83 protein-coding genes, 3 tRNA genes, 1 other RNA gene and 1 riboswitch are annotated in these 90,192 nt (G+C 53.4%); of the genes, 52 read left to right on the forward strand and 35 right to left on the reverse strand.

Translation table 11 applies throughout. The annotated features are described in order from the left end of the window. Positions 1–134: 134 nt before the first annotated feature. Together rssB and rssA are read right to left on the reverse strand one after the other, a co-directional pair. On the reverse strand, positions 135–1,148 hold the full coding sequence (rssB, locus tag QQZ17_RS19250; RefSeq protein WP_152404325.1) for a two-component system response regulator RssB: 1,014 nt from the start codon (positions 1,146–1,148) through the stop codon (positions 135–137). 92 nt (positions 1,149–1,240) lie between these two features. Next, positions 1,241–2,149: a patatin-like phospholipase RssA gene (gene rssA, locus QQZ17_RS19255; RefSeq protein WP_152404323.1), complete on the reverse strand. Its 909-nt coding sequence runs from the start codon at positions 2,147–2,149 to the stop codon at positions 1,241–1,243. A gap of 112 nt (positions 2,150–2,261) precedes the next feature. Between rssA and QQZ17_RS19260 the strand changes: the two genes are divergently transcribed. From QQZ17_RS19260 to QQZ17_RS19280, 5 genes are all read left to right on the forward strand, one after another. Then, positions 2,262–2,717: a YchJ family protein gene (locus QQZ17_RS19260; protein WP_152404321.1), complete on the forward strand. Its 456-nt coding sequence runs from the start codon at positions 2,262–2,264 to the stop codon at positions 2,715–2,717. A 55-nt stretch (positions 2,718–2,772) separates the two neighbouring features. Beyond that, positions 2,773–3,615 carry a formyltetrahydrofolate deformylase gene (gene purU / locus QQZ17_RS19265; protein ID WP_152404318.1) on the forward strand — a complete coding sequence of 281 codons (843 nt, stop codon included), beginning with the start codon at positions 2,773–2,775 and terminating at the stop codon, positions 3,613–3,615. Positions 3,616–3,911: 296 nt separating this feature from the next. Continuing rightward, positions 3,912–3,996 (forward strand) — tRNA-Tyr (locus QQZ17_RS19270). A gap of 32 nt (positions 3,997–4,028) precedes the next feature. Further along, positions 4,029–4,113: transfer RNA gene (locus tag QQZ17_RS19275), tRNA-Tyr, on the forward strand. A 43-nt stretch (positions 4,114–4,156) separates the two neighbouring features. Further along, a non-coding RNA gene (locus QQZ17_RS19280) (RtT sRNA) lies at positions 4,157–4,288 on the forward strand. Positions 4,289–4,558: 270 nt separating this feature from the next. Here the strand turns inward: QQZ17_RS19280 and narI are convergent. The 5 genes from narI to QQZ17_RS19305 all read right to left on the reverse strand — a co-directional run bounded on the left by narI (position 4,559) and on the right by QQZ17_RS19305 (position 13,017). Next, positions 4,559–5,236: a respiratory nitrate reductase subunit gamma gene (gene narI / locus QQZ17_RS19285; protein WP_152404316.1), complete on the reverse strand. Its 678-nt coding sequence runs from the start codon at positions 5,234–5,236 to the stop codon at positions 4,559–4,561. Next, positions 5,236–5,946 carry a nitrate reductase molybdenum cofactor assembly chaperone gene (gene narJ / locus QQZ17_RS19290; RefSeq protein WP_152404314.1) on the reverse strand — a complete coding sequence of 237 codons (711 nt, stop codon included), beginning with the start codon at positions 5,944–5,946 and terminating at the stop codon, positions 5,236–5,238. Before narJ ends, narI begins: the two co-directional genes overlap by 1 nt. Next, positions 5,943–7,478, reverse strand: a complete 1,536-nt coding sequence (gene narH, locus QQZ17_RS19295) for a nitrate reductase subunit beta (protein ID WP_152404312.1) — start codon at positions 7,476–7,478, stop codon at positions 5,943–5,945. The genes narJ and narH overlap by 4 nt, the downstream gene beginning before the upstream one ends. After that, entirely contained in the window at positions 7,475–11,218 is a 3,744-nt protein-coding gene (locus QQZ17_RS19300; protein WP_152404311.1) for a nitrate reductase subunit alpha, read from the reverse strand. The genes narH and QQZ17_RS19300 overlap by 4 nt, the downstream gene beginning before the upstream one ends. A gap of 407 nt (positions 11,219–11,625) precedes the next feature. Continuing rightward, positions 11,626–13,017, reverse strand: a complete 1,392-nt coding sequence (locus QQZ17_RS19305; RefSeq protein WP_152404310.1) for a NarK family nitrate/nitrite MFS transporter — start codon at positions 13,015–13,017, stop codon at positions 11,626–11,628. Between the two features lie 353 nt (positions 13,018–13,370). Between QQZ17_RS19305 and narX the strand changes: the two genes are divergently transcribed. Beyond that, positions 13,371–15,167 carry a nitrate/nitrite two-component system sensor histidine kinase NarX gene (gene narX, locus QQZ17_RS19310; RefSeq protein ID WP_152404309.1) on the forward strand — a complete coding sequence of 599 codons (1,797 nt, stop codon included), beginning with the start codon at positions 13,371–13,373 and terminating at the stop codon, positions 15,165–15,167. Next, complete coding sequence (gene narL / locus QQZ17_RS19315; protein ID WP_042318615.1) at positions 15,160–15,810, forward strand: two-component system response regulator NarL; 651 nt, start codon at positions 15,160–15,162, stop codon at positions 15,808–15,810. Before narX ends, narL begins: the two co-directional genes overlap by 8 nt. On the opposite strand, the gene QQZ17_RS19320 is transcribed toward narL, so the two are convergent. Then, positions 15,811–17,217, reverse strand: coding sequence for a YchO/YchP family invasin (locus tag QQZ17_RS19320; protein ID WP_152404308.1), 1,407 nt, complete (start codon positions 17,215–17,217; stop codon positions 15,811–15,813). Between the two features lie 209 nt (positions 17,218–17,426). On the opposite strand from QQZ17_RS19320, the gene QQZ17_RS19325 reads away from it, so the two are divergent. Together QQZ17_RS19325 and QQZ17_RS19330 are read left to right on the forward strand one after the other, a co-directional pair. Further along, positions 17,427–17,780: a DsrE/DsrF/TusD sulfur relay family protein gene (locus QQZ17_RS19325; RefSeq protein WP_152404307.1), complete on the forward strand. Its 354-nt coding sequence runs from the start codon at positions 17,427–17,429 to the stop codon at positions 17,778–17,780. 263 nt (positions 17,781–18,043) lie between these two features. Next, positions 18,044–18,289: a DUF1883 domain-containing protein gene (locus QQZ17_RS19330; RefSeq protein ID WP_046481060.1), complete on the forward strand. Its 246-nt coding sequence runs from the start codon at positions 18,044–18,046 to the stop codon at positions 18,287–18,289. 48 nt (positions 18,290–18,337) lie between these two features. Here the strand turns inward: QQZ17_RS19330 and QQZ17_RS19335 are convergent, their stop codons facing one another. Both QQZ17_RS19335 and chaB read right to left on the reverse strand, forming a co-directional pair. Next, a complete protein-coding gene (locus QQZ17_RS19335) occupies positions 18,338–19,033 on the reverse strand; it encodes a gamma-glutamylcyclotransferase (protein WP_152404306.1) in 696 nt (231 codons plus the stop codon). Between the two features lie 196 nt (positions 19,034–19,229). Beyond that, entirely contained in the window at positions 19,230–19,460 is a 231-nt protein-coding gene (gene chaB / locus QQZ17_RS19340; protein WP_152406317.1) for a putative cation transport regulator ChaB, read from the reverse strand. A gap of 273 nt (positions 19,461–19,733) precedes the next feature. Here chaB and chaA point away from each other — a divergent pair, with 273 nt between their 5' ends. After that, positions 19,734–20,834, forward strand: coding sequence for a sodium-potassium/proton antiporter ChaA (gene chaA / locus QQZ17_RS19345; RefSeq protein ID WP_152404305.1), 1,101 nt, complete (start codon positions 19,734–19,736; stop codon positions 20,832–20,834). A 53-nt stretch (positions 20,835–20,887) separates the two neighbouring features. On the opposite strand, the gene kdsA is transcribed toward chaA, so the two are convergent. From kdsA to hemA, 6 genes are read right to left on the reverse strand one after another with little or no spacing between them, the layout of a single operon-like run. After that, positions 20,888–21,742 (reverse strand): 3-deoxy-8-phosphooctulonate synthase, encoded by an 855-nt coding sequence (kdsA, locus tag QQZ17_RS19350; protein ID WP_046481064.1) that lies wholly within the window; start codon positions 21,740–21,742, stop codon positions 20,888–20,890. A 36-nt stretch (positions 21,743–21,778) separates the two neighbouring features. Further along, positions 21,779–22,588: an invasion regulator SirB1 gene (gene sirB1, locus QQZ17_RS19355; RefSeq protein WP_046481065.1), complete on the reverse strand. Its 810-nt coding sequence runs from the start codon at positions 22,586–22,588 to the stop codon at positions 21,779–21,781. A gap of 3 nt (positions 22,589–22,591) precedes the next feature. Next, complete coding sequence (sirB2, locus tag QQZ17_RS19360) at positions 22,592–22,984, reverse strand: invasion regulator SirB2 (protein WP_152404304.1); 393 nt, start codon at positions 22,982–22,984, stop codon at positions 22,592–22,594. After that, the gene (gene prmC / locus QQZ17_RS19365) at positions 22,981–23,814 is read right to left on the reverse strand and encodes a peptide chain release factor N(5)-glutamine methyltransferase (protein WP_152404303.1); all 834 of its coding nucleotides are present in this window, start codon (positions 23,812–23,814) and stop codon (positions 22,981–22,983) included. Before prmC ends, sirB2 begins: the two co-directional genes overlap by 4 nt. After that, complete coding sequence (gene prfA, locus QQZ17_RS19370) at positions 23,814–24,896, reverse strand: peptide chain release factor 1 (protein ID WP_046481068.1); 1,083 nt, start codon at positions 24,894–24,896, stop codon at positions 23,814–23,816. The genes prmC and prfA overlap by 1 nt, the downstream gene beginning before the upstream one ends. A 37-nt stretch (positions 24,897–24,933) precedes the next feature. Further along, positions 24,934–26,190: a glutamyl-tRNA reductase gene (hemA, locus tag QQZ17_RS19375; protein ID WP_152404302.1), complete on the reverse strand. Its 1,257-nt coding sequence runs from the start codon at positions 26,188–26,190 to the stop codon at positions 24,934–24,936. Positions 26,191–26,391: 201 nt separating this feature from the next. Here hemA and lolB point away from each other — a divergent pair, with 201 nt between their 5' ends. The 12 genes from lolB (at position 26,392) to QQZ17_RS19435 (ending at position 38,126) form a co-directional block, all read left to right on the forward strand. Beyond that, positions 26,392–27,015 carry a lipoprotein insertase outer membrane protein LolB gene (lolB, locus tag QQZ17_RS19380; protein WP_152404301.1) on the forward strand — a complete coding sequence of 208 codons (624 nt, stop codon included), beginning with the start codon at positions 26,392–26,394 and terminating at the stop codon, positions 27,013–27,015. Continuing rightward, the gene (ispE, locus tag QQZ17_RS19385) at positions 27,012–27,863 is read left to right on the forward strand and encodes a 4-(cytidine 5'-diphospho)-2-C-methyl-D-erythritol kinase (RefSeq protein WP_152404299.1); all 852 of its coding nucleotides are present in this window, start codon (positions 27,012–27,014) and stop codon (positions 27,861–27,863) included. Before lolB ends, ispE begins: the two co-directional genes overlap by 4 nt. Before the next feature lie 149 nt (positions 27,864–28,012). Continuing rightward, entirely contained in the window at positions 28,013–28,960 is a 948-nt protein-coding gene (prs, locus tag QQZ17_RS19390; RefSeq protein ID WP_001518537.1) for a ribose-phosphate diphosphokinase, read from the forward strand. 255 nt (positions 28,961–29,215) lie between these two features. Continuing rightward, positions 29,216–30,895: a C4-dicarboxylic acid transporter DauA gene (dauA, locus tag QQZ17_RS19395; RefSeq protein ID WP_152404298.1), complete on the forward strand. Its 1,680-nt coding sequence runs from the start codon at positions 29,216–29,218 to the stop codon at positions 30,893–30,895. Between the two features lie 146 nt (positions 30,896–31,041). Further along, positions 31,042–31,533, forward strand: a complete 492-nt coding sequence (locus QQZ17_RS19400; RefSeq protein WP_152406316.1) for a GNAT family N-acetyltransferase — start codon at positions 31,042–31,044, stop codon at positions 31,531–31,533. Between the two features lie 179 nt (positions 31,534–31,712). After that, positions 31,713–31,940: riboswitch (cobalamin riboswitch) on the forward strand. A gap of 220 nt (positions 31,941–32,160) precedes the next feature. After that, on the forward strand, positions 32,161–33,213 hold the full coding sequence (locus QQZ17_RS19405; RefSeq protein ID WP_152404296.1) for an ABC transporter substrate-binding protein: 1,053 nt from the start codon (positions 32,161–32,163) through the stop codon (positions 33,211–33,213). A 65-nt stretch (positions 33,214–33,278) separates the two neighbouring features. After that, on the forward strand, positions 33,279–34,346 hold the full coding sequence (locus tag QQZ17_RS19410; protein ID WP_152406315.1) for a FecCD family ABC transporter permease: 1,068 nt from the start codon (positions 33,279–33,281) through the stop codon (positions 34,344–34,346). Next, positions 34,343–35,158: an ABC transporter ATP-binding protein gene (locus tag QQZ17_RS19415; protein WP_152404294.1), complete on the forward strand. Its 816-nt coding sequence runs from the start codon at positions 34,343–34,345 to the stop codon at positions 35,156–35,158. Before QQZ17_RS19410 ends, QQZ17_RS19415 begins: the two co-directional genes overlap by 4 nt. A gap of 11 nt (positions 35,159–35,169) precedes the next feature. Further along, a complete protein-coding gene (locus QQZ17_RS19420) occupies positions 35,170–35,610 on the forward strand; it encodes a pseudoazurin (protein WP_152404293.1) in 441 nt (146 codons plus the stop codon). 14 nt (positions 35,611–35,624) lie between these two features. After that, complete coding sequence (gene petA, locus QQZ17_RS19425) at positions 35,625–36,176, forward strand: ubiquinol-cytochrome c reductase iron-sulfur subunit (protein ID WP_152406314.1); 552 nt, start codon at positions 35,625–35,627, stop codon at positions 36,174–36,176. A 1-nt stretch (position 36,177) separates the two neighbouring features. Then, positions 36,178–37,317, forward strand: coding sequence for a cytochrome b (locus QQZ17_RS19430; RefSeq protein ID WP_152404291.1), 1,140 nt, complete (start codon positions 36,178–36,180; stop codon positions 37,315–37,317). A 2-nt stretch (positions 37,318–37,319) separates the two neighbouring features. Further along, the gene (locus tag QQZ17_RS19435; RefSeq protein ID WP_152754376.1) at positions 37,320–38,126 is read left to right on the forward strand and encodes a cytochrome c1; all 807 of its coding nucleotides are present in this window, start codon (positions 37,320–37,322) and stop codon (positions 38,124–38,126) included. A 69-nt stretch (positions 38,127–38,195) separates the two neighbouring features. On the opposite strand, the gene ychH is transcribed toward QQZ17_RS19435, so the two are convergent. Then, positions 38,196–38,474, reverse strand: a complete 279-nt coding sequence (gene ychH, locus QQZ17_RS19440) for a stress-induced protein YchH (RefSeq protein WP_042318582.1) — start codon at positions 38,472–38,474, stop codon at positions 38,196–38,198. Positions 38,475–38,749: 275 nt separating this feature from the next. Here ychH and pth point away from each other — a divergent pair, with 275 nt between their 5' ends. The 5 genes from pth (at position 38,750) to QQZ17_RS19465 (ending at position 44,636) form a co-directional block, all read left to right on the forward strand. Then, complete coding sequence (pth, locus tag QQZ17_RS19445) at positions 38,750–39,334, forward strand: aminoacyl-tRNA hydrolase (protein WP_152404289.1); 585 nt, start codon at positions 38,750–38,752, stop codon at positions 39,332–39,334. Positions 39,335–39,450: 116 nt separating this feature from the next. Continuing rightward, positions 39,451–40,542, forward strand: coding sequence for a redox-regulated ATPase YchF (gene ychF / locus QQZ17_RS19450; RefSeq protein WP_046481078.1), 1,092 nt, complete (start codon positions 39,451–39,453; stop codon positions 40,540–40,542). A 396-nt stretch (positions 40,543–40,938) separates the two neighbouring features. Then, positions 40,939–41,868, forward strand: coding sequence for a transcriptional regulator MelR (melR, locus tag QQZ17_RS19455; RefSeq protein ID WP_152404287.1), 930 nt, complete (start codon positions 40,939–40,941; stop codon positions 41,866–41,868). Positions 41,869–41,966: 98 nt separating this feature from the next. Continuing rightward, positions 41,967–43,415: a Na+/H+ antiporter NhaC gene (gene nhaC, locus QQZ17_RS19460; protein ID WP_152404285.1), complete on the forward strand. Its 1,449-nt coding sequence runs from the start codon at positions 41,967–41,969 to the stop codon at positions 43,413–43,415. Between the two features lie 51 nt (positions 43,416–43,466). Next, positions 43,467–44,636 (forward strand): MalY/PatB family protein, encoded by a 1,170-nt coding sequence (locus QQZ17_RS19465; protein WP_152404283.1) that lies wholly within the window; start codon positions 43,467–43,469, stop codon positions 44,634–44,636. A 146-nt stretch (positions 44,637–44,782) separates the two neighbouring features. Here the strand turns inward: QQZ17_RS19465 and QQZ17_RS19470 are convergent, their stop codons facing one another. Next, positions 44,783–46,456, reverse strand: coding sequence for a methyl-accepting chemotaxis protein (locus QQZ17_RS19470; protein ID WP_187696617.1), 1,674 nt, complete (start codon positions 46,454–46,456; stop codon positions 44,783–44,785). Between the two features lie 1,101 nt (positions 46,457–47,557). Between QQZ17_RS19470 and QQZ17_RS19475 the strand changes: the two genes are divergently transcribed. After that, on the forward strand, positions 47,558–48,463 hold the full coding sequence (locus QQZ17_RS19475; RefSeq protein WP_152404278.1) for a GGDEF domain-containing protein: 906 nt from the start codon (positions 47,558–47,560) through the stop codon (positions 48,461–48,463). Positions 48,464–48,862: 399 nt separating this feature from the next. Continuing rightward, positions 48,863–49,342, forward strand: a complete 480-nt coding sequence (locus QQZ17_RS19480) for an RrF2 family transcriptional regulator (protein WP_042318574.1) — start codon at positions 48,863–48,865, stop codon at positions 49,340–49,342. A gap of 65 nt (positions 49,343–49,407) precedes the next feature. Here QQZ17_RS19480 and oqxB read toward each other — a convergent pair whose 3' ends face one another. Further along, positions 49,408–52,563: a multidrug efflux RND transporter permease subunit OqxB gene (gene oqxB, locus QQZ17_RS19485; protein ID WP_152404276.1), complete on the reverse strand. Its 3,156-nt coding sequence runs from the start codon at positions 52,561–52,563 to the stop codon at positions 49,408–49,410. Between the two features lie 23 nt (positions 52,564–52,586). Next, positions 52,587–53,762: an efflux RND transporter periplasmic adaptor subunit gene (locus QQZ17_RS19490; RefSeq protein ID WP_152404274.1), complete on the reverse strand. Its 1,176-nt coding sequence runs from the start codon at positions 53,760–53,762 to the stop codon at positions 52,587–52,589. A 333-nt stretch (positions 53,763–54,095) separates the two neighbouring features. Here QQZ17_RS19490 and QQZ17_RS19495 point away from each other — a divergent pair, with 333 nt between their 5' ends. The 3 genes from QQZ17_RS19495 to deoC all read left to right on the forward strand — a co-directional run bounded on the left by QQZ17_RS19495 (position 54,096) and on the right by deoC (position 56,318). Next, entirely contained in the window at positions 54,096–54,449 is a 354-nt protein-coding gene (locus tag QQZ17_RS19495) for a helix-turn-helix domain-containing protein (protein ID WP_152404272.1), read from the forward strand. A 254-nt stretch (positions 54,450–54,703) separates the two neighbouring features. After that, positions 54,704–55,522 (forward strand): GntR family transcriptional regulator, encoded by an 819-nt coding sequence (locus QQZ17_RS19500; protein WP_152404270.1) that lies wholly within the window; start codon positions 54,704–54,706, stop codon positions 55,520–55,522. Positions 55,523–55,607: 85 nt separating this feature from the next. Then, positions 55,608–56,318, forward strand: a complete 711-nt coding sequence (gene deoC, locus QQZ17_RS19505) for a deoxyribose-phosphate aldolase (protein ID WP_152404268.1) — start codon at positions 55,608–55,610, stop codon at positions 56,316–56,318. A 207-nt stretch (positions 56,319–56,525) separates the two neighbouring features. On the opposite strand, the gene QQZ17_RS19510 is transcribed toward deoC, so the two are convergent. Further along, complete coding sequence (locus QQZ17_RS19510) at positions 56,526–57,290, reverse strand: class I SAM-dependent methyltransferase (RefSeq protein ID WP_152404266.1); 765 nt, start codon at positions 57,288–57,290, stop codon at positions 56,526–56,528. 231 nt (positions 57,291–57,521) lie between these two features. On the opposite strand from QQZ17_RS19510, the gene QQZ17_RS19515 reads away from it, so the two are divergent. The 3 genes from QQZ17_RS19515 (at position 57,522) to QQZ17_RS19525 (ending at position 59,931) form a co-directional block, all read left to right on the forward strand. Further along, on the forward strand, positions 57,522–58,502 hold the full coding sequence (locus QQZ17_RS19515; RefSeq protein ID WP_284554153.1) for a GlxA family transcriptional regulator: 981 nt from the start codon (positions 57,522–57,524) through the stop codon (positions 58,500–58,502). A 78-nt stretch (positions 58,503–58,580) separates the two neighbouring features. After that, a complete protein-coding gene (gene gap / locus QQZ17_RS19520) occupies positions 58,581–59,591 on the forward strand; it encodes a type I glyceraldehyde-3-phosphate dehydrogenase (protein WP_152404264.1) in 1,011 nt (336 codons plus the stop codon). A 205-nt stretch (positions 59,592–59,796) separates the two neighbouring features. Beyond that, positions 59,797–59,931: a hypothetical protein gene (locus QQZ17_RS19525; RefSeq protein WP_268878671.1), complete on the forward strand. Its 135-nt coding sequence runs from the start codon at positions 59,797–59,799 to the stop codon at positions 59,929–59,931. A 25-nt stretch (positions 59,932–59,956) separates the two neighbouring features. Here QQZ17_RS19525 and dhaR read toward each other — a convergent pair whose 3' ends face one another. After that, positions 59,957–61,858, reverse strand: coding sequence for a dihydroxyacetone kinase operon transcriptional regulator DhaR (gene dhaR / locus QQZ17_RS19530; protein ID WP_152406312.1), 1,902 nt, complete (start codon positions 61,856–61,858; stop codon positions 59,957–59,959). Between the two features lie 243 nt (positions 61,859–62,101). On the opposite strand from dhaR, the gene dhaK reads away from it, so the two are divergent. The 4 genes from dhaK to QQZ17_RS19550 all read left to right on the forward strand — a co-directional run bounded on the left by dhaK (position 62,102) and on the right by QQZ17_RS19550 (position 67,068). Then, positions 62,102–63,172 carry a dihydroxyacetone kinase subunit DhaK gene (dhaK, locus tag QQZ17_RS19535; protein WP_152404262.1) on the forward strand — a complete coding sequence of 357 codons (1,071 nt, stop codon included), beginning with the start codon at positions 62,102–62,104 and terminating at the stop codon, positions 63,170–63,172. 10 nt (positions 63,173–63,182) lie between these two features. After that, on the forward strand, positions 63,183–63,815 hold the full coding sequence (gene dhaL / locus QQZ17_RS19540; protein WP_152404260.1) for a dihydroxyacetone kinase subunit DhaL: 633 nt from the start codon (positions 63,183–63,185) through the stop codon (positions 63,813–63,815). A gap of 10 nt (positions 63,816–63,825) precedes the next feature. After that, positions 63,826–65,259 carry a dihydroxyacetone kinase phosphoryl donor subunit DhaM gene (dhaM, locus tag QQZ17_RS19545; RefSeq protein WP_152404258.1) on the forward strand — a complete coding sequence of 478 codons (1,434 nt, stop codon included), beginning with the start codon at positions 63,826–63,828 and terminating at the stop codon, positions 65,257–65,259. A 102-nt stretch (positions 65,260–65,361) separates the two neighbouring features. Next, positions 65,362–67,068, forward strand: a complete 1,707-nt coding sequence (locus QQZ17_RS19550) for an alpha,alpha-trehalase (protein WP_152404256.1) — start codon at positions 65,362–65,364, stop codon at positions 67,066–67,068. 53 nt (positions 67,069–67,121) lie between these two features. Here QQZ17_RS19550 and QQZ17_RS19555 read toward each other — a convergent pair whose 3' ends face one another. Then, positions 67,122–69,233 (reverse strand): TonB-dependent siderophore receptor, encoded by a 2,112-nt coding sequence (locus QQZ17_RS19555; protein WP_152404254.1) that lies wholly within the window; start codon positions 69,231–69,233, stop codon positions 67,122–67,124. Positions 69,234–69,351: 118 nt separating this feature from the next. After that, entirely contained in the window at positions 69,352–69,606 is a 255-nt protein-coding gene (locus QQZ17_RS19560) for a GlsB/YeaQ/YmgE family stress response membrane protein (RefSeq protein WP_152404252.1), read from the reverse strand. A gap of 203 nt (positions 69,607–69,809) precedes the next feature. Between QQZ17_RS19560 and ycgR the strand changes: the two genes are divergently transcribed. After that, positions 69,810–70,544: a flagellar brake protein YcgR gene (gene ycgR, locus QQZ17_RS19565; protein WP_152404250.1), complete on the forward strand. Its 735-nt coding sequence runs from the start codon at positions 69,810–69,812 to the stop codon at positions 70,542–70,544. On the opposite strand, the gene emtA is transcribed toward ycgR, so the two are convergent. Beyond that, the gene (gene emtA / locus QQZ17_RS19570) at positions 70,545–71,156 is read right to left on the reverse strand and encodes a membrane-bound lytic murein transglycosylase EmtA (RefSeq protein WP_046481095.1); all 612 of its coding nucleotides are present in this window, start codon (positions 71,154–71,156) and stop codon (positions 70,545–70,547) included. 138 nt (positions 71,157–71,294) lie between these two features. Here emtA and ldcA point away from each other — a divergent pair, with 138 nt between their 5' ends. Both ldcA and QQZ17_RS19580 read left to right on the forward strand, forming a co-directional pair. Then, positions 71,295–72,209, forward strand: coding sequence for a muramoyltetrapeptide carboxypeptidase (ldcA, locus tag QQZ17_RS19575; RefSeq protein WP_152404248.1), 915 nt, complete (start codon positions 71,295–71,297; stop codon positions 72,207–72,209). Between the two features lie 97 nt (positions 72,210–72,306). After that, positions 72,307–74,043, forward strand: coding sequence for a potassium/proton antiporter (locus QQZ17_RS19580; protein WP_152404246.1), 1,737 nt, complete (start codon positions 72,307–72,309; stop codon positions 74,041–74,043). Positions 74,044–74,139: 96 nt separating this feature from the next. Here QQZ17_RS19580 and dadX read toward each other — a convergent pair whose 3' ends face one another. Both dadX and QQZ17_RS19590 read right to left on the reverse strand, forming a co-directional pair. Further along, the gene (gene dadX / locus QQZ17_RS19585) at positions 74,140–75,210 is read right to left on the reverse strand and encodes a catabolic alanine racemase DadX (RefSeq protein ID WP_152404244.1); all 1,071 of its coding nucleotides are present in this window, start codon (positions 75,208–75,210) and stop codon (positions 74,140–74,142) included. A gap of 12 nt (positions 75,211–75,222) precedes the next feature. Continuing rightward, entirely contained in the window at positions 75,223–76,521 is a 1,299-nt protein-coding gene (locus tag QQZ17_RS19590; RefSeq protein ID WP_044257663.1) for a D-amino acid dehydrogenase, read from the reverse strand. Between the two features lie 328 nt (positions 76,522–76,849). On the opposite strand from QQZ17_RS19590, the gene QQZ17_RS19595 reads away from it, so the two are divergent. Then, positions 76,850–78,382, forward strand: a complete 1,533-nt coding sequence (locus QQZ17_RS19595) for a SpoVR family protein (protein WP_152404242.1) — start codon at positions 76,850–76,852, stop codon at positions 78,380–78,382. 34 nt (positions 78,383–78,416) lie between these two features. Here QQZ17_RS19595 and fadR read toward each other — a convergent pair whose 3' ends face one another. After that, positions 78,417–79,136 (reverse strand): fatty acid metabolism transcriptional regulator FadR, encoded by a 720-nt coding sequence (gene fadR, locus QQZ17_RS19600; RefSeq protein WP_152404241.1) that lies wholly within the window; start codon positions 79,134–79,136, stop codon positions 78,417–78,419. A 222-nt stretch (positions 79,137–79,358) separates the two neighbouring features. Between fadR and nhaB the strand changes: the two genes are divergently transcribed. From nhaB to QQZ17_RS19615, 3 genes are all read left to right on the forward strand, one after another. Next, complete coding sequence (gene nhaB / locus QQZ17_RS19605) at positions 79,359–80,900, forward strand: Na(+)/H(+) antiporter NhaB (RefSeq protein ID WP_152404239.1); 1,542 nt, start codon at positions 79,359–79,361, stop codon at positions 80,898–80,900. Positions 80,901–81,044: 144 nt separating this feature from the next. Next, complete coding sequence (gene dsbB, locus QQZ17_RS19610; protein ID WP_152404237.1) at positions 81,045–81,575, forward strand: disulfide bond formation protein DsbB; 531 nt, start codon at positions 81,045–81,047, stop codon at positions 81,573–81,575. Between the two features lie 111 nt (positions 81,576–81,686). Beyond that, positions 81,687–82,028, forward strand: coding sequence for a DUF1971 domain-containing protein (locus QQZ17_RS19615; protein WP_061077761.1), 342 nt, complete (start codon positions 81,687–81,689; stop codon positions 82,026–82,028). Positions 82,029–82,051: 23 nt separating this feature from the next. Here QQZ17_RS19615 and QQZ17_RS19620 read toward each other — a convergent pair whose 3' ends face one another. From QQZ17_RS19620 to QQZ17_RS19630, 3 genes are all read right to left on the reverse strand, one after another. Then, positions 82,052–82,498 (reverse strand): YcgN family cysteine cluster protein, encoded by a 447-nt coding sequence (locus tag QQZ17_RS19620; protein ID WP_042318693.1) that lies wholly within the window; start codon positions 82,496–82,498, stop codon positions 82,052–82,054. A 92-nt stretch (positions 82,499–82,590) separates the two neighbouring features. Beyond that, the gene (locus QQZ17_RS19625) at positions 82,591–83,250 is read right to left on the reverse strand and encodes a fumarylacetoacetate hydrolase family protein (protein WP_152404235.1); all 660 of its coding nucleotides are present in this window, start codon (positions 83,248–83,250) and stop codon (positions 82,591–82,593) included. A gap of 68 nt (positions 83,251–83,318) precedes the next feature. Then, a complete protein-coding gene (locus tag QQZ17_RS19630; RefSeq protein WP_043000439.1) occupies positions 83,319–83,612 on the reverse strand; it encodes a YcgL domain-containing protein in 294 nt (97 codons plus the stop codon). A gap of 126 nt (positions 83,613–83,738) precedes the next feature. Between QQZ17_RS19630 and minC the strand changes: the two genes are divergently transcribed. The 3 genes from minC to minE are packed head-to-tail and all read left to right on the forward strand — an operon-like array spanning position 83,739 to position 85,552. Next, complete coding sequence (gene minC / locus QQZ17_RS19635; RefSeq protein WP_152404233.1) at positions 83,739–84,446, forward strand: septum site-determining protein MinC; 708 nt, start codon at positions 83,739–83,741, stop codon at positions 84,444–84,446. A 23-nt stretch (positions 84,447–84,469) separates the two neighbouring features. Beyond that, entirely contained in the window at positions 84,470–85,282 is an 813-nt protein-coding gene (minD, locus tag QQZ17_RS19640; RefSeq protein ID WP_042318537.1) for a septum site-determining protein MinD, read from the forward strand. A 3-nt stretch (positions 85,283–85,285) separates the two neighbouring features. Next, the gene (gene minE, locus QQZ17_RS19645) at positions 85,286–85,552 is read left to right on the forward strand and encodes a cell division topological specificity factor MinE (RefSeq protein ID WP_046481107.1); all 267 of its coding nucleotides are present in this window, start codon (positions 85,286–85,288) and stop codon (positions 85,550–85,552) included. Positions 85,553–85,656: 104 nt separating this feature from the next. On the opposite strand, the gene QQZ17_RS19650 is transcribed toward minE, so the two are convergent. Both QQZ17_RS19650 and zinT read right to left on the reverse strand, forming a co-directional pair. Next, positions 85,657–86,457, reverse strand: a complete 801-nt coding sequence (locus QQZ17_RS19650; protein WP_152406311.1) for an aminoglycoside adenylyltransferase family protein — start codon at positions 86,455–86,457, stop codon at positions 85,657–85,659. 86 nt (positions 86,458–86,543) lie between these two features. Further along, on the reverse strand, positions 86,544–87,188 hold the full coding sequence (gene zinT, locus QQZ17_RS19655; protein WP_178823036.1) for a metal-binding protein ZinT: 645 nt from the start codon (positions 87,186–87,188) through the stop codon (positions 86,544–86,546). A 171-nt stretch (positions 87,189–87,359) separates the two neighbouring features. On the opposite strand from zinT, the gene uspF reads away from it, so the two are divergent. Then, on the forward strand, positions 87,360–87,788 hold the full coding sequence (gene uspF, locus QQZ17_RS19660; RefSeq protein WP_152406310.1) for a universal stress protein UspF: 429 nt from the start codon (positions 87,360–87,362) through the stop codon (positions 87,786–87,788). Positions 87,789–87,817: 29 nt separating this feature from the next. Here the strand turns inward: uspF and sedR are convergent, their stop codons facing one another. Further along, positions 87,818–88,678 (reverse strand): beta-lactamase transcriptional regulator SedR, encoded by an 861-nt coding sequence (gene sedR / locus QQZ17_RS19665; RefSeq protein ID WP_152404228.1) that lies wholly within the window; start codon positions 88,676–88,678, stop codon positions 87,818–87,820. 191 nt (positions 88,679–88,869) lie between these two features. Here sedR and QQZ17_RS19670 point away from each other — a divergent pair, with 191 nt between their 5' ends. Then, positions 88,870–89,754: a class A beta-lactamase TEL-1 gene (locus QQZ17_RS19670; protein WP_152404226.1), complete on the forward strand. Its 885-nt coding sequence runs from the start codon at positions 88,870–88,872 to the stop codon at positions 89,752–89,754. Positions 89,755–89,813: 59 nt separating this feature from the next. Here the strand turns inward: QQZ17_RS19670 and QQZ17_RS19675 are convergent. Then, a tRNA-OTHER gene (locus QQZ17_RS19675) sits at positions 89,814–89,888 on the reverse strand. Between the two features lie 130 nt (positions 89,889–90,018). Here QQZ17_RS19675 and QQZ17_RS19680 point away from each other — a divergent pair. Further along, the coding region (locus QQZ17_RS19680) for an IS1 family transposase (protein WP_001348133.1) at positions 90,019–90,192 on the forward strand (174 nt) is incomplete at its 3' end.

The raw sequence follows: 90,192 nt of genomic DNA on the forward strand, positions 1-90,192 counted from the left end.
GGACTGACTCAAGCCTCAGGTCCGAAAAGGATGCGTGTTCGTATAATTAAGATAAATACGTATAAGACTGGCGCTGATAGTAGCACCAGCAGAGAAAGGCAGGTACGGCAATTTGCATCCACCCTCTCGATTGTTCATTCCGCAGACAACATAAGGCGCAATCGACCTCCTGCCCCCCAAATTTGACACTGCCAGGCTTCGCAGCGTTGACTAATTTGGTTGAGGTAGGTATTGCCTAACGTTCCCAGCGGAACGCCGTTACTGATCTGCACATTATGCGATCCGGTATTTAATGTCGCATTGAGTCCGGCCGAAACCAGAATCAGATTTTTAAGCTCACTATGATAATAGCCGACTAATAGCGGGAACTGTCCGGGTAAATTGGCCTGACGAAGCAGATGGTTGACCTGTTTCAATAATGCCCCCAGTTCCGGCAGGCGCTGATTCTGATGCGCGAGCTGATCCTGCAACAAGCCATTAAATAACGCCCGCAGAAGTAACGCCGCCAGCACACCGTTGTCACCGGCCCGGGTAACGTCCAGACAATAAAAGGCGAGATCGTTATCCGAGAGCGGCGCGATATCCAGAACCAGTCCTGGCTTATCCGCCGAAACCAGTTGTCGATAATTGACCCGGCAATGCGAAATAACCTGCTGTACCGGAGGCTGAAGCTCCTGAAGCAATTTCGCGGCGGCTGCGGGATTGTCCACCATCGCATCCCAGTCGCGAAACAGGCGCTCTTCTTCTTCAACACGGGAATTAAACATGTTCGGATAAAGACAGGCAAACACGGTTTCCCGCAGCCGGGTCAGGTCCTTTACCGGTTTCAGCAGAACGTCATCCACACCGAGGCGTAAGGCTTTGGCAATATCCGCCATATTCTCTGTCGCCGAGATCACCAGAATCGGCGTCTGGTCACCGCGGTTACGCAAATGCTCCACCAGGCTGAGGCCGTTCATCCTTGGCATGGCGAGATCGCAAATCATGAGATCGGGCGTGAAATCGGTTAAACGGTCCAGTGCCTCTAAGCCATCGCCCGCCAGTGCCGTTGTCGCTCCCAAAGAGGAAAACCAGGAATCCAGAAGCGAGCGGAAAACCGGCTCGTCCTCAACGATTAAAATCTGTTTTCCGACCAATGGCTGCGTCATGTTCTCTCCCCTGACTGGCTTTACTCAATAGTGGCATGCTATTGCCACACACGCCTGTCAGAATATGCTTAAGTGTAGTTAATAATGGTGCGTCAAACGCCGGCACGCACCAGAGGCAAAAGTTCGTCCATCTTTTTCTCTACCGCTAACCGCCCTGCTTCTATGGCAGCGCTGGCACGATGAAAATCCAGGGTGGAGATTTGTGGACAGAAAGGTTGAATTAATATGTCCGGCGGATCGCCCGCCATGCGGTTACGCTTCAGGCGATTTTCCAGCACCTGAATCGAGGTGGTCATGATTTCCATCGCGGTTGGTGCGGTCACCACGCGGCGTGCGGTGATATTACCCAGCCGCTCTTTCAGGCGTGCGTGCCAGGAGAGTCCTTCATCATCACCCTCCGGACTGTCATCGCTGACGTTCAACGACAGCAAATCCTGCTGCATCAGATGCGCGTCGTGTTGCAGATCGACGGCAATCACGATATCCGCGCCCAGTGCGCGGGTCAAAGAGATGGGAACCGGGTTAACGACACCGCCGTCCACCAGCCAGTAGCCATTGTGGGCGACGGGAGACATCAGGCCAGGGATACTGCAGGAGGCGCGAACGGCGAGATGGAGATCGCCTTCAGTAAACCATAATTCGCGTCCCGTACTGAGATTGGTCGCCACCGTTGCGAAACGACGACTGCACTGCTCAATTTCGGCCACAGGCATGACGTTGCGGTATTGATTGAAGACGCGCTCGCCGCGCAGCAGTCCGCCCCTTCGCCATGACAGGTCCATCAGACGCAGGACATCCCAATAGCTGAACGAGCAAACCCACTCTTCAAGCGCGGGCAATTTATTGCAGGCATAGGCGGCACCGACCAACGAACCGATGGAACACCCTGCAACGATATCAATATCAATGCCCATGTGTTTGAGGGCTTTGATGACACCAATATGCGACCAGCCTCGCGCAGCACCTGAGCCTAGCGCCAGACCTATTTTCATTTTTCTCATTTGACCGACAGACTTCCCCTGGCTTACGGGCGTAGCAACATCTCCAACGCTCAGTTAACATAGTGCTACCCAGGCTTTTTTTATACGCCGTTTTTTTATCAGGGAGTTTTTTGTGTCTCAACGTTGTCCCTGTGGTAGCGCAGTCGAGTATAGCCTATGTTGCCACCGATATCTGTCTGGTGAGCAAGTCGCACCCGATCCATCGCACCTCATGCGTTCGCGCTACTGCGCTTTTGTGATGAAAGACGCAGATTATTTAATCAGGACCTGGCATCCGACCTGTCACGCGGCCCGTTTTCGGGATGAGATCGGTGCAGGATTTGCCACGACCGAATGGCTGGGGCTAACCGTTTTCGAGCACACCGTCTCTGAGGCCGACAACACCGGCTACGTCAGTTTTGTCGCCCGTTTTCGCGAACACGATAAACCGGGGGCGATCATTGAACGTTCTCGTTTTTTAAAAGAAAACGGTCAGTGGTACTATATCGATGGTACACGCCCGCAATTGGGACGTAACGACCCCTGCCCTTGTGGTTCAGGTAAAAAATTTAAAAAATGCTGCGGCTAGTCAACTGCCCGACAGTATTCACTTAGCAAACATCATCAACAGGATTACCGCTGCAATGCATTCTTTACAACGAAAAGTGCTTCGTACCATCTGCCCTGACCAGAAAGGGCTTATCGCGCGGATTACGAATATTTGCTACAAACATGAACTGAATATTGTGCAGAACAATGAGTTTGTAGACCACCGAACCGGGCGCTTTTTCATGCGTACCGAACTGGAAGGGATTTTTAACGACTCCACGCTGCTGGCCGATCTGGACAGCGCCTTGCCGGAAGGCTCCATTCGTGAGTTGAATCCCGCCGGACGTCGTCGCGTGGTGATTCTGGTCACCAAAGAAGCGCATTGTCTGGGTGACCTGTTAATGAAAGCCAACTATGGCGGGCTGGATGTGGATATTGCCGCGGTGATTGGCAATCACGAAACGCTGCGTTCGCTGGTTGAGCGTTTTGAAATTCCCTTCGAACTGGTCAGTCATGAAGGTTTAACCCGCGAAGAGCACGACCAGAAGATGGCGGACGCGATTGACGCACACCAACCGGATTACGTGGTGCTGGCGAAATATATGCGCGTGCTGACGCCGGAATTTGTGGCCCGCTTCCCGAACAAAATTATCAATATTCACCACTCATTCCTGCCGGCATTCATTGGTGCACGACCTTACCACCAGGCTTACGAGCGCGGAGTGAAAATCATCGGCGCGACGGCGCACTATGTGAATGACAATCTGGACGAAGGTCCGATCATCATGCAGGACGTTATTCATGTGGATCACACCTACACGGCGGAAGATATGATGCGAGCCGGGCGCGACGTCGAAAAGAACGTGCTGAGCCGCGCGTTGTATCAGGTGCTTGCCCAGCGCGTATTTGTCTACGGCAATCGGACGATTATTCTTTAATCGACTGAGAAATGAATTGGTTAGCTTTACGCCTTTGCGGGTAAAAATCAGGCAACCAGTTTATTTTTCTCACCGGAATGCTTTACAGGGGCGCATCATTTGATATGATGCGCCCCGCTTCCCGAAATGGAAGCAGGCCAGTAAAGCGCATTACCCCGTGGTGGGGTTCCCGAGCGATCATAAGGGAGCTGACTGCAAATCTGCCGTCATCGACTTCGAAGTTCGACTCGAGCATAGCGAGAGAGCGTTACCGCATGTAACGATAATCCTTCAGGCTATGAAACACCAAACCCCGTGGTGGGGTTCCCGAGCGGCCAAAGGGAGCAGACTGTAAATCTGCCGTCATCGACTTCGAAGGTTCGAATCCTTCCCCCACCACCATCTCTTTCGAGATATCAAAGCATCACACCCCTGGCGGGGTTCCCGAGCGGCCAAAGGGAGCAGACTGTAAATCTGCCGTCATCGACTTCGAAGGTTCGAATCCTTCCCCCGCCACCATTATTTGCTACGGCAATGTAGCAACCCCGATAAGTTATGCAGAAGTTTGCACTTACCGGGAAGGGTGAGAGCCTTCGATTAAGGTTCGACTCGAGCGAAAGCGAGAGAACGTTACCGTAGGTAACGGCCCGAAGGGTGAGGAGCGAAGCGACGAATAATCCTTCCCCCGCCACCATCACTTCCCTATTGTCCCCGTTTAAATCCAAACTCTAATGCCCTATATTCTGCCCATGCGGGAAGGATGAGAAGTGTCGATTAAGGTTCGATTCGAGCAAAGCGAGAAAGCGTTTCAGCAGGTAACCTTTGCCCGGTGGCACTTCGTTTACCGGGCCTACCAGTTCGCCATCATGTAGGTCGGATAAGCGTAGCGCCATCCGACAATTCAGGTCGCACGACCCCATAAAAAAACCCTGCCGGAGCAGGGTTTAGTAGCACAAAAACCGTATCAGTGACGGGCGCGAACAATCTGGTATTTGCGCGTCAGGTACTCGACCGGCGCGCTCCAGATGTGTACCAGCCGGGAGAACGGGAACAGCAGGAACAGCGTCATCCCCAGCACCAGATGCAGACGGAAGATAAACGCCACACCCTCCAGATGCGCAGACGCGCCGCCGTGGAAGGTCACCACAGACTGTGCCCAGCCCACCAGTTTCATCATTTCGCTACCGTCCATATGCTGGGCGGAGAACGGAATAGTCAACAGTCCCAACGCGCACTGGATCACCAGCAGCGAAAGGATCAGGATATCGGCTCCGGTGGTGGTTGCCCGCACGCGTGGGCTGAACAGACGACGCTTAAGCAACAGTACACCGCCGACAAGGCACATCAGGCCCGCCGCACCGCCGCCAATCATCGCCATCTTCTGTTTCACTTCAATAGGCAGCCAGGCTTCATACATCCAGTGCGGCGTCAGCATGCCGAGGAAGTGGCCGGCAAAGATCCCCAATATCCCAAAATGGAACAGGTTCGATGCCATGTTCATCCCCTTGCGATCCAGCATCTGACTGGACCCGGCACGCCAGGTGTACTGACCATAGTCGTAACGCAACCAGCTACCAATCAGAAACACGGACCCGGCAATGTACGGGTAGATGTCAAAGAAGAACATATTCAGGAAGTGCATTATTGCTGTCCTCCGGTGGTGATATTCAGATATTGCGGCGCAACGGCTCCGGCAAAACGACGCTGATGAGCGGAAATTTCAGACTCGCCGCAGCCCTGATCGGCAAAGAATTTCACCTGCTCTTCTTCCCAGACCGCATCAAGCGCCTGCGGCGTATCATCGCGAACTTCATCCGCAATTTTCTCCGCGACTTTGTCGCTGTCGACAGTCGCATTCGCCAGTTTCAGCAGCAGATCGAACAGTACCGCATAGCGGCTTTCACGCTGTTGCAGACGCGCACCCAGCAGCGCCAGAATCGGAGCAATATCCTGCAACCCGCCCAGCGCCTCGCGCTTGGGCAACTGTGCCAGATACTCCAGATACAGCGGCAGATGGTCCGGCAGCTCACGGCTGTCGAGCTGTAAACCGTGCTGCTCGTACTGTGCCATCAGGTCAACCATCGCCTGACCGCGGTCGCGAGACTCACCGTGGACGTGTTCGAACAGCAACAGCGAGGTTGCCCGACCGCGGTCGAACAGTTCGCTGTAATTGGCCTGCGCATCCAGCATCTCCTGAGCGGTTAAGTCGCGCAGGAAAACGCTGAGCGTATGCGCATCCTCTTTATTGAGATTTTCAGATGACGCGAGTGCATCGTACAGTTCCTGCTGATGCTGCCACAGGGCAGCATCCGGGTACTCAAGCAGACGCGAAACAATGACGAGTTCAATCATTGGTGCGGCTCCGTTTTGCTGGTCACATCGATGGCATCAATGCGGCGGCTGTTAAACAGGTTGAACTTAGTATCAGAACCGTGGCAACCGTCGCCGAAGGTAAAGCCACAACCGCTTTTCTCCGGGAATGCATCACGCGCCAGTTCACGGTGGCTACTCGGTACCACGAAGCGATCTTCGTAGTTGGCAATCGCCAGGTAACGGTACATTTCCTGCGCCTGTGCTTCGCTTAAGCCCACCTCTTCCAGCGCGCGGGTGTCCACTTTGCCGTCAACCGTTTCCGCACGTTTGTAGTGGCGCATCGCCAGCATACGTTTCAGCGCCAGCAATACCGGCTGGGTATCACCTGCGGTGAGCAGGTTAGCGAGGTACTGAACCGGGATCCGCAGGCTGTCCACGTCAGGCAGAATGCCGTTGCTGCCCAGTTCGCCCGCATCCGCCGCCGACTGAATCGGTGACAGAGGCGGTACATACCACACCATCGGCAGCGTGCGATATTCCGGATGTAGCGGCAGTGCCAGCTTCCAGTCCATTGCCATTTTATAAACTGGCGACTGCTGCGCCGCGTCAATGACGCTCACCGGAATACCGTCTTTCAGCGCCTGTTCAATGACCGCCGGATCGTTCGGATCGAGGAACACATCCAGTTGGCGCTGGTAGAGATCTTTCTCATGCTCGGTGCTTGCTGCACTTTCAATCGCATCCGCGTCATACAGCAGCACGCCAAGGTAACGGATACGGCCCACGCAGGTTTCGGAGCACACGGTCGGCTGACCGGCTTCGATACGCGGATAGCAGAAGATGCACTTCTCAGACTTACCGCTCTTCCAGTTGAAGTAGATTTTTTTGTACGGGCAACCGGTGATACACATCCGCCAGCCACGGCACTTGTCCTGGTCGATCAGCACGATGCCGTCTTCTTCACGCTTATAGATGGCGCCGCTCGGGCAGGTCGCCACACACGCCGGGTTGAGGCAGTGTTCACACAGTCGCGGCAGATACATCATGAAGGTGTTTTCAAACTGGCCGTACATCGCCTTCTGCATGTTTTCGAAGTTCTTGTCTTGCGACAGCTTCTCAAACTCACCGCCCAGATCGTCCTCCCAGTTCGGCCCTTTTTCGATTTTCGCCATCCGCTGACCGGTAATCAGCGAGCGCGGACGCGCGATCGGCTGATGCTTACCTTCGGCTGCGTTATGCAGGTTCTGATAATCGAAATCAAACGGCTCGTAGTAGTCATCAATGCCCGGCAGATGCGGGTTAGCAAAGATTTTACCCAGCAGCATCGCACGGTTGCCCATGCGCGGCTGGATTTTGCCGTTGATTTTTCGGATCCAGCCGCCCTTGTATTTTTCCTGATCTTCCCAGTGGGTCGGGAAGCCGGTGCCAGGCTTGGTTTCAACGTTGTTGAACCACGCGTATTCAGCACCTTCACGGCTGGTCCAGACGTTTTTACAGGTCACGGAACAGGTGTGACAGCCGATGCACTTATCGAGATTCAGCACCATGCCGACTTGTGAACGAATTTTCATTTTACGCTCTCCTGTACCTGGTCATTGCCTTCGCCATCCAACCAGTTAATGTTCTTCATCTTACGTACCACCACGAACTCATCGCGGTTCGAACCGACGGTACCGTAGTAGTTAAAGCCGTAGGCCAACTGCGCATAGCCGCCGATCATGTGAGTTGGTTTCGGCGTAATACGGGTGACCGAGTTATGAATACCGCCGCGCTGCTCGGTGATTTCTGAGCCAGGAATGTTCACGATACGTTCCTGTGCGTGATACATCATGGTCATACCCGCGGGTACACGCTGGCTCACCACTGCGCGCGCAGTTAACGAACCGTTGCTGTTGAACACTTCGATCCAGTCGTTATCTTTGATCTCCAGATCGTTGGCATCCACTTCACTCATCCACACAATCGGACCACCGCGCCCCAACGTCAGCATCAGCAGGTTGTCACTGTAGGTGGAGTGAATGCCCCACTTCTGGTGCGGCGTCAGGAAGTTGAGCGCTTTTTCCGGGTTACCGTTGGATTTCTCGCCCATCACCGATTTCACCGAACGGGTATCAATTGGCGGACGATAAACCAGCAGGCTTTCGCCGAAATCACGCATCCACTGATGATCCTGATACAGCGACTGGCGACCGGTCAGCGTGCGCCACGGGATCAGCTCATGAACGTTGGTATAGCCCGCGTTGTAGGAGACGTGTTCGTCTTCAAGACCGGACCAGGTCGGGCTGGAGATGATTTTGCGCGGCTGGGCCTGGATATCGCGGAAGCGGATTTTTTCCTCTTCTTTGTTCGTCGCCAGATGGGTATGGTCGCGACCGGTAAACTCGCTGAGCGCCGCCCAGGCTTTCACCGCCACGTGACCGTTCGTTTCCGGGGCCAGCGTCAGGATCATCTCTGCCGCGTCAATGGCGGTATTGAGCATTGGCTGGCCTTTCGCCGGGCCGTCTGCCTTGGTGTAGTTAAGCTTGCGCAGCAGATCCATTTCGCTCTGCGTGTTCCAGGCGATCCCTTTACCGCCGTTACCGATTTTCTCCATCAGCGGACCAATCGAGGTAAAACGCTCATACGTTGCCGGATAATCACGTTCAACGGTCAGGATATGCGGCGCGGTAACGCCCGGAATCAGGTCACATTCGCCTTTTTTCCAGTCCTTCACATCCAGCGGCTGTGCCAGTTCGGCGGCAGAGTCGTGCTGAATTGGCAGCGTGACGACATCCGTCTCTTTCCCGAGGTGCCCCACGCACACTTCTGAGAATTTCTTCGCGATAGCTTTGTAGATTTCCCAGTCGCTTTTTGATTCCCATGCCGGGTCAACGGCGGCGGAAAGCGGATGAATAAACGGATGCATATCCGAGGTATTCATGTCGTCTTTCTCATACCAGGTAGCGGTTGGCAGCACGATATCGGAGTACAGACAGGTGCTCGACAGACGGAAGTCCAGCGTTACCACCAGATCCAGTTTGCCGTCGAGACCGTTGTCCTGCCATTCCACTTCTTCCGGCTTCACGCCGCCCTGCTTGCCCAGGTCTTTGCCCTGAATACCGTGCTCGGTTCCCAGCAGGTACTTCAGCATGAATTCGTGACCTTTACCGGAGGAGCCCAACAGGTTGGAGCGCCAGATGAACAGGTTGCGTGGATGGTTTTTCCCATTTTCCGGCTGTTCGGCCGCGAAACGAATCGAACCGTCTTTCAGCGACTTGACGGTGTAATCCACCGGCGTCATCCCGACCTTCTTCGCCTCTTGTGCGATGGTCAGCGGGTTGGTGCCAAGCTGTGGTGCAGACGGCAGCCAGCCCATGCGCTCGGCACGCACGTTGAAGTCAATCAGATGTCCGCTGTAGCGCGATTTATCCGCCAGCGGCGACAGCAGCTCCTGTGCGGTAACCGTCTCATATCGCCACTGACTGGAGTGGTTGTAGAAGTACGACGTACTGTTCATGTGACGTGCCGGACGCTGCCAGTCAAGGGCAAACGCCAACGGCTGCCAGCCGGTCTGCGGACGCAGTTTTTCCTGGCCGACATAGTGCGCCCAACCGCCGCCGCTCTGGCCGATACAGCCACAGAACACCAGCATGTTGATAAGCCCGCGATAGTTCATATCGAGGTGGTACCAGTGGTTCAGACCGGCACCGACGATGATCATCGAACGACCGTGCGTCTTATCCGCATTGTCGGCAAACTCACGCGCGATGCGGGTGATCTGCGCACGCGGAACGCCGGTAATTTGCTCTGCCCACGCCGGGGTGTACGCTTTGATATCGTCGTAGCTGGTTGCGCAGTTAGCATCGTTCAGACCGCGTTCCAGACCGTAGTTGGCCATCGTCAGATCGTAAACGGTGGTGACCAGCGCCGTGGTGCCGTCCGCCAGTTGCAGGCGTTTAACCGGCAGTTTGTGCAGCAGCACATTTTCCAGCGCCACTTTATTAACGTGTTCGGTGCCTTCACCGCCGAAGTACGGGAAGCCCACCTCGGCGATCTCGTCCTGGCTGCCCAGCAGACTCAATTGCAGTTCCGTCTCGGTACCGGTCGTCCCGTCGCGCTGCTCAAGGTTCCATTTGCCCTTCTCGCCCCAGCGGAAACCAATAGAACCGTTCGGCGCGACCATATCGCCATTGCTGTTGATGGCAACGGTTTTCCATTCCGGGTTGTTTTCCTGGCCCAGCGCGTCAACAAGGTCTGCGGCGCGCAGCATACGACCCGCAGCATAGTAACCGTCACGCTCTTCCAGCATCACCAGCATTGGCATGTCGGTGTAGCGACGCACGTAGTCGGTAAAGTACTGGCTCGGGTTGTCGAGATGGAATTCACGCAGCATGACGTGACCCATTGCCAGCGCCATCGCCGCATCAGTCCCCTGCTTCGGGGCCAGCCAAAGGTCGCACAGTTTGGCGATCTCAGCGTAGTCCGGCGTTATCGCAACGGTTTTAGTGCCTTTATAGCGGACTTCGGTAAAGAAGTGGGCATCCGGCGTACGGGTCTGGGGAACGTTAGAACCCCAGGCGATGATGTAGCTGGAGTTGTACCAGTCAGCGGATTCCGGCACGTCAGTCTGCTCACCCCAGGTCTGCGGTGAGGCCGGAGGCAGGTCGCAGTACCAGTCGTAGAAGCTCAGGCAGGTCCCGCCAATCAAGGAGAGGTAACGTGCACCGGACGCATAGGAGACCATTGACATCGCCGGGATCGGCGAAAAACCAGCCACGCGATCAGGGCCGTAAGTTTTCACGGTATAGACGTTGGAGGCGGCAATCAGTTCATTGACTTCCTGCCAGGAGGAGCGGACGAAACCACCACGACCTCGCGCTTGTTTGAAGCTTTTTGCTTTATCGGCGTCTTCGATGATGGAGGCCCAGGCGTCAACCGGATCGCTGTGCAGTTTCTTCGCTTCACGCCACATCTTCATCAGACGTTTGCGCATCAGCGGATATTTCAGACGGTTAGCACTGTAGAGATACCAGGAGTAGCTGGCGCCGCGCGGACAGCCGCGAGGCTCGTGGTTTGGCATGTCCGGACGGGTACGTGGGTAGTCCGTTTGCTGGGTTTCCCAGGTCACCAGACCATTTTTAACGTAGATTTTCCAGCTGCATGAGCCGGTGCAGTTAACCCCGTGGGTTGAACGCACAACTTTGTCGTGCTGCCAACGCTGGCGATATCCATCCTCCCAGTCCCGGTTGGTTTCGAGAAGCTGGCCGTGCCCATCGGCAAAGGTTTCACCCTTCTGCTTGAAGTAGCGAAATCGGTCCAGGAATTTACTCATCGGTTCTCTCCTGTGGAGCCTGACGGCTCTCTGATAAATCGACATTCAGATAAATCGACATTGCTTGATTGAGAGCGAAGGTAACGCTCTGAAAGGACGTGAGAATTGATAACGATCAAGGTGGAAAGGGATGAAAACGGGGAGTAAATCTGGACATACCCCTTTCGGATGATTTGATTATTTCATTTATTGTATTGATTTAATTGATTATTTTATTCATCACGCATTCGGCGAGTGTTTAATTCTTTACAAGTGGGTATTAAGGGGTATGCCCCCTGGAGACACCCTCCGGCTGAGGGGGTGGCAGAACGGTGCGAACAACAAACCAAAAGTATGTTGTAACTAAATAAGATACAAAAAAAGCGCGGTCTAACGCCGCGCAAGTGAGTAATACATGACTGCTCTTTTTATTTTTTCGAATGCCGTCCGTATACCAACCAGGTGATAACCACACAGGCGATATAGAAGATCAGGAAGACTTTCATCGCGCCAACCGGCGAGCCGGTTAAGGCCAGCGAGGTGCCAAATGCTTTCGGGATAAAGAAGCCGCCAATGGCCCCAATCGCTGAGATAAAGCCTAACGCTGCCGCCGTATCGGTCGCCGCTTCGCGCATCGCTTTCTCTTCAGAGCCGCCTTCCGCCTTCACGCGATCCATCGTCAGCTTACGGAAGATAACGGAGATCATCTGGAAGGTGGAACCACTGCCCAGCCCTGCCGTCATAAATAGCGCAAGGAAGACCACGAAGAAGGCGATGAAACTGCCGCCGGTCCCGTTGGTCGGTAACGTCAGGAACAGCAGGCCGCTGAAAATGGCCATCAGCACGAAGTTCACCAGCGTGACGCGCGTCCCGCCTAAACGGTCAGAGATAGCCCCGCCCGCCGAACGCGCCAGCGCGCCGACAAAGGGACCAAAAAATGCATAGTGCAGGATCTGAATCTCCGGGAATTGCGTTTTTGACAGCATCGCAAAGCCTGCGGAAAACCCGATGAACGAGCCGAAAGTCGCCAGATAGAGCAGGCTCATGATCCACAGGTGACCACGTTTGAGGACCGGCAGTTGTTCTTTCAGTGACGCCTTCGACGTCGCCAGTTCGTTCATGCCGAACCAGGCCGCCAGCGTAAAGAGAGCGAGAAACGGTACCCAGACCCACGCGGCATTCGCCAGATATAGCTGTGAACCGTCCGGTTGTTCAACCCCGTGGCTGCCAAAGATGGCGAATATCGACAGAGAGACCACCAGCGGCGCAACCAGTTGCATGACGCTGACGCCCATATTCCCCAAACCGCCGTTCAGCCCCAGCGCACCGCCCTGCTTCTGTTTCGGAAAGAAGAAGCTGATGTTCGCCATACTGGAGGCAAAGTTCGCGCCGGCAAAACCGCAAAGCAAAGAGATCAAAATGAAGGTGCTGAACGGTGTGGAAGTATCCTGCACCGCAAACCCTAACCAGACGCACGGAATAATCAGGATCCCGGTACTGAACGCGGTCCAGCGACGGCCGCCAAAGACCGGTACCATGAAAGAGTAAGGCACACGTAACAACGCGCCGGAGACCGACGGTAATGCCGTCAGCATAAACAGCTGATCAGTCGTAAAGTTGAAGCCGACTTTCGGCAGATTCACCGCAACAGCGCTGAACAACATCCAGACGCAAAACGCCAGCAGCAGACAAGGGACGGAAATCCACAGGTTGCGACTGGCGATACGTTGACCTCGCTGCGCCCAGAACGCCGGGTCTTCCGGCCGCCATTCTGTGATTACAGCTCCAGATGCCCTTTCCGGGGCGGATGAGTGACTCATAGACACCTCTGATACTCGATTCGATGCCTGCAACATTAGGGTTTACAGCGCAAGGTAAGTTGATATAAATCAAAGGAAAAGTTGTCGATATCACAGCAAAAAAATCATGATCACCCTAAGTGAGTAGAATAATTCGACAAGAAATACGTGGTTTTTCACAGTGCTGCCCGCCGCAGGTACCCCCTTCCTCAAATCCTCTCCGATCGCGGCAATTAAGAGGTAACTCGTTTTAGGTATGGGTATACTCCAGGGGATGGTCGAGAATAACGCCACTGCCCAATTCTGACCGGCAGTCTCGTCATTCATTAAGGTTTCCACATTCGCTGTCCGGAGGCCTGAAGGAAGAAGGTTTTATGCTAAAACGTTGTCTCTCTCCGCTCACGCTGGTTAACCAGGTGGCGCTCATTGTGATGCTCTCTACCGCCATTGGCGTGGCGGGTATGGCTGTCTCTGGCTGGCTAGTCCAGGGCGTACAGGGCAGCGCGCACGCCATCAATAAAGCGGGCTCACTGCGGATGCAAAGCTATCGCCTGCTCGCGGCGGTGCCGTTGAACGCTGACGACCAGAAACTGCTTAATGAGATGGAACAGACGGCGTTCAGCCCGGAACTAACCCGTGCGGCAGAACGCGACGGCCAGCAGGCGCAACTGCGTGCACTCCAGGATTACTGGCATCGCGAACTGTCTCCTGGCCTGCAACAGGCCAGCAGCAGAGAGGCCGTCGCCGCCGACGTCAGCCAGTTCGTCACCGGTCTTGACAGGCTCGTCTCCGCGTTTGATCACATCACCGAAATGCGCATCGAACGCGTGGTAATGGTGCACCGGGTGATGGCGATTTTCATGGCGCTGCTGCTGGTCTTTACCATTATCTGGTTGCGGGCGCGTCTGCTTCAGCCGTGGAAACAACTGCTGTCGATGGCCCGTGCCGTCAGCCAGCGCGACTTCACTCAGCGCGCGCAGATCGGCGGGCGCAATGAGATGGCGATGCTCGGCGATGCGCTTAATAACATGTCAGACGAACTGGCGGAAAGCTATTCGGTGCTCGAACAGCGCGTCAGGGAAAAAACCGCCGGGCTGGAGCAGAAAAACCAGATCCTCTCTTTTCTCTGGCAGGCGAACCGTCGTCTGCATTCACCGGTACCGCTTTGCGAACGGCTCTCCCCGGTGCTGAACGGTCTGCAAAACCTGACCCAAATGCATGACATCGAACTGCGGGTGTATGACCAGGAAGACGAAGATAACCATCAGGAATTTACCTGCCAGTCCGATATCAGCTGTGATGATAAGGGGTGCCATCTCTGCCCGCGCGACGCGCTGCCGCAAATTGAAGGGGGAATGACGCTGAAATGGCGCTTAACGGACACCCACACCCAATACGGCATTTTACTGGCGACCCTGCCGCAGGGGCGTCACCTGAGTCACGATCAGCAACAACTGGTGGATACCGTCGTGGAACAACTCACCGCAACGCTGGCGCTGGATCGCAATCAGGAACGCCAGCAGCAGTTGATTGTCATGGAAGAGCGTGCAACCATTGCGCGCGAACTGCATGATTCTATTGCACAATCACTGTCCTGTATGAAGATGCAGGTCAGTTGCCTGCAAATGCAGGGAGAGACGTTGCCGGACAGTAGCCGCGACCTGCTGAGCCAGATCCGCAACGAACTGAACGCTTCATGGGCGCAACTGCGCGAACTGTTGACCACGTTCCGCTTACAGTTGACCGAGCCCGGTCTGCGCCCGGCGCTGGAAGCCAGTTGTCAGGAATACAGCGCCCGTTTTGGCTTTACGGTGAAACTGGATTATCAGCTACCACCGCGTCTGGTGCCTTCGCATCAGGCGATTCATCTACTGCAAATTGCCCGCGAAGCCTTAAGCAATGCGCTTAAGCACTCTCACGCTGATGAAGTGATAGTCAACGTAGCGCTAAAGGGCAAGCAGGTTAAATTGACTGTACAAGACAACGGCTGCGGCGTTCCTGAGAATGCCGAACGCAGTAACCACTATGGCATGATCATCATGCGCGACCGGGCGCAGAGCCTGCGCGGAGATTGCCAGGTACGCCGTCGCGAGACGGGCGGTACTGAAGTCGCTGTCACCTTTATTCCCGAAAAATACTTCACAGAAGTTCAAGGAGATACCCATGAATAATCAGGAACCGGCAACTATCCTGCTCATCGACGATCATCCGATGCTGCGGACAGGCGTCAAACAGCTTGTCAGCATGGCACCCGATATTACCGTGGTCGGTGAAGCCAGTAACGGCGAGCAGGGTATCGAACTGGCCGAATCGCTTGACCCGGATCTGATCCTGCTCGACCTGAACATGCCGGGGATGAACGGGCTGGAAACCCTCGACAAACTGCGTGAGAAGGCGCTGTCCGGTCGAATTGTGGTGTTCAGCGTGTCGAATCATGAAGAGGATGTCGTGACGGCGCTCAAGCGCGGCGCTGACGGTTATCTGTTGAAAGACATGGAACCGGAAGACTTGCTTAAGTCGTTACAGCAGGCCGCTGCCGGAGAGATGGTATTAAGCGAAGCGTTAACGCCGGTACTGGCTGCCAGCCTGCGCGCCAACCGAGCCACCTCCGATCGCGACGTCACGCAACTGACCCCACGTGAGCGCGACATTCTGAAGCTTATCGCCCAGGGCCTGCCGAACAAAATGATTGCCCGCCGTCTGGATATCACCGAAAGCACGGTGAAAGTCCACGTGAAGCATATGCTGAAGAAAATGAAGCTCAAATCACGCGTCGAAGCGGCAGTGTGGGTGCATCAGGAACGCATCTTCTGATTACTCCTCCGGGAGCAACCTCCAGCGCGGATCGTCCTCTGGCATTGTCATAAACGGTTCAGTTAGCGCGAGCGTGATCTCATTGGAAGAGACACGCTGCCCCTTCTCATCTTCCACCACCACCGACAGTCGCCAGCGGTTACTCGCGCCTTCACTGCTGTCCCAGGCCGGCATAATGACCGTCCAGCCCTCAGCACTTTCTGCGTTTGCGCCCGCCGTCAGACTCAGCGCCTGCATATCCCCCTGCCAGGTGATATGGCGAATGCCATGCAGACTGCGTACCTGTAATTTTAGCGGTACCGTTTCGCCCGCATGCAGATCCCACGGCGGGGTCGCCAGAAATACGCTCAGGGTTTTACGCTGACGATACTCCATCGTCGGCAGGTTGTTGCGCTGCGGATTGTCATAGCGGCTTCCGCGCAGCGACTGACTTTCCGCCACTTCGCTTGCCGCCAACTGTTTTTTCAACGGCACGCCGAAGCGGTAATTCAGGTTCAGTCCGAGGTTGTTCTGGCTGAGGCCGCTCTCTCCCTGCTTGTGCTGAGCGGTTACGGTCACCAGCGGAACCGGAGTGTAGTTCAGCCCCAACTTCACCGCCACCGGGTTGTGATAGCCCGTTCCTGAATCGAACAGATCCACACTGTCGCCAAAATATTGCTCCACGCTGACGCGGGTGTTGAGAAATTCGTAGAACGGCATTCGCATTTCAGCCGTGACGTCGTAACCGCGCGCCATTCGTTGCTCCAGCGTCGGCGTATGGGCGCGCCATGAGGCAAACGGCTGGTAATAATTGGCCGAAAGTCGCAGGTATTCCCCCCACGCTTCGGCACCCAGTCCACCGCGCTGAAGGTTTTCATCCAGCAGATTATCGTAGAAGGTGTTATAGCCGAGCAGCCAACCGTCGCGCGCCCAGCGCTGGCCGATACCCACATTACTCACCAGTCCGTCATCCTGCTGGGTAAGCCCCAGTTGACTCCAGGTGAGGTAGCGCGAGTTATCCTGCCAGGGAACGAGCCAGCTTCCGCGACTGCCGTTGAAATTGCCTTCGTTATCGACCTGTACGTCGACGCTGGCCCTGCCCCACGGCGACAGCCAGGATTCCAGGTGTTGATTCACCTGCTCACTCACCGCGTCGCGCACCTGGCCAAAGGCAAACTGTTTTGCCTGCTCACCGGTGTCAAGACCGTTGTCGATCATGCTCGCCTCGCCAAAGGCTTTCGCCATCTCGGCGAAATGTTTTTCGCCTTCATGCGAGTCGGGCGCCATCCCCAGATCGGGCAGCCCGTCCTGATTATTGTCAAAGGGATTTTCGGCCTGTTGCATAAAGGAGGATTGTGCACTGGCCGTACCGCCTGCCAGCAGCAAGAGTAACCAGAGAGGGACGGGATGCGATACAAAACGGCTCAAATCGACGATGGCTTCTTACACAGTTCAGTTAACTTAACTCGTTAAAAGCTTACCTGACTCAGGGATGTTTTGCAGACTTTCTCACACTTTCAGGAATATCCTTACTCTTGCCTGGTATTCCTTTTCGTCAGACTTTCATTGGTAACACTCCGCTTGCGCGGTAACATAACGGGCTGACAAATCAAACCTCCCTGCTTACAGGAGTCAACATGCAAAAGATAGTGATCATTGCCAACGGTGCGGCATACGGTAGCGAATCGTTATTCAACAGCCTGAGACTGGCGATCGCGTTACGTGAACAGGCGGGCGATCTCGACCTGCGACTGTTTCTGATGTCGGATGCCGTCACGGCGGGTTTACGCGGTCAGAAGCCCGCAGAAGGTTATAACATTCAGCAGATGCTGGAGATTCTCACCGCCCAGAATGTCCCGGTCAAACTGTGCAAGACCTGCACAGACGGACGCGGGATCACGGCGCTGCCGCTGATTGACGGCGTGGAAGTCGGCACGCTGGTAGAACTGGCGCAGTGGACGCTGGCCGCCGACAAAGTTCTGACGTTCTAATCACTCTTTTCAGGTGAGCTTGCTGAAACAGCCGGTAATTTCCGAATTTAATCTTATTGGGGCGTATCTTTACCAAAAGTAAGTGCGCCCGATCACGCTTTTCTCAGGCATTTTGTCACTATTGTTTAATCGTTATGCCATTTTTTGATCAAAATCAGCATCCGAAGCCTAACTCTTTGGTGTTATGCCTCATGGGTAAAATGTGAACAACATCACGCAGCACTTCCTAAGGGAAGTACGTTGTTTTCAATACGGGGTGAGAAATGGCATTAGTAAAGGCAAGTTTGAAGTTATTTGGTGGGGATACTGTGGTCGTACGCTGTTCTGAGTGTTGCCACATTCATCTGATGAGCGAGAAGAATCACGTTAAAGACGCGCAGACCGACATATTAAGCGTGCAAAATCGTGATAACGCGTGGTTGACCGTACCGTATACCGGCGTCTGGAATGTATTGATCGACAGCCATAGCCAGTCGCTTGAACATTCCATCAGTTATATCGCCGCCTGATACGCGAATTGCCCGGTAGCGCCTGTGCCTACCGGGTTTATATAAGCCTCACGCGAAACCCGGGCGCAAAACACCTTCCGGCAGAGATTCACCTAACAACCCCCGAACGTTAGTCACCAGGTCGTTAAGACATTCATCCTGCATTCCCAGTTTCTGCAACTCCTGTTCGAGCGAAAACAGGTACTGCGCGTTGGTGCCAAGCGGCCCACTGGCGGCAGCAATCAGCGGGGCGATAATTTGCGCACGCGTGTCCGACTCATACAGCGGATGGCGCGGGTCCATAATGAACACCAGCGCATTCACCGTTCGCCCGTCGTCCAGCGCCAGTTGGCACCAGGTTGGCAGATAGCAACCGGTGATCATTTCTCGCTTCCACAGCAAGGTTAACTCCTGCTCAAGCGAAGCATCCGGGAGACGATAGGCCACGCCAGTGGTGCGCCCGCCCTCTTTCAGTGCAAGCATTCGCCCCGGCTGGCACGCGGTTCCGCGCCCTGCCGTAAGACGCAGGCAAAATGCCCGATGCCATCCCACCAGCGTACCGGTGCATGACTCATCAAATTCTAGCGCCGGGTTCCACATCAACGATCCATAACCGAAGATCCACACCGGTCCATCATCTGGTCGACAAGCCAGCGTCGCCGCAAGGGACGCCGCACGTTGTTCTGCTGACCATAAGAGTGATTCTTCAATAGCACCAAATGCCGTCTTACAATCGGCATTCATCAAGAAATCACGCGTTAACACCTTACACCTCCGCCACTGCATACTTCCCTGCGACAACTTTTTGACGCCTTCCGGGCATTTTAACTGCTCATTTTGAAACCAATATCACGACAATATGCAATTCACGGGCCGCTTGCAAGGCTGCAACGGTTGCGGGTAGCACGATTCGCCCATGCGTTCACGGGGGCTGTAGCGTTAAACCTTATAAGTTAAGTGGTTAGGTTTTCTTATGCCACTTATCATCTTCACCTTTGGCATACTCTTTTTTCACTGCCGCCCACGCGACTTTATGCGCGGTCTCTTCCCGACTGGCATCATCACGGCGAGAGGCGTTGTCCTTATACTGCTCCCAGGCGCTATTGAACGCCTCCTTGTAGATAGCCTGGGCATGGGCGGGTAAGACGTGCTGTACACTGTCTGGTAGATCTTTTTTCGCATGATAAGGCATCATTGACTCCGCTTTTTGGCTAAACCTAAAGTGTGGTCAACCCTGGACGCCGCTGCCACTGTAAAAAGGTTTATTAACCCTACGACCATCATAAGGTGTTGTTATTTAAACATTCAAAAAGCAAGAGTTTCTCTTTCTGTCGTTTTAAAGGTGAAATGCGGGAATGCCGTAAAATTTCGTAAAATATCACCAGAAAGCCTGCGTTTTCTGTTATTTTTTACACGCTTTATTACATTTATAACTAAAATCGACCTGCAGAGATGGAGAGCATTAATGACACATGCACAAGAGGCGGTGAAAACCCGCCATAAGGAGACATCGCTTATTTTCCCGGTTGTGGCGCTGGTAGTGCTATTCCTTTGGGGAAACAGCCATTCACTACCAGCGGTGATCGGAATTAACCTTCTTGCCCTGATTGGTATTTTAAGCAGCGCCTTTAGCGTTGTTCGTCACGCCGACGTACTGGCCCACCGCCTCGGCGAACCCTATGGCTCACTCATTCTGAGTCTGTCAGTGGTCATTCTCGAAGTTAGCTTGATCTCAGCCCTGATGGCGACCGGCGATGCGGCACCCAAGCTGATGCGCGACACGCTTTATTCCATCATCATGATTGTGACCGGTGGTCTGGTGGGTTTTTCACTGTTACTGGGCGGGCGTAAATTCGCAACGCAGTATATGAACCTGTTCGGTATTAAGCAGTATCTTATTGCCCTGTTTCCGCTGGCGATTATCGTGCTGGTATTTCCAATGGCGCTGCCGGGCGCGAATTTCACCACCAGCCAGGCGCTGTTGGTCGCTTTAATTTCTGCCGCGATGTACGGCGTGTTCCTGCTCATTCAAACCAAAACGCACCAGAGCCTGTTTGTCTATGAGCATGAAGATGACAGCGACGACGACGACCCGCATCACGGTAAGCCCTCAGCGCACAGCAATTTGTGGCATGCCGTCTGGCTGGTGATTCATCTGATTGCGGTGATTGCCGTCACCAAGATGAACGCGAACCCGCTGGAGACGCTGCTGACTGAGCTGAACGCCCCGGTCGCCTTTACCGGCTTCCTTGTCGCACTGCTGATCCTCTCCCCGGAAGGGCTTGGGGCGCTGAAAGCCGTGTTGAATAATCAGGTACAGAGAGCAATGAACCTGTTCTTTGGTTCGGTGTTGGCAACCATCTCCCTGACGGTACCGGTGGTGACGCTGATTGCATGGGCAACGGGGAATGACCTGGTGTTCGGCTTAGGCGCGCCGGAAATGGTCGTGATGGTGGCGTCGCTGGTGCTGTGCCATATCTCGTTCTCAACGGGACGCACCAACGTGCTGAACGGTGCGGCGCATCTGGCACTGTTTATCGCCTATCTGATGACGATATTTGCCTGACCTTGCAGGCAAAAAAAACCCCGCTGCGGCGGGGTTTTCTGTTTCTGCGAGACTTAGTTCTCGGTATCCAGCTCGTCAAAGCTTTTCACCAGATCGTCAACCGCTTTCATCTGCACAAGGAACTGTTCCAGCTTCGCCAGCGGCAGCGCGGACGGACCGTCGCATTTCGCGTTGGCCGGATCCGGGTGCGCTTCGATGAACAGACCGGCCAGACCGACCGCCATACCCGCACGCGCCAGCTCAGTCACCTGACCGCGACGACCGCCAGAGGCTGCACCGAAGGGGTCGCGGCACTGCAACGCGTGGGTCACATCGAAAATGACCGGGCTGTTACCGGAGACTTTCTTCATCACGCTGAAGCCCAGCATATCAACGACCAGGTTGTCATAACCAAAGTTTGCCCCTCGGTCACACAGGATCACCTTATCGTTACCGCCTTCATGGAATTTATCCACGATGTTACCCATCTGACCCGGGCTCACGAACTGCGGTTTCTTCACGTTGATGACTGCGCCGGTTTTCGCCATCGCTTCCACCAAATCGGTCTGACGCGCGAGGAACGCCGGTAACTGAATCACATCCACAACGTCAGCAACAGGCTGCGCCTGGCTGGCTTCATGAACGTCGGTGATCACTTTCACGCCAAAGGTCTGCTTCAGTTCCTGGAAGATTTTCATCCCTTCTTCCAGGCCCGGTCCACGGTAGGAGTGGATAGAAGAACGGTTGGCTTTATCAAAAGAGGCCTTGAACACGTAAGGGATACCCAGTTTCTGGGTAACGGTCACGTAGTGCTCACAAATGCGCATCGCCAGATCGCGCGATTCCAGCACGTTCATACCACCAAACAGCACGAACGGTAGATCGTTTGCTACCTTGATGTCGCCAATGCTAACCACTTTTTGTTTCATAGGATCGCCTTAATGATGAGTAAGAATGTCGATAAATTAATGCAGGACAATTTGCTTGTGCGAGATGTTATTAATCTGCGCACGAATCATTTCGCTGATCGGGTCTTCCGGACACTGCTCAACGAAATAGCTTAAATCGGTCAGCGCGACATGTTCACATTCCAGTTGCGCATAAATTAAGCCCCGGTCACGTATTTCGTACGGATCTTCCGGGTTAAATTGCAGTAACGCTTCACTCGCACGCAGCGCCAGTTCCATCTGTTGTTCTTCCATTAGAGAAGATTTCAACGTGTCCAGCAGCTTGCGAATGACTTCTGCGTTATCCGCTTCATCCAGGTCTTCGTTAAATAACTCTGCGACCGGACTGATATTCCCCTTCAGCCATACTTCCAGCGTATGCTCATTCAACGTTTCACCATTGAACGGGTTGATGAGCCACATTTCGCCTTCCAGCGACTCAATACGCAAAATAAGCTGCGTCGGGAAAATCACCGGGACCAGCGGCAATGACAACCGGTTGGCGATCCACAATAAGATCGCCCCCAGAGACACCGCGCTGCCCTGGCGGTTCTTCAGTACCTGGTCAAGCCATAATGCGTCGGACAAACGGTAAACGCCGCGGGTGTCAGTAAAACCCCACTCGCCGTAGAAAAGTGCCAGCAATTTTTCCAGTTGCTCATCCTGAGACAAAAGCTGGCTAATTTCTTCTTGCGCCTGGCTGACCAGACGTTCCAGCTCGTCATAGACAGTTTGCGAAGGAAAATCCAGACGGATCGATTCCGATGCCAGGATCATCCCATCACACAATGGAGCTTTATTAAATTCGAAATCAGCTAACGACCTCATGACTTACCCCAGTAACGGTATTTTTGTGGTGGCGAGTTTAATGATGATGTACAGCACCACCAGTGCCAGCGGGAACGCGATTAACCGCGCCTGCCGACTGCGCGCCCGACGGTAATCGAGCGCCATAAAACCCAAAACGATGTAAATGATAACTCCAAACAGCTTCTCAGTCAGCCATGTCCCCTGCTCCGTGAATGGCAGGATGTGCGTTTTAGCGATCAACCCCACGCCACTAAGCAGCAAAAAGGTGTCAACAACCGGCGGTACGACGCGCGTCCAGCGCGCGTGAGCCCGCGCAGAGTGACATTCAGCCCACCCGAAGCGCAACACAAACAGACTAATGGAAAGCGCAATACTGATGAGGTGAACGCTGAGCAAGAGCGTAACGCTGTTCATGCAGGTTTACGTCCGAGCGTAATACGCTCGTTATCACCATAATCACGACAGGTTTCTACCGCCTGGTAGCCCGCGCGAATGAAGGCGTCACGTACGGCAGCGCCCTGCTGCCAGCCATGCTCGAGCAGCAGATAACCGCCAGCTTCCAGTCGCGTGCGCGATTGTTCGATGATGTGCACAATGTCGGCCATTCCGCCATCGCGGGCGACCAGGGCGGTCAGCGGTTCAAAGCGGACATCGCCCTGCGCCAGATGCGGATCCTGTTCGTCAATGTACGGCGGATTGCTGACAATCATCGCAAACTGCTGCCCCGACAAGGCGCTAAACCAGTCGCTTTGCTGGATATGAACATTGTGAATGGCCAGATGGGTGGCATTACGCTGCGCCAGTTCAACGGCTTCCGGCATCCTGTCAACCGCCGTAACCTCACAGTCAGGACGTTCAGACGCCAGCGCCAGCGCAATCGCGCCGGTGCCGGTACCGAGATCGAGAATACGGCACGGGCCTGACGGCAGACGCGCCAGCGCCTGTTCCACCAGACATTCGGTATCCGGACGCGGGATAAGCGTGGCGGGCGAGACAAACAGCGGCAATGACCAGAACTCACGTACGCCGGTCAAGTGCGCAATGGGCTCCCCCTGTTTGCGACGCGCCAGTAACCTGTCCAGCTGTTCACGCTGGGCGTCGGTTATTGCCGTTTCACCAAATGCCAGGATATACGTGCGCCCTTTTCCGGTCACGAATTCGAGTAAGATCTCGGCATCGCGGCGCGGGCTTTCACTCTCCTGTAGCTGGCTTATCGCCTCACGTAACCAGTGCTGAAAATCCATTATTCCTGCTCGGACAGCGCCGCCAGCTGATCGGCCTGGTATTCCTGCACGATAGGCTCAATCAGCATATCCAGTTTGCCTTCCATCGCTTCATCCAGGCGGTAGAGCGTCAGGTTGATACGGTGATCGGTTACACGCCCCTGCGGGAAGTTGTAGGTCCGGTTACGGTCGCTGCGATCGCCGCTGCCCAGCAGGTTGCGACGCGTTGAGGCTTCCGCCTGCTGACGTCGTGCCACTTCGGCTGCGCGAATACGCGCGCCCAGCACCGACATCGCTTTGGCTTTGTTTTTGTGCTGCGAACGTTCGTCCTGACACTCCACCACAATGCCGGTCGGCAGGTGGGTGATACGGATGGCGGAGTCGGTGGTGTTAACGTGCTGGCCACCCGCCCCGGAGGAGCGGAAGGTATCAATACGCAGATCGGCCGGGTTGATATCCGGCAGTTCGGCTTCCGGTAACTCTGGCATCACCGCTACGGTACAGGCGGAAGTGTGGATACGTCCCTGCGATTCAGTGGCCGGGACACGCTGCACGCGATGTCCACCGGACTCAAATTTCAGGCGACCATAGACGCCGTCGCCGCTGATCTTGGCGATAATCTCTTTATACCCGCCGTGCTCGCCTTCGCTGGCGCTCATGATCTCCACCCGCCAGCGGCGTGTTTCCGCATAGCGGCTGTACATGCGGAAAAGATCGCCGGCAAACAGGGCGGCTTCGTCACCGCCGGTCCCGGCACGAACTTCCAGAAACGCATTGCGCTCATCGTCCGGATCTTTCGGCAGCAGCAGTACCTGTAACTGCTGTTCCAGTTGTTCACTCTTGTCTTTCGCTTCGCGCAGTTCTTCCTGCGCCATCTCACGCATTTCAGGATCGTCGAGCATCATTTGTGCTGTTTCGATATCGTCCTGAATCTGTTGCCAGTCCGTAAAACAGCGAGAAACATCGCTAAGTTGTGCATACTCACGCGACAATGCGCGAAAACGTTCCTGGTCTGCGATGGTTCCCGCATCACCCAGCAGCGCCTGAACTTCTTCATGGCGTTCATGCAGGGCTTCCAGTTTGGCAACGATAGAAGGCTTCATAGGCGTAAATGCACCTTGTAAAAAGAAGGGTGTGTTGCTACTCCAGCCCGAGGCTGTCGCGCAAAATATTCAGGCGTTCGTCATCCCCGTCACGGGCGGCCTGCTGAAGAGATTTGGTTGGTGCATGGATCAGGCGATTGGTCAGTTTCCATGCCAGATCCTGCATAATGGTTTGCGCGTCGCCGCCCTGTTCCAGAGCTGCCAGCGCTTTCGCGGTCAATTCATCACGTACCTGCTCAGACTGACTACGGTATTCACGAATGGTTTCACTGGCGCCCTGAGCGCGCAGCCAGGCCATAAACTCGCTGGTTTCCTGCGCAACAATGGTTTCGGCTTCCACCGCCGCGGCTTTGCGCTGCGCCAGGTTGTGCGAAATAATGCTCTGCAGATCGTCAACGCTATAGAGATAGGCGTTAGCCAGATTGCCGACTTCCGGTTCGACATCGCGCGGAACGGCGATATCCACCAGCAGCATCGGCTGATTGCGGCGGCTTTTCAGCGCGCGCTCCACCATTCCTTTGCCGATGATAGGCAACGGGCTGGCGGTTGAACTGATGATAATGTCGGCTTCACGCAGGCGTTCGTCGATGTCGCTGAGCGCGATAACTTCGGCACCCACTTCATCGGCCAGAACCTGTGCCCGCTCGCGGGTGCGGTTGGCGATGATCATCTTCTGCACTTTGTGTTCGCGCAGATGACGCGCCACCAGTTCGATGGTTTCGCCCGCGCCGACCAGCAGCACGGTAACCGTGGAGAGCGATTCAAAGATCTGGCGTGCCAGCGTACAGGCGGCAAACGCAACGGACACCGCGCTGGCACCGATATCAGTTTCCGTACGGACTCGTTTGGCGACAGAGAAAGATTTCTGGAACATTCGCTCCAGCGCGCTGGCGTTCAGATGGCCTTTTTGCGAATCCGCAAAGGCCTTTTTCACCTGACCGAGAATTTGCGGCTCACCCAGTACCAGCGAATCCAGACCGCTGGCGACACGCATCAGATGGCTGACCGCGTCGTTATCCTGGTGCCAGTAGAGGCTGCTGCGCAGCTCCTCTTCGTTGAGGTTATGGTAGTCGCATAACCAACGAATCAGCGCCTCATGCAGATTGTCCTGCTCTTCCACACTAAGATACAGCTCCGTGCGATTACACGTCGACAAGACCACGCCGCCCTGCACCATTGGCTGCGCAAGCAGGCTTTCCAGCGCCTGATCGAGCGTATCCGGCGAAAACGTTACGCGTTCTCGCAGCGATACAGGTGCCGTCTTATGGTTAATGCCGAGCGCTAAAAGGGTCATGTCTGCGGGAGTAGTACCAGCGTTGATATGGTTAGTCTGCTCGCATCATACAGGATGCGCGGAATCAATAAAAGAGAGTGCCCCCTTTTGGAGTAATAGCTTGTCGCTTAAATTAAGATAACGTGAACGTAGACGATATACCCGCACAGCGCTAGCATTAAGGGTTATTATTGCAACATATCACAAGGATTCGTCATCATTATGACCCTGCTTGACTTTCGCCTGATCCGCCTGCTTCCGCTGGCAAGCCTGGTTCTGACCGCCTGTACGCTCAACGCGCCGAAAGGCCCGGGGAAGAGCCCGGACTCTCCTCAATGGCGGCAGCATCAGCAGGATGTCCGTCAATTAAATCAGTATCAGACGCGCGGCGCGTTTGCCTATATTTCCGACGAACAGAAGGTCTATGCGCGCTTTTTCTGGCAGCAGACCGGCCAGGATCGCTATCGTCTGCTGCTGACCAACCCGCTTGGCAGCACCGAACTTGAACTGAATGCGCAGCCGGGTAACGTGCAGTTAATGGATAACAAAGGGCAGCGCTATACCGCTGACGATGCCGAAGAGATGATTGGCAAGCTGACCGGTATGCCGATCCCGCTGAACAGCCTGCGCCAATGGATCCTCGGCCTTCCGGGCGACGCCACCGACTACAAGCTTGACGACCAGTATCGACTGAGTGAAGTAAACTACCGCCAGGACGGCAAAAGCTGGAAGGTGGTCTACAGTGCGTACGACAGTAAGACTACTCCGGCGATGCCCGCCAATATGGAGCTTTCTGACGGCGCTCAGCGTATCAAGCTGAAAATGGATAACTGGATCGTGAAATGATGACCCACTGGCCCTCTCCGGCAAAACTGAATCTGTTTTTATACATCACCGGACGACGTGCGGACGGTTATCACACGCTGCAAACCCTGTTTCAGTTCCTTGATTATGGCGACACCATCAGCCTGGAGCCGCGCAGCGACGGCGAAATTCATCTCCTGACGCCGGTTGACGGCGTAGCACATGAAGACAACCTGATCGTTCGCGCCGCGCGACTGCTGATGAAAACAGCCGCAGAGAGCGGTCGTCTACCGGCCGGCAGCGGCGCAGATATCCGTATCGAAAAGCGTCTGCCGATGGGCGGAGGGCTTGGCGGGGGGTCGTCGAATGCGGCAACCGTGCTGGTCGCGCTGAATAACATCTGGCAGTGCGGTTTGTCGCTGGACGAGCTGGCCGCGCTCGGATTAACGCTGGGTGCTGACGTCCCGGTGTTTGTCCGGGGACACGCCGCCTTTGCTGAAGGCGTCGGAGAGCGCCTGACGCCGGTGGAGCCGGCCGAAAAATGGTACCTGGTGGTGCATCCGGGCGTCAGTATTTCTACGCCGATGATTTTTAACGATCCAGACCTCCCCCGCAATACGCCAAAAAGGTCAATAGAAACGTTATTAAAATGTGAATTCAGCAATGATTGCGAGGTTATCGCAAGAAAACGTTTTCGCGAGGTTGATGCGGCGCTTTCCTGGCTGTTAGAATACGCGCCGTCGCGCCTGACTGGTACAGGGGCCTGTGTCTTTGCTGAATTCGATACAGAATCTCGTGCCCGACAGGTGCTTGAGCAAGCCCCGGAATGGTTTAATGGCTTTGTGGCGAAGGGTGTCAACCTTTCTCCACTCCATCAATCCATGCTTTAGCCGGGCAAGCTGAGTTTCGGTGACAACGTCACCTTGTTCCAGACGTTGCATCGCGCTCTTTAATACACCGCATGGAGAGAGTCCTGCCTGGCCCGCACAGTTTTCGGCAAACTCTTTCCACCAATGGACGCATGCCTGAGGTTCTTCTCGTGCCTGATATGAAGCTTTTTGCTGGTAACGCCACCCCGGAACTAGCACAACGTATTGCCAACCGCCTGTACACTTCTCTCGGCGACGCCGCTGTAGGTCGCTTTAGCGATGGCGAAGTCAGCGTACAAATTAACGAAAATGTACGCGGTGGTGATATTTTCATCATCCAGTCCACTTGTGCTCCAACGAACGACAACCTGATGGAATTGGTCGTTATGGTTGATGCCCTGCGCCGTGCTTCCGCAGGCCGTATCACCGCCGTTATTCCTTACTTTGGCTATGCGCGCCAGGATCGTCGTGTACGTTCCGCCCGTGTACCGATTACGGCAAAAGTTGTCGCTGACTTCCTGTCCAGCGTTGGCGTTGACCGCGTTCTGACCGTTGACCTGCATGCTGAACAGATCCAGGGCTTCTTTGACGTACCGGTTGATAACGTATTTGGTAGCCCAATTCTGTTAGAAGATATGCTGCAGCTGAATCTGGATAACCCGATTGTGGTTTCTCCGGACATCGGTGGCGTCGTGCGTGCCCGCGCTATCGCTAAACTGCTCAATGACACCGATATGGCAATCATCGACAAACGCCGTCCGCGTGCAAACGTCTCTCAGGTGATGCACATCATCGGTGACGTCGCTGGCCGTGACTGCGTACTGGTTGACGACATGATCGATACCGGTGGCACGTTGTGTAAGGCCGCTGAAGCGCTGAAAGAACGTGGTGCGAAACGCGTATTTGCTTACGCGACCCACCCTATCTTCTCAGGCAATGCAGCTAACAACCTGCGTAACTCAGTGATTGATGAAGTTGTCGTCTGCGATACCATTCCGCTGACCGACGAAATCAAAGCACTGCCGAACGTGCGTACATTGACCCTGTCGGGTATGCTGGCCGAAGCGATTCGTCGTATCAGCAACGAAGAATCTATTTCTGCTATGTTCGAGCATTAATCGAACCCGGTTCAAAAACCCGCTGCGGCGGGTTTTTTCGTCTGTAACCCTTATTTCTCCACAAAATCATTCAGGATGCATCGAGGCGGCAAGCGAATGAGTTCCCGGGAACGTACCGGTAGTACGTGACGGGGGCGAATGAAGGCAGCCAACAAAGAGACAATCGGAAGGATGAAGTGGAATGACTTAAGCCTCCTTCACCTGCCAACCAGCCTATGAGTTGACAGATGATGCGCTCATGGATGAAACATTATTGTGAACAGAATTTTTTCCTCACATGTGATGCCTTTCCGCGCCCTCATCGACGCTTGTTGGAAAGAAAAATATACCGCCTCGCGGTTTAGCCGTGATGTGATTGCCGGGATCACCGTCGGGATTATTGCCATCCCGCTGGCGATGGCGCTGGCTATTGGGAGTGGCGTTGCGCCGCAGTACGGACTCTATACTTCCGCTGTGGCAGGGATAGTCATTGCCTTAACCGGGGGGTCGCGTTTTAGCGTCTCTGGTCCAACCGCCGCATTTGTGGTGATCCTCTACCCCGTTTCGCAGCAGTTTGGACTTGCTGGCCTGCTGGTGGCGACGCTGATGTCCGGGGTTTTTCTGATCCTCTTTGGCCTGGCCCGCTTCGGTCGCCTGATTGAGTACATCCCGGTTTCAGTGACCTTAGGTTTTACTTCAGGGATTGGTATCACCATTGGTACCATGCAAATCAAAGACTTCCTCGGTCTGCAGATGGCCCACGTACCGGAGCACTATCTGCAGAAAGTCGGCGCGCTGTTTATGGCCCTGCCGACCATCAACCTGGGTGACGCCGCCATCGGCGTGGTCACGCTGGGTACCCTGATTTTCTGGCCGCGTCTGGGCATTCGCCTGCCAGGTCACCTGCCCGCCCTGCTCGCCGGTTGCGTCGTCATGGGGATTGTCAACCTGCTGGGCGGACATGTTGCGACCATTGGTTCTCAGTTCCACTATATTCTGGCCGACGGCTCACAGGGCAATGGGATCCCCCAACTGCTGCCGCAGCTGGTGCTGCCGTGGAACCTGCCGGATTCTGATTTCACCCTGAGCTGGGATTCCCTGCGCGCTCTGCTTCCGGCGGCGTTTTCTATGGCGATGCTGGGGGCGATTGAGTCTCTGCTCTGCGCCGTGGTGCTCGACGGAATGACCGGTACCAAACACAAGGCCAACAGTGAACTGATCGGTCAGGGGCTGGGTAACATCGTCGCGCCCTTCTTCGGCGGGATTACGGCAACGGCGGCGATTGCCCGCTCGGCGGCGAACGTCCGCGCTGGCGCTACCTCCCCGATTTCCGCTGTGATCCACGCGCTTCTGGTGATCATGGCGCTGCTGGCGCTGGCGCCACTGCTCTCCTGGCTACCGCTGTCGGCGATGGCGGCCCTGCTGCTGATGGTGGCGTGGAACATGAGCGAAGCCCACAAGGTGGTGGATTTACTGCGTCACGCGCCCAAAGACGACATCATTGTGATGATGATGTGTATGTCGCTGACGGTGCTGTTTGACATGGTCATTGCCATTAGCGTCGGGATTGTGCTGGCCTCGTTACTGTTTATGCGTCGTATCGCGCGCATGACGCGACTGGCCGCGGTGAACGTTGAGGTGCCAGAGGATGTGCTGGTGCTGCGCGTGATAGGCCCGCTGTTCTTTGCCGCGGCTGAAGGATTGTTCACCGATCTGGAGTCGCGCATTGAAGGCAAGCGCATAGTCGTGCTGAAGTGGGATGCGGTGCCCGTGCTGGATGCCGGGGGCCTGGATGCCTTCCAGCGCTTTGTGAAAAGATTGCCGGAAGGATGCGAACTGCGCGTGACAAACGTGGAATTCCAGCCGCTGCGCACGATGGCGCGCGCCGGTATTAAGCCGATTCCGGGACGCCTGACGTTCTTCCCGAACCGCGACGCGGCGCTGGCTGATTTGTAATCTCTGGCGGTTACCGGTCTGTTCCTGTACGGGCCGGTAACATTTTCCACTCTGCCCGCTGGTTTTCCTCGCCTGAGTTGTTATTATCCGTTTTCTGTTCCTGTGAATAAGAGTGGCAGTTCGTGATTCCCTTTACCTTACGTGAAATGACCGGAGATGATATTCCGGCGGTTCAGTTATTTCTGACCCAGCATTTGAATGAATTCTTTGCTGCTGGAAGACCTGTTCCTTCTGCCGGACAGGATGTTTTTCATCTGCAACAGCAGTATATTCAGCAGGAGCGGAATTTATTGCTTTGCGCCTGGAGCGAAAAGCATGAACTCATTGCTACCCTGGCCGTCTGCCAATATGACGACCGAATAGCTGAACTTCGCGGGCGTTATATTTTGAATGAAACGGCGGAAATTTGTCGCTGTTATGTGGACAAACGCTATCGCAGAAAAGGTATTGGCCGTCAGTTACTCGCTTTTGCTGAAACATTTTGTGAGCAGCACCAGTACACCCTATTATACTTGCATACCCACCATTTTTTACCGGGCGGATATTCATTCTGGAAACGTAATAATTTTCAGGTGGTGATGGATATGCATGATCACTGGCAATTAGTGCATATGGAGAGATCACATAAATTGGCATGACTAAGAATATTAATTGATCAATGTCAATCAATTCTCATTTAGCTTTTCATTACTACGTTTCGCTATCCCGAATTTTATTATCCACAAAAATGTTAACTACTTGAAATATATGAATTAAACACTCATATATCCGATTACGCCCTCTCTTCACCCGGTGATTGATCTTGTTAACAAATGCCGATACAGTCCTTTCCGACAGCATTTCATTACACCAACATTGTAGTGAATAGGAATATGGTGCGGATTATTCTAATCTTATGCCATAACTGCCCCCGCAACTGTAGGCGGATGCAGAATATCCTCGTGCAGCATATTTTGTTGCAGGTCACTGTAAAGCGAATCTTTATGGGAAGGCCGATATTCTGATTACCGTGAGTCAGGAGACCTGCTGTCAAATTTATGCTCCATTGAGTGGACGGGATGGTCCATGGGATGATTTATTTGACATAAGTCACTGTGAAAAGGTGAATCAGTTTTCTGACTGAACCACATACTTTCTTTATTTGCATAAAGTCATGCATAAATTTCACGATGTTATGTCATCTATCGTCATGAACTCTCCCGATATAAGGAACGACATAATCCATGACCAGACGTTCAGATTCTGGCATGAACGGGATGATAATAATGCACGCAAATTTTACCTCTTTACCTTATAAAAAAACGCTTCTGGCTGTTGCTGGTGCCGCGCTGTTTCTTACCTCAGGTCTTTCTCATGCTGCAAAAACGGAATATCCATTGACGATTAAAAACTGTGGTCGGGATATCACGTTTAACGCAGCACCAAAACGTGTTGCCACCGTGGGACAAAACAGTACAGAGATCCTGTATGCACTGGGTCTGGCTGACCGCGTGGTGGGAACGTCGCTGTGGTTTGGACCGGTTCCCGATGCCTGGAAAGCGGCAAATGACAAGATTGCCGTGATTGCGCAAAACATCCCCAGTTTCGAAGGCATCATTGCCAAAAAACCGGATCTGGTCGCCAGCCAGTTCGAATGGCAAATCGGCCCCGCCGGTACCGTGGCGTCTTATGAACAGTTCAGCGAATTGAAGGTCCCGGTCTATACCGCACCGGCTGACTGCGCGAAAGATAACGAAGATGGTGGTGATGGCGTTCGCAAAGGGATGTTTGATATCGCGATGGTCTATCAGGAAGTCGCCGACTTAGCGACGATCTTCGACGTTCAGGATAAGGGTGACGAACTGATTGCCAGCCTTAAAGCGCGCGAAGCGGCAGCGAAAAACAAAATCGCCGGGATGGACAGCAACGTCTCCGCCGTCTTCTGGTTCTCCAGCGCCGACCTGCAACTTGATCCTTACGTCGCCGGGAAATTGGGACCTGCGGCCTGGATTGCGCAAACGCTGGGCGTCAAAAACGTCATTGATTCCGCCGAAGAGTGGCCGACTGTCGGTTGGGAAACTATCGCGAAAGCCCAGCCGTCGGTGATTGTGCTGGGGGAAATGAGTCGTCGTCGTTTCCCGGCCGATGACTGGCAGGTGAAAATGGATTACCTGAAATCCGATCCGGTCACCCAACTGATCCCCGCCGTAAAAGCCAATCATTTACCCGTGATTGACGTGCAGACCATGAATGCCGGTATCAGAACCATTGACGGTGTTGAAAAGCTGGCGGATGCCCTGGTTGAGTACGGCTTAGCGCATCCTCAGGCCGCGCATTAATCCTCGTTTTGCGCCAGACCCCGACGGGTCCGGCGCGTTTTATGCACTCCGAAACGCAGGTCACTATGAGCGATTTACGCAGGACGCGTCACGCCGTCAGTCGGTTAGCGGTCAATGTTTGCGGTCACGCCCTCTGGGTTAGCGTGCTGATGTGCGGTGTCCTGCTGGCGGGGATCGCCATTGGCGAGACGTTTATTCCCTGGCAGCACGTGCTCAACACGCTGGCAAACCGTTTGTTTGATACTCACTATCCGGTTGATGCGCTGGACGCCGGGATCGTCTGGAACTATCGCCTGACCCGAGCACTGGTTTCTGCCAGTTGTGGCGCTTGTCTGGCCGTGTCGGGCGTGGTTTTACAGTCATTACTGCGTAATGCACTTGCCGAGCCCTATCTGTTGGGCATTTCAGCCGGCGCGTCTACCGGGGCGGTGCTGGTTGCGCTGACCGGACTGGGCGCGGGCATGATAAGCATGTCGTTCGGCGCATTTATTGGCGCCCTGACCGCCTTTCTGTTTGTAGCCCTGCTGGCCGTCGCAGCGGGCGGCAGGCAAGGTGGTGGCATAACCACGCAAATCATTCTCGCCGGTATCGCCAGTTCACAACTGTTCAATGCGCTGACTTCACTGATCATCACCCGCTCCGCCAACGCGGAACAGGCGCGCGGCATTATGTTCTGGTTACTCGGGAATCTGAGCGGTGTCCGCTGGCCGGACGTGATACTGGCGGTCCCCACCGCGCTGGCTGGCGTCGCGATATGCTTTTGCTATGCCCGTCATCTGGATGCCTTCTCCTTTGGCGCAGAGTCCGCAGCATCGCTGGGTATTCCGGTGAAACGCACCCGCGGCGTGCTGATTGCCGCCGTGACCGCTATGACGGCCATTATGGTCTCCATCGTCGGCGCCATTGGCTTTGTGGGACTGGTGATCCCTCACGCCGCCCGCCTGCTGGTGGGCAATCAGCATCATCGGCTGCTGCCCGTCAGCGCGCTGATCGGCGCGATTTTCCTGATCGTCGCCGATGTTATTTCTCGCACGCTGCTCCCCGGACAAGTTCTGCCCATCGGCGTTATCACGGCGCTGGTCGGTGCGCCCGCGTTTTCAATTATCCTGATCAGAGGAAACCAGGCGAAATGACCGTTAATCCTGTACCGACTCCCGTTGCGGCTGGTGAGGCCATCATTCAGGCGCAGCGTCTGCACTGGCAGGTGAAAGGCAAAGTGATTGTCAATGATGTCTCACTCAGCGTAGCGCCGGGTGAGTTTGTCGGCATTATCGGCCCTAATGGATCCGGTAAAACATCGCTGATTTCGCTGCTGGCCGGTCTGCTGAAACCCTCAGCCGGTCACATCCTGTTGCAACAAAAGTCGCTTCACCACTATTCGCGCCGTCAACTGGCCCAACAGGTTGCACTGGTTGAACAGCAGGCGGAAACCAGTGAACGCCTGACCGCGCTGCAGGCCGTCTCACTGGGACGCACTCCGTGGCTTAGCCTGCTGAATCCGTGGTCGGAAAACGATGACGACATCGTCCAGACCATGCTGGAGAAAGTCGATCTTCAGCATCTTCGCCACCGCTGCTGGCACACCTTTTCCGGCGGCGAGAAGCAACGTCTGCACATTGCCCGCGCCCTCGCGCAGCAGCCACAACTGTTACTGATGGACGAACCCACTAACCATCTCGACATTCAGCATCAGATTGGCCTTCTCAGTCTGGTGAAACGCGAAAAGCTGACCGTTGTCGCCGCCCTCCACGATCTCAATCATGCCGCCATGTTCTGCGATCGCATCATCGTGCTGAACGCCGGTCGTCTGGAAATGCAGGGCCGTCCCTGCGCCATTTTCACCCGCGACAATCTCCGCGCCTGGTTTGGTATTGACGCCATCGTCGAACGCGATCCCCACGGCGCTAGCTGTTTTATTCGTTATCAAAAGCCTGAAGGAACTTAAGGAAGATCCCCATGAAATATGTCAAACAGAGCCTGAACGCATTGTGTCTGCTGGCCCTCACCGCCTCCGCTTTCTCGCAAACTCACGAAGTGCTGATGAAGAATCGCGGTTCAGCGGGACCCATGGTCTATGAGCCGGACTATCTGGAGATTCAACCCGGCGACACGGTGAAGTTTATCCGTAAGCATAAAAGCCACAATGCCGCCTCAATTGCTGAGCTGTCTCCTGCGGGGTACCCGGGATTTATCGGCAAAATCGATGAGGAGATCGCGGTGAAATATGACGACGCGGGATTCTACGGCATTAAATGCACCCCGCACTATGCACAAGGAATGGTGATGCTGATCAAAGTTGGCAACGCCACTCTGCCGGACACCTACCGCGAGTTTAAAGCCCCCGGGATCGCCGATAAGCGCTTCCAGGAGATCTATTCGCGCATTGATAAACAGTAAGGGAGAGCGCTGTGGTGGTGGAGAACAAACCGTCAGATGATGATATTCAGGAACAACGACGCAACTGCCTGTGTAAATTGACAAAATTTGCTGCCGCGGCGGGGGTGACCGCCGCCGTCTGGCCGCTGATTTCCGCACTAGGCCCAGACGAAACGGCCCGCGGGGAAAATGAGCCGATAGACGTCTCACTGGCGGGTGTCGCCGCCGGGCAAACCGTCAGACGCCTCTGGCAGGGAAAGTTAATCCTCATCCATCACCGCACGCCGGAAGAGATTGCCGCAGCCCGTACCGGCGACCACAGCGTGCTTATCGATCCGCAGTCGGACAGTGAACGGGTCACGCCAGACCATCCGCAGTGGCTGGTCGTTCAGGGATACTGCCCACATGCCGGCTGCGTACCCAATGCCAGGCCCGGCGGACAGGGCTGGGTTTGTCCGTGCCACGGTTCGGAGTTTGATACTTCCGGACGGGTCACGCGCGGGCCCGCAACGGCCAACCTGGCGGTTCCCGAGTACGCCTTTCACCCCGATGGCCTGACCGTGCGAATTGGCGCTAAGGACGCGTGAGATGATCCGTTGGCGCATTCCTTTCCCACGCTCCATCGCCGGTGTATGGCTATTCGCCATCGGCGCGATCCTGTTGGTAATGCTCGGGATACAGATACTGACCGGCATCGTGCTGGCGATGTTTTACGTCCCAACGGCAGAACTGGCGTTTGATTCCATCATTCACATCATGCGCGCAGTGAGCCACGGAGAACTGCTGCGCAATATGCACGCCATCGGTGCATCGCTGTTTTTCTTCGCCTGCTATCTGCATATTTTCCGGGGCATGTATTACAACGTCTACCGCAGACCGTATGTGACGATGTGGATGATTAGCGTCACGCTTTACGTGCTGCTGATGATCACCGCGTTTCTCGGCTACAGCCTGATTTGGGGGCAAAAAAGTTACTGGGCGGCGACGGTCATCACCCGTTTCGCCCGCGCCATTCCGGTAGTGGGAGACGGACTGTACACCTTCCTGGTGGGCGGTTATGCGCCTGGAACCCCCACGCTGGGACGCTTTTACGTTCTGCACTTTATTCTTCCCTTTGCCGTCGTGGTGATGACGATTTTCCACGTCCGCACGGTACAGTCGGCATTTGCCCACGCGATGAAACGGACCTTCAGCGAAAAGGCATCACGCAGTCTGTTCTTTGATTACCGAATCACGGATTCTGATGCCATCAAAATCACGCTGTTTCTGATGCTGTTCACCTGGTTTTTGTTTTTCGCGCCGCATTATCTGAGTAGCGCGGATAACTTCATCCCGGCGGATCCCACGGTCACTCCGGCAATTGTCGCCCCGGAATGGTACTTTCTCCCGTTCTTTTCCATTCTGCGCTGTTTTCCAGATGAACGCGTCGGGCTGGCGGCCATGTGCGGCGCGGTACTGATCTTCTACATTCTCCCCTGGCTGGATACCTCCCGCGCGCGTTTTCGCCACTACAGCAAATGGGTGAAAGGGGGTTTCTGGCTATGGGTGCTGAACCTCTGTTTTCTGGGATGGTTGGGATCGAAAGCGCTGGTTGGCCCCGATCTGACGGAAGGCATTCGTAATGAAGAGGGCTGGATCCGCGCGGCATCGCAGCTGTCGACACTCGGCTATTTCGCCTGGTTTTTACTGGTGCTGCCCTGTCGGCGTTTTCTGGAAAAGCAGGACTGAAGATGATAAGACAATTATTCAGATACAGCATGCTGTGGATGGTATTCTGCGTGATGGGGTCGGTATTTGCACAAGACGCCGTACCGACACGACAGGACTGGCGCTTCAGCGGCCTTGCCGGTGAATATGATAAGGCGCAACTGCGGCGCGGTTTGCAGGTCTATGAAGAGAAGTGCCGGGCCTGTCACAGCATGAAATACCTGACGTTTCGCACACTGACGAAACCCGGTGGCCCGGAGCTGACGACAGAAGAGGCGAAAAGCCTTGCCAGCGGCTATGTATTCCCGACTATCCAGGATGACGGTCAGCCCGGCGAGCGGGACGGCACCCTGAATGACAGTTTTATTTCGCCTTACCTGAATGAGCAGGAAGCGAGATATCTGAATAACGGCGCCCTGCCCGTGGATTTGAGTTATATCGTTCGCGCCCGTACGTACGATCGCGGCTTTCCGCAATTTCTGCTGGACGCGTTTATGCCCTACTCTGAGCAAGGGGCGGATTACCTCTTCGCACTCTTAACCGGTTACCTGCCCGACGATCCGGAAATGAAAGCCAATCGCTACTATCCGGGTGGCGTGATTAACATGCCAAAGCCGCTGGCGGATGGCGAAATCGAATGGCAAACAGACGCGCATGTCGCGCAAACGGAAGAACAGTACGCACGGGATGTGACGGCCTTTCTGGTTTGGGCAGCCGATCCTGAACGGCAGACGAGAACACATCAGGGAATTTACGTGATGGGCTATCTCACCGTGATACTGGCGCTATTGTGGATGTTACGACGAATGAAAAGACGCGCACAAAACTAAGCGCGAGAAAGAAACCGCACTCTGACCAGTCAGCCTCATGCTGGCTGGTCATTATCTTGCAGCTAAGCGTTAGCTGTGACGACGATTATCGTTACGACGGCAACGTTTATCGTAGTGGCGCACCCACCAGTAACGGTCGCTGACCTGCTCATGCCCCCCTACGCGGGCACCCGCCAGCCACAGAATGGCACCGACGAAGATACTGAGCACTGCGCCATGAGCGAAAAATTGTGGCAGGTTAAATTGCGGCAACTGGTTTAAAATGGAATAACCCACGCCACCCACCATGACCACTAGCCCCAAACCCATGAGAACATTACCGAGTAACGAAGCGTTTTTGCGTTTCATATGTCACCTCCGGAACCTTTGGGTTGCTTCAGGGAATACCCCTAATCCTTATGTGTAAAGTATAGACAACACACCGCTTTGGTAGTGCGCCTGCGATCACAATTACCAGCCATTATTCAACAAAACTTTACAAATAACCCCCTGAACATCTTGACTTTCCAATAATCAATGTTGGCAATTATTCAGTTTTCGTGTGAAGTCACACGGTTCTTTGTCAAGCGGGACGACAGACAGTAAACTACGCGCCAGTTATTGAAACACTCAGGATAGAAAACGTGACGATTAAACTGATTGTCGGCCTGGCGAACCCCGGCGCTGAATATGCAGCCACCCGACATAATGCGGGCGCATGGTACGTCGATTTACTGGCAGAGCGGTTGCGCGCCCCCCTGCGCGAAGAGCCGAAATTCTTCGGCTACACCTCCAGAGTCAGTCTGGAAGGTGAAGATGTCCGTTTGTTAGTTCCCACCACGTTTATGAATCTGAGCGGCAAAGCGGTCGGCGCGATGGCGAGTTTTTATCGCATCAATCCTGATGAAATTTTAGTGGCCCACGATGAACTGGATCTTCCGCCTGGCGTGGCGAAGTTTAAACTCGGTGGGGGTCATGGAGGACACAACGGGCTGAAAGACATTATCAGCAAGCTCGGCAATAACCCTAACTTTCATCGCTTACGTGTCGGAATCGGCCATCCGGGCGACAAAAATAAAGTTGTCGGCTTTGTGCTAGGCAAACCGCCTGTTTCTGAACAGAAGTTAATTGACGATGCAATTGACGAAGCGGCGCGTTGCACTGAGTTGTGGTTCAAAGAAGGTTTGACCAAAGCAACGAACCGATTGCACGCCTTTAAAGCGCAATAAGCAGTGATGTGCGGCATTTTTGCCGTACGCCGTGTATAATAGGCAGAGTTATTTCCATTTCTACAATCTGTTCTCTGCAACAGGTTGATTATCAAGATATTAAGGTGATTTAAATCATGGGATTCAAATGCGGTATCGTCGGTTTGCCCAACGTCGGGAAATCCACCCTGTTCAACGCGCTGACCAAAGCCGGTATTGAAGCGGCAAACTTCCCATTCTGTACGATTGAGCCGAATACCGGCGTCGTGCCGATGCCCGACCCGCGTCTGGACCAGTTGGCTGAGATCGTCAAACCGCAGCGTATCCTGCCGACCACAATGGAATTTGTTGATATTGCCGGTCTGGTTAAAGGCGCATCCAAAGGTGAAGGTCTGGGTAACCAGTTCCTGACCAACATTCGTGAAACCGAAGCGATCGGCCACGTGGTTCGCTGCTTCGAAAACGACAACATCATTCACGTATCGGGCAAAGTGAACCCGGCGGAAGATATTGACGTTATCAACACCGAGCTGGCTCTGGCGGATCTCGATACCTGCGAACGCGCAATTCACCGCGTGCAGAAGAAAGCCAAAGGCGGCGATAAAGATGCGAAAGCCGAACTGGCGGCACTGGAAAAATGCCTGCCGCAACTCTCTGAAGCCGGCATGCTGCGTTCTCTGGATCTGACGGAAGAAGACAAAGCGGCGATCCGCTACCTGAGCTTCCTGACTCTGAAACCAACCATGTATATCGCTAACGTCAACGAAGACGGTTTCGAGAACAACCCATATCTCGATCAGGTGCGTGAAATTGCCGCGAAAGAAGGTTCCGTCGTGGTTCCGGTTTGTGCAGCTGTTGAAGCCGACATCGCCGAACTGGATGATGACGAGCGCGACGAATTCATGCAGGAACTGGGGCTGGAAGAACCAGGCCTGAACCGTGTGATCCGTGCTGGTTATAAGCTGCTGAATCTGCAAACCTACTTCACCGCAGGCGTGAAAGAAGTGCGTGCATGGACCATCCCTGTCGGCGCGACGGCTCCGCAGGCAGCGGGCAAAATCCATACTGACTTTGAGAAAGGCTTTATCCGCGCACAGACCATCGCGTTTGACGACTTCATCACCTACAAAGGTGAACAGGGCGCGAAAGAAGCCGGTAAGATGCGTGCCGAAGGGAAAGATTACATCGTTAAAGATGGCGATGTGATGAACTTCCTGTTCAACGTCTAAAGAAATTTGTTGTCTCATGAGGTTTCATTGAGCCTCATGAAGATTAATAAATCTTATAAAATCCACGCAATTGCGTGGATTTTATATTTTCAATACCCCCCTGAATTCCTCGCTGAACGCTGCTCTTCGTCATATTGTTCATCTTCACATCAACGGGTAGACGTCCCTGCCCCCCCTGATCTGTGATTTGCCTGAAATGCAGCAAACATCAACGTCAACATCACTTGATGACCTATTTTCTCCTGGAAACTCAGATCGCTAATCAGTTACACATAAATCTGAGTTTCCGGGAATAAATTGTATGGAATGTAGGTAAAGTCGGGAGTGTTTTCAGGTAAGCTTTAAAAAAATGCTTCACAGAGAATGTTCTTTGGCTGTTGATCTGGAGTGATGGCTATGGCGGATAAAAACTTCCCACGGTTACCGTATGATCCCCATATGTGCCGTAGTTATGACAAGCAAACCAAAAGTCCTCTGGCCTTGTATTCCGAGTCACAGAAGATGGATATCGAACTTCGTGCTCCGCTGGCAATGTCATACAGTCACTGGCATGGACAGATTGAAATCAATATCCCATTCGATGGTGATGTGGAGTATTTGATCAATGATGAAGCGATCAAGATTCATCAAGGACATGTGACGTTATTCTGGGCCTGTACACCGCACCAGTTAACCGATCCGGGTCACTGTCAGAAAATGGCGATTTTTAATCTACCTATGCACTTATTTTTATCGTGGCCTTTGGATCGAGAGTTGGTTAATCATGTTACGCACGGCCGAGTAATACAGTCCCAGGCTGTGCAGCAACTCAGCGTCATTGAGGTCCAGCGCTGGCAACATGAACTGAACAGCAAAAGCACCCACATTCGTCAACTGGCTATTGATGAGATTGCGCTGATGCTGAAGCGTTTTAGTTTATCCGGTTGGGCTCCGGTATCAGTCAGTAAAGCGTCTTATACACTTCTGAATGGTACCTCGCGACATGCTCAATTTTATGTCAGCCAAATGCTCGAATTTATTGCTGCAAACTGTGATAAACAACTCACGGTAAACGATATCGCAGACCACGTGAAGTTAAATGCTAACTACGCCATGGGAATATTTAAAGGAGCAATGCAATTGTCTATCAAGCAATACATTATGGCCTTACGTATTAACCATGTGCGTGCATTATTAAGTGATACCGATAAAACAATTCTGGATATTGCAATGCTAGCAGGTTTTACGTCCAGTAGTCGATTCTACAGCATTTTTAAAAATCATGTTGGTATGGCACCCAAAGAGTATCGCAAGCTTAGTCAGGAGCGCAGATATCAGTCGATATAATCACCAGGAACATCTATGATTGTTTAAAAAGCATTAGCGAACACACATCTATTTCTGAACCTCTACCCATATAAAATAGCATCAGGAATGCAAAAAAAATGATATATAATAAGCTAAAAGATAAGCGACAGCCTTCTTTTTTCTGGTCGCTGTTCCCTATGATCGTCATGCTAACTGCAATAAGCATTGGATATTTTGTATTTGATATTCGTGCGGAACCCATGATTCTTTTAGGTACAGCCGCTGCCTCATTTGTCGCTATTGCTCACGGTTATACGTGGGACGATATACTGAATTCGATTTGTGAGAAAATTTCTGAAGCCTTGCCTGTTATTTTAATTGTGGCAAGTATCGGTTTTTTAATCGGAGCATGGATGGTATCAGGGACGATACCGATGATGATATATTACGGACTTAAAATCATTAATCCGCAATACTTTTACATCTCTGCATTCTTTTTAGGAGCACTCATTTCTGTATGCACTGGTACCTCGTGGGGATCAATGGGTACAATCGGTATTGCTATGATTGGTGTGGCCATTGGCCTGAATATACCGTTAGCAATTGCCGCAGGCGCAATTGTTTCAGGATGCTGGTTTGGGGATAAATTATCACCTGTTTCAGATTCCACAAACATGGCTGCATTAGCAGCAGGTGTCAATTTATACTCCCATATTGGGCATCTGCTCTGGACAACTGGACCCGGTTTTATTTTGTGCTGCATCGTTTATGCGTATATGGGACTCAATATCGACACAACCGCAACAACGCCAGACACCATTATTGTTTTGATGACGTCAATCGCAAAAGTCTATCATTTCAATATCCTGCTTCTGTTGCCGCCTGTTATGGTGCTTTACGGCTCCCTGACCAAAAAACCCCCTATTCCTATGCTCTTTCTTTCCACGCTGGTATCGGTAATCCTGGCTCTTGTAGTTCAGTCATTTGCTCCGTCGTCGGTTGGCGAATCTGTGGTGAGTGGATTCCGATTAAGCATGGCTGAGGGAGCGAATATTGCTTCTTTGTCTTCAGATCTTCCACGTCTGCTGGAACGAGGTGGCGCAATCTCGATGTTCAGCAGCTTCGTTACGGTTTTTAGTGCATTCAGTTTTGCAGGCGCCATGAGTGCGACAGGCTCACTTCACACAGTCATCCGGGCACTGACAAAAGGAGTAAAATCAACGTTCAGATTGGTATTAACAACGATTGTGTGCGCCTTTACTATTTGTGCCTGCACTGCAAATGGAACATTACCTTTGCTGCTGTGTGGTGATGCCTTCAAAGAGGAATATAAAAGACGAGGACTGGCAACAAAAAATCTTTCACGAACAACGGAAGATGCTGGAACGGTGGTTGAGCCGATTATTCCATGGTCAGCTTCCGGGGTGTATTGTGCCACCATGCTGGACGTGGCCACACTCGATTATCTTCCATGGGCTATTTTATGTTACAGCGGTGTGTTCTTTGCTTTACTGTGGGCGGCCACGGGTATTGGCATTGCACGCTATGAGCCGAATGATGATCCTGAATATACAACAGCTTCCTGATTTACAGAGAGTATTACCGAAATTAACCTAAAAGATATCGGTGTAATAAATATGTCTTTATTTGATAGTGTCATCGACAGAGATCCTGTTAGCCGCAAAATCGGACAAATGAAAAAAATGTTCGGCACGGAAGATATCATCCCGTTATGGATTGCAGATATGGATTTCAAAACCCCACAGGCTATTCAAACAGAACTGGCTACGGTTTTATCTCAGCCTGTGCAGGGTTACAACATGGATTATCCGGGCTGGAAGGAGTCTGTCATTCACTGGTATCAAAAACAGTATGACTGCCTGCTTAATGAGGAATGGTTACATTTTATTCCCGGCGTGATAAAAACGGTGGTTTTAACTCTACTAGCGCTGACGGAGCCTGGTGATAACATACTGACGCTCACTCCGGTATATGATCCATATCGGAATTTTGTGCCTGGTAGTTATCGTCATTTACTCCAGTCTCCGCTCATTGAGAATGATGGAACCTATGATATTAACTGGGATGATTTCAGAGAAAAATTGAAAAAATCCAAACTATTTTTGTTCGTTTCCCCACACAACCCCGGCGGGGTTGTGTGGGGCAGAGAGATACTTTTAAAGATAAAACGTTTTTGTCACGAAGAAGGCGTAATTGTCATCTCGGATGAAGTGCATTGCGATCTAACATTGACAGATAAAAAGCACATCCCCTTTTTTAATATCGATGACGATATGGAAAACCAATCTGTCGTCCTGCACTCCACGGGCAAAACATTTAATACGCCAGGGATTCAGGGCGGGTTTATGATTATAAAGAACCGGCAATTACGAGATAAACTCTATCGTTTTCTTGACCGCTGTCACCTCGCGGAAACCAATTATCTTCAGCAGTCAGCTATATTTTCAGCGTACACCTATTGTGACGACTGGTATCAGGAGTTACGAGTCTACCTCGCTGGAAATGTTAATTTTGTGAAACAATCAATTGAACGCTACTGCCCTAAAATCTCAGTAATCTATGGCGGGGCATCTTATTTATTATTTTTGAATGCTGAAAAACTGGGGTTGGATGACGAAGAACTGGCCTCATTTTTCATTAAAGATGCACAACTGGGCCTTTCTCCTGGAATTCAGTACGGTCCTGGCGGGGAGAAACATATGAGGATCAATGTGGGATGTTCTCGTTCAGTCCTGGTTCAGGCAATGGAAAATCTTAAGTCAGCATATAGCACGCTATCTGGCTAACAGCGTGAGGTAGGATCCTGCTTTGAGTGTGAGAACCGGTTTGAGAACGCCGGCACAACATCAGGCTGTAGTGGCACAGTAAATTTGTCCACCTGATTAAACGATAAAATCCACGCAATTGCGTGGATTTTTCATTTTTATAGTGCTCAGAAAGTTTCCCAGTTGTCTGTTTCCGAAGCTATCTTTTTGGACAACACATATTTTTCGCCATTATTCCTTTCCCTCAGGTGACTAACACGTTTTTCTGAGGCCATGTTTGCGGCTTGTTTTCCTTCCTCATTCAGACTGAACACGCTGACCATATCCTGGAGTACACGGGATTGCTCCAGCATTGAAGAGGCTGCGGCGGCTGACTCTTCAACGAGCGCGGCATTCTGCTGTGTGGTGGTATCAATCTGTCCCATCGCACTGTTGATTTGAGCAATCCCATCACTCTGCTCCCGGCTCGCTTGCGCGATTTCCTCAATCAGTTGAGTCATGTTCTGGACGTTGGTAACAATTCCCGTCATGCCGCCATCTGCTTTTTCAACCAGGTTGCGGCCAGAGGCAATTCGGGAGACAGAGTCATCGATCAATTCCTTAATTTCACGAGCCGCTGACGCACTGCGTTGCGCCAGTGTACGGACTTCTCCAGCCACCACAGCAAAACCACGTCCGGACTCACCCGCTCGCGCGGCTTCCACTGCAGCATTCAGCGCCAGAATATTGGTCTGGAAGGCTATACCATCAATAACCTGGATGATGTCAGCCATTTTTGATGAGGAATCGTAAATTTCCTGCATTCGGGAAGACACTTCACTCATCACTGCGCCATTCTGTTTCACGACAGATGCTGTCTCACTCACGTAACGATGCGCCTGCGCCGTATTTGCTGCTGTATTGTTAATCGTTGCCGTCAGCTCTTCCAGAGTCGAGGCGGTCTCTTCCACTCCTGCCGCTTGCTCTTCCGTGCGAGATGCCAGATCGGTGTTACCACTATTAATTTCAGCCGCGGCTAACGCTATGCTGTCGGCCCCTTCACGGACTTTGCGTACTGTATTACGCAGACTCTCCGTCATTTCCCTCAGGGAGAGCATCAGTTGTCCAAGCTGGTCTCGGGATTCCACTTTAACCTCGATGCCCAGATTACCGGACGCCACTTCCCGGGCCACATGAACGGCAGACAACAATGGGCGAGTTATCCCGCGAGTGATAAACCACGCCAACAGACTGCCGACGAGAATAGCGATGACACCAAGAACAATCAGAGCCTGAATTGCTGCCGAGCCATTCCCCTGAATGGAATCAGCGGCTTCATCAATTTGTGCTTTATCGTAATCTTCCAGTGCTTTTACGCTGCCGGAATAGACCTCCATGGCGGGAATGAGTTTCTCGCGAATAAATGCATTGGTGGCGTCACCATTCCCTTGTTCGCTGATGCGAATCGCCTCATTGCGAATATCAATGTACAGTTTTCTTTTATCAGCCACGGTCGCCAGGAGTGACTTACCCGTATCAGAGACAATTAATTCTGTCAGTTCCTTCTGAATGGCACTCACGCGCTCTGTCACCACTTTCATTTTTGACTGGGCAAATTTTTTAATTCCCTCATCAGAGGAAGTCAGCACAGACAGCCCCATCGCGCCGTTATAGTCAATTGCCGCCCCCCACGCTCCCGTGAGTCGCTCCAGAACCAGCAACCTGTCCGTAATAGCATGGGTCTCCTTCAATATGCCGTTTAATTTAACGATACCCGTTACAGCCATAATAACGACAAGGGTGAGAACAATACTGAAGCCAGCCCCCATTCGGGTACCAACACCAAAATTATTTATTTTCATCTGCTGTCTCATACAAAAAAAGTCACCTTTTCCCTGCCACCCGGTGAAAAAATCAGAACAATACCGGGAACGTTCCACCCAAGGACGGAGTCAAGCTAACATATTGAAATTGATCATGTTTTGAACATGTGCCAGCGTATCTATCGGCAGAAAGGGAGAGGACTTTAACGTGTTCATTATCTCAAAAAAACATTGACATTCTGAAACAAGACGGGAACTCACGCGCAAAGCAAACCGTATCATGTTGTTTTTTAATTGAAAAAGACAACTCTATGCTTATCTCATAATTTACAAACTGGAAACAAAAGAATAAAAAAACAACAACCGATTCCATATTAATCTAAAGATAACAACTTAACCAATACCCATTAATTGCATAAAGAATAATTAACATTGATATTAATACAGTCCAATAAAAATAAATCACCACCATTATTAAATGACAGGCTTTAATCAATTGAAAGTTTCAGAAAGGATGGACTGATATTTTTACGCCACACACCTGAATTGATTATCATCTGTCACCAGAAAATCCCCCTGGGTGTAGCGTGCGTTCGGTGCTATGCGTGAACATTGATTCAACGATATTGTTCAGGCAAAGAAAATCATCAATGAATGCCGGCATGACCTGAAGCTCAATAAAACTGAGTGTTACGCATAGCGCTCTCCTTCGTTGGCAAAGTGAGTATGCCGGACGATCGCTAAATGTGAATGGGACGCCTATGCGGGATGCTTACACACCACTCTCAGGTCAGGCATTCTTCAATAGTCATATTTACAAAACCATCCCACGACAGCGCCAACATTTAAACCCTACAATTTTTGTTACATTGATATTTTATTCCAATAATAGAATCAGAAATGGAAGTATAGATACAAAATATCATGAGTTTCACCTATCGATAGAATTCAACAATTGAAAATAAGCAATTGATCGTTATTATTAATCGATAACAACGATCGATATTTACCTTCCAATAGCCAAATGCTATCATTGGTCTTTTATACAGTATGCTTATTGCAAACGAGAAAAGTGACGTCAGGAGAAATCAAAATGTTCGCACTCAATAGCTATAAAAAGACGCTTTCGCAGGCATACTAATGAATTTTTCTTTACAATATCCAGGCGAACCTAAAGGTAGTCACGGCTCAAAACGTTCATTAATACTCTTTGCGTTGGGAATATTGATAATCGCTGTTATTTTCTATGTTAACTGGTGGAATTATCCACCGGTTTATTTTGGTAGCGCCCTTCAAAACCCACAAACTTATTTTGATCTAACACTTGTTCTGTTTCTGTTGATGGCACTTTATCTTACCGGGAAATTTTCTGCGTACACAAAACACAGTGTACTGTTGAGATCGGGCCTGCTCATCTGGCTGGCAGGCGCCACGCTTGAGTTTTCGGAACAACTCGTCTTTCAGCCTCACTGGCTCAGCTATCTGAAAAATTTTTTACGCTTAGCGGGGATTTTTCTCGTCTGTATTTCGGGGTATAAAAAAATACGCGACCTGGAAAAACTCTATGCCCTGGCTAATACAATTTCAAAATACGATGATTTGACGCAACTACCCAACAGACGTTTTTTTATCAACACCATTCATGACCTGTCCTATCCTTCTCTGGGTCTCATCTTAATTGACATTGATCATTTTAAAAAGATTAATGACCAATACGGACATGTAAAAGGTGACGAAACACTCAGAAAGTTTGGGAAATTACTTTCCACCTGTTCATCAGAAAATTGCATACCCACAAGAATTGGCGGGGAGGAGTTTGCCATTATGGTAAAAAATGCAAATCCCAAATTACTATCAACCTATGCCAGCATGATTATGCATGATACGTCAAAAATCGCCATTGATGAAGAAAACACATTATCAATAAGTATCGGGCTGGGCATTAAAAATAAAGACGAAAAAACCAGTGCGTTTATCAAACGCGTCGATGAAGCGTTGTATAAAGCAAAAAACACCGGGCGAGGTAAAACTGAATGGTCTCAGTAAATCATATTTGCAGAAATTTCAGAGAGGATTTGCACATTACTCGACAGACCCAATTCACGAATGACATTACGATAGCGTTCAATTGCCGTATGTCATGAAGGTTTGTCGTGTAGTTTCCCGTTGTTTTCAGATAAGGAGTTTTCAGATAAAGAGTTAAGTGAAACATTGATTGTAGCCAGGACAGCATCGCGATCCGCTATCGTTGAATTTGAGATCAATAAAGCGTTCGCGATTGATGCTTTTCTCCCCTCCGGCGCGTACCGGAAACGCATTTTTGCCTGTCAGGTCAATCGTTCACTGCTTCAAAAAAATTACCCTTTTTGTTATATTGATGCTTACTGTTTATCCACCTCCGCGGTGCCAAAAAGAACAAGATTCACCGCAACCCAGGACAATAAAATGTTAGATTACCGCTTCCCGACAGCTTTGCAGATGGTTCTCAGCGTAGCGATGGCGGAGCAATCGGGTGAACGTTCGACAAGTGCAATTCTGGCCTATGGTCTGGAAGCGAATCCGAGCTTTATTCGCAAATTAATGGTTCCGCTCACGCGTGACGGTATCATCGTCTCAACGCTTGGCCGCAACGGTTCTATTCATCTTGGTCGCCCGGCGGACAAGATCACCCTGCGCGATATCTACATTTCCGTCATAGAAGATAAAAAACTGTGGGCGTCGCGTCCTGACATACCTGCTCGCTGCGTGGTCAGCGCCAACGCGTGTTGGTACTTCAAATCTATCGCCGATGAAGCGGAGCAGGCTTCATTAGAGGTATTAGCTCGCCATACCGTGGCAAGCGCGCTGGAAGAGGTCAAAAAAGCCGATACCAGCGGCTGCGATCCGGTCCCTGAAATTGATGCCCGGTCTAAAAAAGCGCATTAGTTATTTCCCTACTGCAAAAAAACCGCCTTAACGGTGAAGGCGGTTTTTTCGTTATGTGCAATGCCTTAAGAAACAGGCAAAACATCCCTTACCGGTTTACCGCGCGCAACGAATTTACGCAGCGTAACGTAAAACACCGGCGTCAGGAACAAACCAAACAACGTCACGCCCAGCATACCGGAAAACACCGTGATACCGGTGACACCACGCACTTCTGCACCTGCGCCGTGCCCGAGGATCAGTGGAATCGTCCCGGCAATAAAGGCGATGGACGTCATCACAATCGGGCGTAAGCGCAGACGACAGGCTTCCAACGCCGCATCCATGATACCCTTCCCCTGGATTTCCAGCTCGCGGGCGAACTCAACGATCAGAATAGCGTTTTTACAGGCGAGCCCCATAAGTACAACCAGACCAACCTGAACGAACACGTTGTTATCACCACCGGTCAACCAGACGCCAAACAGAGCGGACAGCATGGTCATCGGGACGATAAGGATCACCGCCAGCGGTAGCGTCCAGCTTTCATACAGTGCCGCCAGCACCAGGAAAGCCAGCAGAACCGCAACCGGGAAGACAATCAGCGCCGTATTGCCCTGAGTGGCCTGCTGGAAGCTCAGATCCGTCCATTCAATATTCATCCCATTCGGCAGTATCTGCTTCGACATCTTATCAAGCTGCGTCATCGCCTGTGCGGAAGAGAGTATGCGAGGATCGGCATCGCCAATGAGATCCGCCGCCGGATAACCATTGTAGCGAATCACCGGATCCGGCCCGTAGGTGGTACTGATATTCACCATACTGCCGATCGGCACCATTTCGCCCTGATTATTACGGGTGCGCAAATTAGCAATATCTTCCACGCTGTCGCGGAACGGTCCGTCGGCTTGCGCCATCACGCGCCAGGTACGCCCAAACTGGTTAAAATCATTCACATAAGACGATCCCAGATAGGTTTGCAGCGTACCAAACAGGTCGGTCAGCAACACGCCCTGCGCTTTCGCCTTATCACGATCGACCTGTACATCCAGTTGCGGAACGTTAGCCTGGTAGGTTGAGATCGGGAAATGCATCCCCGGCGTCTGCATAATTGCACCAGACATCGTGTTCACCGCGTTTTGCAGCGCGCCATAACCAAGACCTGCGCGATCCTGGATATACAGCGAATACCCGGAGCCCTGCCCCAACCCTAATATCGGCGGTGGCAAAATGGAGAAACCAAAGCCCTGCTGGATTTGCGCGATTTTAGCGTTGATCTCCGCGTTAATTTCCGCCGCAGAGTGTTTGCGCTGATCGAACGGTTTCAGGCCAAAAAAGACGGTCCCGGTATTCGGCGTGTTGGTGAACTGCAGCGCATTAAGCCCCGGGAAGGCAACCGCATAATCCACACCTTCGGTATTCATACCGATTTCGCTCATTTTGCGGATCACCGAATCGGTGCGTGCCAGCGACGCCCCTTCTGGCATTTTCACGCCGCCAATTAAATACAGCTTATCCTGCGTTGGAATAAACCCGCCGGGTACGGCTTTAAACATGACGCCAGCAGCACAGAGCAGCAGCACATAGACAGCAAATACCGCTCCCCGTCGTCCGAGCGTTTTGCCAACCAGCCCTTGATAGCCGTTCGAGCTGCGGTGGAAAAAGCGGTTAAATGGACGGAAAAGCCAACCGAACAGGCGATCAATAAGCCTGGTCGGGAAGTCTTTCGGTGCGCCATGCGGCTTTAATAGCAGGGCAGCCAGCGCCGGAGAGAGCGTCAACGAGTTGATAGCAGAGATCACGGTTGAAATTGCGATAGTCACCGCAAACTGTTTGTAGAACTGACCGGTTACCCCGGAGAGAAACGCCATCGGTACGAATACCGCGCACAGCACCAGCGCAATGGCGATAATCGGCCCGGAAACTTCTCGCATCGCCTGATGCGCCGCCTCAAGTGGAGCAAGCCCCTCTTCGATATTTCGCTCGACGTTTTCCACCACGACGATGGCGTCATCCACAACGATACCAATAGCCAATACCAGCCCGAACAAACTCAGGGTATTAAGCGAAAAACCAAGAAGGTAGAGAATGCTGAACGTGCCCACGACCGATACCGGCACCGCGATCAGTGGAATAATTGATGCGCGCCAGGTTTGCAGGAACAAAATGACCACCAGTACAACCAGCACCACCGCTTCCAGCAGCGTTTGCACTACCGCGCGAATGGAATCGCGAACGAAAACGGTAGGATCGTAAGGTGCCGCCCATTTCATATCTTCCGGGAAACGCGTGGACAGCTCGTTCATTTTGGCGCGCACCGCGTCAGACAAATCAATGGCGTTTGCCCCCGGAGACTGGAAGATACCAATCCCGACCGCGTCTTTATTGTTAAGCTGTGAACGCAGCGCATAGCTTCCGGAGCCCATTTCGATACGCGCCACGTCGCGCAGGCGGACAACCGTACCGTCCTGCGTGGTTTTCAGGACAATGTTGCCAAACTCTTCTTCCGTATGCAGACGCCCCTGGGCGTTAATGGAGATCAGGAAATCGCTCTCTTTCGGCAGCGGCTCGGCGCCAAGCTGCCCGGCGGAAACCTGTACGTTTTGCTCCTGCATCGCCGTTACCACATCCGAAGCGGTTAATCCGCGTGCCGCCACCTTGTTTGGATCCAACCAGATGCGCATAGCATATTCGCCTGAGCCAAAAATCTGGATCTGACCAACGCCAGGCAGACGCGCCAGCTCGTCCTTCACTTTTAGCGTGGCATAGTTGCGCATATACAGTGAATCGTACTTACCGCCAGGCGAAAACAGATGCACCACCAGCGTGAGCGTCGGCGACTGTTTCTGGGTGGTGATACCCAGACGGCGCACATCTTCCGGCAGACGCGCCTCGGCCTGGGATACCCTGTTTTGTACCTGAACCTGCGCCTGATCGGGGTCTGTGCCCGGACGGAACGTGACGGTGGTCACCAGCACACCGTCAGAGCCTGCGACGGATTTCATGTACATCATGTTTTCAACGCCGTTGATCGCTTCTTCCAGCGGCGTTGCCACGGTCTCCGCAATCACTTTCGGGTTGGCGCCTGGATACTCCGCACGCACCTGTACGCTTGGCGGTACGACATCAGGATATTCGCTGACCGGCAACAGCGGGATGGCGATTAATCCTGTGATAAAAATCAGAATCGACAGCACCGCGGCAAAGATCGGCCTGTCGATGAAAAAGCGGGAAAAGTCCATGTGGCGGATTCTCAGGTAAGGGATCAGTTGAGGGTGGCGCTGGCGGTCATGGCGACGGTTTTCGCGTTAACCGGCATACCCGGCATAAACACTTTTTGTAAACCATCGACGATGACTCTGTCGCCAGGGTTCAGTCCCTGCTGCACGATGCGTAATCCGGCGGCCAGACGCCCCGGTGTAATATCGCGGCGCTGCGCTTTACCTTCTTTATCAACGATATAAACATATTTGCGATCCTGATCGGTCAGCACCGCTTTGTCGTCGATAAGCATGGCGTTGAACTCCGCGCTGCCCGGCAGGCGTACGCGGGCAAAGAGTCCCGGCGTGAACTGACGCTGCGCGTTATCTAATAGCGCGCGCATACGGATTGTGCCGGTACTCGGCGTTAACTGATTATCAAGAAAATCGACTTTTCCCTGATGGGGATAGCCATCCTCGCCAACAAGGCCAATTTCAACCGGTAGCGCCAGATGATTACTGGACGCGCCCTGCCCGCTGCGGGCGAGGTTTTGATAATGAAGGTAGGTCGACTCATCCACGTCAAAGTAGACGTAAACCGTCTTCTGCGATACCAGCGTGGTGAGCACGCTGGCGCTGTCCCCCGCGGTGACCAGATTACCGCTGGTGATTAACGCACGGCTGGCGCGACCCTCAATAGGCGCGGTCACTTTGGTGAAATCCAGGTTAAGTTGCGCAGCATCAACGGCCGCCTGCGCTGCGCGGATGTCGGCCTGTGCCTGGGTGGCGACCGAACGGCGCTGCTCCCATTCTTCGCGGGAGACGACATTAGTATTGACTAATTTATCGGTACGGTTCGCCTCACTTCGCGCGAGGCTTGCCTGGGTTTTGGCTCTCGCCAACGTCGCCTGCGCCTGTTCCAGCGCGGCGCGATAGGTCCTGTCATCGATAGTGAACAGCACCTCCCCTTTTTTCACCTCCTGACCGTCGGTGTAATTCACTTTATCAATGTAGCCAGAGACGCGCGGGCGTAGCTGAACACTTTCCACCGCGTCAATCCTGCCATTAAAACTATCCCACTGATTAATGGATTTCATTACCACGTCAGCGGCGCTGACGGCGGGAGCTTGTGGCGCGACGTTTTGGGCGACACCGTCATCGCAACCGACGAGCAGTACGCCGAGCAGCATCGCTCCCAGCGCATGCAGATGAAAGCTAACCCAGGTTTTTTGCAGGCTCATTATTTTTATTCCGGTAATTGTAGCCGCCGGGCAAGACGCAGCAGGAGACACCGCGCCACTTCCTTTGTCCGGGCTGGCTCAGGGACATTTGTGTCGTTCATCGCCACAAAACTGTAACAGTTGCGAATACACTATTTCGGCGATTGTAGGGAGGCGTGAAATTTAGTGCAAGAATAATTGATACACTTTATGTGCTGTTGGTGTCAGTGCCAAAAGACGCGTTTCCGGCAAGGATTTAAGTGTAACAATAAAACTTGCAATTAATGCAAAAACAGGCCACCTTTAAATGCAACAGACAAAGATGCTTTTAAATAAGCGACGGGGGGAAACAAGATGAACACTGGCGCATTTATTCACGATTTACTCGACTGGATCGACAACAACCTTGATAACCGCCTGGACATCGACACCGTTTCCAGGCGAGCCGGTTATTCGAAATGGCACCTCCAGCGCCTCTTCAAAGAACATACGGGTTATCCCCTCGCCGGGTATATTCGTGCCCAAAAGCTGCGAAAATCGGTTGAACGCTTAACCCACAGCGACGAACCGATTTTGAACGTGGCGATCGCGTTGGGCTTTGACTCTCAGCAGTCATTCAACCGCAGTTTCAAGCGTCAGTACGGTCAGGCTCCCGGCGCGTGGCGCCGCAGTGCCGGCTGCCCGTTGACCAAACTTCGCCAATGTTAGTCATGCCTCTCTCGGTGGTTGGAACCATTGTGAATGCCCCTACGCCTGCCTGATGATTTGATTGCCCCTCTCTTCGCTGCTCATCGTGTCGCCTGAGCCCATTCTCACCGGTGTCGCGTTGAAAGACAGACAGCGGGTTCGTCACGCCATAACAAATCTTAAACGTCATTACGCACCATAATGCGCGACAGCCGTGGCTGGCTATTTAATGGTATGATACCTTTGAGTGACACAATAGGTCAGAAGAGAATGCTATGGACACTGGACTCTTTATCAAAGATAACTTCCGTTTTACCGAAGGCACTCGTTCTTCTATGTATTCGCAACTGGCCGCGTTTATTCGCCATCAAATCAAGCTCGGCGTATTCAGGCCCCATGATAAAATCGTCACCGAAAATGAGTTGTGTGACATTCTTAATATCAGCAGGACAACCGTTCGACTGGCGTTCAATGAACTTCTTGAGGAAGGTCTTATTGTACGTCAGCGTCGTAAAGGCACCTTCATTGCCGATAAGAAAATTAATCGCCGACTCAATTCGCTCTATAATTTCACTGAAAGTATGCGGGAACAGGGAATAAAACCCCATTCGCTGGTGCTGCAATCGGAAGTGAGCGATGCAGATGAGATGGTTGCTGACAAACTGAACCTGACGCCAACGCAGCGTAAGGTTTTCATCCTGAAACGAGTCCGACTGGGGGATGACACCCCCCTGCTTCTGGAAACGACCTGTATTCCCTGGAATCTGTGCCCCGGCATTGAGTTTTACGACTTTGCCACCCTTTCCCTTTATGATGTTCTCAAAAATGAGTTTGGGCTGAATATTGCGCATGCTACTGAACATATTGAAGCGGTGATTATCAACAAATCAGCCGCACATTATCTGCAGTGCACGGAAAAAGTCATGGCCGGTTACCATATTGAACGTGTTTCATTCCTTGAGAACGGTTTTGTCTTTGAATATACGACGTCGGTGACCCGAGCGGATAAGTGCAATTTTAAAATTGACCTGTTTAATGCCGGGCAGAATTCAGCTAAAGCGAGGGTCGATTTTTCCCGCCAGTTAACATGCTGATTGCCCCTGTTCTTTTAGATATTGACAACGCGCTTTCACTCTCTAATATGTATCATACAAATGAAACAATGAATGGAGATCGCCTATGAAGCCGCAAAAGAAAGCCGCAGAGATGTCACCTCAGGAGCTGGGTCGGTACATCGATCAGTCGGTCCTCAAACCAGAATTTACCCTGGCGGAAGTTCAGAAATACATTCAGGAAGGTATTGATTTTAATTGTAAAACCGTGTGCATAAACCCGGCATATCTCGACATCGCCAGGACGATGTGCAAAGGGACAAACACCGGCATTTGTGTCGTGTGTGATTTCCCGTTTGGCGCATCGTCAACGGTATCCAAAGTCAAGCAGGCCGAAATTATCTGTCAAAACGGTGACGTTGAAGACCTCGATATCGTCGCCAACTATGGTTTTATCCGCAGTGGGCAATGGCAGGAATTTGAAGAGGACATCCGGGCTGTGGCAGCCGTTGCTCATCGTTACGACACCCTGTTGAAAGTGATTTTTGAAACCGATGCGTTAACGCTGGAACAGGTTGCAACCGCCACGGAATACGCATGCCGCGCCGGGGCGGATTTCGTCAAAACATCCACCGGGTTCTATACCGGCGGCGAAAGTAAAGGTGCTACACCAGAGGTGATTCAGGTGATGCTCGATGCGGCAAAGGGACGCTGCAAAGTAAAAGGTTCTGGATGTATACGTACGCGTGAACACTTCCTGCAATTGATTGATATGGGAATCGACCGTATGGGAATTGGTTATCGATCCACCCCCGTGGTTTTAGGCCTGGATGCTTAATGCTAAAAGTATCTGTTGATATTTGCGGGCAGGTGACTGCCCGCTATTATGAAACGGTTAAAAGCGGTCCGGAATTGCATGGTGTGAGTTCTCAACCACGGGGGTCCATGAAAGCCCTACTACCGTGTCCACAACTTTAAAAGTGACTGAACTGGCCGCTAGCGCACAGGATCAATAAACAGACCATTGCGTCAGGCCACCTGGACATTATTTCCGTGAGCAGCAGGCGATGTAGTTCAACTGATGGCGATGGTGCCGGAAGAAGCGGAACATCCCCAGAAAGCGCGTCCTGTTCTCACGGGTTCGCAATCCGTTAAACAGGATCTTCGCCGTGCCCGTCAGACCCTCGTCACGAATCAGCCCTGACGGGGACATAAGAGACATCTCGCCGTGATGCGTGTTGACCGACTGGAAGCCGTTGGCGATAAACAGTGCTTTCCATGCCGTTCGGGTCATCGGGCTGACGTTGGATTTCACAACGTCTTCCAGTTGCGTCTGTCTGACCGCCTCCAGATGTTCATGGGTGAACATAATGTCGTGTGTCAGCAGGCGACCGCCGGGTTTGAGCACCCGATAATATTCATTAATCAGCCGGGATTTCGCCTTGTCCACGTACATGGTCAGCATCGCTTCGTTAATCACGACATCGAAGGCCTCGTCGGCGAAAGGCAATTTAGTGGCGTTCGCATCCAGCACCTGAATTTTATCCTGTAGACCCGCAGCCGCGACGTTTTGCCGGGCCTTCGTCAGTGCGTTTTTATCCATATCGATGGCATATATTGTGCAGCCAAAGCGCTGGGCGAGTTCGATGGACGTGGTACCCATGTTGCAGGCGACTTCCAGCACGACACTGTCCGCCGTGAGATTCGACTGACTGAACAGCCACTCGGTAGCCTCAACGCCGCCGGGTCGCAAACGGGTTTTCCCCAGGCTGGCTAAAAATGTATGTCCGGCTTTCTCACTTGCGCTCATGACGATGCCCTCACTATAAGTTGCATATTAAAAGCAAGTTAACATGATAGCGTGAAAATGAGAATGATTTACATCAAGAAAAAAATACGCTCCCACTCGCCACTTATCGTCACAATTCACGGTCCGTTTGCTGGCGGTTAGCGTTGGGACTGTCACTACGGCAGGAATAAGGCTTTTCCCGTTTGCGTCTGTGTTGTTGACTTATTCTGTAAAAAGATTACTTTTCAGGACATGAAGAAGATACTAATCATTGTCCCCGATGGCGGTATGCTGTTTGAATCCGCTGGTATTGCCGACATTCTGATGCAGGCCAACCGCCTGCATCCAGAAGGCGCTACGGACGTCTGTTACCAGGTTCAGCTAGCAACAACCCAGCCGCATCAGGTGATCCATGGTCAGTCCGGTTTAAATTTACTGGCAGATCATCGCCTGCATGAAATTGACCCTCGTGAGCCTCTTGATACCATCATTATCACTGGCAAAGGTCAAAATCCGCAGGAAGGGATTGCGGTAGTTGACTGGCTGCGCCTGGCCGCTCCTCATGCCCGCCGTATTGCATCCATTTGCGGCGGTGCGATGCTGTTGGCACAAAGCGGACTGCTGGATGGCAGACGCGCCACCACCCACTGGAAGCTACTGGAAACCATGCAGGCCGAATTTCCTCGGGTGCGCGTCGAGGGCGGTCCACTCTATATTCAGGACGAACACATCTGGACATCAGGCGGAGTCAGTTCCGGCTTTGATCTGACGCTTGCGCTGGTTGAAGAAGACTACGGATTCAGCCTGGCGCGCGACATCGCCCAGGACTTCGTCATGTACCTGCGCCGCCCCGGAGGCCAGTTGCAGTTTAGCCGCTATAACCTTCAGCAGACCAGCGCCCTGGGCCCCATTAACGATCTGCAGGCATGGTTGCTCGAGAACCTCACCGCCGACCTCAGTGTGGATAAGCTGGCGGAAAAAGTCGCCATGAGTCCGCGTAATTTCACCCGCGTGTTTACCCGGGAAACCGGCGCTTCACCGGCGCGCTATGTCGCCGAAGCCCGTCTGGCCGCTGCCCGACAGCGTCTGGAGCAGACCAACGAGACGCTGGATCGTATCGCCGAACAAACGGGATTTGGCAGCAGCATTAACCTGCGGCGGCTGTTTGAAAAACAGCTTCAACTTACGCCTGGTGAATATCGCCAGCGCTTTCACTGTCGTAAAATGGCGTAAAGTGATCCTTTTTTGTCATTTACGCCAACGGGCCACCGACCTACATTACCTTCAGAGACAACAGATAAGGAGTTGATCATGGTAAAGGTCGGTATTAACGGTTTTGGCCGTATCGGACGCAACGTACTGCGTGCTGCACTGGGCAACCCGGATATTCAGATTGTGGCAATCAACGATCTGACAGACAGTAAAACGCTGGCGCATTTGCTGAAATACGACTCGCTGCTCGGTAAACTCGACGCCGATGTCACCGCCGGTGAGGGGCAGCTTGTGGTTGACGGTAAACCCATTACCGTGTTCAGTGAACGCGACCCCGCCAATATCCCCTGGCGTCAGAGTGAAGTTGATATCGTCATTGAAGCAACCGGCTTTTTCACTGATCGAGATAAAGCAGCGGTGCACATCCACAGCGGTGGCGCAAAGCGAGTGATTATCTCCGCCCCCGGTAAAAACGATGATTTAACCATCGTGATGGGCGTTAACGATAGCCTTTACTCCCCGGATAAACACTTCGTGGTCAGCAACGGTAGCTGCACCACCAACGGTCTGGCACCTGCCGCGCAGGTTTTGCACCAGCATTTTGGTATTAAGCATGGTCTGATGAACACCACCCACGCCTATACCAACAGCCAGGCGCTGCATGACCAGCCGGAAAAAGATCTTCGTGGTGCCCGCGCCGCCGCACTGTCGATTGTGCCTTACTCCAGCGGTGCCGCGAAGGCGCTTGGCAAAGTCATTCCTGAACTGGACGGTCGCTTAACCGGTTACTCGCTGCGCGTACCGGTTCCGGTGGTGTCCATTGTCGACCTGACCGTAACGCTTGAGCGGGATGTGACGACTGAAGAGGTCAACAATGCATTTCGTGAAGCCGCCGCCAGCGGGCCACTGAAAGGGATCCTCGGCTATAGCGATGAACCGCTCGTCTCAAGCGACTACCAGGGTGACCCGCGTTCTTCCATTATCGACGGTCTCTCAACGCTGGTGATTGGCGGCAATATGGTCAAAATTCTGGCGTGGTACGACAATGAATGGGGATTCTCCAATCGCCTCGTCGACCTCGCGCTGTTGATGGCAAGGCGTGAACGCTAACCTCGCCGCTCTCACCCGCCCTCTAAAATCCACGCCTGGCGTGGATTTTTAATTTCTGCCGCGTGCCGTCGTTACCTGCGATGCTGCCGGGCCCGCACCTGCTGCGGTGCGGTCATCCGCGCCATTTGTCTCGCAGCATGCTTTGTGGTTGCGTTATTGCATGATGTCTTGCGGTTTCAGGCAGCGCGAACAGGGTAAGGATCGAATGAAAAAAATACGGGAAGATAATAAAAAAATGCGCGCATTGCCTTCCGGGATCTTCTGGCAAGGTTCGACGCCGGGAAAATGGCAGCGTTGTCATCGTCTGGTTTTAATCCATAACGGACAGAAATCGCTTTAAAATAGGATGCAAAAACGCCCGTTTTTCAGGAGCTCAACTTAAAATGCGCCGCGTTAATATTGTATTGCCTCATTTTTCGCCATAGCGTGGTACGGCCAATTTTCAGCAGGCTGGCCATCTCCTGAATACGCCCTCCTGTCACCCTTGCCGCGTGAATAATGGCATCCTTCTCGATGTCGCTAAATGAGACGCTGGCAGAGAAGCTACCGGTCGTGGATTCTGAGGTCCGGTGCTCGTTAAAGAGATACTCCGGCAGATGGTTCAGGTGAATACGCCCGTTTTCACTTCTCAGCGCCGTATTTTCAATAACACTGTTGAGTTCGAAATCATTGCCGGGCCAGTCGCAGGCAATCAGCGGGGTCAGTACATCGTCATCCATAGACAGGCGAGTCGAAAACCGTTTTTCCAGGCGACGCAAGCGGTGATTCACCAGCGAAGGGATGCTGTTACGTCGCTGTCGCAGCGGTGGAATCATAATTTCAAAAGCGTGCAACGCGTAATAAAGCTGACGGCTAAAGCGGTTTTGTTCCACCAGCCGCGCCAAATCCACCGTCGTGGCGGCAATCACCTTCACGTCGACTGGCACCACGCGGCGCGCGTCAAGACGGGTGATGACGCCCTGTTTGATCACCTGTAATAACGCCGACTGCAGTTCAGGTGCCAGATACTCAATTTTCTCCAGATACAGCGTGCCGCCGTGCGCCAGTTCCAGGCGGCTTAACCGCCCTTCTCTGTCGTCGTCCGCCGTACTGGCGATAAAATCCCGAACCTGATCGGCATACAGTTGGCAGTTCACCGCAATATACGGGCCTTCCGCCCGCTCGCTGGCATTATGAATCGCCTGGCTGAGTAACTCCTTGCCGACCCCCTCTTCACCACATAGCAACACCGGGAAGCTGCCCCGCGCCGCCTGACGACCAAAATGGACGATACGCTGGGTTTGCGGATCGTCCTGCGCCATCTGCGCAAAGGTATGGCTCACTTTACCCAACTGGCTGGTCATCAACTGGCGCATCTTTTCCACCGGATGCAGCAGCAAAATAAAACTGGTGCCCTGCGTTTCGACAATCGGCTTGAGGGTTATCACCGTATCGACAAACTGGTGCTGGCTTTCAAACGTCGTCTCAACATGATGGAGCGGACGCTGATGGCGGATAGCACGCAGCAGAACGCTGGGCAGCGTCAGGAGTTCACTGAGGTTTTTGCCGTGGGCAGCCGTCACGTCAAGATGCAGCAGCCGTGCCGCCTGAGCGTTGATAAATTGCAGACTTCCCTGCGCATTCCAGGTCATCACGCCGTCATCCATGCTCTCCAGCAAACCATACAGCTGATTGAGGTGGCGGTTCGATTCGGCAAGCAGGCTATCGGTAAGCAACGAGTTCCCCACCTCGCGCGCGATCGCCAGCGTTAATGACAGATCGGCAGGTGAGGCGTCGTCTGCCGGACAGCCCAGCGCGATAGATCCAGAGAGGCGTCCGTGGTTGTCGAAAATGGGTGTCGAGCAAAAACTCCACGCACCGAGCGCCTGCTTAAAATGGTGATCGGGTAACGTTTTTACCGGCTGCCCCAGCATAGCGGCCAACGACAGCGCACAGCTGCCAATGATGCTTTCCGCGCAATAGGTGCCGTCGGTAAAGCCGAGAGCCTCCAGGCGCTGGAGCGTATCCGGATCGCCACAGCGGCTGAGCACGCAAGCGCTTTCATCAAGAATTAACAGCGCACACTTTCGTGGCGACATGTATTCCCACGCATCCTCCAGCGCCGCCTGCCCGAGCGTGAGCATCGCCGTTTTGCGCCGACAAATAGAGTCAAACGTCAGCCCCTGTGCCCGGTGCGGCAGGGCCCAGAACTCGCGCTGCATAATTTTGCCGCAGCGCAGCCATGAGGCGCGAATATATTCCGGGACGTCCGCTGCTGTGGTTGCTATCTCGCTGCTCTTCACTGTCGGTTTCTCCGCGATTCCGGGTGCGGTTGCTCGCAATTTTGCCGTATTTCGCGTTTTAGCGTTCCGTTATGGAACATTTATTAAGATTAGTGTTCCTTTATGAAACATAACATTGATGAATTTTCTTTTTCGCGCGCTGGGGCACAATTACGTTATCGGCAGCGAGCGGTCGCCGTGGCGTTGAACACAACCGATCCCCTGGAGCCTAAGACCCGGAGCAAAAGAATGAAAAAGCTGATTAACCGTGTGGAAGACGTACTGAGTGAACAACTGGCTGGCCTCGCAAAAGCGCATCCGTCACTGACCCTGCATCAGGATCCGGTGTATGTGACCCGTTCAGATGCCCCTGTACAGGGCAAAGTCGCGCTGCTTTCCGGCGGCGGCAGCGGTCATGAACCGATGCACTGCGGCTACATCGGCCAGGGCATGCTGTCCGGTGCCTGTCCTGGAGAAATTTTCACCTCCCCAACCCCTGATAAAATGTTCGAATGCGCCATGCAGATTGACGGCGGCGAAGGCGTGCTGCTGATCGTGAAAAACTATACTGGCGATATTCTCAACTTCGAAACCGCGACCGAACTGCTGCACGAAAGCGGCGTGAAGGTCACCACCGTGGTCGTGGATGACGACGTGGCGGTCAAAGACAGCCTCTATACCGCCGGACGACGTGGTGTTGCTAATACCGTGCTGATTGAAAAACTGGTCGGGGCGGCGGCAGAACGCGGCGATTCCCTGGAAGCCTGCGCCGAACTCGGACGCAAACTCAACAATCATGGCCATTCGATCGGTATCGCCCTCGCAGCGTGTACGGTTCCGGCAGCCGGGCAGCCCTCTTTCACCCTCGCCGACAATGAAATGGAGTTCGGTGTGGGGATCCACGGCGAGCCAGGCATTGACCGTCGCGCCTTCGTCTCACTCGACAGAACCGTTGACGAAATGTTCGATACCCTGCTGGAAAACGGAACCTATAGCCGCACGCTGCGCCACTGGGATCCCACCCAGGGCGTCTGGCTGGAAGATAAGCAAGGCAAACAACCGTTGCAACGTGGCGATCGCGTCATCGCGCTGGTCAATAACCTCGGCGCCACGCCGCTTTCTGAACTGTACGGCGTCTATAACCGTCTCGACGCACGCTGCCAGCAGGCGGGTATCGTCATCGAACGCAATCTGATTGGTTCATATTGTACGTCACTGGATATGACCGGCTTTTCCATCACGCTTCTTAAAGTGGATGACGAGACGCTGGCACTCTGGGACGCACCGGTTCACACCCCAGGCCTGAACTGGGGCAACTAAGGAGAGAGTCATGTCACTTACCAGAGCGCAGATTGTGAGCTGGCTTTATCGCTGCGGGGACATTTTCAGTAAAGAGAGTGATTATCTCACCGGGCTGGATCGCGAGATTGGCGATGCTGACCACGGTTTGAATATGCATCGCGGCTTTAGCAAAGTGGTCGAAAAATTACCGGCCATTGCGGATAAAGATATCGGTTTTATTTTGAAAAACACCGGGATGACGCTGCTGTCAAACGTTGGAGGGGCCAGTGGCCCGCTGTTCGGCACCTTTTTCATCCGTGCCGCGCAGGCCACGCAGGCGCACCAGAGTTTGTCGCTCAATGAGCTCTATCAGATGATGCGTGAAGGTGCTGATGGCGTGATAAGCCGGGGTAAAGCCGAGCCGGGTGATAAAACGATGTGCGATGTCTGGGTACCGGTGGCGGAGTCATTACGCCAGTCCAGTGAGCAGAACCTCTCCGTCACCGCCGCGCTGGACGCTGCCGCCTCTGAGGCTGAAGCCGCCGCACAAAGCACGATTACGATGCAGGCCCGCAAAGGTCGCGCCAGCTACCTGGGCGAGCGTAGTATCGGGCATCAGGATCCGGGTGCGACCTCGGTGATGTTTATGATCCAGATGCTGGCAGCCGCGGCAAAAGAGTAAGGACAGTAAGATGGTAAACCTGGTCATAGTCTCTCACAGCGCCCGCCTCGGTGAAGGGGTTGGCGAACTGGCGCAACAGATGTTAATGGGCGGCAACTGTAAAATAGCCATTGCCGCCGGTATCGACGATCCGCAAAATCCCATCGGCACCGACCCCATTAAGGTGATGGAGGCGATCGAGTCTGTTGCCGATACCGACCACGTGCTGGTGATGATGGACATTGGCAGCGCCCTGCTCAGTGCAGAAACGGCGCTGGACCTCCTCGATCCGACGATCGCAGCGAAAGTACGACTGTGCGCCGCGCCGCTGGTGGAAGGGACGCTGGCGGCAACGGTGAGCGCCGCTGCAGGCGCGGATATCGACAAGGTCATCGCCGACGCAACGAACGCTCTCGAGGCCAAGCGTGAGCAACTGGGTTTACCCTCTTCTGCTTCTGAAACCCGCATTACCCCGACCTTTATCGCACAGGATGCGGCAGCAAAATCAGTGTCCGTGGTGATCAAGAATCCCAACGGTCTGCACATTCGCCCGGCCTCCCGGCTTGTGGCAACGCTGTCGGCCTTTAACGCCGATCTGCTGCTGGAGAAAAACGGCAAGTGCGTTACGCCGGACAGCCTGAATCAGATTTCGCTGTTGCAGGTTCGCTGTCATGACACGGTACGTCTGCTGGCAAGTGGAGAACAGGCGGATGATGCGCTGGCCGCGTTTAGTCGTCTGGCGGCGGAGAATTTCGGCGAGTCGCTGGAAGATGCGGCGGTTGTCACATCGTCGACGGCGGACATCACGGGCAACGCGTTCTGTTACGCGCCAACGCTGCCACCGATTCGACAAGCGTCCGATCGCAGTCCTGGCGCAGAGCAGGCGCGACTGCGTAACGCGCTGGATCTCACGCTGCTCGACCTGATGACGCTGATTACCCGCGCGGAAGAAAACTGGCCGGGTGACCTGGCGGCCATTTTCTCTGGTCACCATATGTTGCTGGACGATCCGGAGCTGTTTGATACCGCCTGCGGGCTCCTGCGCAGCGAGCACTGTACGGCGGAATATGCCTGGCAGCAGGTGTTGAGCAGCCTCAGTACGCAGTATCGTCAACTGGATGACGCCTATCTGCAGGCGCGCTACATCGATATCGACGATCTCCTGCACCGCACGCTGCGTCATTTGCTGCAAAGCCCGCTGGTGCTGCCTGACGTTAGCGCGCCCGCCATACTGGTTGCCGACAACCTGTTTCCGTCAACGGTGCCGGAACTCGACCCGCACGTGGTGAAAGGCATCTGCCTGCGGGAAGGCAGTTCGCTCGCGCATGGCACGTTGATCGCCCGGGAGATGGGCATCGCCTGGGTATGTCAGCAGGGCGACGCGCTTAACGATGTGCAAACGGGCGAGCGACTCACCCTTGATGTGGCGCGAAATCGCGCCATCAGAGAAAGGAAACCGCTGTAACGTCGCAAAAAAAGGGGGGTAATCACGCGCCGGGAGCGATCCTGGACTACGATTTTCTCATGGTAGATACCGTTATTCGGTACGCACTAAGGAGATTAATCAATGCATACCCCTGCTTTTCGCGCGCCTGCTTCACTGTCGTTGGTCATAACATTAGCGGTTTCCGGCACGCTGCTTACCTTCTCTTCCCTGTCGGTTAACGCCGAAGAGATGCCGTTCTCCCCTCCGCAGCCGCCGGATATTCTGCTCGGTCCTCTGTTTAACGATGTGCAGAATGCCAGACTGTTTCCCGATCAGAAAACCTTTGCCGACGCCGTGCCTAACGGTGACCCGCTGATGATCCTCGCGGATTACCGGATGCAAAAGAATCAGTCCAGTTTCGATTTGCGCCACTTCGTGAGCGTCAACTTTACGCTGCCGAAAGAAGGGGAGAAATATGTTCCTCCGAAAGGGCAATCGCTGCGTGAACATATCGACGGGCTGTGGCCGGTGTTAACCCGCTCCACCGAAAGCGTGGAAAAATGGGACTCCCTGTTGCCGCTGCCTGAGCCTTACGTGGTGCCCGGCGGGCGCTTCCGGGAAGTCTATTATTGGGACAGTTACTTCACCATGCTGGGACTTGCCGAAAGCGGTCGCTGGGACAATATTGCCGATATGGTGGCAAACTTCGCCTGGGAGATTGATACCTTCGGTCATATTCCCAATGGCAACCGCACTTACTACCTAAGCCGTTCCCAACCGCCCTTCTTTTCACTGATGGTCGAACTGCTGGCTCAGCACGACGGCGACGATGCGCTGAAAAAATACCTGCCGCAGATGCAAAAAGAGTACACCTATTGGATGGAAGGCGTCGAAACGCTGCAGGCAGGTCAACAGAACAAGCGGGTGGTGAAACTGGAGGATGGCACCCTTCTCAACCGCTACTGGGATGAGCGGGATACGCCGCGACCGGAATCCTGGGTCGAAGATATTGCCACGGCGAAAAGCAATCCAAACCGCCCGGCGACCGATATTTATCGCGATCTGCGCGCAGCGGCCGCGTCCGGCTGGGATTTCAGTTCACGCTGGATGGATAATCCGCAGCAGCTTGGCACGCTGCGGACCACCAGCATCGTTCCGGTCGATCTCAACGCCCTGTTGTACAAAATGGAAAAAATCCTCGCGCGCGCCAGCAAAGCCGCGGGGGATGAGGCAAAAGCCAGCCAGTACGACACGCTGGCGAATGCCCGACAGAAAGCCATGGAACATTACCTGTGGAATGATAAAGAGGGCTGGTACGCGGATTACGACCTGAAGAGCAAGCGGGTACGGAATCAGTTGACCGCTGCCGCTCTGTTCCCGCTGTATGTCAATGCCGCCTCGAAGGATCGCGCCAGCAAAATGGCTGCGGCCACCCGCGCGCATCTGCTGCAACCGGGCGGGCTTGCCACCACGTCGGTGAAAAGCGGACAGCAATGGGATGCGCCAAACGGCTGGGCGCCGCTGCAGTGGGTCGCCACCGAGGGCTTACAGAACTATGGGCAGAATGACGTAGCGATGGAGGTGAGCTGGCGCTTTCTGACCAACGTGCAGCACACGTACGATCGCGAACAAAAGCTGGTGGAAAAATATGACATCAGCAGCACCGGGACCGGCGGTGGCGGCGGAGAATATCCGTTGCAGGATGGTTTTGGCTGGAGCAATGGCGTCACGCTGAAGATGCTCGACCTAATTTGTCCGAAGGAAAAACCGTGTGACAGCGTGCCGGAAAAGCGCCCTGTTGCCAGCCCGGCATCCGCTGAACCGCCACAAAAACAGGCAACGCCATAATACTCAGTGTCTGACCGGCCTGAGAATGCCAGGCCGGTTTTCGCTTCATGCGATCAGAAACGGTAGCTTGCCCCGACCTGGACCGTCCGGTCGCGGCCAATCCAGCAGTTGGTGCTGTCGTAGCAGCTGAACGTTTCTTTGTTGGTAATGTTCTGGGCGCTGGCTTTTAGCGTCACGCCGCTCAGTGACGGCAGCACCTCGCCTAAGCGATACGACACGGCGAGATCGTACTGTGTCGTGCCCCCCAGTTTACCGCCCTTGTTGTCCGGCGAGATCTCCATCGGCCCGGTATAGCGCGCCCCTGCGCCCATCGTCAGCCCGCGCAGTGTGGTCGCGTCGAAGGTGTAATCCCCCCACAAGTTAAACGCATTCTCCGGCACCTGCGTTGGGCGCTTGCCTTCCCAGGTTTCATCTTCGGTATTGATCGCATGGGTGTAAGCGTAATTGGCGATCAACGTGACGTTGTCACCTGGACGACTGATGACCGAAAGCTCCGCCCCTTTCGATTCGATCTCCCCGGTCTGTCGATAATCCCAGGTCGGCGTGGCGGAAAGGACATTCTTCTGGCGAATGTTAAACACAGAGGCGGTCAGCGTTGTCGCGTAATCGACCAGCAGGTATTTCACCCCGCCTTCCAGTTGTTTGCTGGTCGTCGGCTTCACGTCTTTCGCCGTCAGCGTGCCCTGCGGTGAAATCGGTTTGAAGCCTTCGGAATAGCTGATAAACGGTGAAATACCGTTTTCAAAGGCATAGAGCGCGCCCAACCGTTTGGTCACCCGGTCTTGAGAGATCCAGGTTTTCTCGTCGTTTTGCATCGCATCGGTAGTCGTAGAACGGTAATCGTCATAGCGAAGACTGGCCAGCAGATTTAAGCCACCAAACGCGACCTGATCCTGCAAATAGTAGCCATTTTGCTGATAAGAAAGGCGGTTTTTCTGCGCAGTGTACAACCCCAGATCGGCGGTATGCACCTGATGGAAATCCGGGGCGCGCATGTCGATTCCCGGCGTGGCGCTGGCGTAACGATAGAAGTAATGGCTGTCGAGTTTCTGATAGTCAAAGCCGGCCAGCAAATGGTGCTGCCAGTCCCCTAGCGCGACCGTTTTTGTCACCTGGTTGTCGATGTTGAAACTTTTCAGATCTTCATCAGTGGTATAGGCAAAGCGGTCAAGCATCCATACCGGGTTCGTACCATTACCGGTTGAATAGACGCTGCGCTGGTGTGTATCGACGTCAAAATAGCGCGCCTGCTGACTGAATCCCCAACCACTGTCAAATTCATGCTCGAAATGATAACCCACCATCCACTGACGCTGCTTAAAGCCACTCCACTCATCTCCGGCATAGTCACGACGATCGGCGTAACCCGAGCGCAAATAAGCAATCGGTAACGGGTTCGACGGTGACAACGACGGCGTATTTTGCACCAGGGCATCCAGCGTCAGACGCGTTTTGCTGTCCGGTTGCCAGGTGACGGAAGGTGCCAGCAGATAGTCTTCATAACGCGTGGTGTGCGGTTGGTCGTCGCCCTCCGTCGCCTTACCCAGCAGACGGTAATTCCAGTCGCTATCGCTGATTTTACCGGTGGAGTCCAGATAGCCCTCTTTCAGATTACGCGTACCGGTATTAAAGCCGATCTCCGTTTTTTGCTCAGCCTGCGGTTTTTTGCCCTGAATATTCACCAGCCCTCCCGGCGAACCGTTGCCATACAGCACGGACGCGGGCCCTTTCAGGATATCCACGCTTTCCACCAGCAGCGGGTCGATACGCGCCTTGGTATTACCGGTGACGTTATACGGCAACTGCAAGCCGTTGTAGTACTCCTGATCGACGGAGAAACCACGAATCTTGTACTCGCTCATATAGGAAGTATTGCCGCGCACTTCCGTCGACACCCCCGGCGCATAGCGAAGGATCTCGTTGACAGAATTCGCATGACGTAAGGTTATCTCGTGATTATCGATGGTATTAATCACCTGCGGCGTTTTACTTTCCGGGACGGCAGATTTGGTGGCGCTGTTGGTCCAGGCCGGCAGCAGGGTCTCCTGTCCCGTTGCGGATACCACGATGGTGGATTCGTTAGAATCTGCCGCATAAGACGGCGTGGTCAGAGCCAGTGAGATACAGCCAGAGAGCGCACAAAGTCGGAAGCAGGAAGTTGTCATAGTGAGAATAATTATCAGTTTAAATTGGAATGCTAATTATTCTCATTTAATTAGGTAAATCAAGAGAGGAATTGAAGGGGACCAGGATAAAAACGCGGCTCCCGCAGGAGCCGTGTTGTTAATCGCGGCGCACGAGTCGGAATACCCCCAGCACCACAATGGCACCCACCACCGCAACCAGGAAGCTGTGAAGGTTAAAGCCACTGATTGTGCCGCCAATACCAAACATGGTCGCCAGCCATCCGCCCACTACGGCACCGATAATGCCGAGAATACAGGTCAGGATGAATCCGCCGCCGTCACGTCCCGGCATGATCAATTTGGCGATAACACCGGCAATCAAACCAAATACAATCCAGGCAATAATTCCCATGTTCAGACCCTCTTTTCAGGGAAACCACACGCAACAGATTCTTGCGCTTGTCCATTAAGTATAGGCAACCCCTTGATCCTCGCTGTTTCCGCGAGACTGAATTATTTGTCTTTGGTAAAAAAAATCACGCGTTTGTATTAAGTTCTCCTGCGTCTTGCCGATAACCGTTCGATAGACTGTCAGGCATCCAGGGGTCGTTCCGCGTGAGTCATTATAATGAGCAGTTTCTGAAGCAAAATCCGTTGGCGGTATTGGGCGTTCTTCGCGACTTAAACAGCAATCAGGTGCCTTTGCGCGTCTCCTGGCGCGGCGGGCAATTCATCAGCAAAATCCTTGATGTTTCGGCCGAAAGACTGGTGATGGACTTTGGCAGTCAGCAAAACGAAAACCTCGCCGTACAGAAGGCGCGCAATATTACCTTTACGGCGGAAACTCAGGGCGCGAAGGTTGAGTTTACCCTTGAGCAGTTGCACAGCGGTGAGTATCAGCAACTTCCGGCCTTTATCACCCCGCTTCCTCCGGCGCTGTGGTTTGTCCAACGACGGGAATACTTTCGCATCTGCGCGCCGCTCCATCCCCCCTACGGTTGTACCGCGCAGATGCCAGATAACAGCACCCTACGTTTTCGTCTGTACGATCTTTCCCTCGGCGGAATGGGCGCGCTGCTGGAAGGCCCGAAGCCGTCAGGACTCACGGAAGGGATGCGTTTTTCGCAAATTGCGCTGGATATGGGGGAATGGGGGATGTTTCACTTTGACGCGCAGTTGATCTCCGTAACTGAACGCAAAGTGATTGACGGGAAAAATGAGACGATTTCGACTCCCCGCCTGAGCTTTCGTTTTCTCAACGTTGGCCCGGCGGTGGAGCGGGAACTTCAGCGGATTATCTTTTCCCTCGAGCGCGAAGCCCGGGAGAAATCGAATAAAGTGCGCGACTAATTACATCGCATCCAGCGCGCGCTGCAATTTGTAGATGTAGCGCGGTGCCTGGGGCGCAGGATGGTTATCCGCGACGTGTTCAACGAACTCATCGGCACTGAGATCGTTGATTTTGCTAATGGCCTTTTTCCGGTCAGAAGAGAACGTGCGCAGCAGTGCGCCTGCGCCGTTGGCATAGGAGACCACCAGCGCATACTGCATCACCTGCGGATCTTCAATACCGGCGAGCGGGCCCGTCTCCAGAATACTCAGGTAGGCGGCGCCCATTGAGATATTGCGCTCCGGGTTTTTCAGTTCACTGGTTGAAGGCTCGCCGCTCCAGCCCATCCGACGGTAGACATCGCGCCCGGAGGTCGATGCTTTCAGTTGCATCAGCCCTATCGCATTCGATTTGCTGACCGCATTGGGATTCCCGCCTGACTCAATCGCGATAATCGCCGTAATCAATTGTGGGCTAACGCCCCACGCCGCCCCGGCTTTTTCACTGATCGGCATCCATTGCATGGCGCGTTTCACCGGCACTTCCGCATTCCACGGGGGATTTTTATAATCCTGTTTTGAACTACAACCTGCAAGCAACACAATCAAAAAAGCAAACCATCTCAATTTCACGTCTTCTGTCCTTATCGCCGGAACGCTTCGTTACTAAAATCACCGTTGTAAACCGGATAAGCAAAGCGTCATCCGGCAAAACGTTCTACTATAGGCGGCATGATATACATTTGGTTTCTGTTGTAGCAAGGAATTGCCATGTCCCGGTTTCACTTAATTGCCCCCTCGGGCTACTGCATTAATCAACACGCGGCTTTGCTTGGTATCCAGCGCCTTAAGGACGCGGGGCATCAGGTCGATAATACGGCGGTGGTCAGTCGTCGCCATCAACGCTTTGCGGGTACGGAATCGGAGCGTCTGGCAGACGTGAACGGGCTTGTGCATCTCACCGCGCCGGACACCATCGTTATGCCGGTGCGCGGTGGCTATGGCGCGAGCCGACTGCTGGAACACATCGACTGGCAGGCCCTTGCCGCCCGACAACAGCGGGATCCGTTGCTCATTTGCGGTCACAGTGATTTTACGGCGATCCAGTGTGGTTTGCTGGCGCAAGGCAATGTCATCACCTTCAGCGGCCCGATGCTGGCAGCGAACGTTGGCGCACCGGAGCTGAATACCTTTACGCAAACCCATTTCTGGCAAGCATTACGTCACGCGCAGTACACGGTGGAATGGCAAGGCGAAGGCCCGGCCTGTCATACCGAAGGAACGCTGTGGGGCGGCAATCTGGCGATGCTGATTTCGCTTATCGGCACCCCGTGGATGCCAAAAATTGAAAACGGTATTCTGGTGCTGGAAGACATCAATGAGCACCCTTTTCGCGTCGAGCGCATGTTGCTGCAGCTGTTTGATGCGGGCATTTTAAACCGCCAGAGCGCCATTGTGCTGGGCAGTTTTAGCGGCAGCGCCCCGAATGAGTATGATGACGGCTACGACCTCAACACGGTGTATGCGTTTTTACGTGAACGCCTCTCTGTTCCCCTGATTACCGGGCTTGATTTTGGTCATGAGCCGCGAACCGTTACGCTGGCGTTAGGCGCGCATGCCGTGCTACAGAATAGTCAAAACGGCACACAACTTACGATCTCGGGTCATCCCTTTCTGAAATCATAAAAAAAAACGGCTGTAGGGCTAAGTAACGCCCGGTTGCAGCCGTTAATATGATAATGTCAATGCAGAAAAACATGGCTAATTGAGGAGTAACCGAACGTTGGACGCCGCGGCAATAATCAGTCTTTTCATTTTGGGGTCCGTCCTCGTTACCAGCAGTATCTTACTCAGTTCATTTTCATCACGCCTTGGCATTCCGATTCTGGTTATCTTCCTGGCGATTGGCATGCTGGCTGGCGTCGATGGCGTCGGCGGCATCCCGTTCGATAACTACCCCTTTGCCTATATGGTCAGTAACCTTGCGTTGGCGATTATCCTGCTTGATGGCGGGATGCGTACGCAGGCCAGCTCGTTTCGCGTCGCGCTGGGTCCGGCGCTCTCTCTGGCGACCGTTGGCGTCCTGATCACCTCCGGTTTAACCGGCATGATCGCCGCCTGGCTGTTTAATCTCGACCTGATCCAGGGGCTGCTGATTGGTGCCATTGTTGGCTCAACGGATGCGGCGGCGGTCTTTTCCCTGCTTGGCGGCAAAGGGCTGAACGAGCGTGTCGGCGCGACGCTGGAAATTGAATCCGGCAGTAATGACCCGATGGCGGTGTTCCTGACCATTACGCTGATCGAGATGATTCAGCAGCACGAAACCGGCTTAAGCTGGATGTTCGCAGTCCACATTATTCAGCAGTTTGGTCTGGGCATCTTGCTTGGGCTGGGCGGCGGATATCTGCTACAGCAGATGATTAATCGTATCTCCCTGCCCGCCGGGCTCTATCCCCTGTTGGCCCTGAGCGGCGGGATTCTGGTGTTCGCGTTGACCACCGCCCTGGAAGGCAGCGGGATTCTGGCGGTCTATCTGTGCGGCTTTTTGCTGGGCAATCGCCCGATTCGCAACCGTTTTGGCATTCTGCAAAACTTCGACGGGCTGGCCTGGCTGGCGCAGATCGGCATGTTCCTTGTGCTCGGACTGCTGGTGAATCCTTCCGACCTGCTGCCGATTGCCATTCCGGCACTGATCCTGTCCGCCGGGATGATTTTCGTCGCCCGTCCGCTCTCCGTCTTTGTCGGACTGCTGCCGTTTCGCGGTTTTAATCTGCGTGAACGCGTGTTTATTAGCTGGGTGGGTCTGCGCGGCGCGGTGCCCATCATCCTTGCCGTCTTTCCGATGATGGCGGGCCTGGAAAATGCCCGTCTGTTCTTCAATGTCGCCTTCTTCGTGGTGCTGGTGTCACTGGTTTTTCAGGGCACCTCCCTCTCCTGGGCGGCGAAAAAAGCGAAAGTGGTGGTGCCACCGGTCGGCTGGCCGGTCTCACGTGTGGGGCTGGATATTCATCCGGACAATCCGTGGGAGCAGTTTGTCTATCAGCTTAGCGCCGATAAATGGTGTGTCGGCGCGGCACTGCGCGATCTGCATATGCCTCAGGAAACGCGCATTGCGGCGCTGTTTCGTGACAACGTGCTGTTTCATCCCACCGGCAGTACCCGTTTGCGTGAAGGTGACGTGCTGTGCGTCATCGGTCGTGAACGCGACCTCCCGGCGCTGGGCAAACTGTTCAGTCAGTCACCGCCGGTGGCGCTGGATCAGCGCTTCTTCGGCGACTTTATTCTGGAAGCCAGCGCCAAGTATGCCGATGTGGCGCTGATTTATGGTCTGGATGACGGAACGGAGTACCGCGATAAGCAGCAAACGCTGGGCGAAATTGTTCAGCAACTGCTGGGCGCGGCCCCGGTTGTCGGGGACCAGGTCATCTTCGCCGGGATGATCTGGACGGTCGCAGAAAAAGAAGACAATCAGGTCCGTAAAGTCGGGGTTCGCGTCGCCGGGGATGAAGACGAAGAGTAGTTATCATGCCGGATGGCGCTGCGCTTATCCGGCCTACTGATGACTCCGCTGTAGGCCGTATAAGGCGCATCGCACCACCGTCCGGCAACATAAAAGTTACACCGTCACGACCGGAACACGCAGCGCCAGCGAACACATCAACTCATAGCCTACGGTTCCGGCAGATTTCGCCACGTCGTCAATTTTGATCTCTTTACCCCACAGTTCTACCGGTGTCCCGATACCCGCCTGCGGGCATGGCGTTAAATCCACCGCCAGCATATCCATCGACACCGTGCCCACGGTAGTGGTCCGCACACCGTCCACCAGCACCGGCGTTCCGCTCGGCGCATGACGTGGATAACCGTCCGCATAGCCCGCCGCCACGATGCCAATGCGCTGTTCGCCTCTGGCGGTATAGCGCCCGCCATAGCCGACGCGATCCCCCGCTTTCAGCGTTTGTACACCGATGATTTCGCTGCTGAGCGTCATCACCGGCTTCAGCCCGGTATTGGCGATATCGCGCCACAGGCCTGACGGCGACGCACCGTAAAGAATGATACCCGGTCGCACCCAGTCAAAATGCGCATCGGGATGCCACAGCGTGGCCGCTGAGTTTGACAGTGAGCGACGGCATTCCAGCCCTTCCGTTGCCAGCGCGATACGTTCCATCGCATTACGGATGCCGTCAGGGTGCTCAGCGTCGGCGAAGTGCGACATTAACGTCATTTCGCCGACGTTCGGCATCGCGCGCAGTTGCTGCCAGACGGTTTGCAGTCGTTCCGGCAGGAAGCCCAGACGGTTCATGCCGCTGTTAACCTTCACGTAGACATCCAGCGGTGCCTTCAGCTTTGCATTCTGAATCGCTTTAAGCTGCCAGTTGCTGTGAACGCAGGTGGTCAAACGCCAGGTGTCGTACAGCGCCAGATCTTCCGCATGGAAAAAACCTTCCAGCATGAGGATTGGCCCTTTCCAGCCGCGCTCACGCAGGGTTACCGCCTCCTCCAGATTCAGGAGAGCAAAACCATCGGTGTTGCCCAGCGCATTCCAGATACGTTCAATGCCGTGACCATAGGCATTCGCTTTCACCACCGACCAGACGCGGGCGTCCGGTGCGGCCTGACGCACTATGCTCAGGTTTTGTTTCATCGCCTGCAGGTCAAGGCTGGCCAATATAGGGCGGGTCATCTCTCGTCCTTCTTAGTTATGTGCGCCGTGCAGATGTTGGGGACGTGAAGGCGTAAAACCAGCGTGGTAGCGCGCCACGCTCAGATCGTCATACGGAATAGCGGGCGTGCGACCCGACAGAATATCGCTCAGCAACTGCCCTGAACCACAGGCCATCGTCCATCCCAGCGTACCGTGTCCGGTATTCAGCAACAGATTTTTGAAGCGGGTACGCCCCACCACCGGCGTACCGTCCGGCGTCATCGGGCGCAGTCCGGTCCAGAATGTCGCCTGTTCAACATGCCCTCCGCGCGGGTAGAGATCGCGGACCACCATCTCAAGCGTTTCCCGACGCGGCTGGAGTAGTTCGGTGTTGAAGCCGACAATTTCCGCCATACCGCCAACGCGGATACGCTGGTCAAAACGGGTAATGGCGATTTTGTAGGTTTCATCAAGAATAGTCGAAACCGGTGCGCCGTCCTCTTCCGCCACCGGAATCGTCAGCGAATAGCCTTTCAGCGGATAGACCGGGATATCGACAATCCCTTTCAGCATCGCCGTGGAGTAAGAGCCCATCGCCATGACGTAGGCATCGGCTTTAACGATCTCATCACCACATTTCACGCCGTAAATCTGCTCGCCTTCGCAAAGCAGTTTATCCACTGGCGTATTGAAACGGAATTTAACCCCCGCCTGTTCGGCCATCTGCGCCAGACGCTGGGTAAAGAGTTGGCAGTCGCCGGTTTCGTCATTCGGCAAACGCAAGCCGCCGGTCAGTTTGTGCGCCACTTCAGCCAGCGCCGGCTCGACTTCCGCCAGTCGACTGGCTTCCAGCAACTGATACGGCACGCCAGCGTCTTCCAGCACGGCAATGTCGCGCGTGGCGTTCTCATACTGCTGTGCGGTGCGGAACAGTTGCAGCGTGCCGCCCTGACGCCCTTCATACTGGATACCGGTCGATGCACGCAGCGCTTTCAGGCAGTCTCGGCTGTATTCCGCCAGACGCACCATCCGCCCTTTGTTTTCCATGTAGTGGCTGGTATCGCAATTACGCAGCATCTGCCACATCCATTTCAACTGGAACTGTGTGCCGTCCAGACGAACTGCCAGCGGCGCATGGCGCTGAAACATCCATTTAATCGCCTTTAGCGGTACACCCGGCGCAGCCCAGGGCGCTGCATAGCCCGGAGAGATCTGCCCCGCATTCGCCGCGCTGGTTTCCAGCGCCGGGCCAGGTTCGCGATCGATGACGGTGACATCATGTCCAGCCTGACTCAGATACCAGGCGCTGGTCACGCCAACGACGCCACTTCCCAGTATGACAACTCGCATAGCCACTCCGTTAACAGTAACAGTAAAAGAACAATCATCTAATTACATCTTGATAACCCAGATGAAAATATTATTCAACATATGGCTTTTTTATGGTGACACATCTCACATATAGCAGGAGGAACATTGAACTCGTTGCTTTGGGATCTCCTGCTGCGGGTTATTTTTATCCAGCATAAAATGTTGTTATGACCGAGAAATCTGGCGGGTCGACCAGCGGAAATCGCAAAGAAAATATTTCTCCACTGACACGGTTTTTAACAGGGTGTTCTATGCTTGAAATGAGGTGCTCCACACAGAGAGTGCCGCCAACAATGAGGGTGCGCGAATGGCTACGATTGATTCCATGAACAAGGACACCACACGGTTGAGCGATGGACCCGACTGGACGTTTGATCTGCTGGATGTCTATCTGGCAGAGATAGACCGGGTGGCGAAACTCTACAAACTGGATACCTACCCGCACCAGATTGAGGTCATCACCTCCGAGCAGATGATGGATGCCTACTCCAGCGTCGGGATGCCCATTAACTATCCTCACTGGTCGTTTGGCAAAAAATTCATCGAGACTGAACGGCTGTATAAACACGGTCAGCAAGGGTTGGCCTATGAGATTGTGATTAACTCCAACCCGTGTATTGCCTATCTGATGGAGGAGAACACCATTACCATGCAGGCGCTGGTGATGGCGCACGCCTGCTATGGGCATAACTCCTTCTTCAAAAATAACTATCTGTTTCGCAGTTGGACCGACGCCAGTTCCATTGTCGATTACCTGATCTTCGCGCGTAATTACATTACCCAGTGCGAAGAGCGGTACGGCGTGGACGAGGTTGAGCGATTGCTCGACTCCTGCCATGCGCTGATGAACTACGGCGTTGACCGCTATAAACGCCCGCAGAAAATCTCCCTCCAGGAGGAGAAGGCCCGCCAGCAAAGTCGCGAAGAGTATCTGCAAAGCCAGGTGAACATGCTGTGGCGTACCCTGCCGAAGAAAGAAGAAGAGAAGACGGTCGCCGAAGCGCGGCGCTATCCTTCAGAGCCGCAGGAAAACCTGCTCTACTTTATGGAAAAAAATGCCCCGCTGCTGGAGTCATGGCAGCGCGAAATCCTGCGCATTGTGCGCAAAGTCAGCCAGTATTTTTATCCGCAGAAACAGACCCAGGTGATGAACGAAGGTTGGGCCACCTTCTGGCATTACACCATTCTGAACCACCTGTATGACGAGGGGAAAGTCACCGAACGTTTTATGCTGGAATTTTTGCACAGCCACACCAACGTAGTATTCCAGCCGCCTTATAACAGTCCGTGGTACAGCGGTATTAACCCTTACGCACTGGGGTTCGCTATGTTCCAGGACATCAAGCGTATCTGTCAGTCACCGACGGAAGAAGATAAGTACTGGTTCCCGGATATCGCGGGTTCCGACTGGCTGGAAACGCTGCATTTTGCCATGCGTGATTTCAAAGATGAGAGTTTTATCAGCCAGTTCCTGTCACCGAAGGTGATGCGTGATTTCCGCCTCTTTACGGTGCTGGATGATGACCGGCATAACTACCTGGAGATCTCTGCTATTCACAATGAAGAAGGCTATCGTGAAATCCGCAACCGCCTCTCGTCGCAATATAATTTGAGCAACGTGGAGCCGAATATTCAGGTCTGGAACGTGGATCTGCGGGGCGATCGCTCTCTCACCCTACGCTATATCCCGCATAATCGCGCGCCGCTGGATAAAGGCCGCAAAGAGGTACTCAAGCATGTGCACCGGCTGTGGGGGTTTGATGTGATGCTGGAACAGCAAAACGAGGACGGAAGCGTGGAACTGCTCGAGCGCTGCCCACCCAGAATGAACAGCCTGTAAAACAAAAACCCCCTCATCATGAGGGGGTTCGCGTTTAGCGGCCCTGAATGGCTAAATCGCCTGGCAGGTTTTTCTGCATCCGGTGCCAGATCTCACCGCTATCATGACCATAACGACGCACCGTTTCGTATACCTGATCGTGCGCGCCCTGTAAGCACAGTTGCGACAGCTTATGATAGAAACCGAGCGCCAGGCTGCGCGCTTCCGGATTGGCGAAGTAGTGACGGCCAATGCGGGTATACAGCCCTTTCATCCCGTTAAGAATCAGGCCATAAATCGGGTTGCCGGAGGCAAACGCCAGACCGCGGAAAATGCTGTAATCGAGATCGGCAAACGCATCGGCGTGATCGGCCACTTCCTTCGCGGTCGCCAGCACTTCCTGCGCTTTGTCAGGATGCTGACGAAACGCGGTACGAATGAAGATGGTGGAGATGTTGGTCCGGACCGACAGCAGATTATCGATCAGTTGCGGAACGCTTTCGTGATCGAGACGCGCCAGCGTTTCAAGAATATTCAACCCGGACGTTTCCCAGAAATTATTCACCTTCGTCGGTTTGCCATGCTGAATGGTCAACCAACCGTCTCGCGCCAGACGCTGCAGCACTTCACGTAACGTGGTACGAGTCACCCCGATGAGTTCCGAGAGTTCTCGTTCTGCAGGCAAGATAGTGCCAGGGGGGAAGCGGTTATTCCAGATACTTTCAATGATGTACTCTTCCGCGAAACCCGCCGGGCTCTGCGCCTTAATGACCATAGTGAGATTTCCATTACACAGCAAAACATAGTTACACTCATCATACCAGACGGGGTACACGCCCGATAGCAGACACAATGAAGAAAAAGTGGATCAAGGCTTCATTTTCTTGATAACACGGGCTGTCGGGGGTTAAAGGCTTGCCTGCTTTCAGACTGACCGTTACTCTTTGTGGCTAACCATAAGAACATCATTTCAATAAATAAGGTAAGGGAAACCATAATGGAACTCTCATGGGGCCGCGCGTTCTGGCGCAACTTTTTAGGCCAGTCGCCAGACTGGTACAAGCTCGCACTACTGACCTTCCTGATAGTTAATCCACTGATTTTCATTATCAGCCCATTTGTTGCGGGCTGGTTGCTGGTGGCGGAATTCATCTTCACACTGGCGATGGCCCTGAAATGTTACCCGTTGCTGCCAGGCGGTTTGCTGGCCATTGAAGCCGTTATGATTGGAATGACCAGCGCCGCGCATGTTCGTGAAGAGGTGGCAAACAATTTGGAAGTCTTGCTGCTGCTGATGTTCATGGTCGCAGGCATCTATTTTATGAAGCAGCTGCTGCTGTTTATTTTTACCCGTCTGCTGCTGAGCATTCGCTCCAAAACGCTGCTGTCACTTGCGTTTTGTGTGGCGGCGGCCTTCCTTTCCGCCTTCCTTGATGCGCTGACCGTTGTGGCGGTGGTGATAAGCGTCGCCGTCGGGTTCTATGGCATTTATCACCGCGTGGCCTCTTCCCGCGCGGACGATCATGACATTCTTGATGACAGCCATATCGATCAGCACTACAAATCGGTACTCGAACAGTTCCGTGGCTTCCTTCGCAGCCTGATGATGCATGCCGGAGTGGGAACCGCGCTCGGCGGTGTGATGACGATGGTGGGTGAACCGCAGAACCTGATCATCGCCAAAGCCGCTGGCTGGCATTTTGGCGACTTTTTCCTGCGGATGTCGCCGGTCACCGTTCCGGTACTGATTTGCGGTCTGCTCACCTGCGTACTGGTTGAGAAGCTGCGCTGGTTTGGCTATGGCGAAACGCTGCCGGAAAAAGTACGTGACGTATTGCAACAGTTTGACGATCAAAGCCGCCAGCAGCGTAATCGTCAGGACCGATTAAAGCTGATCGTTCAGGCCATTATCGGCGTCTGGCTGGTTATTGCCCTGGCGCTGCATCTGGCGGAAGTGGGGCTGATCGGTCTGTCCGTCATTATCTTCGCCACCTCGCTGACCGGTGTGACCGATGAGCATGCGATTGGCAAGGCGTTTACCGAGTCCCTGCCTTTCACCGCGCTGCTGACGGTCTTTTTCTCGATTGTGGCGGTGATCATCGATCAGCAACTCTTCTCGCCGATTATCCAGTTTGTATTGCAGGCCTCGGAGCACGCGCAGTTGACACTGTTCTATCTCTTCAACGGTCTGCTCTCGTCAATCTCAGATAATGTCTTCGTTGGTACTATCTACATTAACGAGGCCAAAGCGGCCATGGAAAGCGGCGCTATCTCGCTGCCACAGTACGAACTGTTGGCGGTGGCTATCAACACCGGGACTAACCTGCCGTCCGTGGCGACGCCAAACGGTCAGGCGGCGTTCCTGTTCCTGCTCACCTCCGCGCTGGCACCGCTGATTCGCCTCTCCTATGGCCGAATGGTCTGGATGGCGTTGCCGTATACCATCGTGCTGACCCTGGTCGGTCTGCTGTGCGTTGAGTTTACCCTGACGCCGCTGACCGAGTGGATGACGCAAACCGGCTGGTTAGCTACACTTTAATAACAACTTACCGGGCATTTCACTGCCCGGTTTGCCTTTTTGCATGATATTTATCCGATTACACAATATTTAAGTTTCTCCTGGTGGCGCTGTGATCGAATTGGTTTACACTGCCGTGTCTACGCATGTTGCAGGGAAATTATTATGTTGCGATATTTAAACCAGTGCTCACGGGGTCGGGGCGCCTGGTTATTAATGGCTTTTACTGCCCTGGCGCTTGAACTGGTCGCGCTGTGGTTTCAGCATGTTATGCTGCTTAAGCCGTGTGTACTGTGCATCTATGAGCGCTGCGCGCTGTTCGGCATCATGGGGGCCGGGCTGGTTGGGGCTATTGCGCCTAAATCGCCGTTGCGCTACGTGGCGCTGATTATCTGGATCTACAGTGCCTGGCGCGGCGTGCAGTTGGCCTGGGAACACACGATGATCCAGTTGCACCCTTCTCCGTTCATGACCTGTGATTTTATGGCCCGCTTCCCCAGTTGGTTGCCGCTGGATAAGTGGGTGCCACAGGTGTTTGTTGCCTCCGGAGATTGCGCTGAGCGCCAGTGGGAATTTTTATCGCTGGAAATGCCACAATGGTTACTGGGCATTTTTGCGGCCTATCTGGTCATCGCGGTTCTGGTCCTGCTTGTCCAGCCGCTTAAACCGAAAAGACGCGATCTGTTTGGTCGCTAATCTCAGACGCTCCCTGCCAGGAGCGTTTTTTTTGCCTTAAAGTCATTGCTGACGGTGCTGCATAAGATGTATATTAAATGCATCTTATGCAACCTGGCAAGGAGATGTCCCGTGTCCCATTTACGTATCCCGGCAAACTGGAAAATCAAACGTTCCACCCCTTTCTTCACCAAAGATAATGTCCCCGCGGCACTGCTTTCCCACCACAACACTGCCGCTGGCGTTTTCGGTCAGCTTTGTGTGATGGAAGGTACGGTAACCTATTACGGATTCGCCAACGAAGAGGCAAAAGAGCCTGAAGTCAAAGTGGTGATTAACGCCGGACAGTTCGCCACCAGCCCGCCACAGTACTGGCATCGTGTGGAGCTCAGCGATGACGCCCAGTTCAACATCAACTTCTGGGTCGCTGACGAACATCAGGGCGATGAGATGTATCAGGCGAAAAAAGCGTAACGCCTGAAATCAGACCGGGCGGATCAATCCGCCCATGAAGGTTTGTTTAAGATATGGTCCTGCCAGTCATGGACTTCTGACTCTCTTACCGCAATGTGGCGTACCGAAATTCGCTCGCCGTGCATTGCCGCTTTCGACCCCGTCAACAACGGATGCCACTCCGGCAGCCCTTTCCCTTCCGCCAGCAGACGATAGGCGCACGTCATCGGCAACCATTCAAAGGTGGGCAGGTTATCACGCGTTAACTTGATGCAGTCAGGCTCGTACTCGAACCTGCGCTCATAGTTGCGGCACTGGCAGGTTTTAATATTGAGCTGACGACAGGCGACGTTGGTGAAATAGATCTCGTCGGTATCCTCGTCCATCAGTTTATGCAGGCAGCACTGACCACAGCCATCACATAACGACTCCCATTCGGCATCGGTCATTTCATCCAGGGTTTTACGTTGCCAGAAAGGTAAATCGCTCATCAGGGTATCCGCCATTACTATAAAGCTGCACCTTATAACCAGTCTGACACGCTGATGCAAGTTTTGCCGCCCAAAAAGGCGGCAATCAGGTGTTACAGGACGCGGGTCGTCAGGGAATGACCGTTAAAATTGACCACCAGCTCATCGCCGCTGGCAAGCGGTCCAACGCCTTCCGGGGTGCCTGTCAGCACAACGTCGCCGGCTTTAAGGGTAAAGAACTTGCTCATATAGGCGATTAAGGGAACGATTTTGTGGATCATATCCGCCGTCGTGCCCTGCTGGCGAACCTCGCCGTTGACGGTCAGGCCCAGCGGCGTCGCCTGCGGATCGCCGTTAAATTCCGTGGCCGGAATGAACCCGGACAGCGGGCACGAGTTATCGAATCCTTTTGCCTTCTCCCAGGGCTGCCCAGCCTTCTTCATTTTGCCCTGAATATCACGTAACGTCAGATCGAGCGCCACGCCATATCCAGCGATCGCCTTACGGACATGCTCTTCGGTCGCCTGACGCAGCGTCGCGCCGATTAATACCGCCAGTTCGACCTCATGGTGCACCGAGCCCATATCTGTCGGAATGACCAGCGGCTGGCGCAAATCGCACAGGGCGGTTTCTGGCTTGATAAACAGCACCGGCTCATCCGGCGTGACGCTACCCATTTCTTTAATGTGGTTGGCGTAGTTGCTGCCCACGCACACCACTTTGCTTACCGGGTAGTCAAGCAGCGCACCCTGCCAGTTATGATGTTGATACATTCATTTTCCCCTAATTTGTCATCGTTGACTTCAGGAATGGCACCGACAGGCATGACGCCGGGTACCGTTTATTTATCGGTTTCTGGATTGTTTTGTGAGGCGTTGAAACGATGTTGCTTCAATAAATCTTCGGGCGGCGGAGGCAGTTGTAAATAATATCCCTGCTCCGTTAAGGCTTGTTTTACTTTATCCAGCGAGGCGTTGACTAACTTTTTGCTCCCGTCGAGCGGCAATATCATTGCCAGCTGCGGCTGACCAAATCCTTTCATCAGTTCTTCAGGCACGCGTGAGAAATCGTCTTTTTTTTCGACATACAAATAGGTCTGGTCACGCTTAGCACTTCTGTAGATCACACAAAACATACATTTTACTCTGAATTAAACGGATGGCGACTTGCCTCAATATAATAGTGACTATAACATGCCTTCTGGACTTCGGAATATCACTCCACATCGGGGATGATAAATAGCAAATTGAGTAAGGCCAGGATGTCAAACACGCCCATCGAACTTAAAGGCAGTAGCTTCACCTTATCAGTGGTTCATTTACATGAAGCAGAACCCGAGGTTATTCGTCAGGCGTTAGAAGACAAAATCGCGCAGGCTCCCGCTTTTTTAAAACACGCTCCTGTGGTGGTGAATGTCAGTAGCCTTGACGCGCCGGTGAACTGGCCGCAGTTGCAGAAGGTCGTGGCGTCGACGGGGTTGCGTATTGTTGGCGTCAGCGGTTGCAAAGATGCCCGGCTGAAAGCCGAAATCGACAAAATGGGCCTTCCTTTACTTACTGAAGGTAAAGATAAAGTGGCGCGTTCCGCGCCGGCAGAACCCGTTGCTCCCGCCGCAGTAGTGCAAAACGTTACTCCCGTCACAAAAACGCGATTTATTGATGTACCGGTTCGTTCCGGTCAACGCATTTATGCACCACAATGTGATCTGATTGTTACAAGCCACGTCAGTGCTGGCGCAGAGCTGATCGCTGATGGCAATATCCATGTCTATGGCATGATGAGAGGTCGTGCGCTGGCTGGGGCAAGCGGCGACCGGGAAGCGCAAATTTTCTGTACCCATCTGACGGCAGAACTGGTGTCTATCGCAGGTGTTTACTGGCTGAGTGATAAAATCCCAGCAGAATTTTATGGCAAAGCGGCACGTCTGCAGTTGGCAGATAACGCTTTGACAGTTCAACCGTTGAATTGATCCCTTTTTAACAAGGAATTTCTATGGCACGCATTATTGTAGTTACTTCGGGTAAAGGGGGCGTTGGCAAAACCACCTCCAGCGCGGCCATCGCTACTGGTTTGGCCCAGAAGGGAAAGAAAACTGTCGTTATTGATTTTGATATCGGCCTGCGTAACCTCGATCTGATCATGGGGTGTGAGCGTCGGGTTGTTTATGATTTCGTCAACGTCATTCAGGGCGATGCTTCGCTCAATCAGGCGCTCATCAAGGACAAGCGCACTGAAAATCTCTTCATTCTTCCGGCCTCTCAGACTCGCGATAAAGACGCGTTAACGCGTGAAGGCGTTGCAAAAGTCCTCGACGATCTGAAAGCGATGGATTTCGATTTTATCGTCTGCGACTCCCCGGCGGGGATCGAAACCGGCGCGCTGATGGCGCTCTATTTCGCCGACGAAGCGATCATCACCACTAACCCGGAAGTCTCCTCGGTGCGCGACTCCGATCGTATTCTGGGTATTCTGGCGTCTAAATCTCGCCGCGCCGAGAACGGTGAAGATCCGATTAAAGAACATCTGCTGTTGACGCGCTACAACCCGGGCCGCGTCAACCGGGGCGATATGCTCAGTATGGAAGATGTGCTGGAGATCCTGCGTATCAAACTCGTCGGGGTTATCCCGGAAGATCAGTCTGTTCTGCGCGCCTCTAACCAGGGTGAACCTGTCATTCTGGACATCAATGCAGACGCAGGTAAAGCGTATGCCGATACGGTAGACCGTCTGTTGGGAGAAGAACGTCCTTTCCGCTTCATTGACGAAGAGAAGAAAGGTTTCCTCAAACGCCTGTTCGGAGGATAAGTTATGGCATTACTGGATTTTTTTCTCTCGCGGAAAAAGAGTACAGCGAACATCGCAAAAGAGCGATTGCAGATTATTGTTGCCGAGCGTCGTCGTAGCGACGCCGAGCCGCATTATTTACCGCAGTTACGTAAAGATATTCTTGAAGTCATTTGTAAGTATGTACAAATTGATCCGGAAATGGTCACCGTTCAGCTAGAACAAAAAGACGGCGATATTTCCATTCTCGAACTTAACGTCACATTACCGGAAACTGAAGAGTCGAAATAAACGCGTCACTAAGAAGATTCCAGGAAAAAAAGGCAGAGCGATCTGCCTTTTTTATTTTCAGCGCGTTATCTGTTGCGACAGTGATGATGCGTGAAATACGGAATTCACTTATCCGCGCTCAATAACGGTTCGGCTATTTTCGCTTTTGCATAGCAGACAAAACGCGAGACGGCGGGCATAACCTCTGCCCAGTCAACGCTTACCTGCCCCAGATAGTCAAGCCGCGCGGTCGCAAGTAGAGAAGCGTGTTCGTCCGGGAGATAAGGCAGCAACCAGTCCGCCGCCCTGTCTTTCGCGGTAAAACCGCCCGTCGCCACACTGTACCAGATGCGTGCCAGGGTCAAAATGATATTGCGTTCGTCGCCTTGCAAATCACAACTGTTCTGCCAGAGCATCAGCGTCTGGCGGAACGTCTCTCGTATGTCGTTTTCTGGCACAGGCTTAAAAAGCAGGTCCGCACGCTCGCCGGATAAGGCAATACTGGCACTACGCGCCTGGGTTATTAAAATCGCCAGATCGCTATCCTGCTGCGCAGGTTCATACTTCCCCGCGTGAATATCTTCGCGCAACCACTCGCCAAACTGCATCTCCCGCCGGGGAGGAAAACGCCAGGGAACCACATCGCCATGCACCACCACCGTTACCTCAAGCGCCCGCCAGAGCGCCGACGAGCCAGGCCCGGCTGATACCAACAGCAGTTCCTGCATAAGCGCTTCTCGCTGCGCCGTCGTCAGCGGCACGCGCGTGGTAACCAGCAAATCAATATCGCTGTAGGGTTTTAGCCCACCTTCAACGGCAGACCCGTACAGGTGAATGGCCAGCAGGCTGTCTTCCAGGATCCGTGCAATGACGGCCTTCGCCTTTTCCAACTGGTCCCGGAGGGTATCCGGCATCGTTGATGTCATCGTCTCAACCGTTATCATGTCATTTCTGCCCGGTACACCTTAACGCGGCAGGAAACCCGCCGACAAGCAGCGGGCTGAACCTGAATTTAGTGGTGCAGCATTTCATCCACCACGGCCTGGGCCTTGAGTTGATAAGGGTAATAGGTCGGCCAGTTATCCATCTCTTCCAGTAGCGCCTGCTGTGAGGTATTGCCCATAAAAATGTGGAAATGGTTCGACGTGCGCGGCGCAATGATATGATCGCTGAACTGCACAAACTTCGGCGCCTTACTGTTTGCATCTTTGCATTCAAACAGATAGCGCACCCCTTTTTTACCTGACGTATAGGTCAGGATTTTGTAACCGGCGTAGTCATACTGACAGGAGGCTACCTGCTTGCCGGTATGAAACTCCATCACGCCATTTTCGATGCCAATGGTATCGACCTTCGTCGCATAGCCTTTACGGTAGTAGGATTTCACCTCTTCCGCCGTTTTACTCTTATCCTTTTCCGCCTTTTGTTTAAAAACCGGATCCAGCTCGCCGCTAACCAGATAAGGATAAACGGATTGCCACATGCCGTCCCAGTCGGTAAGCGCCCTGTCCCTGACATTGCTATCCGCAAATTCGCCTTGCGCCGCCTTCTGTTCCATTTCTGTCAGCGGCACGCCATGCGCGTGATCGCCGTGGGCGAAGGCATAACTGCTGATCCACAGCATTCCCAGAGAGATTGATATTTTTTTCCAATGCATTGCCAACGTCGTACCCTCAATCAAGTGAATAAGATGAAATGTTATATTATAACAACTAAATTTATTCAACACCGCTGAGCGTAAATGACGGAAACTTGATCTGGTCACTTTTTATGCAAAAAGCAGATTCGATATACTGCGACTGGAGACAAAAAACAGGAGGTAATGACTATGTATCGTTCTGTTCTGGTGCCCATTGATATCTCAGAAGCCGATCTCACCCGGCAACTTATTCCTCAGGTTAAAATTCACGCCAAAACGGCAAAAGTCCATTTTCTGTCAGTCATTCCCTCAGTCCCCTTTTATGCATCCCTGGGGCTCGCTTACTCTGGCGAACTCCCGGATAAAAATGGACTGCAGACGAAGGCATCACAGAAACTCGATGAGATTGTGAAACAATTCGATATCCCTGAAGGCCGTGTTCAAAAGCATGTGGTATATGGCCCCCCGAAAGATCAGATCCTGAAACTGGCGGATTCCGTCAGTGCTGACCTGGTGATCATCGCTTCACACCAGCCCGGTATCTCAACGTACCTGTTGGGTTCTACCGCCGCAGCCGTCGTGCGCCATGCACACTGTCCTGTACTGGTGGTACGCTGAGCCGTAAACGGGAGTCTGCTGGCTCCCGTTTATGTCATTTTCACGATCCAGTCGCGGAATATTTCCATCGCGGGCGTCACCGGTTTCGACTTCAGGTGGGTAAGCCAGTAACCGCCCATGTTGATTTCAATTGCGAAAGGCCGAACGAGTTGTCCGGCGGCCAGTTCTCTGGTGAACATCATTGCCGGAACCAGTGCCGCGCCGCCGGTATGGATGACCGTTTCAATCATCAGGCGAGAGGAGTCAAAAACGGCGCCATTGATCCGTTCCGCCGTCACGCCTGCCGCAGCAAACCAGTTATCCCACTCATCTGCCCGGTATGACCGCAGAAGATTCTCTTGCAGAAGATCGGCGGGCTGGCCAAGCCGTTGCGCGGTTTCTGGCGTGCACAGGACGGTCAGCGGAGCCTCGCACAGCATGTCGTTATGGGTAGCGGGCCACTGTCCGCTGCCAAAGCGGATGGCAAAATCCAGCCCCTCAGCCGCCAGATTCACGACGTTGTTATTTGTGCGCAAGCGCAACTCAACGAACGGATGCGCCTGCCGGAATTGCTCAATACGCGGCAGTAACCAGCCAACGGCAAATGTCCCGACCGCGGCGACCGTGAGCACTTCACGATACTCCCCGCCCTCGAACTTACGGAAAATGGTGTCGATTTGGCTAAAGGCGTCGGTCAGGACGGCAAACAGCGCCTGCGCCTCATCCGTCATCTCCAGCCCTCTGGGCAGACGTTTAAAAAGCACCCTGTTCAGGCGATCTTCCAGGATACGCACCTGCTGGCTGACGGCAGCCTGCGTGACACAGAGTTCCAGTGCCGCTCGTGTAAAACTCAAATGGCGAGCTGAAGCTTCAAAGGCGCGTAGCGCATTGAGAGGAAGATTAGAACGCATAATAAGGACTCATAAGATTTTCTTTATTCCAGGGTAAATTCTTCTCGCTTGTTAAGCAAGCGCTGATAGCGGATAGTCCAGGTACCGCAGAGATATCTTGCGCCTTTAATTCTCTTTCTTCTTTTGTCTGTCTGAGTGGAAAAAATGAAAGCGCTTATCAATCTATTTACTGATTTTCAAGGACGTTATTTATGCTAAAAAAACGATTCCATCAGACGCTACTTATCGCTGGTATGCTCGCTTTCTTTGCCGGCAGTTCGCCGCTTTCGGCCCGTGAGCAAGCGGCTACCCCACAGGTTCAGCAAAAGCTGGCAGCCTTAGAAAAACAATCGGGTGGTCGACTCGGCGTTGCGCTCATTAATACCGCCGATCGTTCGCAAATTCTTTATCGCGGTGACGAGCGCTTTGCCATGTGCAGTACCAGTAAAACGATTGTCGTCGCCGCCGTATTAAAACAGAGTGAAACGCAACGCGATATCTTGCAGCAGAAAATGGCCATCAATAAAGCCGATCTCACGAACTGGAACCCGGTGACGGAAAAATACGTCGATAAAGAGATGACATTAGCGGAGCTAAGTGCTGCCGCTCTGCAATACAGCGATAATACGGCAATGAATAAATTGCTTGAGCATCTGGGTGGCACCGGCAACGTCACGGCCTTTGCCCGTTCGATTGGCGACACCACGTTTCGTCTGGACAGGACTGAACCCGAACTGAATACCGCCATCCCTAGCGATGAACGCGATACCACCTCGCCGCTGGCGATGGCAAAAAGCCTGCATAAGCTGACGCTGGGTGATGCACTGGCCGGTATGCAGCGGGCACAACTGGTCGCCTGGTTGAAAGGGAATACAACCGGCGGCCAGAGTATTCGTGCCGGACTGCCTGAAAGTTGGGTGGTTGGCGATAAAACCGGGGGCGGCGATTACGGCACCACGAATGATATCGCGGTGATCTGGCCCGAAGATCGTGCGCCGCTGATCCTCGTGACTTACTTTACACAGCCACAGCAGGATGCCAAAGGACGTAAAGATGTTCTGGCCGCCGCCGCAAAAATTGTGACGGAAGGGCTTTGATCCCGGCAAGCACGCGGAGAAAACAAAAAGGCCCAGACAAACGTCTGGGCCTTTAAATTTGGGCCGCCATCGAGGCCTCGAACCCCGTTCCCTACAACAAAAGTCGTTCGCTCTTCCAGATGAGCTAATGGCGGTCTGCCGGTCATTATTTCTGATTGAGAATCTACCCATCATCAGGACCGGGCGAGATAATACATAACTCAAATTACGGTGATGCTGCCAACTTACTGATTTAGTGTATGATGGTGTTTTTGAGGTGCTCCAGTGGCTTCTGTTTCTATCAGCTGTCCCTCCTGTTCAGCTACTGACGGGGTGGTGCGTAACGGCAAAAGCACTGCCGGACATCAGCGCTATCTCTGCTCTCACTGCCGTAAAACATGGCAACTGCAGTTCACTTACACCGCTTCTCAACCCGGTACGCACCAGAAAATCATTGAT

The organism is Citrobacter sp. T1.2D-1 (genome assembly GCF_950098555.1).
Lineage (GTDB): Bacteria > Pseudomonadota > Gammaproteobacteria > Enterobacterales > Enterobacteriaceae > Citrobacter_A > Citrobacter_A telavivensis.

What these genes read in the sequence shown, in the direction of transcription:
- rssB (WP_152404325.1), bottom strand. Translation starts at nt 1,148, where the DNA reads ATGACGCAGCCATTGGTCGGAAAACAGATTTTAATCGTTGAGGACGAG.
- rssA (WP_152404323.1), bottom strand. Translation starts at nt 2,149, where the DNA reads ATGAGAAAAATGAAAATAGGTCTGGCGCTAGGCTCAGGTGCTGCGCGA.
- purU (WP_152404318.1), top strand. Translation starts at nt 2,773, where the DNA reads ATGCATTCTTTACAACGAAAAGTGCTTCGTACCATCTGCCCTGACCAG.
- narI (WP_152404316.1), bottom strand. Translation starts at nt 5,236, where the DNA reads ATGCACTTCCTGAATATGTTCTTCTTTGACATCTACCCGTACATTGCC.
- narJ (WP_152404314.1), bottom strand. Translation starts at nt 5,946, where the DNA reads ATGATTGAACTCGTCATTGTTTCGCGTCTGCTTGAGTACCCGGATGCT.
- narH (WP_152404312.1), bottom strand. Translation starts at nt 7,478, where the DNA reads ATGAAAATTCGTTCACAAGTCGGCATGGTGCTGAATCTCGATAAGTGC.
- QQZ17_RS19300 (WP_152404311.1), bottom strand. Translation starts at nt 11,218, where the DNA reads ATGAGTAAATTCCTGGACCGATTTCGCTACTTCAAGCAGAAGGGTGAA.
- QQZ17_RS19305 (WP_152404310.1), bottom strand. Translation starts at nt 13,017, where the DNA reads ATGAGTCACTCATCCGCCCCGGAAAGGGCATCTGGAGCTGTAATCACA.
- narX (WP_152404309.1), top strand. Translation starts at nt 13,371, where the DNA reads ATGCTAAAACGTTGTCTCTCTCCGCTCACGCTGGTTAACCAGGTGGCG.
- narL (WP_042318615.1), top strand. Translation starts at nt 15,160, where the DNA reads ATGAATAATCAGGAACCGGCAACTATCCTGCTCATCGACGATCATCCG.
- QQZ17_RS19325 (WP_152404307.1), top strand. Translation starts at nt 17,427, where the DNA reads ATGCAAAAGATAGTGATCATTGCCAACGGTGCGGCATACGGTAGCGAA.
- QQZ17_RS19330 (WP_046481060.1), top strand. Translation starts at nt 18,044, where the DNA reads ATGGCATTAGTAAAGGCAAGTTTGAAGTTATTTGGTGGGGATACTGTG.
- chaB (WP_152406317.1), bottom strand. Translation starts at nt 19,460, where the DNA reads ATGCCTTATCATGCGAAAAAAGATCTACCAGACAGTGTACAGCACGTC.
- chaA (WP_152404305.1), top strand. Translation starts at nt 19,734, where the DNA reads ATGACACATGCACAAGAGGCGGTGAAAACCCGCCATAAGGAGACATCG.
- kdsA (WP_046481064.1), bottom strand. Translation starts at nt 21,742, where the DNA reads ATGAAACAAAAAGTGGTTAGCATTGGCGACATCAAGGTAGCAAACGAT.
- sirB1 (WP_046481065.1), bottom strand. Translation starts at nt 22,588, where the DNA reads ATGAGGTCGTTAGCTGATTTCGAATTTAATAAAGCTCCATTGTGTGAT.
- sirB2 (WP_152404304.1), bottom strand. Translation starts at nt 22,984, where the DNA reads ATGAACAGCGTTACGCTCTTGCTCAGCGTTCACCTCATCAGTATTGCG.
- prmC (WP_152404303.1), bottom strand. Translation starts at nt 23,814, where the DNA reads ATGGATTTTCAGCACTGGTTACGTGAGGCGATAAGCCAGCTACAGGAG.
- prfA (WP_046481068.1), bottom strand. Translation starts at nt 24,896, where the DNA reads ATGAAGCCTTCTATCGTTGCCAAACTGGAAGCCCTGCATGAACGCCAT.
- hemA (WP_152404302.1), bottom strand. Translation starts at nt 26,190, where the DNA reads ATGACCCTTTTAGCGCTCGGCATTAACCATAAGACGGCACCTGTATCG.
- lolB (WP_152404301.1), top strand. Translation starts at nt 26,392, where the DNA reads ATGACCCTGCTTGACTTTCGCCTGATCCGCCTGCTTCCGCTGGCAAGC.
- ispE (WP_152404299.1), top strand. Translation starts at nt 27,012, where the DNA reads ATGATGACCCACTGGCCCTCTCCGGCAAAACTGAATCTGTTTTTATAC.
- QQZ17_RS19400 (WP_152406316.1), top strand. Translation starts at nt 31,042, where the DNA reads ATGACCGGAGATGATATTCCGGCGGTTCAGTTATTTCTGACCCAGCAT.
- QQZ17_RS19405 (WP_152404296.1), top strand. Translation starts at nt 32,161, where the DNA reads ATGCACGCAAATTTTACCTCTTTACCTTATAAAAAAACGCTTCTGGCT.
- QQZ17_RS19410 (WP_152406315.1), top strand. Translation starts at nt 33,279, where the DNA reads ATGAGCGATTTACGCAGGACGCGTCACGCCGTCAGTCGGTTAGCGGTC.
- QQZ17_RS19415 (WP_152404294.1), top strand. Translation starts at nt 34,343, where the DNA reads ATGACCGTTAATCCTGTACCGACTCCCGTTGCGGCTGGTGAGGCCATC.
- QQZ17_RS19420 (WP_152404293.1), top strand. Translation starts at nt 35,170, where the DNA reads ATGAAATATGTCAAACAGAGCCTGAACGCATTGTGTCTGCTGGCCCTC.
- QQZ17_RS19430 (WP_152404291.1), top strand. Translation starts at nt 36,178, where the DNA reads ATGATCCGTTGGCGCATTCCTTTCCCACGCTCCATCGCCGGTGTATGG.
- QQZ17_RS19435 (WP_152754376.1), top strand. Translation starts at nt 37,320, where the DNA reads ATGATAAGACAATTATTCAGATACAGCATGCTGTGGATGGTATTCTGC.
- ychH (WP_042318582.1), bottom strand. Translation starts at nt 38,474, where the DNA reads ATGAAACGCAAAAACGCTTCGTTACTCGGTAATGTTCTCATGGGTTTG.
- ychF (WP_046481078.1), top strand. Translation starts at nt 39,451, where the DNA reads ATGGGATTCAAATGCGGTATCGTCGGTTTGCCCAACGTCGGGAAATCC.
- melR (WP_152404287.1), top strand. Translation starts at nt 40,939, where the DNA reads ATGGCGGATAAAAACTTCCCACGGTTACCGTATGATCCCCATATGTGC.
- nhaC (WP_152404285.1), top strand. Translation starts at nt 41,967, where the DNA reads ATGATATATAATAAGCTAAAAGATAAGCGACAGCCTTCTTTTTTCTGG.
- QQZ17_RS19465 (WP_152404283.1), top strand. Translation starts at nt 43,467, where the DNA reads ATGTCTTTATTTGATAGTGTCATCGACAGAGATCCTGTTAGCCGCAAA.
- QQZ17_RS19470 (WP_187696617.1), bottom strand. Translation starts at nt 46,456, where the DNA reads ATGAAAATAAATAATTTTGGTGTTGGTACCCGAATGGGGGCTGGCTTC.
- QQZ17_RS19475 (WP_152404278.1), top strand. Translation starts at nt 47,558, where the DNA reads ATGAATTTTTCTTTACAATATCCAGGCGAACCTAAAGGTAGTCACGGC.
- QQZ17_RS19480 (WP_042318574.1), top strand. Translation starts at nt 48,863, where the DNA reads ATGTTAGATTACCGCTTCCCGACAGCTTTGCAGATGGTTCTCAGCGTA.
- oqxB (WP_152404276.1), bottom strand. Translation starts at nt 52,563, where the DNA reads ATGGACTTTTCCCGCTTTTTCATCGACAGGCCGATCTTTGCCGCGGTG.
- QQZ17_RS19490 (WP_152404274.1), bottom strand. Translation starts at nt 53,762, where the DNA reads ATGAGCCTGCAAAAAACCTGGGTTAGCTTTCATCTGCATGCGCTGGGA.
- QQZ17_RS19495 (WP_152404272.1), top strand. Translation starts at nt 54,096, where the DNA reads ATGAACACTGGCGCATTTATTCACGATTTACTCGACTGGATCGACAAC.
- QQZ17_RS19500 (WP_152404270.1), top strand. Translation starts at nt 54,704, where the DNA reads ATGGACACTGGACTCTTTATCAAAGATAACTTCCGTTTTACCGAAGGC.
- deoC (WP_152404268.1), top strand. Translation starts at nt 55,608, where the DNA reads ATGAAGCCGCAAAAGAAAGCCGCAGAGATGTCACCTCAGGAGCTGGGT.
- QQZ17_RS19510 (WP_152404266.1), bottom strand. Translation starts at nt 57,290, where the DNA reads ATGAGCGCAAGTGAGAAAGCCGGACATACATTTTTAGCCAGCCTGGGG.
- QQZ17_RS19515 (WP_284554153.1), top strand. Translation starts at nt 57,522, where the DNA reads ATGAAGAAGATACTAATCATTGTCCCCGATGGCGGTATGCTGTTTGAA.
- gap (WP_152404264.1), top strand. Translation starts at nt 58,581, where the DNA reads ATGGTAAAGGTCGGTATTAACGGTTTTGGCCGTATCGGACGCAACGTA.
- QQZ17_RS19525 (WP_268878671.1), top strand. Translation starts at nt 59,797, where the DNA reads ATGAAAAAAATACGGGAAGATAATAAAAAAATGCGCGCATTGCCTTCC.
- dhaK (WP_152404262.1), top strand. Translation starts at nt 62,102, where the DNA reads ATGAAAAAGCTGATTAACCGTGTGGAAGACGTACTGAGTGAACAACTG.
- dhaL (WP_152404260.1), top strand. Translation starts at nt 63,183, where the DNA reads ATGTCACTTACCAGAGCGCAGATTGTGAGCTGGCTTTATCGCTGCGGG.
- dhaM (WP_152404258.1), top strand. Translation starts at nt 63,826, where the DNA reads ATGGTAAACCTGGTCATAGTCTCTCACAGCGCCCGCCTCGGTGAAGGG.
- QQZ17_RS19550 (WP_152404256.1), top strand. Translation starts at nt 65,362, where the DNA reads ATGCATACCCCTGCTTTTCGCGCGCCTGCTTCACTGTCGTTGGTCATA.
- QQZ17_RS19555 (WP_152404254.1), bottom strand. Translation starts at nt 69,233, where the DNA reads ATGACAACTTCCTGCTTCCGACTTTGTGCGCTCTCTGGCTGTATCTCA.
- QQZ17_RS19560 (WP_152404252.1), bottom strand. Translation starts at nt 69,606, where the DNA reads ATGGGAATTATTGCCTGGATTGTATTTGGTTTGATTGCCGGTGTTATC.
- ldcA (WP_152404248.1), top strand. Translation starts at nt 71,295, where the DNA reads ATGTCCCGGTTTCACTTAATTGCCCCCTCGGGCTACTGCATTAATCAA.
- dadX (WP_152404244.1), bottom strand. Translation starts at nt 75,210, where the DNA reads ATGACCCGCCCTATATTGGCCAGCCTTGACCTGCAGGCGATGAAACAA.
- QQZ17_RS19590 (WP_044257663.1), bottom strand. Translation starts at nt 76,521, where the DNA reads ATGCGAGTTGTCATACTGGGAAGTGGCGTCGTTGGCGTGACCAGCGCC.
- QQZ17_RS19595 (WP_152404242.1), top strand. Translation starts at nt 76,850, where the DNA reads ATGGCTACGATTGATTCCATGAACAAGGACACCACACGGTTGAGCGAT.
- fadR (WP_152404241.1), bottom strand. Translation starts at nt 79,136, where the DNA reads ATGGTCATTAAGGCGCAGAGCCCGGCGGGTTTCGCGGAAGAGTACATC.
- nhaB (WP_152404239.1), top strand. Translation starts at nt 79,359, where the DNA reads ATGGAACTCTCATGGGGCCGCGCGTTCTGGCGCAACTTTTTAGGCCAG.
- dsbB (WP_152404237.1), top strand. Translation starts at nt 81,045, where the DNA reads ATGTTGCGATATTTAAACCAGTGCTCACGGGGTCGGGGCGCCTGGTTA.
- QQZ17_RS19620 (WP_042318693.1), bottom strand. Translation starts at nt 82,498, where the DNA reads ATGAGCGATTTACCTTTCTGGCAACGTAAAACCCTGGATGAAATGACC.
- QQZ17_RS19625 (WP_152404235.1), bottom strand. Translation starts at nt 83,250, where the DNA reads ATGTATCAACATCATAACTGGCAGGGTGCGCTGCTTGACTACCCGGTA.
- QQZ17_RS19630 (WP_043000439.1), bottom strand. Translation starts at nt 83,612, where the DNA reads ATGTTTTGTGTGATCTACAGAAGTGCTAAGCGTGACCAGACCTATTTG.
- minC (WP_152404233.1), top strand. Translation starts at nt 83,739, where the DNA reads ATGTCAAACACGCCCATCGAACTTAAAGGCAGTAGCTTCACCTTATCA.
- minD (WP_042318537.1), top strand. Translation starts at nt 84,470, where the DNA reads ATGGCACGCATTATTGTAGTTACTTCGGGTAAAGGGGGCGTTGGCAAA.
- minE (WP_046481107.1), top strand. Translation starts at nt 85,286, where the DNA reads ATGGCATTACTGGATTTTTTTCTCTCGCGGAAAAAGAGTACAGCGAAC.
- QQZ17_RS19650 (WP_152406311.1), bottom strand. Translation starts at nt 86,457, where the DNA reads ATGACATCAACGATGCCGGATACCCTCCGGGACCAGTTGGAAAAGGCG.
- zinT (WP_178823036.1), bottom strand. Translation starts at nt 87,188, where the DNA reads ATGCATTGGAAAAAAATATCAATCTCTCTGGGAATGCTGTGGATCAGC.
- uspF (WP_152406310.1), top strand. Translation starts at nt 87,360, where the DNA reads ATGTATCGTTCTGTTCTGGTGCCCATTGATATCTCAGAAGCCGATCTC.
- sedR (WP_152404228.1), bottom strand. Translation starts at nt 88,678, where the DNA reads ATGCGTTCTAATCTTCCTCTCAATGCGCTACGCGCCTTTGAAGCTTCA.
- QQZ17_RS19670 (WP_152404226.1), top strand. Translation starts at nt 88,870, where the DNA reads ATGCTAAAAAAACGATTCCATCAGACGCTACTTATCGCTGGTATGCTC.